Below are 112,358 nucleotides of genomic sequence, written 5' to 3' on the forward strand. Positions count from 1 at the left end.
ATCGGGCGGCAAGGACGATGCCGTCCGCCTGACCCCGCCGAAGAAGATGACGCTCGAGCAGGCGATCGCCTATATCGACGACGACGAGATGGTCGAAGTCACGCCGACCAAGATCCGGCTGCGTAAGCGCTTCCTCGACCCGCACGAGCGCAAGCGGGCCAGCCGAGCGAAGCAGGCGGCCTGAGATAGAGGGGCGTCCGGGGCTTGTCCGGGCGCCCCTCTTCTTTTGGGAGAGCGGCCGCCGGTACTGGCCCGGCGACCTCCGTTACCGGTGGAAAGCGCTCGACCGCTCTCCGGTACCAACCGCCCGGAAGCGGTTGTTGCCTAGCCCCGACTTCCTGCTTGGGCGATGATGGCCAACGGATGGCCTTCATTGTCTTTGAAGAATGCCATCCACTCTTCCGTGCCGTCGTCGTGCTGATGGATCATATGTGGCGCGTTGATGAACTCGACACCGCGCTCGATCAGCTCGAGATGCGCGCGGTGCACGTCTTGAACCTGGAAGTAGAGAATGGAGTTTGCCGGGTTCTTGTCCTCGGAGAGAAACAGCCTCGTGCCGTCGCATTCGAAGAAGCTGATATTTCCGAAAGAATATAAGTGTTTGAGGCCGAGTACCTCGCCGTACCAGCGTGTGGCGGAATTGATGTCACGCACCGTTCGCGCGATTTGGCCGATGCGGCCGAGCTGCATGGGTTCACTCACCTGAATTTTCCTGCCTGCGACGTTGCTTTGTTTACGGACGCCTGACCAATGACGAAGCGCCCTTCGATTCGAGAGACTCAGCTTCTGGAGCACGTTGGTAACGTGGAATTTGACGGCATCGAGGCTGACACCCTGCCGCTCCGCAATCTGACGGTTTGTAAGACCGTGGCGGACGGCTTCAGCAACCCGCCACTCCGCGGGCGTCAGGACATCGGGAAACGGCGGTCGACCTCTTGATGCTTGATCCATGGCCGGGGCATAGCAACAGCGGCGCGCATTTTCCCTACCCGCTTATGCGCCCTCCTTTCCGGCGTTTCGATCAAACAATCCAGCCAATCGATCATATTGCCGCGCGGTGGTACAGGCTTAGGCGCCGCTCCGTGATGAAGATCCGATGTGGAAAACAGGTGCCGAATGCGAGAACTGATCCCTGCATGGCTTTGGACGCTCGCCCGCCCGACATTCCTTCCGTTCGCGCTCTCCGCTGGGCTGCTCGTAAGCGCGCATGCCTCGGCCCAGGAATATTCCGCGCGGGATGTCGGCGATTGGACGGTGGCGGCGAGCAAGGACAAAGGAGGCTGCTTCCTGAGCAGGACCTATGACGGAACGGGGCGCACGATGCTGCTCCTCGGCCTCAATATCGATGGCGGCAACCATCTTTCGATTCTGAACGACAATTGGTCGATCAAGCCGAGGGATCGGCTGAAATTGAGCTTTCGGCTTTCCAGTGGCGGCTATTCCAACCAGTTGGTCGTCGGAATGGAGTCGGAGGGAAAGCGGGGGTTCGTCACGAATTTCGAAACGAAGTTCCCCGACTATTTCGCCGCATCCAAGGCACTCCACATCTATCGCGGCGAGGTGCCGGTCGAGCAGCTGAGCCTCGACGGGAGCGGCGCCGCGGTTGCCGAACTCCGGCGCTGTGTCGGCATCGTCAGTGCGAAACCCTCCGCTGGCGGCCGTGAGAAGGGCCGTTCCGCTGCGATACCGAAGGACCCGTTTGCGCCAGACGCCGGGCGTAGCTCCGAGGACTAGCTGGCGAGCGACTTGCCTCGCCACCGTCCATTGGCCTGAGAAGATGCACAGCCGGACAGAATCGAATTGTTGGAACCAGGACGGTCCGCTTGGGTTGGTACGCATGGTTAATGATTGAGAGAAAATATGATGTCGCCCTTCATGACTAAACTTCTTCCCGCAGCCGTGATTCTGGTTGGCGCGACGGGCCTCGGTGGCTGCGCCTCCAAGTCCTTCGTGCGCGAGCAGATCGCTCCCGTCAGCCAGCGCGTCGATGCACTCGAGGCGAAATTGCAGGAAACCGACGGCACGGCGAAGGCTGCGCTGGCAGAGGCGCAGGCCGCATCCGGCCAGGCGCAGAACAACGGCCAGCGGCTCGATCAGCTCAACGGCCGGGTCGATGGTATTGAGCAGCGGCTGCAGGCGCAGGAGAATCGGGCAAAGCGGCCGCGTAATTGAGATTCCAGGCTCTCCGTATGACGACCGCCGCATGGTGAGCGCCTGACTCGATGAGCAACGTGTTTCTGGCGCTCGCCGGGCTCGCAAGCTTCCTGGTGGCCGGGGATCCCCGGCCGTCGGAAGCAGTGCCGGCGCCGGTTGAAATCAGTCCTTCGGCCGCGGCCGCGCGTGTCGCCGAATGGGTCGCCGCATCGGGAGACAATCGCGCGCTGCCCTATATCATCGTCGACAAGCCGAACGCCTCTCTCCTGCTGTTCGATGCTAAGGGGAAGGCGCTCGGTCAGGTTCCGGTGCTGATCGGCGTTGCCGTCGGGGATGACGCCAGCCCCGGCATCGGCAGCAAGAACCTCGCCGAGATCGGCCCTGCGGAAAAGACGACCCCCGCCGGGCGCTTCCTTGCGAAATACGGATTGGCCGCGGGCAAGGAAAAGGTGCTCTGGGTCGATTATGCCACTTCCGTGGCGCTGCATCCGATCCCGAAAGGCGCCAGCGCGAAAGAGCGCCGCCGGCAGCGGATGCTGTCACCGGCTTCGGACGACAATCGCATCACCTTCGGGTGCATCAACGTGCCCGTGGCCTTCTACAGCAAGGCCGTGCGCCCGCTTTTCCGAAAGAAGGGCGGATATGTCTATGTGCTGCCCGACACGAAGCCGCTCGAGGTGGTCTTCCCCCGTTTGCGGGTTCAGGCCCTCGCAAACGGGACCTAGGCCTTCCCGGCCCTCCGCTCGATCCCGAGCAGCAATTCCTTCGCCGCCAGCCCGCCGGCAAACCCGGTCAATGCACCGTTGGTGCCGATCACCCGGTGGCAGGGAGCGATGATCGAGATCGGGTTGCGGCCGTTCGCCGCCCCCACTGCGCGCGAAGCCTTGGGTCGGCCGATCTGCTGCGCGATCTCGCCGTAACTGCGCGTCTCGCCGAACGGGATCGTCAGCAGCGCCGCCCACACGCTCTTCTGGAAATCGGTGCCGCGGAAATCGAGCGGCAGGTCGAACGTGGCGCGCGCACCGGCGAAATAGGCCGCCAGCTGCCGTTCGGTCTCGAGCAATATCGGATGATCGGGGGTCTCCTCCAGCTCGCCGAGCTTCACGCGGCCGGGGCGGTCATTCTCCCAGAGAATGGCAATCAGGCCGGCATCGCTCGCGACCAGAGTCAGCGCGCCGACGGGCGAGGGGATCGTCTTGAACTTGTCGGTCATGATGGGTCCTTTCGTTGGAAGGACCATGCCGTACCGCGCCAGCACTTGCTTCCCGCGGCTTGCGCTCAACCTGCCATTTCGAGCAGCACCGCCCATTCCTGGTCGCGCACCGGCGTCACGCTCAGCCGCGACTGGCGCAGCATCTCGAGGTCCTTGAGCCGCGGCTCGGCCTTGATGTCGGGGAGCGGGACGGGCTTGGCGAGCTTCTCGACCGGTTTCACCGCCACGCTCGCCCATTTGCCGTCGTCGCCGTCCGGCTGCCAGGCGCGGGTTATCTCCATCACGCCGACTACGGCCTTTTCGGTGTTCGAATGATAGAAGAACGCGCGGTCGCCGGGCTGCATGTCCTTCAGGAAATTGCGCGCGGTATAATTGCGCACGCCGTTCCATTCGGTGGCGCCGTCGTGCACCAGGTCGTCCCACGAATAAGCGTCGGGTTCGGAGCGGAGGAGCCAGTAAGCCATGGCGGCCTATTACCGCCTAAACGGCGGCTGAACACCCGATTCCGAACCAGTTCAGCCGCAGGGCGTTAGAGCTTTGACCCAAGCGCCGCGAATCGCGTGTTTTCGAGCCCCGGCGCCTCGTTTTGGAGGAACACATGGCCAATCTCATCAAGAAGGCGGTGCTAGGTACGGTCCTCGGCGCCAGCGTGCTGACCGCGGTCGCTCCCACCGCCGAAGCCCAGCGCTATCGCCGCTATCATCACCGCGACGACACCGGCACCGCGATCGTCGCGGGCATCGCCGGCCTTGCGATCGGCGCGGCGCTCGCCAGTGGCGATCGCTATGACCGCCGCTACGATTATGACCGCTATTATTATCGCGAGCGCGGCTATTATCCGACCGACGGCTATTATTACCGCGATTATTACCGGCGCCATCGCGGCTGGGACCGGTGCTACACCCGCCGTGTCTGGGATCCCTATCTCGATCGTCCGGTGCGCGTGCGCTACTGCGACTGACCAGAGTAAGCGAGCGGCGCGGGCCACCGGGTCCGCGCCGCTCTTCGCATGCGCGGCAAAGGCGCTAGACTGGCGGCATGGGACATGATTCGCCGGCGCAACGACCCGACCCTTCCGATCCTTATGCGCGCGAGGCGCAGACCTTCCCGTCGCTGTCGGAGGAAATGTCCGCCCGCGTCGCGGCGTTCGGGGCCGAGGAAGTGCTGGCGGACGGTGCGCTGCTGTTCCGCCGCGGCGATCGCAGCGTCGATTTCTTCCTCTGCCTCGGCGGCGCGATCGAGATCGTCGACACCGATGTGAACGGGCGGGAGTGCGTGGTGCACACGCATGTGCCGCGCCAGTTCACCGGCGAGCTCGATCTGTTCAACGACCGCACCATCCTGGTGACCGGCCGCGCGCGCGGGGAGACGCGGGTGGTGCGCGTCGGGCGCGCCGAGTTCCGGCGGATGATGGCGGCCGAGCCTGACATCGGCGAGATCATCATGCGCGCCTTCATCCTGCGGCGCGTGGGCATGCTGCTCCACGGAACCGCTGGCGTCGCGTTGGTGGGGCCTGCGCACGCCGCCGATACCGCTCGGATCGAGACCTTCCTATCGCGCAACGCACTGCCGCACCGCCGGATCGATACCGAGCGTGATGCCGATGCCGCGGGCTTTCTCGAATGCTTCGCGCTGAGCGACGCCGATCTGCCGGTGGTCGTCGCGGAAGGGCGGGCCCTGCGTAACCCGAGCAACGCCCAGCTCGCCGACGCGCTGGGGCTCGCCTCCGCAGTCGATCCCGAGCATATCCATGACGTGGCGGTGGTCGGCGCGGGCCCCGCCGGCCTGGCCTCGGCAGTCTATGCCGCATCCGAAGGGCTCGACACGATAGTGATCGAATCGATCGCCCCCGGCGGGCAGGCGGGGACGAGCTCGAAGATCGAGAACTATCTCGGCTTCCCGACGGGCATTTCGGGGCAGGCGCTCGCCGGCCGCGCACAGGTTCAGGCACAGAAGTTCGGCGCGCGGCTGCTCGTCTCACGCAGCGCCGCGGGGATCGATTGCGATGCGCGCCCCTATACGATCCGGCTCGACGACGGCGCGACGCTCAAGGCGCACGCCGTGGTGGTCGCGACCGGCGCGCGCTACCGCAAGCTCGATCTGCCGCTTTACGCCGAGCTCGAAGGCAATGGCATCTATTATGCCGCGACTGCGATGGAGGCGGGGCTCTGCGCGCAGCAGACCGCGGTGGTGATCGGCGGCGGCAATTCGGCGGGGCAGGCGGCGATCTATTTGTCGCGCACCGCCGGACATGTGCACATGCTGGTGCGTGGCGCCGGTCTGGCGGCGACGATGTCGCGCTACCTGATCGAGCGGATCGAGGCGTCGGACCGGATTACCCTCCACCCGTTCACCGAAGTGACCGGGCTCGAAGGCGACAAGCATCTGCGTGCGCTGACCTGGACCAATCGCAAGAGCGGCGCCGGCCAGCGGCACGAGGTCGGCGCATTGTTCGTGATGATCGGCGCCCAGCCCAACACCGACTGGCTCGACGGCTGCGTCGAGCTCGACCCTGCGGGATTCGTGAAGACCGGCTCGGGCGAGACCTTCTTCTGCTCCTCGGCGCACGGCATCTTCGCGGTCGGCGACGTGCGCTCGGGATCGGTCAAGCGTGTCGCGTCCGGGGTGGGGGAGGGGTCGGTCGTCGTGTCTGCGATCCACCGTTATCTTGAAAGCGTCGCGTAATAGCGGCAAAGGGCGCGACCATGAGCGACACTCCTCCCGACCGCCTGTCGGTCAACCCGAAGAGCCCCTATTTCCAGCGCGAGCTGCTGGAACGCGGCATCGGCATCCGCTTCAAGGGCCATGAGCGCCGCGACGTCGAGGAATATTGCATTTCCGAAGGCTGGATCCGCGCCGCTTTGGGCAACAAGGTGGACCGCAAGGGCCAGCCGCTGACGATCAAGCTGACCGGCCCGGTCGAGGCATGGTTCGAGCGCCCCGCCGAGGGCGAAACGCCGGCGGAAGACGCCGGAGCCTGATCCTCAGCCCAGCGCCGCCACAATCGCGCGCCCGATTCCGGCGTGCAGCGGCCGGCGTTTCTCGAATTCCAATGTGCTGCCGGTGATGTAGCTCGCCACGACCAATGGGGGGCGCCGCGGCGGCCATAGGACCGCGACCAGATTGTCGGTGCCGTACCCGCCGGCGCCGGTCTTGTCGGCGACTGCCCAGTCGGCCGGAAGTCCAGCGCGCAGGCTGTTGCGGCTGGTGCGCGTGTCCTTCATCCAGTCGGTCAATTGCGTGCGGCTGACGGGCGTCAGGGCGTCGCCGAGCAACAGGTGCCGCGCGAGGCCGGCCATTGCCACCGGCGTGGTCGTGTCGCGAACGTCACCGGGTTTCGCTTCGCTCATCTCGGTCTCCCAGCGGTCGAGCCGCGTCGCCGGATCACCGGCGCTTCGCAGCCATTTGGTGAAGCCCGCCGGACCGCCGATCGTACGCAGCAGCAGATTCGCGGCGCTGTTGTCGCTGACGGTGATCGTCGCGTGGCAAAGCTCGGCGACGCTGGCGCTGCCGCCGACGCGTTTCTCGGAGAAAGGCGAGTTGCTGACGATGTCCGCCTGAGCGACCGGGATCTGTCGCGCGAGCGTCTCGCGCTTCCGCTCGACTTGCTTGAGGATCAGGGCCGCCAGCGCGAACTTGAAGGTGCTGCACATCGGAAAACGATCGTCGGCGCGCCAGCCGAAGCGTTCGCCCGAGCCCGTGTCGGTCACCGCCAGACCGAGGCGCCCGCCGCTCGCCTGCTCGACGGCAAGTACCGCCTTGCGGAACTCCGGCCCGAAGCGGCCTGGTGCAAGCTTGCGGGGCGCCGCCGCCGCGACCGAAGTCGCCGCGACCGCGCACCCGCTCACCCAAAGAAATTTCCGCCTGTCCATCGTGCATCTCCCTTCTTCCGCTTGATGCAACGGGGGAGCAGAGTGGCGCAAAGGATCAAATCTCGGCGGAGCCATGAATTGAATTCATGGCCGCGGCTTCGGTGCTACTCCGCCAGGGCAGCGCGGGCGGCATCCTCGAAGGCCTTGAGCGCCAGCATATGCGGGAAGGGCCCGTGGCTGATCCGGGCGACACCGGCTTCGGCGACGGCCTTGGCCGAGGGGGCACCGGGGAACGCCATGAAGTTCACCGGCAGCGGCGAGGCGGCGCAGACCTTCGCCAGCAGGTCGAGGTCCGCGAGCCCGGGCACGAAGAAGCCGCTGGCGCCCGCCTCGGCATAGGCATGCGCGCGTTCGATTGCGGCATCGGCCTTCGCCACGTCGTGCGTGTCGGGCTTGGCCTGCAGGAAGATGTCGGTCCGGGCGTTGATGAAGAAGTCCGTCCCGGCGCCACGGCGCGCGGCGGCGATCCGCCCGGCCTGCACCGCGACGCCATGCATGCCTTCGCCGCCGATCACCTGGTCCTCGAAATTGCAGCCCACGGCGCCGGTGGCGGCGAGGGCGGCGAGGTTGGCGGACAGGCTCTCCTCGTCGGTGGCGTAGCCGCCTTCGAAATCGATCGTCACCGGCAATTCCACCGCCGCCACGATGCGCTCGGCATTGGCGAGCGCCAGTGCGATCGGCAGGCCCTCCGCGTCGTTCACGCCGTGCGCGGTGGCGACCGAGGCGCTGCCCGTTGCGATCGCACTTGCCCCGGCGCGTTCCGCTACCTTGGCCGACCCGGCATCCCACACGTTGAACAGGACAAGCGGCTTGCCGGGGACGTGCAGTGCCGCGAATGATTCGAACTTCGTCACAGAATATCTCCCGGTGTTCCCGGCTTGTTCTAAGCCCGGGAATCGAAAGAGGCTAGTCCCTTCGCGAGCGAAACCGATCGTTCGTCAGATCCTGCCGCAGTCGCTCGGCGCCGGAGTCCGGGCGAATCGCGCGTCGATCCAGTCGAGCGTGGTGCCTGCCGAGTCGGCGGCGCTGGTCTCATGGCCCTTGCCCACGATCGTGAGATAGCGCAGCCGCGCGCCGTTGGTGCACATCCGGCGCGCGAAGCTCCGGGTGACTTCGGGCCCGACGATCACGTCCTTCGGATTCTGGGCGATCAGCAGCGGCACGCCATAGGGCCTTGCCGCGGGGCTGTTCTCGCGCGCTAGTCTCGCCCAGGGCTGGATGCGGCCGAGGTCGACATTTTTCAGTGCGCTGCGCAGCGAGAGCGCCCCCAACATGGTGCCGAGCCTGAGCTTCGCGCCGGGCTGGAGGCAATTATTGCGCGCGAGGCGCGTGATCACCCCCTGGGTCGTGCGGTTGCCGAGCGTCGAAAGCGGCGCATCGAAATGGCGCGACCAGCTATAGGCGACGAAAGCGGTCAGGAAGGCCCGGACGGTCGGGTTGCCGCCGGCCCGCAGATTCTCGACCAGATCGGTCGGCGGCGCCGCGGCGGCAACTCCTGCGAGCTGGAGTTCGGGCGCGTAAGCGCGGGCGAGCTGGCCGGTCCACAGCGCGGCATGACCGCCTTGCGATTCGCCCCAAACGGCAAAGCGGGCGCCCGCGCCGGCGCCGGGGATGGCGCGGGCCGATCGTACCGCGTCGAGCACCGAATGGGCAGTGGCGGCCCCGCCGAGATAGGGGTGGGGCATGGAGGTGCCGAGCCCGGGATAGTCCGGCGCGACGACGATATAGCCGCGGCGGATCGCTTCGTTCAGCCCCGGCGTCCAGGCGAAGAATTCCTTGTGCAACGACGGTGCGCAGCGCTCGACCACGCCCGAAGTGCCATGCGCCCAGGCCAGTACCGGCCTCGGCGTGGCCGGCCGCGCATTGCGCGGTGCGACGACCATTCCGGTGACTTCGATCGGTGCCCCGCGATCGCTCGTGGTCCAGTAGCGGACCCGCCAGGCCTGCATCCCGGGCGGCGCGGCGGCGACCGGCTCGGCCGTACTCAACGTACCCGCCGCTTGGGCAAGCGCCTGCCCATGCGACAACATCAGAGACAGCACCGCAGCGATCGTCCGGACAGCCCTCATCGCGCACCCTCCTGCAACGGCGGACGCGGCCCCCTTGCCGTGTCCTACCGTTCAGCCCGTGACGGAGCCAAGGCGGCTATCCGCATCAGTGCACGAAGCGTGCGACCACGTCACGATAGGAGCGGCTGACCTTCACCGACGCGCCCGAATCGAGCACGAGGAAGCATTCGCCATTGGTGTGCGGCTTGACCTGTCGGACGAGGTCGAGATTGACGATCGTCGAGCGGTGGACGCGCTGGAAGCGCCGCGGGTCGAGGCGTTTCTCGAGATCCTTCATCGTCTCGCGCAGGATCAGCGTGTTGTCGCCGGTATAGATGCACATGTAATCGCCGGCGGCGTCGATCCGCTCGATGGTGTCGACATCGACACGGAAGATCTGGCCGCGATCCTTGATGTTGATGAGCTTCTCGAAGCGGTTCGACGCCATCTCGGTGTTGTCGGACGTCGCCATCTCGTCGGCCGTCTCGGGGGCCACTTCGGCGAGCACTTCCTTGAGTTTCTCGACTTCCTCGACGCCGCGCTTCTCGGTCATCCGCTGGCGGACGCGATCGAGCGTGTCGGCGAGCCGCGAAGGCTCCACCGGTTTCATCAGATAATCCATCGCCTGCGCCTCGAAGGCGCGGATGGCGTGGTCGGAATAGGCAGTGACGAACACGAAGAGCGGCGGTTCGACTTCCATCAGCCCCTGGACGACGGAGAAGCCGTCGAAGCCGGGCATCTGGATGTCGAGGAAGACCAGATCGGGTTTGTGGGTCTTTATCGCGCGGATGGCCTCGCGGCCGTTGGAGCATTTGTCGATGATTTCGACATCCTCATGCTCCTGCAACCGGAGCTCGAGCCCCTGGATCGCCAAGGGTTCGTCGTCAACGAGGATGGTACGGATGGTCATGCGGCCTCTCGGTTCGGTTCCTCAAGCTGGAACGGTATCTCGATCTCAACGCTGAAACCTTCCCCGAGTTTCGTTTTCGTCTCGAAACGATGGTCAGAGCCGAAGGCCTGCGCCAACCGCTCCCGGATATTGGCGAGCCCCACGCCGGTTGAGAGAGTCGGCCGAGGCTTGCTTTCGATCAATCCTGGGCCGGTGTCGGATACGGCGATCTGCACTCGTTCTCCGGTGAGTCGAGCCGTGACGGTGATATCGGCGCCCTCCTCCTGGGGCGTGACGGCGTATTTGATCGCATTCTCGACCAAAGGCTGGAGCAGCAGCGACGGCAGCCGCGCATTGGCGCAGCGCGGATCGATGTCGAAATGGGTGCGCAGCCGCTCGTCGAATCGCATCTTCTCGATCTCGAGATAGAGCTTGAGCGTCTCGACTTCCTGGCTGAGCGTGACGTGCGCGGTCGGCTCGTTGGCCAGCGTGTAGCGCAGGAACGAGGACAGGCGGCTGAGCATCACGTTCGCGCGCTCGGTCTGCTTGAGCAGCACCAGCGTAGAGATCGAATTGAGCGTGTTGAACAGGAAGTGCGGATTGAGCTGGTAGCGCAGCATCGCCAGCTGTGCCGACGAGGCCTGATTCTCGAGCAATTGCATCTGATCGATCTGCTGCTCGACGATCAGATAGAAATTGATCCCGAAATAGAGCGCCGACCAGCCGGCGAGCACGGTGAAGTTGAGGAAGAGATAGCCGAACACGCGGCTGAGCGTGACGCCCGGCTCGGCAGCGGTGAACGAAAAGGTGAAGGCCTCGAGCACGGCATAGACCAGTGTCGCGACGCCCAGAGTGGCGAGAGTCAGCAGGATCCCGGTGATCCGTGGCAGGCGACGATAATAGCCATAGAGCGTCGAGAGCAGCAGCGTCAGGCAATAGCCGACGATCGCCTCGATGATATTCTTGATGAGCCCCTCGACCGACAGGCCGTTCGAAATCGAGGATACCATGCGAAGCAGCAAATAGCCGCTCCATCCGGCGGCCTGCAGCATCCAGAAGGCGCGGCTTCTGTCCTCGAAAAAGGGGCGCGCGAACATGCCGGGCTGGGCAGTCGATCGCGGCGTCAGCCGCTGCGTGGATTGCTCTGTCGTAGCCACGCGGCTGCTCTAACACTCAGGACAAGCGACGGCAAAGAGGCGCGTTGCGCTGCGTGGGACGGAGCCGCGGCACGGCGCGCTCTCCCATCCTTCTCGGCAGCCGACGCCGGCTGCCTTTTGCGCATCCCGCTCACGCTCCTGCGCCAGCGCAACAAATTGTGCTCTATGGAAACGCGCCAGCCCCTGCGACGCGGTTATGTCCAGGAATGGGACAAAAGGGCGTTTCGGTCCGGTGCGACCCGGGGGGCTCTTGAAGCGTTGTGACACCGTTATGATCCAGCAACGCCCGGGGATCAAGCCATGCGAATCCTGCTCTGCCTTTCCGCCATCTGCGCGCTCCTCGGTCCTGCTGCCGAGGCGCGCGATTGGCGGGACCGCGAATGGCGATCGATTCGAGTCGATGCCTCCGCGCTCGACCTGTCGACTCCGGCGGGGATGGACGAACTCGAGCGCCGGATCGGTCGCGCCGTGAACCGGATCTGCGGAAGAGACCGCGACTGCCGCGACGAGGCCTGGGCGAGCACCGAGGATCAGGTCGCCTGGGCCGTCGATCGCGACATGTGGATGCGCCGCATGGCCGAGGAGCGCATGGCGCAACTGGAGCAATGCCGCTGGCGTGACTGCGATGCGCCGCAGCCCGCATATTATCCGGCCCCGCCCCCGCCACTGCCCGCGAGCGGCGTCACGGTGGTGATCGTCCATAACGCCGCGCCACCTTTGGTCTATCGTTACTGACGGGCCAAAGAAAACGGGTCGGAACTCGCGTCCCGACCCGTTCTTCTCTTTCCGAACCCTCGCGGCTTATTTCGCCGCGACTTTCTCCGCCTTCTTGCCGCCGCCCTTCTTGGGCTTGGGCGCGGCGGGGATCGTCTCGAAGACGAGTGCGCCGTCCTTGAGCTTCACATTGACCTCGCCGCCATGGACGAGCTTGCCGAACAGCAGCTCCTCGGCGAGCGGCTGCTTGACCTTCTCCTGGATCAGGCGGCCCATCGGCCGCGCGCCATAGAGCTTGTCGTAGCCGCGCGCCGTCAGCCAGGTCTTGGACTCGTCGTCGAGCTGGATGTGCACGCCGCGATCCGCCAGCTGCAATTCGAGCTGGAGGATGAACTTGTCCACCACCCGCGCGACGACCTCCGTCGGCAGATAGTCGAACGGCACGATCGCATCGAGGCGGTTGCGGAACTCGGGCGTGAAGAGCTTCTTCACGGCCTCTTCCTGCACGTCCTCGCGGCTGCTGTCGCCGAAGCCGATCGATTCCTTTGCCATGTCCGACGCACCGGCGTTGGTGGTCATGATCAGGATGGTGTTCCTGAAATCGACCGTCTTGCCGTGGTGATCGGTGAGCTTGCCGTTGTCCATCACCTGCAACAGGATGTTGAACAGGTCCGGATGCGCCTTCTCGATCTCGTCTAGCAGCAGCACCGAATGCGGCTGCTGGTCGACCGCGTCGGTGAGCAGGCCGCCCTGATCATAGCCGACATAGCCCGGAGGGGCGCCGATCAGGCGGGAGACGCTGTGGCGTTCCATATATTCGGACATGTCGAAGCGCTGCAGCGGAATGCCGAGGATCTCGGCGAGCTGGCGCGCGACCTCGGTCTTGCCGACGCCGGTGGGCCCCGAGAACAGGTAATTGCCGATCGGCTTGTCGGGATCGCGCAGGCCCGCGCGGCTGAGCTTGATCGCCGAGGCGAGCACTTCGATCGCCTTGTCCTGCCCGAACACGACGCGCTTGAGATCGGTGTCGAGATTGGCGAGCACGCGGGTGTCGTCGGACGAGACCGACTTGGCCGGGATACGCGCCATCGTCGCGATGACCTGCTCGATCTCCTTGGGCGTGATCACCTTCTTGCGCTTGCTCGGCGCCACCAGCATCTGCATCGCCCCGACTTCGTCGATCACGTCGATCGCCTTGTCGGGCAGCTTGCGGTCGTTGATGTAGCGCGCGCTGAGCTCCACTGCCGACTTGATCGCGTCGGGCGTGTATTTGACGTGGTGGTGGCCCTCGAAGGCGCTCCGCAGCCCGGCGATGATCTTGATCGTGTCTTCGACCGAAGGCTCGTTGACGTCGATCTTCTGGAAGCGCCGGAGCAAAGCCCGGTCCTTCTCGAAATGGTTGCGGAATTCCTTGTAGGTGGTCGATCCGATGCAGCGGATCGTGCCGCCCGACAAAGCCGGCTTGAGCAGGTTCGATGCGTCCATCGCGCCGCCGCTGGTCGCGCCCGCACCGATCACGGTGTGGATCTCGTCGATGAACAGCACCGCGTGGGGCAGCTTCTCGAGCTCGTTGACGACCTGCTTGAGCCGCTCCTCGAAATCGCCGCGATAGCGCGTGCCGGCGAGCAGGGCGCCCATGTCGAGCGAATAGATCACCGCTTCCTTGAGCACGTCGGGCACCTGGCCCTCGACGATCTTCCGGGCCAGCCCCTCGGCGATCGCGGTCTTTCCGACGCCGGGATCGCCCACGTAAAGCGGGTTGTTCTTCGAGCGGCGGCACAGGATCTGCACCGTGCGGTCGACTTCGGCCGAACGCCCGATCAGCGGATCGACCTTGCCGGCCTTGGCCTTTTCGTTGAGGTCGACGGTGAACTGCTTGAGCGCGCTCTCGCCCTTCCCGGACTTGGTTTCGGACTTGGCCGCCTTTTCCTCTTCGGCGCCCTTGGGAGTCGAGGCTTCGCCCGGCGTCGAGCCCTTGCCGACGCCGTGGCTGATGAAGCTCACGGCATCGAGCCGGCTCATGTCCTGCTGCTGGAGGAAATAGACGGCATAGCTCTCGCGCTCGCTGAACAGGGCGACGAGCACGTTCGCGCCGGTCACTTCGTCGCGGCCCGAGGACTGGACGTGGAGGATCGCGCGCTGGACGACGCGCTGGAAGCCGCTGGTCGGCGAGGGATCGGTCGATTGCTCGACCTTCAGCGCCTCGAGCTCGGTGTCGAGATAATGCGCGACGGTGTTCTTGAGATCGCCCAGCTCGACACCGCACGCGCTCATCACCTTCGAGGCATGCTCGTCGTCGACGAGTGCCAGCAGGAGATGCTCGAGCGTCGCATATTCGTGGCGACGGGAGGACGCGGCCTCCAGTGCCTTGTGCAGGGTCGATTCGAGGGCGGAGGCGAAACTAGGCATTCGGATACAACTCCAGTGGGCCCGAAAGAATACGAGGGCCCGTTTCCGACAATGTCGGTATCGGCAGGCCCCGCATCAAGCGCAGCGGCCCGGCACCGGAGGGATTGGCGATGATCCCCCGGTTCCAGGCGCGATATGCCCCCGGCATATCGCAGGCGATGCTGGGGGCATCGCCGACCTGGCACCGGTGGATCATCCCAAACCCGGTGCCCGCCACGCTCATCTCTTGAATAGAGCGTCTGCGCTTGCGCGGTGGTTAACGGCGCGTTGAATCTTGCTTTTGCAGCGCGCGATCTCGGCTTCGAGCAATGCGATCCGCTCGCCCAGCTCGTCGACCGAGAAGGGATCGAGATCCTGCTTTCCCAACTGGACAGCGAGGTCGTCCTTGCGACGCGGAAGGTTTTCGTCGGCTTCCATCGACGGCGAACGTTGACCCTGACAGAGGCGATGTCAATAAGATGTCCGGTTTCTACCGAGGGCGAGAAGCAACGAACCGATGACCGTGCCCGAAACGATGCTGGCCATCGATCCCGAAGCGCCCGGAGGTCCCGAGGTCCTCATCCCCGTCCGCCGGCCCGTGCCGGTGCCCGGCGAAGGCGAGGTTTTGATCAAGGTCGCTGCCGCGGGCATCAACCGGCCGGAAGTCATGCAGCGCATGGGGCTATATCCTCCGCCGGCCGGCGCGCCGTCGATTCTCGGCATGGAAGCCGCCGGCAAGATCGTCGCGGTCGGCGGCGATGTACCGCCCGAGATGATCGGCCAGCCGGTATGCGCGCTGGTCACCGGCGGCGCCTATGCCGAATATGTCGTGGCGCCGCTCGGCCAGTGCCTGTCCGTTCCGGCGGCGCTGTCGATGGTCGAGGCGGCGGCGATGCCCGAGACGCTGTTCACGGTGTGGACCAACGTCTTCGAGCGCGCTTATGCCGCCGATGGCGACTGGATCCTCGTCCATGGCGGCACCAGCGGCATCGGCACGATGACGATCGCGCTGGCGCGGCTGTTCCACCTGACGGTGCTGGTCACCGCCGGCTCGGACGCCAAATGCGAAGCCGCGCGCAAGCTGGGGGCGGCCGACGCGATCAACTACAAGACCGAGGATTTCGTCGAGCGAGTGAAGGACATCACCGGCGGCCGCGGCGTTGACGTGGTGCTCGACATGATCGGCGGCGATTATCTGCCACGCAACCTCCAATGCCTCGCGGAGGAGGGGCGGCACGTGTCGATCGCCGTTCAGCGCGGCGCCGAGGCGAAGATTCCGATCTGGGAAGTGATGCGCAAGCGGCTGGTGCTCACCGGATCGACGCTGCGCCCGCGCGACACGGCATTCAAGAGCCTCGTCGCCGACGAGCTGATCCGCACCGTATGGCCTCATGTCGAGCAGGGACGGCTCAAGCCCGTGATCGATTCGACCTTTCCGCTGGCGCAGGCTGCGGAGGCGCATCGCCGGATGGAATCGGGCGAGCATATCGGCAAGATCGTCCTGGCGATCGGTTAGCCCGCCTTGCGCAGCGGCAGCCGCTGCCCTGAGACGAGGCGTTCCGCCGCCGGCAGGAATTCGGCTTCTTCCCATGCGCGTCGCGCCGCCATCATGCGTAACTGGGCGCGCACCGCGAGACGATATTCGCGCGGATCCGCAGTGATCGCCTCCATCGTCCATTGGCCCATATGCGCGATGCCGGATTGCCGCATCGACAGCAGGTCGCTGGTGTAGCGTCGGGCGAGCGCACGGTCATAGGGATCGGTGCTCGCGCCCAGCGGCATCAGCGCGAGCCGTGCCTCGTTGCCGAGATGCCGCGCGACCGCTTGCGCCATCTCGCGACGCGCCGCCACCAGCTCGGGCATCCGCGGGGGATCGGATGCCGCGATCTCGATCAGCTTCTCGCCGATCCTGAAAAGCTCGCGGTGTTCTTCGTAGAGGTCTTGCAGGGTCATCGTGGGGCTCCTGCAGAGTCTTATAGCGCGCCGCATCGCCCCGCCGGGCCTATGGCAAGTTTTTGTTAAGTTGCCGCGGGATTCACCGTGCCGGCACCACGCGAAGCCACAGGGAGCCGTCCGATTTCTCTAGAGTGGATGCGCGCGCGGTCCTAGAATTGCTTCCGAATCGGGGGGTGGGGAAGTGCTTTCGTTTCTTGCTGCATCGGAGAACGTCGCGTTCGTCACGGCGATTCTCTTGATGCTGTTGATCGGCGTAGTGCAGTTGATCGGCCTCGGCCATTTCGCGGACGGCGACCTGCACGCGGACGTCCACGTCGATGCCGATCTGCTGAGCTGGCTCGGCGTCGGGCGGCTGCCATTGCTGATGCTCCTCGTCGTCTTCCTCGCGATTTTCGGCATCGCGGGCCTGATCCTCCAACAGGCGGTGGCCGACTGGACCGGCGCGCCGCTCGACGCCTGGATCGCGGTCCCCGCGGTCGCCGTCGCGTCGCTGCCGCTGACCGGGCTTGCCGCGCGCGGCCTCGCCCGGATCCTGCCGCAAGATCACACCACCGCCGTGCCGCTCGAAGTGCTGATCGGCACCACCGCGCAGGTGATCACCGGCCGCGCCACCTTGGGCTCACCTGCCCGCGCCCGTGCCCAGGACCATCACGGCCAGGCGCATTACGTCATGGTCGAGCCCGATCAGAGCGGACAGGTCTTCGAGGAAGGCGAGCGCGTATTGCTCGTCCGCCGCGAAGGCGAGCTGTTCCGTGCCATCTCCCGCGGCGATTTCCGCCTGCCGAGCCTAGAGAGCTGAACCGATGAACGATCTCGTGCCCCAAGGAGCAACTTCGATGCTTCCCTATTTCATCTATGCAGGCGTCGGCCTTGCCGCGCTGCTGATCCTCGGACTGGTCCTCGCGCGGCTCTACAAGCGCGCCTCGAAGGAGATCGGCTTCGTCCGCACCGGCTTCGGCGGCGAGAAGGTGGTGATCAACGGCGGCGCATTGGTGCTGCCGGTGTTCCACGAGACGATGCCGGTGAACATGAACACCGTGCGCCTCGCGGTCGAGCGCAAGGCCGGCGACGCACTGATCACGCTCGATCGGCTGCGCATCGACGTGAAGGCCGAATTCTATGTCCGGGTGAAGCCCGATGCGCAGGCGATCGCCACCGCCGCCCAGACGCTCGGCATGCGCACGATGCATCCCGATGCGCTGAAGGAGCTGGTCGAGGGCAAGTTCGTCGACGCTTTGCGTTCCGTCGCGGCGGGGATGACGATGGCGCAGCTCCACGAGCAGCGCGCCGAGTTCGTCCAGAAGGTGCAGCAGGTCTCGTCGGTCGACCTGGCGATGAACGGGCTCGAGCTGGAATCGGTCTCGCTGACCGGCCTCGATCAGACCTCGATCGAGCATTTCAACGCCAACAACGCGTTCGATGCCGAGGGTCTGACCAAGCTCACCGAGCAGATCGAGCTCCGGAAAAAGGCGCGCAACGACATCGAGCAGGACACGCGCGTCCAGATCGAGACCAAGAATCTGGAGGCGCAGCGCGCTTCGTTCCTGATCGGCCGCGACACCGAGTTCGCCCGGCTGGAGCAGGAACGCGAAGTCGAGATGCGCCGCGCGGCGCAGGGCGCCGAAGTCGCGCGCGAGCAGTCGCTGCGCCAGCAGGAGGCCGACCAGGCGAAGATCGAGTCCAAGAAGCTGGTCGACGCCCAGCAGATCGAGGCCGATCGCGCGGTGCAGGAGGCGAAGATCGCCCAGATGCAGGCACTCGAACTCGCCCGGCAGGAACAGCAGATCGCGGTCCAGAACAAGAGCCGTGAGGAAAGCCAGGCCAAGGCCAAGGCCGACGAGGCCCGTGCCGAGGCAGTGGTCGCCGAGGAACGCGTCGGCACCGCGCGCGAGGCCGAAGTCGCCGAGCGCCAGAAGCGCATCGAGCTGATCGACGCTGCCCGCGAGGCCGAGCGCGCCGCGATCGGCATCAAGGTTCAGGCCGAGGCCGAGAAGGCGGCCGCCGCCGACCGCGCCGAGGCTGCGCGTCTCGCCGCCGAGGGCGAGGCCGAAGCCGCCAAGCTGCGCTCGGAAGCCGATCGCGTCCGCTTCGAAGTCGAGGCGGCGGGCCAGCGCGCGGTGAACGAGGCGGCGAACATCCTCTCGTCGGACCAGGTCTCGCTCCAGGCCAAGGTGGCGCTGCTCAAGGTGCTGCCCGAGATCATCCGTGAGGCGTCGAAGCCGCTCGAGGCGATCGATTCGATCAAGATCGTCCAGGTCGACGGGCTCACCGGCCGCGGCGCTGCGTCGATCGGCGCGGCAAACGACGGGGATGGCGAGCGCAATCTTGCCAATTCGGCGGTCTCGGCGGCCTTGCGCTATCGCGCGCAGGCGCCGGTGATCGACGGGCTGATGAAGGAACTCGGCTTCGACGGCAGCTCGCTCGACACGCTCGTAGCCAGCGCCGCTGCCGATATCGCGCCGCCGGCGATGCCGGAACCGCCGGTAAAGGCAGCGGAATAGCGTCGCTTCAATCCACCCCCGCCAGGGGGAGGTGTCAGGCGTAGCCTGACGGAGGGGGAGGAATCCCGCCGGCTAGTGTGTCGCGTACCTCCCCCTCCGTCGCCTTCGGCGCCACCTCCCCCTGGCGGGGGAGGATTTTTCCGATAAGCACACCTTGTCGTCGGGCCGCGGCTATTTGTTTGACGCGTGGTCGTCGGGTGAGGAAAGGCGCAGCATCAACTCACAGGGAGCATCTGCATGGGTCCGTTCGTGCTGCACGAATACGCGCTGTCGGGAAATTGCTACAAGATCCGCCTCACCGCGGCGCATGTCGGGCTGCCGCTCGAACGGCGGCAATATGATATCCTGAAAGGCGAGACGCGCACCGCGCAATTCCTCGATGAGGTCAACGCCAATGGCCGCATCCCGGTGCTCCAGGTCGGCGAGGATTTCCTGCCCGAGAGCAATGCCGCCGCTTTCTACATCGCCGATGGCAGCGATCTGGTCCCCGCCGATCGCTTCGCGCGCGCCGATATGCTGCGCTGGCTGTTCTGGGAGCAATATAACCACGAGCCCAATGTCGCGACGGTGCGCTTCTGGCGGACCCTGGTGGGCGAGGAGAAGCTGACCGATCTCCAGCGTGCGCAATTGCCCGGCAAGATCGCCGCGGGCGAGGCCGCGCTCGCTTTGATGGACGAGCATCTCGGGCGGAGCGATTTCCTCGTGCTCGATCGGATCACGCTCGCCGACATCGTGCTCTATGCCTATACCCATGTCGCCGAGGAAGGCGGCTTCAGCCTGCAGCCCTACCCGAATGTTCGTGCGTGGCTGGCGCGGGTTGCGAGCCATCCCGCACATATTCCGATCACTGCCTGAGCCGCGATTCCGTTTGTAACATTCGCCGGGCATAGGCGCTCGCAGGACAAGGCTCCCGCGGGGGAATGATCATGGCGACGATCACCAGGCTTCCGTTCGACACAGCGAATTTCGGCGATTTCCATGCGACCGAGCCGACGATCCCCGAACGGGTCGTCGCCGGGCGCCGGCAATATCGCACGGTGTGGATTTCCGACGTCCATCTCGGCACGCGCGGCTGTAACGCCGAAATGCTCATCGATTTCCTCGATCATGTCGACAGCGAGACCATGTATCTCGTCGGCGACATGATCGACGGCTGGGCGATGAAGAAGCGGCTCTACTGGCCCGCGTCGCACAACGACATCGTCTGGCGCGTGCTCAAGCGTGCCAAGCGCGGCACCCGGATCGTCTATATCCCCGGCAATCACGACGAGATGTTCCGGCAGTTTTCCGGCCTCAATTTCGGCGGGGTCGAGATCCTCCGCCAGGCGATCCACGAGACCGCCGACGGCCGCCGCCTGCTCGTGCTCCACGGCGATGAGTTCGACGCGATCACCATGTCGCACCGCTGGCTCGCGCATCTGGGCGATGCCGCCTACGAGGCGATGATGGCGCTCAACCGCTGGCTGAACAGCGTCCGCCGCCTGTTCAACCTGCCGTACTGGTCGCTCAGCAAATACGCCAAGCAGAAGGTCAAGAACGCGGTTTCCTTCATCTCCCAGTTCGAGGAAGTGGTCGCGCACGAGGCGGCGCATCGCGGGATTCAGGGCGTGATCGCCGGCCATATCCACAAAGCGGAGATGCGCACGATCCAGGGCGTGGAATATTACAATGACGGCGATTGGGTGGAGGGTTGCACCGCGCTCGTCGAGCATTACGACGGTACCATGGAAATTCTCCATTGGGCCGATGAGATGGCGGCGCGCGATGCGCCGGAGTCCGAGGCCAGACTAGAGGCGGCGTGACGAAGGCGGCGGAGGCCGACGAAGTGCGCATCGCAATCGTGACCGATGCCTGGGAGCCCCAGGTCAACGGCGTCGTCCGCACGCTCCAGTCGGTCCGCCGCGTTCTGGAGGCGCAGGGCCATCAGGTCGAAGTGATCTCGCCCGACCGTTTCTATTCGTTGCCATGCCCCACCTATCCCGAGATCCGCCTCGCGCTCGCCAGCACCGGCAGCGTCGGCGCGATGCTCGAGAAATTCCGCCCCAATGCGATCCATCTGGCGACCGAGGGGCCGCTTTGCGTCGCCGCGCGGCGCTGGTGCCTCCGGCACGACATGCCGTTCACCACGGCATATCACACCCAGTTTCCCGACTATGTCTCGGCGCGCTCGGGCGTCCCCGCCGAGTGGATCTGGCGCTATATCCGCTGGTTCCACGCGCCGAGCCAGGCGATCCTCGCCTCGACGCCGTCGATCCGCGAATCGCTGATCGGGCACGGCATCACCCAGGTGAAGCATTGGGGCAGGGGCGTAGACCTTGCCGCTTTCCGTCCCGGCCTCGTGCCCCATCCGGCGATGGCCGGGCTCGAAGGGCCGGTGCAGCTTTATGTCGGCCGAGTCGCGGTCGAGAAGAATCTCGAGGCGTTCCTGCGCACTACGCATTCCGGCACCAAGGTCGTCGTCGGCGACGGACCGGCGCGGACGGCGCTCAAGGCGCGCTTTCCCGAGGCGAAATTCCTCGGCCCGATGTTCGGCGAGGAACTCGCCTCGGCCTATGCCGCCGCCGACGTGTTCGTCTTCCCCAGCAAGACCGACACGTTCGGACTGGTGATGATCGAAGCGCTGGCGTGCGGCGTTCCGGTCGCCGCTTATCCAGTCACCGGCCCGGTCGATGTGCTGACACCCGAAACCGGGGCAATGGATGCGGATCTGACCAAGGCGATCGAAGCCGCACTCACGCGCGATCGCGCCGCCTGCGCCGCTTATGGCCGAAGCTTCACCTGGGAAGCGAGCGCACGCCAGTTCCTGAATGCGCTCTATCCCATGGACGGCCACCAGGCGGCGGCATAATCTGGGCTTCGGAACAGGGACGGGCATGCGCGACTTCACCGACAAGCTCATGATCGGGGCATTGCTCCCCGCTTTGGCCTGCATCGCCGTGCCGGCGGCCGCGCAGGACACGGTCGGCCTCGACGGATCGGCTTCCGACGCCAACAATCTGCCCTTCGCCCGGCGATCGACCGAACTCGCCGCGATGGGCATGATGCTCCAGTTCCGGGGCCAGAAATCGCAGGGCAAGCGTTGCTTCGAGACCGGTTGCCTGTTCATCATCAACCAGACGTCGGATTACGACGCGGTCGGGCTGTATCTCGATATCGGCTCGCCCGATCCCAGCGATGCGCCGGTTTGGGGCCCGAATCTCTTCCGGAACCAGAAGCTCCCCCCGAAACTCGCCCGCTGGGCCTACAAGGCGGGCGACGCGTCGATGTGCGCGCTGGGGGCCAGAGTGGTGCTCAGGCAGCGCAAGACGCACGAGGAGGTCGTTTCGGACGGCGTCGTGAGCCTCTGCAAGAGCCCGAAGGTCGATTCGGCGCTGCGGATCAACGTCAACACGCCCAAGGTGACGATCGACGAGCCCGGCGCGCATTAGGGTCGGCGGCTGGAGTGCCTCTTGCCTTGCTCTTCGCCGCGCATCGCAGTAAGTCGTCAAGGTGACGTGGCCGCCCGTGATGGGCGGCCCTTTCTATTTCTGGAGACGAAAAGTGGCCCAGCCGCTGATGCCGCACGCGACCGCTTCCTGGCTGGTCGACAATACTTCGCTCTCGTTCGAGCAGATCGCCGAGTTTTGCGGGCTCCACATCCTCGAGATCCAGGCGATCGCCGACGATACCGCAGCGACCAAGCTGACCGGCCGCGATCCCGTCCGCGCGCACGAGCTGACGATGGAAGAGATCGAGAAGGGCCAGGCCGATCCCGATTACACCCTCAAGATGCTGAAGGGCCCCGAGCAGGTCCGCCGCACCAAGGGCCCGCGCTACACCCCGGTCTCCAAGCGCCAGGACAAGCCCGACGGCATCGCCTGGATCCTGCGCCACCATCCAGAAATCTCCGACGGCGCGATCGGCAAATTGATCGGCACCACGCGCACGACGATCGCCGCGATCCGCGACCGCAGCCACTGGAACATCGCCAACATCACGCCGAAGGACCCCGTCACGCTCGGCCTCACGTCGCAGCGCGAGCTCGACGCGCTCGTCGCCAAGGCCGCCAAGGCCGCCGGTATCGAGGCGCCGACCGACACCCGGCTGGAAGGCGATCGCGAGGCGCTGATCGAGCAGCTCCGCGCCGAGCGCACCGCCGCCGCGCACGCAGCCGAAGCCGGCGAAGCGGGCGAGGAAGCCGGTCCGGTCGAGCACACCGCCGAGACCCTGTTCCGCCAGTAATTCCGCGCGCCCCGCATGACGCGGGGCGGTCACGCGTGTAGCCTCCCTGCGCGACTCGAAGAGCCGTGCAAGGGAGGATGCCGCATGTGTGACGAATTCACCGCCGCCGACAGCGAACGCTTTCTCGCCGATGCGATGACTCGCCGCGGCTTCGGGGCAGCGGCCGCGGTCGCCGGCATCGGCCTGCTGCTCCCGGTCCCCGCCAATGCGCTCGCGATCAAGGGACGCGACGTCACGATCAAGACACCCGACGGCACCGCCGACGCCTATTTCGTCGCGCCCGCCGCCGGCAAGCATCCGGCCGTACTGGTCTGGCCCGACATTTTCGGCCTGCGCCCGGCCTTCCGGCAGATGGCCGACCGGCTCGCCCAGTCGGGCTATGCCGTGCTCACCGTCAACCAGTTCTACCGATCGACCAAAGCGCCGTTCGTCACGCCGGGCCAGGGTTTCGATCAGGCGCTCGGCGAGAAGGTAGGGCCATGGCGCAAGCTGCTCACTCCCGAAGCCACTTCGCGTGATGCCAGGGCATTCGTCGCGTGGATCGACAAGCAGCGCGAAGTGAACACCAAACGCGGCATCGGCAGCACGGGCTATTGCATGGGCGGGCCGATGGTGATGCTCACCGCGGCCGGGTCTCCGGCACGCGTGCGTGCGGGGGCGACCTTCCATGGCGGTGGGCTCGCCGCCGACGACATGCTCGCGCGCATCCCGCAGATGAAGGCGAGCTACCTGATTGCCATCGCCGCCAACGACGATGCGCGCGCGCCGGGCGACAAGGACAAACTGCGCGCCGCCTTCGCCGCGGCGAAGCTGCCCGCCGAAATCCACGTCTATCAGGGTACGCAGCACGGCTGGTGCCCACCGGACAGCAAGGTCTACGATCAGGTACAGGCCGATCGCGCCTGGGAGCGGATGCTGGCCTTGTTCGGCAAGGCGCTCGCATAATCGACGGGGAGGACAGGCATGTCGGACGATCTGGTTTTCTACACCAACCCCCAGTCGCGCGGGCGCATTGCCCGCTGGATGCTCGAGGAGGCCGGCGCGGACTATCGCACCGAGGTCGTCGATTATGCCAGCCGGATGAAGAGCGCGGAATATCTCGCGATCAATCCGATGGGGAAGGTCCCCGCGATCGTCCATCACGGCAAGGTGGTGACCGAAGGCGCGGCGATCTGCGCCTATCTGGCCGAGGCTTTCCCCGAAGCGGGGCTCGCGCCGCGGCCCGAGGAGCGCGCCGATTATTATCGCTGGCTGTTCTTCGCCGCGGGACCGGTCGAGCAGGCAGTGACCAACAATCACGCCAAATTCGATCCCTCGCCCGAACAGACGCGGATGTTCGGTTACGGCAATTATGCCACCACGGTCGCCGTGCTCGAAAAGGCGGTTTCGGCGCATCCTTACATCGCGGGCGACCGCTTCACCGCGGCGGATGTCTATGTCGGCTCGGCGGTCGGCTGGGGGACCTTGTTCGGCACGCTGCCGAAGCACGCCGCGTTCACGGACTATTTCGAGCGGCTGCGCAGCCGGGAGGCGTTCCAGCGCGCCGCCGCGAAGGACGATGCGCTGGTGGAGAAGGCACAGGCCTGACCGACCGCCGCCAAACATATACTCTGCCCAACACTGTATCAGCGACGTCTTTCAGGCTGCGAGCCCTCCGATTTGGTACGGACGAGTTTGATCGGCGGGCCGCCCTCGACGATATCGAAGCTCGAATAGTCGGGTGCGAATTCCGCGACGATTCCCATTATCTCGGAAAAAAAGCGCGTAGTCGAAAGTGGGATCAGCCGTTCGGGTTGCGGGCCGCCGGTGTCGGCGAAAAGCCCCTCGGGTCGCGCCTTGAGAACGACCGAGAGCCCGCCCCCGGCGTAGGTGCCCGCAACTTCGATGAGCTGGGCATGCGTCAACGCCTTCTCCTCGACGGCGGGCGCGGCAATATCGGTCCAGCCATAATCGGTCGCGATCGCGCGGACGACTTCGTCGATCAGCCTTCTGGCCTGGCCGCTATTGGCGAGAACCACGATGCCGTCGCCCTTGCCGACATAGGCGATCATCGAAGATTGGAAGCCCTCGTTCAGCCCGTCATGACCGAAGCGCCGGGCGCCGTTCGAATAGAGTGCCGGCCCCAGGCCCCAATTGCCCTTGATCGGTGTCAGCATCGCACGCGCCATGGCCGGGGACAGACGGTGCCCTTCCTGACCCGCGGCGGCGGCCTGCACGTCGATCAGCAATCGCGCGAGATCGGCCGCGTTCGTCCACAGTCCGGCGGGGCCGAGCTCGGGATAGACATGATATTTGCCGGGGATCGGGACGCCTCCGGCATGCGCGGAGGCGATGTCGGCAAGGATCGCCGCAGACGGCGGCTGCGCATAGGCGCTGCGCGTCATCTTGAGCGGCCCGAGCAGTTCGCGCTGCGCCAGCGCGTCGAAGGGAATCCCGCTCACGTCTGACAGCGCGAGCTGCGTCAGCACGTAACCGCCGCCGGAATAGGTCCATTGTCCGCCCGCAGGCTGGGTGCTGCGCACCGCACCGGTATTGGCCGGCGGCTGGCCATCGAGGATTTGGGCGGGCGTCGGCAGAGCGGCGCCGGGCTGATACCCCGGGAAGCCGTGGATCCCCAATCCGGCAGTGTGGCTCAACAGCTGGCGGAGCGTCACACCGTCGGGTGCGAGCTTCGGATCGCGGGGCAGCTGCCACGAACGCAGGAACCGGTTGATGTCCTGGTCGAGCCCCAGCTTTCCCTGCTCCGCCAGCCGCAGCGCGATGACTGCCGTGGCGAGCTTGCTGATCGATGCCGCCTGGAACGCAGTGTCCGACGTGACAGGCGCGCAGGTGGAAGTATCGCGCACGCCCCAGCCCCGCGCCCAGGCCAGCTTGCCGCCGCGAAAGACCGCGACGCTGATCCCGGGCACATCATAAGCGCGCATCCGCTCGGCAAGGCTGTGGGGCCTGGCGCCCGGCCGGATTGCCGGCGGATTGAGGTTCGCCTCGACAAACCGGCTATGCGCGTTGCTCGGCCCGCCGGCTGCCGCGGCCGGAACCGGGCAGCGCTGTTCGCCAGGCTGCGCAACGGCATCGCCGCAGGCGATCAGCGCCGCGCCGGCTGCACCGAGAAACAGCGCGATCGCGCGTGGACGAAGGCTGGGCATGCGGCGTCTCTCCTGTTTCTCAGGTCAAGGGTTCGGGATCGTGAGTCTGATTGGGTGAGGGGGATGCGGGCGGAAGATCGGATTCAGGAACCGGAATCTTCCGCCACGGCCGCACGAAAGAGCTGTGCGTGCCATCGCGTCACGACCGACAGAGTAGCCAGCTCGATCGCCAGCACCGCCGCCTGTAGTATCGCCTGCCTGCTGTCGAGGAAGAGCGTGCCCATGAAGATGATGAGCGTCGCGGCGGCGGCCAGCGTGAGCATTCCCGCACGCCTGACACGCGACCAGTCACGCTCCAGCATCGCCCAGGCGATGCGAAGATGTCCAAGCCCGAGCAAGAGCAGGAGCAGCGAGAGCGAAGGCACGGCGGCCTGGTAGACGCCGCGCAGCAGGGCCTCCTGCGTGCCCCCCTCCAGCAGCGCGCCGCGGAGCCCTCCCTGTCCCGCGTAAAGATAAGGAAGGCCGAGTACCGCGCATCCGATTTGAAGCGCGGCCATCGGGATCATCAGGCAGAGCGCCAGGGCGTAGCTCGTCAGGACGAAGCGGCCTTCCTCCCGTGTCAGCATCTCCCGCCCGGCCGCCGCCAGGCAGCCGATCGCGAACGGCAGCGCTTTTCCTTCCGCCACCGCCGTCTCGAACTCGATTTGCATGGCAAGCGACCATTCCCGGCGGCTCTCGCCGAGGCAGCAGACCGCCAGCGCCATAACGGCGTGTGCCACCGCCGGCCTCATGCGAGCGCTCCCCCGGAAGGGAAAGTGCCGCGACCGCCGGACGTCTCCAGCGCAAGCGCGAAACCGGCAGCGGTCAATCGGTATGCGTGACGCGCGGGCCGGCCAGGCTGCGAAGGCTCGCGCCATTCGGCTTCGACCAGCGCCTGTTCGGTCATGCGCATCAGCAGCGGGTATAGCGTGCCGGACGAGAGGCCCGTCTCCTTCATCAGGTCATATCCATGCCGCCATTGCTGGCGTTGCGCGGACAGCGCATCCAGGAGGAGGCACATCTGCTTCGAGGGTTGTCGCTTTCGAGCCATGCTTGAATGCAACATATGTAGAGTTAATCGTCAAGGGCCATCGCGCCGGCGGCTTGCAATGTAGGATTTGGCCTGCTTCGCTGAGCGCCGGCCGGTCCATGCCGTGCCCGCTCTTTGACGCCGTCCATCCCTTGCTCATGGCGCGCAACATCGTTGCTCGTTTGCGCAATTTTATGAGTAAATTCGCGGGAAAAGTGCGAAGTTAAGCGCCGGAAATCCTACAAATCGCCGCCGCGACTCAGCTTCGCCAGCCGCGTCGGCAGCTCGGCCATCACCGTATCTCGATCGGTGTCGCTGGTCGCGCCCCAGCGGGCGATCTCGTCGAGCGTCCGGCCGCAGCCGATGCACCAGCCAGTGGCGGCGTGGATCCGGCAGATATTGGTGCAGGGCGACCGGACCGGCGACGATCCGGTGCTGGCCGGCGCGTTCACGCGCCGAGCGTGTACTTCAGGAAGTCGGGGACCGGGCCGTTCCAGCCCTCGTCCGGGCCGTCCTGCGAGGACTGCGCCTGGCGTCGCGGTTCCTGGCCCGGGCGTTCCTCGTCGCGTCCCCGGCCACGACCACCGCGTTCGCGGCGCGGCGCTGCGTCGCGCTGCCGGGGTTCAGCTTCGCGCGCGGGACGGGGCGCAGGCTCGGGCGCAGCTTCGACTTCGGGCGTCGCCTCGGCCTTGCGAGGCTCGGCTTCCGCCTTGCGGCCACGGCCGCGGCGCGGCGCAGTCTCGCGCTTTTCGGGAGCTTCCTCGCGCGCCGTTTCGCCGTTCGCCGGCTTGAGGCGCTCGATCTTCATGCCGGTGAGCTTCTCGATCTCGGCGATGTTCTCGGCGTCCTCGGACGTCACCAGGGTATAGGCGACGCCGGTCGCGCCCGCGCGGCCGGTGCGGCCGATGCGATGGACATAATCGTCGGGATGCCAGGGCGCGTCGAAATTATAGACGTGGCTGACGCCCTTGATGTCGAGCCCGCGGGCGGCGACGTCGGAAGCGACGAGGATGTTGACGGTGCCGGCCTTGAACCGGTCGAGCTCGGCGATGCGCTGCGATTGCTCCATGTCGCCATGGATTTCGGTCGAGCGGAAACCGCTCTTCTGCAGGCTCTTGTTGAGGTCGCGGACCGTGGTCTTGCGATTGCAGAAGATGATCGCAGTGGTGACGTCCTCGGCGCGGAGCAGGTCGCGCAGCACGCTGCGCTTGTCCGAAGCGGCGACCGGAACCACCCATTGCTTGATGTTGACGTTCGCCGTGGCCGGGCGGGCGACTTCGACGCGCTTGGGATCGGTCAGGAACTTGTCGGCCAGCTTCTTGATCACCGGCGGCATCGTCGCGGAGAACAGAAGCGTCTGGCGCTGCTTGGGCAGCTTGGTGCAGATTTCCTCGATATCGGGGATGAACCCCATGTCGAGCATCCGATCGGCCTCGTCGATCACGAGCAGGTTGCAGCCGGTGAGCAGGATCTTGCCGCGGCCGAACAGGTCCATCAGCCGGCCCGGCGTGGCGATCAGCACGTCGACGCCTTTTTCAAGCGCCTTGACCTGGTCGCCCATCTGCACGCCGCCGATCAGCAGCGCCATCGAGAGCTTGTGGTTGGTGCCGTATTTGACGAAATTCTCGGCGACCTGCGCGGCGAGTTCGCGCGTCGGCTCGAGGATCAGGCTGCGCGGCATCAGTGCGCGCGTGCGTCCCTCGCCGAGGATGTCGATCATCGGCAGCACGAAAGCGGCGGTCTTGCCGGTGCCCGTCTGCGCGATGCCGATCAGGTCCTTGCCCATCAGGACGGACGGGATCGCCTGCTTTTGAATCGGAGTCGGGTCGGTATAGCCCGCATCGGTCACTGCGCGCAGAAGTTCGTCAGAAAGGCCGAGATCGGCAAAGCTCATGTATTTTTCCGGAAATGGGCGCGGTCACCCACGCCGCCAAAGCCTTCACGCGCTTGCGGATTTGGCTGCCGATGTCAAGCCGGGAGAGGGGTTCAGCGCGCCGGGACCAGCGATGCGAAGGACTGAACGGCGCACAGGCGGCCCGATCGCGATCGGATCGAATCGCGCTTCGCGCACATCTTCTTGTCCTTGTTCGCCTTGACGTAGAAGCCCTGGTAGAAGCCGAGCGCGGGGCAATCATTGCCCAATTTGGCGCGCAGCATCGATCCGTCCTTGAGCACCAGATCGACGCTGTCGAAGCGATTGACCGAAAAGCCGGCCAGGCTTTCCATCTTGACGCAATCGCCCGCCTTTTTCTCGACCACCGCTGCGGGACGGGCCGAGCGCATGATGATCGTCGTCGTCTGGATGGTGACGCGTGGGACGTGGATGGTGATGCGCTGCTGGAGCAGGCCCGCCATATCCCGGCCGAGCGGCTCCGGCGATGATGCCGGGGCAGCGAACAGCAGCAATAGACCTGAGGTTGCAATCAGCGGGTTCAGCATGTCTGACAGCGCTTGTAGGACAAAGTTTTGAACGGTGGATGAACTGCCGCGCGGCGTGCTAACCGACGCGGCCATGACACCAGCACAACGCCAGCTTGTCGAGACCGTCCTCGAACGCTTCGGTCCCAAGGCCGCGACCACCGATGCAGAGGCGATCGCGCCGTGGCTGACCGACTGGCGCGGCCGCTATCACGGCGAGGCTCCGGCGCTCCTTTCGCCGAGTTCGACCGAGGAGGTCGCCGCGATCGTGGGACTGGCTGCGGAAGCCGGGGTGGCGCTGGTTCCGCAGGGCGGGAACACCGGCATGGTCGGCGGGGCGACGCCGCCCGCGGACGGATCGGCGCTATTGCTGTCGCTGCGCCGGATGAACCGGATTCGCGCGCTTTCGCCGACGAGCAACCTTGCGGTAGCCGAAGCCGGCGTGATCCTCGCCGATCTGCGCGGGGCGGCGGAGGAAGCGGGGCGCCGCTTTCCGCTCGATCTCGGCGCGCGCGGAAGTGCTACGATCGGCGGGCTGGTCTCGACCAATGCGGGCGGCACGCAGGTGCTGCGCTTCGGGACGATGCGCAGCCTCGTGGCGGGCGTCGAGGCGGTGCTTCCCGACGGTTCGATCCACAACGGCATCGCCGCGCTCAAGAAGGATAATCGCGGCTATGATCTCAACCAGCTGCTGATCGGCGCGGAGGGTACGCTGGGCATCGTCACTGCGGCGACGCTGCGGCTGGTCCCCGGGGTGACGGCACGCGCCGTGGCGTGGGTGGGGCTCGACGGCCCCGCCCGGGCACTCGAATTGCTGCGTGCGCTCGAGAGCCGGACCGACGCGGTCGAGAGCTTCGAGATCCTGCCCGAAAAGACCCTGGCGCTCGTGCTCCGGCATGTTCCCGGTACGCGCCGTCCACTGGAGACCGCGCATCCCTGGCATGTGCTGATCGAGGCGGTGGCGACCGATCCCTCGGCCGAATCGCCCGCGGTGTTGCTCGAGCGTCTGCTCGCTTCCGCGCTGGAGGCGGGGCTCGCCGGCGAGGCGGTCATCGCCGCGAGCGAGGCGCAGGCGGAGGGCTTCTGGCGCATCCGCCATTCGATCTCCGAGGCCGAGCGCACCGGCGGACCCGCCGTGCAGCACGACATTTCGGTGCCGGTCGACGACATGCCGCGTTTCATGATCGAAGGCGGGGCCGAAGCCGAAACGCGCTTTCCGGGCACCGAGGCGGTGGCTTACGGCCATCTCGGCGACGGCAATGTCCATTTCCACGTACGCGCGCCTGAGGGTGTCGATCCCGGCATCTGGTACGCGGAGGAGGGGCCGCGAATCTCGCGCCACGTCCACGACATGGTCGTCGCCACGGGCGGATCGATCTCGGCCGAACACGGCATCGGCCAGATGAAACGCGCCGAGCTGGAGCGGCTGAGCGCACCTTCGCGGATGACAGTATTGCGCGCGATAAAGACGGCGCTGGATCCCCGGAATATTCTCAATCCGGGAAAGCTTGTGGCGCTTGCGCCCGGAGCCACGAGACCATAGACCTGCGCCCGAATTTCAAGATTCAGCATTTTCAGGAGAGTTTCGGATGGCCAGCGCGCCACAACAGTCGCTTCCGTTGTTCTACAACCAACTCGAACCGCTTTCGAGCCAGACGCACGCCGATTTCCGCATCCGCGTTCGCGACAAGGCGCCGTTCCTCGCCAGCCAGCACGCCGTTCCGGTGACGGTCGAGGAATTCCCGCTCGTCCAGCGCTACATGCCGATCGTCTTCTCGGTGGGCGACGATCCCGTTCCGCTCGCGCTGATGGGCCTGAACGAAGGCGTGAACACCTTTTTCGACGACGAAGGCGGACTGATCGATCCGAACTTCTACGTCCCGGCCTATATTCGCCGTTACCCCTATCTGCTCGCGCGGCTGCGTCCCGACACCGACGAGCTCTCGCTCTGCTTCGATCCGTCCTCCGACACCGTCGGTGCATTCGAGGAAGGCGAGAAGCTGTTCGAGAATGGCGAGCCGACCGAGACCACCAAGAACATCCTCCAGTTCAACGAGCAGTTCGAGCAGGCGGGTGCGCGCACCGCGATGTTCATGAAGGACCTCAAGGAGCTGGGCCTGCTGATCGACGGCGAAGTGACCATCCAGCAGGAAGGCCATGAGCAGCCCTTCGTCTATCGCGGCTTCATGATGATCGACGAGAACAAGCTCAACGAGCTGCGCGGCGATCAGCTGCGGAAAATCGTCCAGAACGGCATGCTGCCGCTGATCTATGCGCATCTCTTCTCGCTGGCGCTGATGCGCGACGTCTTCGGGCGCCAGGTTCGCATGGGCAAGATGCCGCAGCCGCAGCTCGTCAACCCGGCCTGATGCTTCCACGCGGCGGTCGTTACGACCGGGGGGCAATCGCCTTCCACTGGACGACCGCCGCGCTGGTCCTCGTCAATCTCTTCCTCGGGCTCTTCCACGAATCGCTTCTGGAAGGGATTCGAGTCATTCCGACGCACAAGGCGATAGGCGCGACTGTGCTGGTACTTAGCCTCGGCCGTCTCGGCTGGCGGCTGACGCATCGCCCGCCGCATTTCCCCGAGAACATGAAAGCCGCGGAAAAGGCGCTCGCCAAAGCCGTGCACTGGCTTTTCTATGCGCTGCTGATCGCGCTGCCGCTGACCGGCTGGATGTTCACGTCCAATCCCGCGCGCCCGCGACCGGTCAGCTGGTTCGGGCTGTTCGATCTGCCGCTCCTCCCGATGACGCGCGATATCGCCGTCACCGCACATGATGTGCATGAGGCGCTCGGGCTGCTGATGGCGGGGCTCGTAGTGCTCCATGTCGCGGCTGCGCTGCGCCACCATTTCCTGCTACGGGATCGCGTGCTCGCGCGGATGCTGCCCTGGGCCGCCCGCAACGGCTGAGCGCCGCTGCCGCACGTTTCCTCGCACTATGGCGGGAGGCCTTGAACTCCTTGGTCTCTCGACTATATTTCCACTGTGCGGCGTCGTGTCCCCCCTTTCGCGAGGCCGTGCGGCACGCCTTCGGGCGTGTCTCCTCCCTGAACCTTGGCCACCTCGTGCCTAGTGCACGAGGTGGTTTTTTATTGTCCGCTACTCGGCGGCGATCGCGGTGGGGAGCGCTTCGTCGGTGACTGCGTCGATGATCGCGCGGAGCAGCTGCGTGGTGGCCGGCAGGCCGGGGCCGGGGCCGTCCAGCGCCGCATCGAGATAGAGCCCGCGATCGAATTCGAGCTGGATGGCGTGCACCCCGCGCCGCGGCTCGCCATGGCGCTCGAGGACATGGCCGCCCGAATAAGGTGCGTTGGCCGCCGTCGCCACGCCGTGCGCGCGCGCCACGCCTTCGATCCGGCCGATGAACCGGGCCGCGGCGGACTTGCCGAACCTGTCGCCGAGCACGAGTCGCGGCGCGCTGGCCGCCGGGCCGAGCGACGGCATCGAATGGATGTCGATCAGCACCGCGACGCCGAACCGCGCCCGCGCCGATGCCAGCGCCGCCGCGATCGCCGCATGATAGGGGCGGTGATCCGCGTGGATTCGCATCTGGACTTCGTCTGCGGACAGGCGGCGCTGCCAAATGTCGCCCGAACTGCCGACCCTGCGCGGGACGAGCCCCAGCCCGCTGCGAAGCTTGGCCGATTGCGGATGGCCGATCGTGACCGCACCATCGTCGAGCCGCGGATCACGCTCATGTTCGGCGCGGTTGAGGTCGATCCAAGCACGGGCGCGCTGCGCCACGAACAGCGTCTCCGTGCGGCGCGCGTCGAGACCCAGTGCGTCGGCATAGCGGTCTTCGAGGCCCTTGAGCGCCGCCAGCGGCACGCGGATCGCGGATCGAAGCGGCAGCGGATAGTCCCGCCCCGCATGCGGCACCGAGAGAATCACCGGGGTGAGCGGTTCGAGAGGCCCATGGCGCACGAAGGAGGGCAATGGCGTCACTTGTCCCTGACTAGGCACGGGGCGCCTTGTCAGCAATCATCCTGATGCAATCTTGCTGGAATTTTTTAAAGGCTTTGCGCATAGGATGGACCCCTGAAATTGGTTTGGGGTAGAGATGATCCGAATTCTGCTGGCCGAGGATGACCGCGTGATGCGGGAATACCTCACCCGGGCGCTGGAGCGTTCGGGCTATGCGGTCAGCGCCGTCGATCGCGGCACCGAGGCGATTCCGCTGCTCGAGGCCGAGCGATTCGACCTGCTCCTCACCGACATCGTCATGCCCGAGATGGACGGGATCGAGCTCGCCCAGCGCGCGAGCGAGATGGCGCCCGAGATGCGGGTGATGTTCATCACCGGTTTCGCGGCGGTCACGCTCAAGGCCGGCAAGCAGGTTCCGCAGGCGCGGGTGCTGTCCAAGCCGTTCCATCTGCGCGACCTGGTTCTCGAAGTCGATCGCATGTTCGAATCGGAGAATGCCGGCTTCAATTGATTTAGCGTTCGGAGGCGCTTGCGCGGGGCGAAAACCCCCGCTAAAGCCCGCCCTCCTTGGGGGCGTGTAGCTCAGTGGTAGAGCACTGTGTTGACATCGCAGGGGTCGCAAGTTCAATCCTTGCCACGCCCACCATTAAAAAGGCTAGCAAGGTCGATACCTTGCTAGCCTTTTTGTTTTATCCGGCCGTTCCGCTGCCATGACTGACCCCCGCGCTGCGGGTCGCCTGGAGCCTCAGGCGCCGCGAAGACGTTCCAGCTCGCCGCGATAACGATCTACCAGTTCGGGAGGCGCATCCTGGGCATGGCGCGCTAGGAATTTCTCGATCGCGTCGCGATATTCGTGACGGAAGTCAGGATTGTCGGGACTTGCCTCGACCTGCGCGGCGGCACGCTCGACCGGTTCGAGCGCTGCCCTGAGCAGCAGCCTTTTGCCGAAGGGCGATTCGTCGCGCATGATCGCGATATTGCGTTCGAACCCGGGAATGTACTTGACGACGAAGCGCTCGCCTTTGGGGGGAATCTCGATCGCGTTGCGCGGCGGGTAAAGGCTCGCGGACATGGTATCGAAGCCGGTCTTGACGTCGTGGCCGTCGGCGGTGCGGATCACGGCGTCATATTCCCAGATATTGGCATCGTTGAGCTGGGAGCTGGTTTCCTCCTCATGCGTGATCACTGCGGTGCCATAGGTGCCGTAGGCGTTGAGGAAGACCGCATTGGCCATCGACCCGAGGAAGATATTGGCGATCCCGATCACGAAGCCGAGCACGCTCAGCCCCATCCAGGCATAATTCCGGAGCAATGCACTTGCCGCGCCGCCCAGCGCGAAGCCGGCGAGGATCCAGAGCGGCAGCGACAGCAGCGAATGCTGGCTGATGAAGAAGAAGAACGCGGACAGGAAGACCATGAGAGGCTGGGCTATCGCGAGCCTCGAGCGAAGGCAACCGCGCATCGGCCGCGGCAACGCGCCCCCATCGTAACGCGCAGTCGATCGAACCTCACGCGCCGGCGGCGGTCAGCCTGTCCAGTTGTTTGGAGGTGAGCGTGAGATCCCAGCTGCCGGCCAGCTCGTCGAGTTGCTCGATCGACGTGGCGCTGGCGATCGGAGCGGTGACTCCCGCCTGCGCGGCGAGCCATGCCAGTGCGATCTGGGCGAGGCTCGCCCCTGTCTCCGCGGCGACTTCGTCCATCGCGGCGAGCACCGTGCCGCCTTTGCTTTCGAGAAACGCCGCCATCCGGCCGCCGCGAACGCTTTTGCCGAGATCGGCTTCGCTGCGATACTTGCCGGTGAGGAAGCCCGAAGCGAGACCGTAATAGGGCACGACACCGATATTATGGGTGACGCACAAGTCCTGAAGCTCGCCTTCGAACTTGTGGCGGCTGACCAGATTATATTCGGGCTGGAGCACCCGATAATGGGGGAGCCCCTCGCGCATGGCCACGTCGAGCGCGGACTTGAGACGGGCGGCGTGGAAGTTGGAGGCGCCGAGCGTGCGAACCTTGCCTGCCTCGATCAGCGTGGCGAACGCCGCGAGCACCTCTTCCTGCGGCACATCCTCGTCGTCCTGATGCGCGAAATAGAGATCGATCGTGTCGACGCCGAGCCGCTGGAGCGAGGCTTCGGCCGCGGCGGCAATGCGCGCGGGAGCCAGCCCGGTGCCGCCCTCGCCATCGAGCATGCCGACCTTGGTCGCGAGGAGCACCTTGTCGCGCTTGCCCGAGTTGCGCAGCCACTCGCCGATGATCGTCTCGGATTCGCCGCCCCGATGCCCGGGGACCCAGCTCGAATAGACGTCGGCAGTGTCGATCATCGTGCCGCCCGCATCGACGAAGCGATCGAGAATGCGGAAGCTCGTCGCCTTGTCCGCGGTCCAGCCGAAGACGTTGCCCCCCAGCACGAGCGGTGGCGTCATGAGGCCGCTGGTGCCGAGTTCGCGGAGCACGGTCATTGCCACACCGATCCATTGTCGCCGAAGCTCGCGTTGACGTCGGTCGCCGCCGCCGCTTCGTTGAGCTGGCGGGCTTCGTCGGCGGACGGCGCGTTTTCGTCGGAGCCGCCGCAGCCCGCGAGCGCCAGGGCGATCAGCAGCAGCGGCAGCCCGCGCATCATTCGTCGATCTCGTTGCCGGCGTCGGCGGCGTTGCCCTGGTACGAATTCTCGGCCTCGGTGAAGGCGGCCTCGGTGGCGGCGTTGGCGGCGTTCACGTCGCTGACCGCTTCGCCCATCGTGTTGCTGTCGCCGGTGACGGTTTCATTGGCTTCGGCCGCCTCGTTCTTCGCGCCGCCGCAGGCGGAAAGGGCGAGCAGGGCGACGGGGAGGAGGAGCAGGGTCTTGCGCATGGGTTCAGCCTCTTGTTTAGCCTCGCGAAGGGCTAAACAGCGGGGGCGGACTGCGCAACTGCGTTGACCTGATATAAAGATATCTTTATATCTATAAGCCGCATGGTCCAGGCCCTCGCCATCTTCCGCGCTCTCGCGGACTCCACGCGGCTGCGCATCGTCGCGTTGCTGCGCTCGATGGAGCTGTCGGTGGGCGAGCTAGCGCAGGTGCTCGGGCAGAGCCAGCCGCGCGTCAGCCGGCATGTGAAGATCCTGTGCGACGCGGGCCTCGCCGAGCGGCGCAAGGAGGGAAGCTGGGTGTTCGTCGCGCTGGGCGCGCACGCCAAGGTCCAACCGATCCTCGGGGCGCTCGATAGCTGGAACGAAGCCGATCACTGGACCGTCGCCGACGAGGCGCGGCTGGCGGCGGTGCGCGCCGATCGGGCGAGCGCGGCGGCGGAGTGGTTCGAGGCCAATGCCGGCCAGTGGGACGCGATTCGATCGCTCCATGTCGCCGAGAGCGAAGTCGAGGCGGCGATGGCCAAGGCGCTGGGCGATACGCCGATGGGCAGCCTGATCGATATCGGTACGGGCACCGGCCGGATGCTCGAACTGTTCGCGCCGCTCGCCCGAAACGCGCTGGGTATCGATCGCTCCTCCGAAATGCTGCGACTGGCGCGCGCCAAACTCTCCGAGCGCGGGCTGGCGCATACCGAGCTGCGCCAGGCGGACCTCTATGCGCTGCCGCTGCAGGACGGCGGCGCGGATGCAGCGATATTGCATCATGTGCTTCATTTCGCCCAGCAGCCGGGCGCCGCGATCGGCGAAGCAGCGCGCGTTCTGAGCGATGGTGGGCGGCTTTTGATCGTCGATTTCGCGCCGCATGATCGCGAGGAATTGCGTTCGCGCGATGCGCATACCCGGCTGGGTTTCTCGGACGAGCAGGTCCTCAGCTGGTTCTCCGGCGCGGGGCTCGCCCCGGCGCAGATCGAGACGCTCGAGGGCGGTGAACTGACCGTCAAATTGTGGCTGGGTCGCAAGACCGGCATGGAATCGAAGAAAGTGAAGGCGGCATGAGTATCGTGGACCCGCTGGCGGCCCCGCTGTTCGCGGACGTGGCCGGCGACATCGAAGTGAGCTTCGAATTTTTCCCGCCCAAGACCGAGAAGATGGAGGAGACGCTCTGGGAATCGATCCAGACGCTGTCGCCGCTCGGCCCGCGCTTCGTCAGCGTGACCTATGGCGCGGGCGGTACGACGCGCGAGCGGACGCACAATACGGTGGCGCGGATCGCGCGCGAAACGGCGATCCCGGCCGCAGCGCATCTCACCTGCGTCGAGGCGACGCGCGAGGAGATCGATCAGGTCGCCGAGGAATATTGGGCGGCGGGCGTTCGCCATATCGTCGCGCTGCGCGGCGATCCGCCGCGGGCGGGCGAGAAATTCCGGTCGCACCCGGGCGGGTACGAGAACGCAGCGGCCCTGGTGGCGGGGCTGAAGAAGCTCCACCCGTTCGAAATCTCGGTCGCGGCCTATCCCGAATGCCATCCGGATTCGGCGAACGCGACTGCCGATATCGACAATCTCAAGGCCAAGATCGATGCGGGCGCGACCCGCGCGATCACGCAGTTCTTCTTCGAGCCCGAGACCTTCTTCCGCTTCCGCGACGATGCCGCCAAAGCCGGGATCACCGCCGAGATCGTGCCGGGGATCATGCCGGTGATGAACTTCGCCAGCGTCCAGCGCATGTCGGCAATGTGCGGCACCGCGGTGCCGGCGTGGATGGGCAAATTGTTCGAGGGATTGGACGAGCATCCTGCGGCACGGCAGCTGGTCGCGGCGACGCTTGCCGCCGAATTGTGCCGGAAACTGTATGCGGGCGATGTGCGGCAGTTCCACTTCTACACGCTCAATCGCGCGGAGCTGAGCTACGCGATCTGCCATCTGCTCGGGCTGCGGCCGAAGGTCGGCGCGGAGCTGGTGGCGGCCTGAACTCAAATAGCCCCTCCCCTTCAGGGGAGGGGTTGGGGTGGGGCAGTGCCTCAGGCGGTATCGCTCGCTGACAGGCCCCACCCCCCCCCCCCCCCCCCCCCCCCCCGGGGGGGGGGGGGGGGGGGGGGGGGGCAGTGCCTCAGGCGGTATCGCTCGCTGACAGGCCCCACCCCCAACCCCTCCCCTGAAGGGGAGGGGCTTAAGAAGGTGAAGAAAATGACTGCACGCGAGAAACTGCTGGCCGAAGCCGCCAAGCGCATCCTGATCACCGACGGTGCGTTCGGAACCGAGATCCAGAACTGGAAGCTGGGCGAAGAGGCCTATGCCGGTGATCTGGGCCTCAGCCACGATCAGAAGGGCAATAACGACATCCTCGCGCTGACCAAGCCCGAGGTGCCGGCATCGATCCACCGCGCCTATTTCGAGGCCGGGGCCGACATCGCCGAGACCAACACCTTCTCGGCCAACCGGATCAGCCAGGCCGATTACGGCGCCGAGCATCTGGTGCGCGAGATCAATGTCGAGAGCGCAAAGCTGGCGCGTTCGATCGCCGACGAGTTCGAGGCGAAGGACGGGCGGCCGCGCTTCGTGGCCGGCGCGCTGGGGCCGACCAACAAGACGCTGTCACTGAGCCCGGACGTCAACGATCCAGGCTATCGCGAGATCGACTTCGATTACCTCAAGGACGTGTACCGCGAGCAGATCGATGCGCTGGTCGAGGGCGGCGTCGATTTCATTCTGATTGAGACGGTGTTCGATACCCTGAACGCCAAGGCCGGGGTCATGGCGGCGATCGAGGCGGGCAACGATCTCGGCCGCGACCTGCCGATCATGCTGTCGATGACGCTGACCGATCTCTCGGGGCGGAATTTGTCGGGGCACACCGTCGAGGCGTTTTGGCACGCAGTGCGTCATGCGCGGCCGGTGACGATCGGGCTCAATTGCTCGTTTGGGGCGGAGCAGCTGCGGCCGCACGTCAAGACGCTGAGCGCGCTGTGCGACACGCTGATCATGGTCTATCCCAATGCCGGCCTGCCTAACGAATTGGGCGCCTATGACGAGGCACCGGCGACCACCGCCGGACTGGTCAAGGAATGGGCCGATGCCGGGCAGGTCAATGTGCTCGGCGGGTGCTGCGGATCGACGCCGGCGCACATCGCGGCGATCGCGCAGGCGGTGAAGGACTTGCCGGCGCGGCCACTGCCGACCCCGGAAGTGCGGACGCGGCTCGCCGGGCTCGAACCGTTCACGATGGCGGCGTAACCCGCAAATTCCCTCTCCCCTTCAGGGGAGAGGGTTAGGGAGAAGGGCATGAACGATGCGCTCTCCCACTGCCCCTCTCCCCGGCCCTCTCCCCCGAAGGGGAGAGGGGGAAGAAAGAAGATATGAACACCACCGCCTCCTCGACCAGCTTCGTCAATATCGGCGAGCGCACCAACGTCACCGGCTCCGCCCGCTTCAAGAAGCTGGTGATGGCTGGGGACTATGCCGCCGCGGTCGAAGTCGCGCTGCAGCAGGTCGAGGCGGGCGCGCAGGTGCTCGACGTCAACATGGACGAGGGCCTGCTCGATGCGCACGAGGCGATGACCACCTTCCTCAAGCTGATCCAGGCCGAGCCCGACATCGCCCGCATCCCGGTGATGGTCGATTCGTCCAAGTGGGACGTGATCGAAGCGGGGCTGAAGTGCGTCAGCGGCAAGCCGATCGTCAATTCGATCAGCATGAAGGAAGGCGTCGACCAGTTCCTCGATCATGCGCGCAAGTGCATGGCCTATGGCGCCGCGGTGGTCGTCATGGCGTTCGACGAGGTCGGGCAGGCGGACACCAAGGAGCGCAAGGTCGAGATTTGCGAGCGGGCGTACAAATTGCTCGTCGGGATCGGCTTCCCGCCCGAGGATATCATCTTCGATCCCAACGTGTTCGCCGTCGCCACGGGCATCGAGGAGCACAATAATTACGGCGTCGACTTCATCGAGGCATGCAGGGAGATCAAGGCGCGCTGCCCGCACGTCCATATCTCGGGCGGGCTTTCGAACCTGTCGTTCAGCTTCCGCGGCAACGAAGTCGTGCGCAAGGCGATGCACTCGGTGTTCCTCTACCACGCGATCCCCGCAGGGATGGACATGGCGATCGTCAATGCCGGCCAGCTCGACGTCTACGACCAGATCGAGCCCGAGCTGCGCACGGCCTGCGAGGACGTCATCCTCAATCGCGACCCCGATGCCGGCGAGCGGCTGGTGGCGCTGGCCGAGCGCTATCGCGGTACCGATGCGGTGGCCGAGAAGCAGGCGGCCGAATGGCGCGGCTGGCCCGTGGCCAAGCGGCTCGAACATGCTTTGGTCAAGGGCATCGACCAGTTCGTCGTCGAGGATACCGAGGAGTGCCGCCAGGCATTCGCGCGCCCGATCGAAGTGATCGAGGGCCCGCTGATGGACGGGATGAACGTGGTCGGCGACCTGTTCGGTTCGGGCAAGATGTTCCTGCCGCAGGTGGTCAAATCGGCGCGCGTGATGAAGAAGGCAGTGGCGCATCTGCTGCCCTTCATCGAGGCCGCGAAGGAGCCTGGCGCCAAGGGCAAGGGCAAGGTCGTGATGGCGACCGTCAAGGGCGACGTCCACGATATCGGCAAGAACATCGTCGGGGTGGTCTTGCAGTGCAACGGCTTCGAAGTGGTCGATCTGGGGGTGATGGTGCCCTGGACGAAGATCCTCGAAGCGGCGAACGAGAACGATGCCGACATGATCGGGCTTTCGGGGCTGATCACGCCGAGCCTCGACGAGATGGTCACCGTCGCCGAGGAGATGCAGCGTTCGGGCATGACCATGCCACTGCTGATCGGCGGGGCGACGACGTCCCGCGTGCATACCGCGCTGCGGATCGAGCCGGCATATAAGGGGCCGGTGGTGCACGTGCTCGACGCGTCGCGCGCGGTCGGCGTGGCGACGACGCTCGTCTCGGACACGATCCGCGACGAGTATGTCGCCAAGATCGCCGAGGAATATGAGCAGGTGCGCGTCGCGCGTGCCGGGCGCGGGCAGAGCGAATTGTTGCCGCTGGAAAAGGCGCGCGACAACGCGTTCGAGGCCGACATGGCGCTCAAGCCGGGCAAGCCGCGCATGCCGGGCGTGCACGAGTTCCTCGATTGGGACCTCAACGACCTTCGGAAATACATCGATTGGACGCCGTTCTTCCGCGCCTGGGAGCTGGCCGGCAATTACCCGGCAATCCTCGAGGACAAGGTGGTCGGCGAAAGCGCGAGCTCGCTGTTCGCCGATGCGCAGGCGATGCTCGACAAGATCATTGCCGAGAAGTGGCTGACCGCGCGCGGCGTCGCCGGACTGTGGCCGTGCAGGCGGCAGGGCGACGATATCATCGTGCACGTACAGGACGAGGAGCATGTCACGCTGCCGATGCTGCGCCAGCAGATCGCCAAGCGCGAGGGCAGGGCGAACATGTGCCTCGCCGACTTCATCGACCATGACGGTGACTGGATCGGCGGCTTCGCGGTGGGCATCCACGGGATCGAACCGCACCTCGCGCGCTTCAAGAACGCGATCGACGATTATTCGGACATATTGCTCAAGGCGCTGGCGGATCGTCTGGCAGAAGCGTTCGCCGAGCGACTGCACCAGTTCGTGCGCACGTCGCTCTGGGGCTATGCCGAGGGCGAGCAGCTGACCAACGAGGCGCTGATCAAGGAGCAGTATCGCGGCATCCGCCCGGCGCCGGGCTATCCGGCGTGCCCCGAGCACAGCCTCAAGCCGATCCTGTTCAAGATGCTCGATGCGCACAAGCGCACCGGGATCTCGCTGACCGAAAGCTTCGCGATGCTGCCAACCTCGGCAGTGTCGGGCTTCTATTTCGGACATCCGCAGGCCGAATATTTCGGTGTCGCCCGGATCGGGCAGGACCAGCTCGAGGAATATGCGGCGCGACGCGGCATCCCGCTCGATCTCGCGACGCGGTATCTTCGGCCGAACCTCGATTGAGTCGGGACGGGTGGCCGGCCCGTTTGTAGGATTTGCCGCGCTTAACTTCGCACTTTTCCCGCGGATTCGCTAATTTCGTTGCGTATCCGTGTAATGAAATTGCGTCGTGCACGCGCGTTCATTCACCACTTTCAAAGAGCGGCTTTCAAAGAGCGGCCAGAGTGTTTCACACCAAATCCTATTTTGAAAGCGAAGCGCCGCCGACGCGCGCCGGCGGCGCCAGGCGGCTCAGCTGGTGGTGTATTGACCTTGCGTCCAATCGCTGCCGGGATCGAAACACCATTCGATCGTGGCGTCGTCATTCGTGGCGTAGACGCGGATGTGGACGCCGTCCGAGGCCTGCCAGCACGTCGCCGAGGCCGCGCCACCGGGCGCATTGAAGCCACCCGCGACCCATCCACCGCCGTCCCAGCAGCGTTCGGTCAGCGTATAGCCGTCAGTCGAATAGACACGGATATGAATTTGATTCGAACTGTCGAGCCAGCTCACTGCGGCCGTTCCGATCGGATAGTTCGGATTGTCGCCCATTGGACTTCCCCCCCATCTTGCGAGACGCGATTGCGAGTCGCGTGCAACTGTGTCTCATGGTTTCGATGTCGAAACAAAGACAATCCGGCCGCTGCGATCATCGGCTCCCGCCTTTGCAGGAGAACGGCGAGAACTGGAGCGATGACGGGCGCCATGGGGTGACGATGGCGGTTTAATGCGCTAGGCGCCCGCCATCATGCTCAATCTGACCGACATCACGGTGCGCCTCGGCGGGCGCACGATCATCGACGGCGCGACCGCCAAGCTGCCGCCCAGGGGTCGGATCGGGCTGATCGGGCGCAACGGCGCGGGCAAGACCACGCTCGTCAAGGTGATCGCGTCGCAGCTCGAGCCTGATACCGGCAGTGTCGACATGCCGCGTGGCGCCAGGCTCGGCTATATCGCGCAGGAAGCCCCGCATGGCGACGCGACGCCGTTCGAGACCGTGCTCGCTGCCGATATCGAGCGGGCGGCGCTGCTCCATGAGAGCGAGACGAGTCACGATCCCGACCGGCTGGGCGAGGTGCACGAGCGGCTGATGGCGATCGACGCCTATACCGCGCCGAGCCGCGCGGCACAGATCCTCGTCGGGCTCGGCTTCGACGAAGAGATGCAGCATCAGCCGCTCGACAGCTTCTCGGGCGGGTGGAAGATGCGCGTGGCGCTGGCGAGCCTGTTGTTCTCGCAGCCCGACATGCTGTTGCTCGACGAGCCTTCGAACCACCTCGATCTCGAAGCGGTCTTGTGGCTCGAGGATTTCCTGAAGAGCTATCCGGCGACGATCCTGCTGGTCAGCCACGAGCGCGACTTCCTCAACAACGTCGTGGATCACATCCTCCATCTCGATCGCGGCAAGCTGACGCTTTATCCGGGCGGGTATGACGCGTTCGAGCGCCAGCGGGCCGAGCGGCAGGCGCAGATCGCGTCGGCGCGGGCGAAGCAGCAGGCGCAGCGCGAGCATCTGCAAGCCTATATCGCCAAGAATTCCGCCCGCGCCTCCACTGCCAAGCAGGCGCAGTCGCGCGTCAAGGCGCTGGCGAAGATGCAGCCGATCGCCGAATTGGTCGACGATCCGACCTTGAGCTTCGACTTCCCCAATCCCGACGAATTGCGTCCGCCGCTGATCACGCTCGATCTGGCGACCGTCGGCTATGGCGAGACGCCGATCCTCAAGCGGCTCAATCTGCGGATCGATCCCGACGACCGGGTGGCGCTGCTCGGGCGCAACGGCAACGGCAAGACCACGCTGGCGCGGCTGCTCGCGGCGCAGCTGACGCCGATGGAAGGCGCGATGAACGCCAGCGGCAAGATGCGGGTGGGATATTTCACCCAATATCAAGTCGAGGAGCTCGACCGCACCGAGACGCCGCTCCAGCATATGACGGTGCTGATGAAGGGGGCGAGCCAGGGCGCGGTGCGCGGGCAACTGGGCCGCTTTGGCTTTTCGGGGCAGAAGGCTACCACCGAGGTCGGCAAGCTCTCAGGCGGCGAGCGCGCGCGGCTGGCGCTGGCGCTGATCACCCGCGACGCGCCGCATATGCTGATCCTCGACGAGCCGACCAATCACCTTGATGTCGACGCGCGCGAGGCGCTGATCCAGGCGCTCAACAATTATACCGGCACCGTGGTGCTGGTCAGCCACGACCGCCACATGCTCGAGATGACCGCCGACCGGCTGGTGCTGGTCGATCAGGGCACCGCGAAGGAATTCGACGGGTCGCTCGACGATTACATCGCCTTCGTGCTGAGCAAGGAGGGGCAGGGGCCGAAGCTGTCCAAGGCCGACAAGAAGGAGGCGCGTCGCCTCGCCGCCGAGGCGCGCGAGAAGGGCACCGAATTGCGCAAGGCGGCCAAGGCCGCGGAGACCGAGCTGGCCAAGCTGACCGAGCAGCGCAGCGCAGTCGAGCGGGCGATGTTCGACCCTTCCGCGGCGGACGTGGCGCTGACCAAATTGACGATGACCGAGCTGATGAAGCGCCGCGCCGAGCTGAGCGACAGGATCGACGCGGCCGAGGCGGCGTGGATGGAAGCGAGCGAGGCGCTGGAGGGTATCGCCGCCTAGACAGGCATCACTCCCCAAAAACGTCATCCCCGCGAAAGCGGGGACCCATCTCGTGGACGAGCCACACACCGCACCGTGATACTTGTGGATACCGCCGGAGATGGGCCCCCGCTTTCGCGGGGGTGACGACCAATTGGACGGGACCGACCCTACCCCCGATAGCGCAGCGCCTCGACCAGCAGCGCGAAGGCGGGGGTCATCTGGCGGCGGCTGGGATAGTAGAGGTGATAGCCGGGGAAGGGCGAGCACCAGTCCTCCAGCACGCGCACGAGCCGACCGGCCTTGAGCGATTCGCGGAAATGGTCCTCGGGCAAGAAGGCGATGCCGAAGCCGGCTTCGGCGGCGGTGACGATCATGTCGACATCGTTGAGTACGAGCTGTCCCTCGACTCGTACCTTGAGCTCGCGATCGTCCCTGTCGAGTTCCCAGGCGTAGAGACCTCCGGACGTGCGCAGCCGCATGTTGATGCAGGTGTGCCCGGCAAGATCCTGCGGCGTGCGCGGGGGCGGATTGCGGGCGAAATAGGAGGGCGAGGCGACTGCCGCCATGCGCAGGTCGGGCCCGACGCGCACCGCGATCATATCCTTCGCCACCTGCTCCCAGATCCGTATCCCTGCATCGAACCGTTCGCTGACGATGTCGGTCAAGGACGAGTCGATGCTGATCTCGACATGTATGTCCGGATGGGTCGGGAGCAGCTTCTCCAGCGCCGGCCAGAGGACGTCGCGGGCCGCCTGCCCGGTGCAGGTGATGCGGACCGTGCCGGCGGGCTTGTCGCGCAATTCGGTGAGCGCGGCGAGCTGGGCGTCGATATCGTCGAAAGCGGGGCGCAGGGTCGCCAGCAGGCGCTCCCCCGCCTGGGTGGCGACGACGCTTCGCGTGGTGCGGGCGAGCAGGCGGACGCCCAGGCGCGTCTCGAGCCGGCGGATCGTGTGGCTCAACGCCGATTGCGAGGTGCCGAGCCTGGCGGCGGCGCGCGTGAAGCTGCGCTCCTCGGCTACGGCCATGAAGGCGGCCAGATCGGCCAGTTCCTCGCGCCGCATTGATGAATCTCCGATATGACTACATGTACTTATTAGTGCCTAATCGCGGGCACGCCCAAGACTTATCTGGGAGGCTCCCCAATGAATGGAGCAATCCCATGCAGAAGCGCATACTCGGCCGCAGCGGCCTCGAAGTCCCGGCGATCGGTCTGGGCTGTATGGGTCTGAGCTATGCCTATGGCCCCGCCCCGGAGCGGACGGACGCGATCCGGCTGCTGCGCGGCGCGTTCGAGCGCGGCGTGACCTTTTTCGACACGGCTGAGGCCTATGGCCCGTTCGCCAATGAGGATCTGCTCGGCGAGGCGCTGGCGCCGGTCCGCGACCAGGTGGTGATCGCCACCAAGTTCGGCTTCGCGGGCGGCGTGCCTAGCGACGGGATGGACAGCCGGCCCGAGAATATCCGCGCGGTGACCGAGGCGGCGCTCAAGCGTCTCAGGACCGACCGCATCGACTTGCTCTACCAGCATCGCGTCGATCCGAATGTGCCGATCGAGGAGGTCGCCGGCACCGTCGCGGCGCTGATCGCGGAGGGCAAGGTAAAGCATTTCGGCATGTCCGAGGCGGGCGTCGACACGATCCGCCGCGCGCATGCCGTGCAGCCGGTGGCGGCATTGCAGAGCGAATATTCGCTATGGTGGCGCGAGCCCGAGCGCGAGATATTGCCGGCGCTCGAGGAACTCGGGATCGGTTTCGTGCCGTTCAGCCCGCTGGGGCGCGGCTTCCTGACCGGCGCGATCACCGCCGACACCCAACTCGCCAGCGACGACTTCCGCAACAGGATTCCGCGTTTCGCGGCGGAGGCGCGTGCCGCCAACCAGGCGCTGGTCGACCGGATCGGCGAGATCGCCGCAGCGAAACAGGCGACGCCCGCCCAGATCGCGATTGCCTGGCTGCTCGCGCAGAAGCCGTGGATCGTGCCGATTCCGGGCACCACCAAATTGCACCGGCTCGAGGAGAATATCGGCGGCGCGGAGATCGCGCTGACCATCGACGAGCTGCGCGAGATCGGCGCCGCGCTCGACGCGATCCCGGTTGCGGGCGATCGCTATCCGGCGAACCTGCAGGCTGCCGTCAACCGCTGAACACCTTTTACGCGTTTCTGGAGAACCGACATGACCGTCCAAGCCTATGGCGCCTATGCCGCCGACAAGCCGCTCGAACCCATCGCGATCGAGCGCCGCGCGCCGGGTCCGCACGATGTGCAGATCGACATCGCTTATTGCGGCGTCTGCCATTCGGACCTGCACACCGTCCGCTCCGAATGGGGCGGGACACTCTATCCGTGCGTGCCCGGGCACGAGATCGTCGGGCACGTCTCGGCAGTGGGCAGCGACGTGACGAAGTTCGCGGTGGGCGATACCGTGGGTGTCGGCTGCATGGTCGACAGCTGCCAGCATTGCCCCGAATGCGCCGAGGGGCTGGAGCAATATTGCACCGGAACGGGGTTCGTCGGCACCTATAACGGCGCGACCACGGATGCGCCGGGGCATACGCTGGGTGGCTATTCGCAGCGCGTCGTGGTCGACGACAAGTTCGTGCTCAAGATCCGCCACAGCGCGGAGCAGCTCGCCGCCGCGGCGCCCTTGCTCTGCGCGGGGATCACCACCTGGTCGCCGCTGCGCCACTGGAATGTCGGCCCGGGCAAGAAGGTGGGGATCGTCGGCATCGGCGGGCTCGGCCATATGGGCGTCAAGCTGGCGCACGCGCTGGGCGCGCATGTCGTCGCGTTCACCACTTCGGAGAGCAAGCGGCAGGATGCACTCGATCTGGGCGCTGACGAAGTCGTGGTGTCGCGCAATGAGGACGAGATGGCGGGGCATGCCGGCAGCTTCGACTTCATCCTCAACACCGTCGCGGCGAGCCATGATCTCGACGCGTTCACGGCGCTGCTCAAGCGCGACGGGACACTCTGCCTCGTCGGCGTGCCCGAGCATGCCCACCCTTCGCCCAATGTGGGGACGCTGATCTTCGGGCGGCGGGCGATCGCGGGTTCGCTGATCGGGGGTATCGCCGAGACGCAGGAGATGCTCGATTTCTGCGCCGAGCATGGCATCGTCTCCGAGGTCGAGATGATCGCGGCGCAGGACATCGACGCGGCGTATGAGCGGATGCTGCGCAGCGACGTGAAGTATCGCTTCGTCATCGACAACAAGACGCTGGCCGCGTGAAACCGCGCGCGGGCGCAACGCCCGCGCGTCTTGCCCCCGGTGACCGAGCCGCTACACCCTGAACGAAACAGGGAGGGCGAGATGGCCAGTGCAGCGGCCGAACCGAGCGCGAAGGACATGCGGCTGGTGATCAGCGCATCGTCGCTGGGCACCGTGTTCGAATGGTACGACTTCTTCATCTACGGCACGCTCGCCGCCTCGGGGATCATCGGTCGGACCTTCTTTCCCGCGGGCAACGAAGTGCTGCAGACCTTGCTCGCCTGGGCGGGATTCGCAGTGGGGTTCGGGTTCCGGCCGCTGGGTGCGGTGCTGTTCGGCTATCTCGGTGACAAGCTCGGGCGCAAATACACTTTCCTCGTGACGATCACGCTGATGGGCGTGGCGACCGCGGGGGTCGGGCTGGTGCCGAGCTATGCCGCGATCGGGATGACCGCCCCGGTGCTGATCATCCTGCTGCGCATCTGCCAGGGGCTGGCACTGGGCGGCGAATATGGTGGCGCGGCAATCTATGTTGCCGAGCATTCGCCGCCGGGGCGGGCGGGCTTCCACACCAGCTTCATCCAGGCGAGCGTGGTCGGGGGGTTCATCCTCAGTCTCGCGGTGGTGCTGATCTCGAAGCTCGCGCTCGCGGACGTCTGGGCCAGTTGGGGATGGCGGGTACCGTTCCTGTTCTCGATCCTGCTGCTCGCGGTGTCGCTGTGGATGCGATTGAAGCTTTCCGAGAGCCCGGTGTTCAAGGCGATGAAGGAAGCGGGCGAGACCGCGGCCAATCCGTTCCTCGAGAGCTTCACCTATCCCGGCAACGGCAAAAGGCTGTTCGTCGCCTTGTTCGGCATCTCGGCCGGACTGACGGTGATCTGGTATACGTCGATGTTCTCGGTGCTGTCGTTCCTGCAGGGACCGATGCGGCTCGATCCCACCGCGGCGCAATTGATCACCGGCGGATCGGCGATCGTCGGGCTCTTCTTCTTCCTGTTCTTCGGGCATCTCTCGGATCGGATCGGCCGGAAGATCCCCATCGTCGTCGGTTATGCACTAACGCTGCTGCTGCTCTTCCCCTTGTTCTGGGTGATCGGCAGCGCGGCCAATCCGGAGCTGGCGAAGGCGGCGCGGCGGGCGCCGGTAGTCGTCTCGGGCCCGCATTGCGCATACGACCCGTTCGCGGCGAAGCAGGCCGACGAGTGCGGCAAGCTGCTCGATCATTTCTCGAAGAAAGGTGTCGCCTATCGGACGATCGCCGAACAGGTGACGACGGTGTCGATAGGCGGGCAGCCGGTCAACGATCTGAGCCCCGCGGGACTGGACGCGGCCCTGGCGGCGGCCGGATGGGACCTCGAACCTACGGTGCCGCCGGTGGCGAACATCGCGATCATCGTGCTCGCGATCCTCGCGCTCATGGCGCTTTCGGGGGCGACCTATGGGCCGGTGGCGGCGTTGCTGTCGGAGATGTTTCCGTCGAAGATCCGCTACAGCTCGATGTCGATCCCCTATCATATCGGCACCGGCTATTTCGGCGGATTCCTGCCGCTGATCAGCCAATATATCGTCGCACGGACCGGCGATCCCTATGCCGGGCTCTGGTACACCTTCGCGGTGGTGGCGATGGCGCTGGCAGTCACGGCCTGGGGCCTGAAGGAGACGGTGGCGCAGGGCGCCGCCAGACGCTAACCGCGCTGGCATGACCCATTCCCCCCTGAGGCTGAGGCTCGATGGCGACGCGCTGGTCGCGAACTGGCGGCTGCTGCGCGACATGAGCGGCGGCGCGGCGTGCGGCGCCGCGATCAAGGCGGATGGCTATGGCCTGGGCGCCCGTGAGGTGGTGCAGCGGCTGGCCGAGGCGGGGTGCCGCGACTTCTTCGTCGCGATGTGGAGCGAGGCGCGGGCGCTCGCCGATCTGGGGGTCTCCGTCTCGGTGCTGCACGGGGTGCGCGACGCCGACATGGAGGATCGACCGGCCAATGCGCGGCCTGTGCTCAATACGATCGAGCAGGTGCGGCGCTGGCGGGAAGCGGGCGGAGGGCTGTGCGACGTGATGGTCGACACCGGCATGAACCGGCTCGGCATCGCGCCGGAGGATGTCGCGGGCGGCCTGCTCGACGGGCTTCGGATCGACACGCTGATGAGCCATCTCGCCTGCGCCGACGAGGATGTGCCGCTCAACGAGCGGCAGCGCACGGCATTCGCGGCGCTCGCGGGGCGGACCTCGGCCAATCGCATGAGCCTCGCCAATTCGGCAGGGATCGCGCTGGGGACGGACTATGCCTTCGATCTGACCCGGCCCGGAATCGCGCTGTATGGCGGACGCCAGCGCGCTGCGCATGCCGGCATCCGGCAGGTCGTGACTCCGCAAGTCCAGATCCTCCAGCGGCGGCGTGTGCCTGCCGGTGGGATCGTCGGCTACAACGCCACCTTCACTGCCCCCGCGGACATGGAAGTGGCGGTGCTCAATCTCGGTTATGCCGACGGTTATCTACGCTGCTTTTCGGGCAAGGGGCGCGCGCGGGCGGGCGACGCGGTGCTGCCGGTGATCGGGCGGGTGTCGATGGACCTGACCGCGATCGCGGTCGATGCAGTGCCCGGGCTGGCGGAGGGCGACTGGGTGTCGCTCGATTATGCGCTGCCGGAGACCGCGGCGCTGAGTGGGCTGTCGCAATATGAGCTGATCACCGGGCTCGGCGAGCGGTTCGACCGCGTCTGGGGGTAGACGCTGCGCACGACGTTGCCCTGCCGATCCGGCGTGGTAAGCGTTGGCGATGATCAGCGTCGCAGAAGCCGAGAAGATGGTTCGGGAGGGCGCTGCGGCGCTGCAGTCGGGCGATGCGCAGACCGCACGCGTCGCCTTCCGGCGCGTTACCGACAGCGGACGCGCCAATGCCCAGATATGGTTGTTGCTCGCGCACGCAAGCCGGATGGCGGGGGATTGGCCCGAAGTCGAAAGCGCGTGCGATGCGGTGCTCACCCAGGAAAGCACCAATCTGCGTGCGCTCGTCTTCAAGGCCGATGCGCGAGATGGACAAGGCGATGCGCGAGGCGCTTCGAGCTTTTATCGAAAGGCCGTGCAACTCGCCGGAACGATGCAGGGACTGCCTGACGATCTGGCAGCGGAGGTCCGTCGAGGCGCCGGGCGCGCTCGAGCGATTACCGGCGAATTCCAGCGCAAGCTCGAAACGCGGCTTTCCGAAGCAGGGTTCGATCCGGCGAGCCGGTCGCGCCGGTTCGATCAGTCGCTGGGAATCCTCGCCGGAGAGAAGCAGGTCTATCTCCAGCAGCCGAGTGCCTATTATTTTCCGGAGCTGCCGCAGATCCAATTCTATGAAACCGAACAATTTGCCTGGGCTGCGGACGTGGAGGCGGCGGCAGGCACGATCCGCGCGGAGCTGGAGCAGGCGCTGGCACAAGGGAGCCCGTTTCGTCCCTATCTCCAGTCACGAAGCGATCGCCCCAGCTACGATTTCCACGGGCTGCTCGACAATCCCGCATGGAGCACGCTCTATCTGTGGGAGAACGGCGCGGCGACACCGGGTGCGCGCGAACGCTTTCCAAAGACTTTCGCGGCGCTCGAGCAGGTGCCGATGCCACACATCACCACGCGCGCGCCGTCGATCCTTTTTTCGCTGCTCCAGCCGGGAGCGCGAATAGAGCCCCACCACGGCATGATCAACACCCGGCTGATTTGCCATCTGCCGTTGGTGGTGCCGTCACGCTGCGGCTTCCGCGTCGGCAACGAAGTGCGCGAATGGCAAGTCGGCAAGCTCATGATCTTCGACGACACGATCGAGCATGAGGCATGGAACGACAGCGAGGAAGACCGCATCCTGCTGATCTTCGATATCTGGCGGCCCGAGTTGGACGAAGGCGAGCGGGGTGCCGTCACTGCGATGTTCGAGGCGATCGACTCCGCCTGACCGGCAGAGGTGTGAGCATTTCTCGTGCTCCGCCCTCACTGATTTGGCCACATATCAACAAAAAGGGGCTGCCGAAGCAGCCCCCAAATAAGTTCATTGGCCGATCGGGCTTAAAGATTGATCTTGATACCCGAGTAGAAATAGCGGCCGATCGCGTCGTACGCCGAACCACCCGTCGTGCCGAGCTCGCCGAGCGGAGGCCGGGTGTCGAAGACATTGTCGACGCCGATATAGAAAGTGAACTGGTCGTTCGCCTTCAGATCGATCTTCATGTTGTGATAGAACACGTCCGGATACCAGCGCGGGAGCGCGTTATCGGCATTCTGCGGCGGACGGCCCTGGATCGAATAATAGTTCTCGTAAGCACCCACGGTCTGCTTGCCGATATAGTTGATCGACCAGCGGATCGTAGCCGGACCAGCGCCAACCATGATGTTGGCATTGGCTGCCCAACGCGGATCGCCCAGTTCCTGTAGCTGCTGATCCTTGATCGTCGGGTTGGTCGGGCTGACATAGTTGTCGCGCTCGATCACGTACGTGAGCACGCTGTGGAGATTCAACGACCAGAAGTCATCGAACCGCTTGTTGTAGTTCAGCTCGAAATCGATGCCCCGCGCAGTGCCCTTCGCGAAGTTGATGCCGGCCGAAGTGAGGGCCGGATCGGCGAAGCTGAAATCCGGATTACGTGCGGACAGCAGCAAGCAATATTCGTTCGGCTGCGGCAGATCGTAGCACTGGTTGAGGATCGTCTGTGCGCCGAGGGTTTCGATCCGGTTCTTCAGCTGGATGTTGTAATAATCGGCCGTGAAGCTGAACCCCGGAAGGAACGACGGCGTGTACACCGCACCGATTGTCCAGCTGCTCGACTGCTCTTCGGTCAGGAACGGGTTGCCTGCCGAGAGATAGCCGGTGCTGGCCGCGCGTGCCGCGGTGTTGACATAGCCCGCCGGAATGCCCTGCGCCGAGCAGTTGGTCGGGCGGTTGGTCGTGCCGTTGCCGATATAGAGGGCGTCACACGGGTCCTGCAGGAACGCGAAGTTCTGCGAGGGCGACGAATAGAGATCGTCGAGGGTCGGCACACGAACCGAGCGCGAATAGTTCGCACGGAAGCGGAGATCGTTGATCGGACGCCAGGTGCCGCCTGCGTTCCACGCGAAGGTGGAGCCGGCGCTGGTGTTGTAGTCCGAATAGCGCGCCGCACCCGTGAGCGTGAGTTCCCGCGCGAACGGCAGGTCCTTCAGGAGCGGGAGCGAAAGCTCGCCAAAGGCTTCCTTGACGTCGAACGCGGGCGGATCGAATTCCGAGAACGCGTTGAAGAAGGTGCCCCCGGCCGCCGAGCGCGGATCGGCGACCTGATACGCGGTCTCACGACGATATTCGCCGCCGACCACGAACGCCACTGGTCCGCCGGGCAGTTCGAACACCTGCGAAAGGTCGCCCGAGACATAGGCCAGGATGTCGAGCTCGCTCGCCTTGCTCTTCACCCACGAGGTGGTGTTGATATAATCGAGCGCCGCCTGGCTGGGCGCGCCATAGCCGAACATGTTGAGCGGTACGCAGCCCGGAGCCGTGACGGTCACCTGGTTGACGCGGCAGACGATCTGGCCCGCGGCGTTGCGAACCGCGTCATAGGCCAACGAGAAGCCGTCGAGGTTGCCGTCGGCATCCGTGATGATCAGGTCGTTATGCTCGTCCTGACGGATCTTCACTCGGCCATAGGTGGCCGACACTTCATAGTGCCAGTCGTCGTTGAAGTCACCGCGAACGCCGCCGACGAAGCGCCAGGTGTCGCGAGTCACGATCTCGCTGCGACCACCAAAATCGACGTTGTAGCGACCGACCGGGAGCGTCTGCGCCGAAGTGGCGCCGTTCGAACAATAGCCGATCGCCTGGACCGCAGCGAGATTCGCTGCCGAAAGGAAGGCGTTGTCGCAGCGCAGGTTCGGGATGCCGATCGTGTTGGCGATGGACTGATAGAAGGTCGGTTGGCCTTCCTGGATCGACTTCAGGTGAACGTATTTGCCCTCGGCGAACACTTCGAAAGCCGGCGAGAACTCGAACTTGAACAGCAGGTTGGCGTTGTAACGGTCGAGGCCGGGCGCCAGCTGACCCGTCTCGCGCAGAGTCGTGCCCGGAACCAGCGAGTTCGCGGCGCTGATGATGTTGCCCGAGCCGAACGGACGGAAGTCATAGGCCGGGATGTCCTGGAGCAGCGTGCCCGTCGGGCTGAAGCGATACGTGCGCGGCTGGCCGTTGACGGTGCCGGGGTTGAGGCAGCGCACGGAGCCGATCGCGGCGCTGGCGCCGCCGGGGCCGAACGCGGCGCTCTGGCACTGCGCGGCGCTGACATTCGCCAGCAGCGTGCCGCCAGTCGAGATGTTGTTGTTGCGAACGCCGCAGAAAAAGATCTGGTCGGGCACCCCGTCGCCGCTCTGCGGCTCGCCGGTGGTGAAGTCGTTCAGATTGAGCTGGCAGCGGCCGCTATAAGAGCCGGTGATATCGTCGCGCTGGTTGTTATAAAGCGCGTCGGAATGCGTGTATTCGAAGTTGCCGGAGATGTTGCCGCGGCCCTCCGCGAAGTTGGTGCCGGCAGTGACCGAACCGAAATAGATGTTGCGGTCGCCGTGGCTCGAAATGCCGTTCTGGGCATTGAGCTTGATGCCTTCGAAATTGTCCTTGAGAACGAAGTTGACCACGCCCGAGATCGCGTCCGAACCGTAAACGGCCGAGCTGCCGCCCGTGATTACGTCGACACGCTCCACGAGGTCGCTCGGGATCGTCTGCACGTCGACAAGGAAGCTGCCCGGCACCGCGGTGACGTGGCGGCGGCCGTTCACGAGGACCAGCGTACGCTCGATGCCCAGCCCGCGAAGGTCGAGCAGGTTGAGGCCGGTGGTGCCGATGAAACGCGTCGAATTCGCCTGGCTGTAGGTCGAACGGAGCGCCGGCAACTCATTGAGCTTATCGCCGATGCTGGCGCTGCCGCTCACGGCCAGGTCCTCGGCCGTCATGGTGGTGACCGGGGTCACCGTCTCAAGATTCGGCTGGCGAATGCGCGAACCGGTGACGACGATCGTTTCGTCTGAGGTCGTCTCGGTCTGGCCATCGCTGGTCTGCGCCGCCGAATCCGAGCTCTGCGGGTCCGCGGCCTGCGCAAATGCGACATGCGGTACCAGGAAAGCGGCGCTGGCAAGAGCGGTAGCACCGAGTAGTCGGCTGATTTTCATTTGGGGCCCCCTTTTCGAGCTTGATGCCCGATCAGGTCCAATGACGCCCTATACGGGTGTCAACGCGCAAGGCCGTTTGTGAACTGAGGATTAATTACCGATGCCCTGTTGCACTTATGCTACAGCTATTTTCCCTTTGTTGCGCTACTCAAGCGCATTGGGCAATTTTGTAACATTAGCGACTAACTGTACTATCACGGTGTAGCACCGCCGACTGGTGCGGCGCAGCGAACCTCGCCGCGCCGCCGAACCACTACCGCTCGATGCACATTGCGATGCCCATCCCGCCGCCAATGCAGAGCGTGGCGAGGCCTTTGCTGGCGTCGCGCTTCTGCATCTCGTAGATCAGCGTAGTCAAAACCCGCGCGCCGGAGGCGCCGATCGGGTGGCCGATCGCGATCGCGCCGCCATTGACGTTGACCTTGTCGGCATCCCAGCCGAGCTCCTTGCCGACCGACAAGGCCTGCGCCGCAAAAGCCTCGTTGGCTTCGATCAGGTCGAGATCGGCGATCGTCCAGCCGGCCTTCTCCAGCGCCTTCTTCGAGGCAGGGACAGGGCCGATGCCCATGATGGAAGGATCGACGCCGACGCTCGCCCAGCTCCTGATCGTGGCGAGGATCGGGGCGCCGCGCTTCTCGGCCTCCTCGCGGCTCATCATGACCAGCGCAGCGGCGCCATCGTTGAGGCCCGAGGCATTTGCGGCGGTGACGGTGCCGTCTTTCTTGAAGGCGGGGCGGAGGCCAGACACGCTCTCCACGGTGGCGCCGGCGCGGATATATTCGTCCTGATCGACCACGGTGTCGCCCTTGCGGCCCTTGATCGTGACCGGCGCGATCTCGTCCTTGAACTTGCCCGCCGCGCGCGCCTTCTCGGCGAGGTTCTGCGAGCGGACGGCGAACGCGTCCTGCTCGCCGCGCGTGACCTGGTATTGCTCGGCGAGGTTCTCGGCGGTGATGCCCATGTGATAGCCGTTGAACACGTCGGTCAGGCCGTCCTTGATCATCGTGTCGACCAGGCTGAGATCGCCCATCTTGGTGCCCGGGCGCAGCGATTGCGCATGGGTGCTCATCGACATGCTCTCCTGCCCGCCCGCGACGACGATCGTCGCGTCACCGGTGGCGATCGCCTGATATGCGAGCGCCACAGCGCGGAGGCCGGAGCCGCAGACCTGCTGGACGCCCCAGGCGGGGACCTCCTTGGGGACGCCCGCGGCCATCGATGCCTGGCGCGCCGGGTTCTGGCCCTGCGCGGCGGTGAGCACTTGTCCCAGGATGACTTCGCTGACTTCCTCGCCCTTCACGCCGGCCTGCTCGAGCGCGGCCTCGATCGCGATCCGGCCCAGCTCGTGCGCAGGCGTCGCGGCAAAGGCGCCGAGGAAGCTGCCAACCGGCGTGCGCTTGGCGGCGGTGATGACGATGTCGGTCATGTTAATGAGGCTCCTGCGCAGACGTCTTTGTGTTTGGCGGCTATCTAGTGAGGGCAAGCGCGGTTAGCCAGTCCGCAAGCGGCTGCCACAAAGCTTCGCGCGCCCGGCTGCCGACGATCATCCCGACATGCCCCATCGCCAGCTCGCGCACCTCGCCGATCCGCGCGGCGCTGGCGGCGGGGACGATGCGGTCGGTGCTCGAGACGAAGGAGAGAGCGGGGATACCCAAGGTCTCGGGATCGACGTTGCGGCCGGCGATCTGCCAGCGGCCGCTGCCGGGAAGGTCCGCCACGAAGAAGTCGTCGAACAACTGTCGGCCGGCGGCGAAGGTGAGCGGGGCGCCGCCATTGGCCCAATCCTCGAGCGCGACGAAGGCGCGGGCCTCGGCGCTGTCGGGCTCCAGGCGTGCGAAGCGCTCGAACTTGGCGATCGTGCGCCTCGGATCGAGCTGCCAGAACCCCGACTGCAGGACTTCCATCGGCACCAGGCCCAGCTGTTCGCACGTGTCGTGGGCCTGGTCCCACAAGGCGGAGATCGGTTCGAGTGCGTCGCCATACGCCTTGAAGCGCCATGGTGCGGCGATGGTGACGAGACCGGCGGTTCGAATCGCGGCGGCCGTGGCAGTCGCCATCGTGCCGCCGAGGCAATAGCCGACCAGCGCGGGCGGGCGATCGAGCGTGGCGAGCAACGGAAGGAGCAACCCCTCGACATGCGCCGTCACGTCCTGCGCGCGATCGTCGGGCGTGGGCGAGCCCCAGTCGACGAGGAGCGGGTGCACGCCGTGCTGCGCGAGCCAGCGGAGCAGCGAATTCTCGCCGAGATCAAGGACCAGCGGCGGATTGATCAGCGACGGCACGAACACCACCGGCAGGCCGGTGCCGCCATAATCGCGCAGCACCGCGCGGCCCGCGCTGGCGACCGCCGGCATCGGTTCGCGCGGTGCCGGGCGGGGGGCTTCCTGATAGGCGCGGAGACCGGCAAGTGCTGCGGCGCGTCGTTCGGGCGATGCTGCAGTTTCGCTGCGCAGCAGCGTCAGAAACAGGGGAAGTGGCCGAGGCCCTTGTTGCGATGCGGCAAAGGATGTTAGGGTATCACCATTCACGCGTGGGGGTATCCATGAAGAAGGCTGCTACGGGTTCCGGCCCGGTCATCATCAAAAAATACGCGAACCGCCGACTCTACAACACCGAAACCTCGTCCTACATCACGCTCGATCATCTCGCGGTGATGACGCGCGAGGGGCGCGACTTCAAGGTCGTCGACGCCAAGACCGACGAGGACATCACGCACAATGTGCTGACCCAGATCATCATGGAAGAGGAAGCGCGGGGCACTTCGATGCTGCCGGTCAATTTCCTCCGCCAGCTGATCTCGCTCTACGGCGATTCGATGCAGGCGATGGTGCCCGGCTATCTGGAAGCGTCGATGGACAGCTTCCGGCGCAACCAGGAGCAGTTCAAGTCGGCAGTCGAGGGGGCGTTCGCCAACTCGCCTTTCGCCGAGATCGCCAAGCGCAACATGGCGATGTTCGAAGCGGCTGCGGAAGCGTTCAAGCCGGGCGCGGTGCCAGGGGCTCCCGCAACGCCGGCGCCCCCGACGGCCGAGGGCGGCGACGACGTCTCCGCGCTCAAGGCCGAACTGGCGCGGTTGCAGGACAAGATCGAGAAATTGGGCAAGTGACGGGCCCATTCCCCTCCCTGCAAGGGAGGGGCTAGGGGTGGGTTAGAAAAGGTCGGGCTCGATGCCCGGCCTTTTCTTATTGCCGAGTGCATCGAAGGGCTCCCCGGCCTTCGCCGGGGTCGCACCCAACCCCAACCCCTCCCTTGCGGGGAGGGGAGTTAGAGAGCCTTGCGCATGCCGAGGCCGCCCAGCGCCGCCCGAATCTCGTCCATGCTGATCATCTTCTGCTCGATGACGCAGCGCAGGCCCAGCCCGTCGAAGCCGTGATGGCCGTCGGCGGTTGCGGTGGCGAAGGCGATCGTGGTGTCGGCCCGTGCCTCGGCACCGCGGACGGCCTTTGCCGGCAGCGGGATCGTCTCACCGAAACGCGTGCCGGAGGAATCCGCGACGATGCGCGCCGCCTCGTCGATGATCGAGATGCGGGTGCGCGCCCATTCCTTTTCGCCGAACAGCGAGCGATCGGAGATGATGGCGGGGATGCGCCCTTCCCAGTCGAACTCGACGTAGAAGACTCCGGCGGGCCTGCCGTCGCTGTCGCGCGGACGGATGCCGGTGACGAAGACGAGCACCGCACGGTGATCGGACCAGGGGTTCTGCCAGACCTCGTCGGTGAACCACTGGTCGCGGCTGGTGCTGGCCATCGCTTTCAGGAATTGCGGCGCGTTACCGACATTGGTCTGACGGACGCGTGCATCGGGATCCGAACAGATGATGATGCGGCCATCGCGGTCGGCGACGAAGACGTTGAGATAATAAGGCGAGGTCCGGGTGAAAGCCGCAAGACGCGCCTGCGCGGCGGCGAGTTTTTCGGGCGTTGGATCGAGCGTTGCGGCGACGACTTCGGCATCGGACCCCATCACGCGCAGATCGACGCTGCGGCCATAGAGATGGCGCGTGACGTTCTGGATCAGCGCCTGGGCGAGCTCGACGAGGCGAGTCCCCTCGATCTCGCCGACCATCTCGTCGGCAATGCCCGCACCCATGGCGAGGCGCTCACGGACTTCGGAGCGAAATTCGAGGCTGGCATGGCGCGCCTGCTGGGCGAGCGCCTTCACTTCCTGCGCAACGACCGAGAAGCCGCGACCGGCTTCCCCCGAACGGGCGGCTTCGATCGCGGCGTTGAGCGCCAGCAGGTTGGTGCGTGCGGCGATCTCCTCGCTCGTGCTGGCGAAAGTATCGACCTCGTCGCGAAGGACGGACAGCAAAGAGCGGATCCGGCGTGGCACGGACCCGATAGCTACGGCTTATTGGTTAAGGGAGCGTGGACTATTGCGGCGGCGCAGCAAAAATATCAGGGCTTCCTGAACTTTAGCGTCATCCTGTCGCTTTCGCCGATCGCCGCATATTTGGCCCGATCCACATCCTTGAGAGTGTAGCTGGGGGGGAGCGTCCAGACGCCTTGGGGCCAGTCGGCGGTGTCGCGCGCATTGGCGTTGACTTCAGAGGCGGCGACGAACTTGAACCCGGCCTGCTCTGCGAGCCGCCGGACCGTCGACACCTTGATATAACCGCTGTTCTTCTCGCGCTCGTCGCTGGCGCTTTCGGGCAGGCGATGGTCTTCGATGCCAAGCACGCCGCCGGGCTTGAGCATCGCGAACATCTGCGCGAAGGCCTCGGCCGAATAATCCTGCCCGTTCCGCTGATACCCCATCCGCCAATTGTGGACGTTGCGGAAGGTGAGGACGATGTCGGCGCTGCCGTCGGGAACCTTGGGCTGGCCCTCGGCCCAGGGGAAAGCGGCGAGCTTCACATGACCGAAGACCGCCGGGTTCTTCGCCTGGAGCGCCTGCACGCCCTTCACGCCGTTTGGCCAGGGCGCAGCGGCGTAGAGCGTTCCCTTGGCCGCAGTGAGCGGCGCGAGGATCTCAGTATACCAGCCGCCGCCCGGCCAGATCTCCACCACCGTCTGTCCCGGCTTGACTCCGAAGAAGCTCAAGGTCTCGACCGGGTGGCGATATTTGTCGCGTGCGATGTTCGCCGGCGTTCGCGTGCTGGCGGAAACCGCGTCCTGGATCGCGTGGCGCTGCGTCCGCGGCTCGCCCGCGGCGACGCTCGCCACGGCGATCGCAGTGGTAAGAAGGCCGAGCACGGTCAGAGTCTGGCGCATGACATTTCCTTACGTGGATGGCAGAGCGCATGTGGGAGTTTTTCGAAACGATGCAACAACAATTATGGGGCGGTGCGGTAGCTGCCGTGCTGGTCGCGGTGGCCAGCGGTTTCGGCGAGCATCGCCGGCGCCGGCGCCGGGATGTGGACCGGATCGGATTCATGCCCTGGACGCTGCTCCAGGTGCTGGCGATGCTCGCTGCGGTGATCCTTGCGAGCCTCGCGCTCAACCTGCGCTAATAGAATATGGCGAGCGTCAGGCTGCGCTCGGTGCCGTCGCATAATCCGACACGAACGGTTCGACCAGGCACGCCGACGGTCCATTCGATCAGTCCGTTCTTGACGTCTTCGGCCACGGTGACGCCATCGGCCGAGCAGATGAGGTCGCCCGCTTTCCAGCCGCCTGCCTCGGCGGGAGAGCCGCGCATGACATGGACTACCCGCAGCGCGGCGCCGGTGAGCTCGACGAGCAGCCCACTGGTCGAGCGGACGATCCTGGCGTCGCGCGTCTTGCCCGGCTGGAGAATCATCCGGCCGGCGCGGGGATCAAGGAGCACGCGATAGCGCAGCAGCATGCCGGTTCCCAGCCGGCCAGCAGCGCCGACGGAAGCGGAGAAGCCGCCGTCACCCTCGATTCGCAGTTCGGCCTCCACCGGCGCCATGCCGGCGAGCGAGAGGGACGGGATCACGAGCGTATCGGTGACGACAGGGCCGCCCATGCCCCAGCCCAGCGTCGTGGTGACGCGCGCCTCTCGAATTCCGGTCGAGGCCCAGGCGGTGCGGCTCAACGTCAGTGATCCGCCGTCGCCGGTATCGACGATGATCGGCCGCAACGCCTTGCCGGCGATCGCGACTTCGGACTGGTAGACGCCGTTGGGGATTCTGCGCCGCAGCGGCGCCGTGGTGCCGGAGAAGGGCATTCGTCCGCTCGACAGGATGCGAAAGCGGCGGGCGTCATAATCGATGTCGAGCGCGCAGCAGCTCAGGATGTCCGCCCCGACCAGTATATCGGCACCGAAGCGGATCTGCCCCGCGGGATCGGCGATGCCGACGCGGGCATGGCTGCGGGTCAGGCCGCCGAAGCGGATCGAAGCGGCATCGGCCCAGCCGACTTCGACGCCGCCGCCGATTGCCAGCGCGCGCTGACGGCGCGAGGCCGCGAGGCCGGCGATGCGCGCGAAGCGGCTCGTCACGATGGTGTCGCTGAGCCCGGTATCGAGAATCGCCCAGCTCATATGGCCGTTGAGCGCGATCGGGAAACGGAGCTGGTTGTAGGGCGTCAGCTCGAAATCGACCCAGCGCGCCTCGGTGTCGGTATCGAGCGCGGTCGCTGCCTGCGGTGCGGCGAGTGCGACGATCGGGGCGAGGAGGGCGGGCACGGGCATAGCCTAGTGCGGAAACGACCGGGCCGAAATCTTCACTCGGCGGCGATCAGAGGCACGCCTCGAGCATCGCCTGATCGAAGCCGTACTGCCGGGCCTTGTCTAGCGTATACGGGCGCAGGCCCATCGAGCGATATTCGCCGATGATCTTGCCGTCGGACGATTCGTCCAGATACTCGAATTTGAACAGCTCCTGGGTGACGATCACCGGACCTTCCATGCCGATCACTTCGGTGATGTTGGTGACCCTGCGCGAGCCGTCGCGCAGGCGCTTCACCTGAACGATCAGATCGACCGAATCGGCGATCTGGCGGCTGATGGCTTCCTTGGGCATCTTGATGTCGCCCATCATCACCATGTTCTCCATGCGTCCCAGGCATTCGCGCGGGGAGTTGGAGTGGAGCGTACACATCGAGCCATCATGGCCTGTGTTCATCGCCGAAAGCAGATCGAAACACTCGGAGCCGCGAATTTCGCCCAGGATGATGCGATCCGGGCGCATACGCAGCGAGTTCTTCACCAGATCACGGATCGTGATCTCGCCTTGGCCTTCGAGGTTGGGCGGACGCGTTTCGAGCGGCAGCCAATGGGGTTGCTGCAGGCGGAGTTCGGCGGCGTCCTCGATCGTCAGCACGCGCTCGCCCGGGTCGATCATCTTCGACAGGGCATTGAGCATCGTCGTCTTGCCGGAGCCGGTGCCGCCCGAGATGACGATGTTGAAGCGGCTGGCGCCTGCGATCTTGAGCGCGGTGGCCATCTTGGTGCTCATCGAGCCGCCATTCGCCATCATGTCGAGCGTGATCGGCTTGGCCGAGAATTTACGAATCGAGATCGCAGTGCCGCGCAAGGAGAGCGGCGGCACGATCACGTTGACGCGGCTGCCGTCCTTGAGGCGCGCGTCGGCGAGCGGCGTGGTCTGGTCGACGCGGCGGCCGACCGAGTTGCAGATTCGCTGCGCGATCTGGAACAGATGCTCCTCGTCGCGGAACTGGATATTGGCGAGCTCGAGCTTGCCCTTGCGTTCGATGAAGGTCTGTTCGGGGCCGTTGACCATGATGTCCGAAACGGCCGGATCGGAGAGCAGTTCTTCCAAGGGCCCGAGGCCGAGCAGTTCGTCGACGAGGACCTTCTCGAGCGCGAACTGCTCGCGGCGATTGAGCGTAAGCTTCAGCTCGGCGAGCACTTCGCCGATGATCGGACGGAATTCCTCGGCAAGCTCGTCCTTGCTGAGCGTCGCGGCAGCCTCGGGATCGACGCGCTCGAGCAGGCGCGGGAGCACCTGTTCCTTGATGCGGTGGATCGAGGCTTCGAACCCTTCGACGCGCGAATTGCCGGCATCGCCCGATGCCGCCTGACGATCGGCGAGGCGCTGCATCGCATCGCCATTGGCGATGCTGCCGGCCGCGGGATCGCGCTCGGCCATCGGATCGGGCGCGCCGGCGCCGGGGAGGGGGACGCTGCTGATCGGCGGGAATTGCTCACCGCCGGCCGGCAGCGGATCGGACGGACGCGGCGCCGGTCCTGGGCCTTGCATCGGACGCGCGACACCGAAGGCGGGTCGTCCGCCGGCTGTCCCGCCACCCATTCCGTTGCGTCGTCCGAAAGCGCTCATCGGTTAACCTGTAGTCCCCGCAATAGGGAAGGCTTAGCCACCAAGACTTTAGAATTGCCTAACCACGGCGTAACCCGCGCGGGCAATTGCACCCAGGCCTCGCTTGTGAGAGCTTGCGTCTCCCTCTTCGACGAGGTTGCCATGTTGCTGATACTAGCCCCGCTACTGCTCGACGCGCAGACCCCCGATTTCGGCTGGCTGGTCGGCAATTGGTGCACCGAACCCAGAAACGGTGCGACGACGTGTGAGACCTGGAAGCCGATGGACAAGGGCCGGATGCAGGGCGCCGGCACCACGCGCGCGGGCACGTTCGTGAAGACCAACGAGGCGATGACGATCATCGTCGGCGAATCCGGGACGGTTTTCCACGCCGAGCCCGCCGGCCAGAAGGCCGCGGACTTCCCGATGCGCAAATTCGATCCGGCGGCGCGATCGGTCGTGTTCGAGGATGCCGCGCACGATTATCCCCAACGCGTGCGCTATTGGCGCGAGGGGGAGGCGCTGATGGCGGAGATTTCGCTGCTCGACGGCAGCAAGGCGATGCGGTGGGCGTTTCGCCGCACGCCGGAATAATGCCTATTCGGCCTTTTCGGCGAGGACGGTCAGGCCGCGCTCGTTGACCTCGGCGAAGCCGCCTTCGATGCGGATCGTCTCGGGCGTGGTGGCGCCGGTCTTGTAGATTTCGAGATTGCCGTCGCGGATCGTCGACATCAAAGGCGCATGCCCTTCGAGCACGCCGAAATCGCCCTCGGTGCCGGGGACGACGACCATGTGCACCTCCTCGGAGCGGACGAGACGTTCGGGTGTGACGAGTTCGAAGTGCAGCATTTTCTTACCTTCACTCCCTCTCCCCTTCAGGGGAGAGGGCAGGGGAGAGGGGGAGAGCGACGCGCCTGCGTACAGGCCCCTCTCCCCGGCCCTCTCCCCGCAAGCGGAGAGAGGGAGAGTTCCAAGTTACGCCTCGCCGGCGAGCTTCTTGGCCTTCTCGACCGCCTGGTCGATGCCGCCGACCATGTAGAAGGCGGCTTCCGGCAGGTGGTCGTACTCGCCGTTCACCACCGCCTTGAACGACTTGATGGTGTCCTCGATCTGCACGAACGCACCGGGGATGCCGGTGAACACTTCGGCGACGTGGAAGGGCTGCGAGAGGAAGCGCTGGATCTTGCGGGCGCGCGAGACGGTCAGCTTATCCTCTTCCGAAAGCTCGTCCATGCCGAGGATCGCGATGATGTCCTGCAGCGACTTGTACTTCTGCAGTGTCGCCTGAACGGCGCGGGCGGTCTCGTAATGCTCCTGGCCGACGACGCGCGGCTCGAGCACGCGGCTGGTCGAGTCGAGCGGATCCACCGCCGGGTAGATGCCGAGCTCCGAGATCGCGCGGTTGAGCACGGTCGTCGCGTCCAAGTGGGCGAACGAGGTAGCCGGCGCCGGATCGGTAAGATCGTCGGCGGGGACGTACACGGCCTGCACCGACGTGATCGAGCCCTTGTTGGTCGACGTGATGCGCTCCTGCAGCGCGCCCATGTCGGTCGACAGGGTCGGCTGATAGCCCACCGCCGATGGGATGCGGCCGAGCAGCGCCGACACTTCGGCGCCCGCCTGGGTGAAGCGGAAGATGTTGTCGACGAAGAACAGAACGTCCTGGCCTTCGACGTCGCGGAAATATTCTGCGATCGTCAGGCCCGAGAGCGCGACGCGGGCGCGGGCGCCCGGCGGCTCGTTCATCTGGCCGTAGACCAGGGCGACCTTCGAGCCTTCCGACTGCGCGTTGCCGTCGGCGTCCTTGGCGATGACACCTGCGTCGAGGAACTCGTGATAGAGATCGTTGCCCTCACGGGTACGCTCACCGACGCCCGCGAACACCGAGGTGCCGCCATGGCCCTTGGCGATGTTGTTGATCAATTCCTGGATGAGCACGGTCTTGCCCACGCCGGCGCCGCCGAACAGGCCGATCTTGCCGCCCTTCGCATAAGGCGCGAGCAAGTCGATCACCTTGATGCCGGTGACGAGGATGCTGCTCTCGGTCGACTGGTCGACGAAGAGCGGGGCCTCGGCGTGGATCGGTGAAGTCAGATCAGTATCGACCGGGCCGCGCTCGTCGATCGGCTCGCCGATGACGTTGAGGATGCGGCCGAGCGTCTTCGGACCGACGGGGACGCGGATCTGCGAGCCGGTGTCGGTGACCGACTGGCCGCGGGTCAGGCCCTCGGTCGCGTCCATCGCGATCGTGCGGACGGTGTTCTCGCCGAGGTGCTGGGCGACCTCGAGGACGAGGCGATTGCCATTGTTGTCGGTCTCGAGCGCCGAGAGAATGGCGGGCAGCACGCCGCCATCGAACGACACGTCGACGACGGCGCCGATGACCTGCGAGATGCGGCCTACGTTATTGGTGCCCGTGGCGGGGCGGTCGAGTGCGGCGGTTGCCATCTTCACTTCCTTGCGGTTGGATTCTGTTGCGGTGTGGCCAGGGCCTGACGGACGATGCGCACGGTGACTCGGCGGCTTTTTGGTCCGGCACCGGGAAGCGGCTGGGCCTCGACGCTGAGCGTCGCCACGCGGTGCAGCGTCGCCGAGGCGGATTGCCGATTGTTGAGTGCGGCCCGGATCTCGTCGCCGGGACCGACCCCGAAACGCGAGAGGAAGCCGCGCACGATGCGATCCGGCGTGCGGCCGATCTCGGCCTCTGTCTTCGACCTGGGCTCGCGCTTCACGTCGATATCGAAGGTGAAGACGATCGTATCGACACGCTCGGCGGCGCCGCCGCTGGCGGTGAAGCCGGTCTTGATCACGACCGGCGCCGTGGCGTCGGGCAGCGTCTGCTCTACGCCCGCAGCACGGAAGGCCGCGTTGCCGGTCGGCTTGTAACCGTCGATCTTGTAGCCGAATTCATTGGCGGCGGCGACGATCGCGGCAGGATCGGTGAACATCCCCGTCCAGCGATCCGACATCGCCTTTTCGGGATCGGGTGCGACGCCGGCGGCCTGGGCCTGTGCTTCATTGAACGCCCCCTCGGGCGCGGATGCGCCGCCGCAGCCCGCGAGCGCGAGGCTCACGGATGCCAGCAAGAGGGATACGTCCAGGCGCATCAGAGTGCCTCGGCTCCCGAGATGATCTCGACCAGCTCGGTCGTGATCGCGGCCTGGCGGGCACGGTTATACTGGATCGACAGCCGCTTTATGAGATCGCCGGCGTTGCGCGTGGCGTTGTCCATCGCGGTCATCTTGCTGCCCTGCTCCGATGCGGCGTTCTCGCGCATTGCGCGATAGAGCTGGATCGCGACGTTGCGCGGCAGCAGGTCGGCGAGGATCGCTTCCTCGTCGGGCTCGTAGATCACCGCGGCCTGGGCGGCGGTGCTGGGCACCGTGCCCTCGGGCACCGAGCTCGGCGCGACCGGGATGATCTGCTGCTCGGTCGGTTCCTGCGTCAGCACCGACTTGAAGTGCGAATAGAACAGGTGTGCGACGTCGAACTCGCCTGCCTCGAAGCGCGCGATCAGATCGTCGGCATAAGCGCGGGCATCGGCGAAGCCGAGCTTGCCGAGATCGCCCGGCTCGATCGAGTGGACGAAGCTTTTGGGGAACAGCCGGTTCAGCACTGCGCGACCCTTGCGGCCGACCGTGTAGAACTTCACCGTCTTGCCCTCGGCGATCAGCTCGTGCGCGCGGCGGCGGGCGAGGCGGGCGATGTTGGTGTTGAACGCGCCGGCAAGACCCTTGTCCGAGGTTGCGACCACGAACAGATGGACCTGGTCCTTGCCGGTGCCGGCGAGCAGCTTGTGCGACGATTCGCTCACCGTCACCTTGGAGGCGAGGCTGGCGACCACGCTCTCGAGGCGCTGGGCGTAGGGACGGCCAGCTTCCGCCGCCTCCTGCGCACGGCGCAGCTTGGCGGCGGCGACCATCTTCATCGCCTTGGTGATCTTCTGCGTCGACTTCACCGAGCCGATGCGGATCTTGAGTGCCTTGAGAGAGGCCAACGCTTTCTTCCTTCTCGTGCCCCTGCGAAAGCAGGGGCCCAGGGTAATCGAGCGAGTCGTTTGCGACTCTGGGCTCCTGCTTTCGCAGGAGCACTAGAGGATTACGCGAACGTCTTGCCGAACTCGGTCAGCGCGGCCTTGAGCTGGTCGCGGACGTCGTCCTTCAGATCCTTGCTGTCGCGGATCGCGGTCAGGATGCCGGCGTGCTTCGAGCGCATCTCGGCGAGCATCGCCTGCTCGTAGCGCACCACGTCCTGCGTCGCGATTCCGTCGAGGAAGCCCTGCGTGCCCGCGAAGATCGACACGGTCTGCTCTTCGAAGGGCAGCGGCGAGAATTGCGGCTGCTTGAGCAGTTCGGTCAGGCGCGCACCGCGGTTCAGCAGGCGCTGGGTCGAAGCGTCGAGGTCCGAACCGAACTGCGCGAACGCCGCCATCTCGCGATACTGGGCGAGCTCGAGCTTGATCGAGCCGGCGACCTTCTTCATCGCCTTGGTCTGCGCGGCCGAGCCGACGCGCGACACCGACAGACCCACGTTGATCGCCGGGCGGATGCCCGCGAAGAACAGGTCGGTCTCGAGGAAGATCTGGCCGTCGGTGATCGAGATCACGTTGGTCGGGATGTACGCCGAAACGTCGCCCGCCTGCGTCTCGATGATCGGCAGCGCGGTCAGCGAACCGCCGCCCATAGCATCCGACATCTTCGCCGCACGCTCGAGCAGGCGCGAGTGGAGATAGAAGACGTCGCCCGGATAGGCTTCGCGGCCCGGGGGGCGGCGCAGCAGCAGCGACATCTGGCGATAGGCGACCGCCTGCTTCGAGAGATCGTCGAACACGATCAGCGCGTGCATGCCATTGTCGCGGAAATACTCGCCCATCGCAGTGCCGGTATAGGGCGCGAGGAACTGCAGCGGGGCGGGCTCCGACGCGGTCGCGGCGACCACGATCGAATATTCCATCGCGCCATTCTCTTCGAGCGTCTTGACCAGCTGCGCCACGGTCGAGCGCTTCTGGCCGACCGCGACATAGACGCAGTAGAGCTTCTTCGACTCGTCGTCGCCGGAATTGACGCCCTTCTGGTTGATGAAGGTGTCGATCGCGACGGCCGACTTGCCGGTCTGGCGATCGCCGATGATCAGCTCGCGCTGGCCGCGGCCGACGGGGACGAGCGCGTCGATCGCCTTGAGGCCCGACTGCATCGGCTCGCTGACCGACTGGCGCGGGATGATGCCCGGCGCCTTCACTTCGACGCGCGAACGCTGGTCGGTGACGATCGGGCCCTTGCCGTCGATCGGATTGCCGAGGCCGTCCACGACGCGGCCGAGCAGGCCCTTGCCGACCGGGACGTCGACGATCGTGCCGGTGCGCTTGACGGTGTCGCCTTCCTTGATCTCGGCGTCCGAGCCGAAGATCACGACGCCGACATTGTCGGCCTCGAGATTGAGCGCCATGCCCTGCACGCCGTTGGCGAACTCGACCATCTCGCCGGCCTGGACATTGTCCAGCCCGTGGATGCGCGCGATGCCGTCACCGACGCTGAGCACCTGACCGGTCTCCGAAACCTCGGCGTCGGTGCCGAAGCTGGCGATCTGATCCTTGATGACCTTGGAGATTTCTGCGGCGCGGATATCCATGGTGTTAGCCTTCAGCCTTTCATCGCGTGCGCGAGGGAGTTCAAACGGGTCTTGATCGACGAATCGATCATCTGGCTGCCGATCTTCACGACCAGCCCGCCGAGGAGCGAGGGATCGACCGAGAGGTCGACATTGACGTCGCGGCCGAGCCGGGTGCGCAGCTGTGCCTTGAGCGCGTCGACCTGCGCGGCGTCGAGCGGGTGCGCCGACGTCACTTCGGCAGTGGTCTCGCCGCGATGCGCCGCGGCCAGCTGGCGAAACGCGCGGATGATCGCGGGCAGCTGGCCGAGGCGACGGTTCTGCGCGAGCACGCCGAGGAAATTGGTGGTCGTCTGATCCAGCTTGAGCGAAGCCGCGGTTGCCGCGACGGCCTTGGCGGCGGGGCCGCGGGCGATCAGCGGGCTGGTGGTCAGCGCCTTGAAATCAGCCGATTCGCCGAGGGCCTGCTGCACCGTGGCGAGGCTGGCCTCGACCTTGGGCAAGGCCTTCGAATCACGCGCAAGCTCGAACAGGGCGGTTGCATAGCGTCCGCTTAGACTGGCCTGAATACCGCCGGAATTCTCCACGCGTGTCGGTTCCTCTTGGAGGGTTCGGAATTGGCCCCATGCAAAAAAGGGGCACGCCAGAGGGCGCCCCGATGGGTCGCGGCGCGGTTAGCATCGGTGTCACGGGGATGCAACCCGAGTCCTCTGGACAAGCGCGCGCAGAGATGTTGCTTTGCGTCCGGGGGCCGGAAACAGGGGGCAGATAATGAAGCGCAAGGCGTTGCTCGTCGCAGGCGTGCTGGCATGGGCCGGCGCGGCGCAAGGCGAAGTGCTGGAGATCACCGGCGAATTTCCCGCGAACAACCGCGAGGCGAGCTTCCTCGAATCGATCTCAGTCGATCGCTTCGGCGGGAGCGACGGCACGGCGCTGCAGATCGCGATCGAGCGCGCGCTGGGCGGAAGCCAATTCGAGCTGCTCGGCGGGCGTACCGGGCGCGATACAGCCGAGGGATCGATCTCGGGAAGCATCTCCTCGGGCGTCGACGAAAGCAGTTTCCGCAAGAAGGAGAAGCAGTGCGTCTCCAAGGACGACAAGGGCAAATGCCTCAAGGAAGAGCAGGTCGAGATCGGGTGCAAGCGCCGGATCATCGACATCAAGGCCGACATCCGCATCGTCCGCAACACCGACGGCCGCATCCTCTATTCGCAGCCCAAGCCCTTCCGCGAGGAAGTGGAATGGTGCCGCGGCAATAGTCCGGAGCGTACCACCGAGGATGTGATCGAGGGCGCGATCCGCGATATCGCCGGATCGCTGCGCGGCGATCTCGTGCCGCATGTCGACACCTACAAGATCCGCGTGCGCGAGAATACCAAGGGGCTTTCGAAGGACGTCGCCAATCGCTTCAAGGAGCTGGTCAAACTGACCAAGCGCGATCCGCAAGGCGCGTGCAGGGGCTGGGAGGTGATGCAGACCGAGGCGGCGGGATATCCCTCGCTGCTGTTCAATCTGGGGCTCTGCGCCGAGCAGCGCGGGGACTATGAGAAGGCGCTCGGCCTGTATCAGGACGCGGCGCTCGCCGGCGCGAACGAGGGCCGCGAGGGGTTCACGCGGGCGACGCGGCTGGTCGAGGGTCGCGCCGACGCGCAGGAGCGCGCGAAGCGGAAACGGGGTTGATCAAGATATAGCCCTCTCCCGCTTTCGCGGGAGAGGGCAATGCGGGAGGAAGGAGTCAGTTAGCGCCCGCGGCCGCCTGCATTGGCGGGGCGGGCCGGCCGAGCGTGGAACTTGCCTTTGGGGCGCGCATAGTTGCGGGGAGCGTCGCCGCGTGGCTGATCGCTGCGCGGGCCGTCGTGACGGCGCTGCTCGCCCGACGCGCCGCCGGGCTGGCCCTGGCGGCGATTGTCGTCGCGGCGCTCACCATGAGGCTGCCCGTCGCGGCGTTCGCCACGATGCTGGCCGCCCTGGCCTTGGCCATGACGCTGCCCGCCGCCGGGGCGGCCATGCTGCATCGCGCGGCCATTGCGGCCGTTCGCCTCGTCGCGGCTCATCGGCGTCGGCTGACGAGTCGACTTGATCTTGTTCGCTTCGTTGACGAAGTCGGCCGGCAGCGGCTGGACGGTCAGCTTCTGGCGCGTCAGCCGCTCGATATCCTTCAGGTACGGACGCTCGTCATCGGCGCAATAGCTGATGGCGAGGCCGGTCGCGCCGGCGCGCGCGGTGCGGCCGATGCGGTGGACATACTGATCCGGCACGTTGGGAAGCTCGAAGTTGAACACGTGGCTGACGCCCGAAACGTCGATGCCGCGCGCGGCGATGTCGGTCGCGACGAGAATCTTGACCTTGCCCGAACGGAACTCACCAAGCGCACGCTCGCGCTGGGGCTGGCTCTTGTTGCCGTGGATTGCATTGGCGGCGATGCCGTTACCCCCGAGCAGGCGGACGACACGGTCGGCGCCATGCTTGGTGCGCGTGAATACCAATGCGCGGTCGATGCTCGGATCGCGCAATGCCATCGTCAGCAGCGCCTGCTTCTCGGCCTGCGCCACGAAGGTGACGTGCTGCTCGACGCGCTCGGCAGTGGTCGCCTCGGGCGTGACCTTCACTTCGACCGGGTCCTTGATGAACTGGCCGGCGAGCTCGCGGATGGTCTTGGGCATCGTTGCCGAGAAGAACAGAGTCTGGCGCTTCGACGGCAGATCGCGGACGATCCGCTTGAGGGCGTGGATGAAGCCGAGATCCATCATCTGGTCGGCTTCGTCGAGCACGAGGATCTCGATGCCGAGCAGGATCGCGTAGTGCTGATCCATCAGATCGACGAGACGGCCCGGGGTGGCGACGACGATGTCGACGCCGCGGGCGAGATCGGTCTTGTTCTTGTGAATGGACGTGCCGCCGAAGATGGTGGCGACCGAAAGCGGCGTGCCCTTGGCATAATGCCGGGCATTGTCGGCGATCTGGCTGGCGAGCTCGCGCGTCGGCGCGAGGACGAGCATGCGGCAGCCACGCGGCTGGGCGCGCTTGCCCGATGCGATCAGCCGATCGATCGAGGGAAGCATGAAAGCGGCGGTCTTGCCGGTGCCGGTCTGGGCGATGCCGAGCAGGTCGCGGCCTTCGAGCAGCGACGGGATCGACTGTGCCTGGATCGGCGTCGCCTCGCTATAGCCCTTGGCGGCAAGCGCGGCGAGAACGGTCTGCGAGAGACCGAGTTCTTTGAATTGCATTATGGACCTTACGAATACGGCCAGCGGGCGCGCACGGAAAATGGGCGCACGAAGGCGGGGTCAAAAAAATTGACGACCCGCGTGACTAGGGAAGCCGTGAAATCAACCGAGGCAGAGCCGGGACGGGGGCCAATACAGGCTTCGTCCGATCACGCTGCATGATGCCTCGCTGGGCGGCCATATGGTAGCAAAGCTGCCATAAGTCAATCCGCGCCGTATTTGCGTTGGTTTCCGGGAGCTAAACCGCCAATCGCAAGACTTTCTTAACCAATCGCCGCGTAGCCCGGATGCTCCTGTAGTTTTGGGGAATGCGCTGTGCTCGTCGCGCGTCTGGAAGTTCTTGGCGAAGTCGATCCGCGCGGGGCGATCCGCTTCCATGTCGCGAGCGAGAGCACGCTGCGGGGCGCCGACGGCAGGCCGTTCGAAGTGCTGGTCGACAATTTCTCGCGCACCGGTTTCCTGTTCGTCTCGGAAGAGGAATTCCCCTCGGGCACGCTGGTGGCGATCGGCCTGTCGGGTGCAGGATCCCGCGAGGCGCAGGTGGTCTGGCGCGAAGGCCGCCGCCACGGCTGCGAGTTCCTCGTCCCGCTTCCGCAGTCGAAAATGGCACGCGCGTTCCAGGGGCATCAGGAAGTGCTGGCCAATCTGGAAACCGCGCTTCGCGAGCGGCTTGGGCGCGCCCAGCCCGCAGCGCCCAAAGCAGCCGAAAGCGTCAGGCACGACGTTCCACCATCGCGGCACAACCGCAAGCAGAAGCTGGTCGAAGCGATCCGGGAATTCCTCGGCAACTAGCCGGCAAACCAACGCCCGATAGCTGACGACCTAATCCCGCTTTGGATCCGTCTGATAGGGCCGCTCGCGATAGTCGAACCAATCGAAATCGGCGGCGCGTCCCGTACCTGCCATATCCTGACACGCCATTCCCACGAACGCGCCGGTGAAGTTGGGCAGGCCCGGCTGAGTCGCCTCGTCGGAGAGAATGCTCGCGTCGAACTGCTCGGGAAGCCAGGTCCAGTCGTCGCCTTCGGCACGGAAGGCGAAGCGCAGGCGTTCGAAGTCCACCTCCACGCGCAGCTCGATCCGACCCTCCGGGATCGCGATCGGCGCGGTGAAGGCGTCGGCCTCGGGCGAATCGGGCAGCGCGGACATCACGCGGATGTGGCGGCCGATTTCGTCGTCATGGCTGACATGAAGGTAATGGAATTTGGCGCCGTTGTAATAAGCGACCAGTCCCGCCGCCTGCTGGAAATGCTCCGGCGCGAATTCCATCGCGCAGGATGCCGAATAGCAGAAATCCTGCTGGCGCCGCGCGACCACCGCCTGCGTGAACAGGCTGCCGATCGTCTCGCGCCCGTAGAGGCGGAGATGGCCCGGGCGCGCGGTCAGGCTGAAGATGCGCTCGGGTTCGGGGGTGCGGAGCCATTGCAGATCGAGCGGGAGCACGGCGCTGTCGAAATCATAACGGGCTTCGGTCTCGCGCGGCGGCGAATGTGCGACATCGAGCGCAGGCGCTTCGAGCACCGGCATGCCGCTGCGGTCTTCGGTATAGAGCCAGCCATCCTCGGCCCAGATCATCGGCTGGATCGCGGTCTCGCGGCCAAGGATGCAGCGGCCGCGATTGGGCAGCGGACGGCCGCAGAGATAGGCCATGTACGTCCGGCCGTCGGGCGTTTCGACCAGATCGGCATGGCCCGCGCGCTGCAGCGGCGGGTCGGGCCGGTTGCGGCTGCTCAGGATGTGGATGTCGGGATGCAGTTCGTATGGACCGCTTATTTGCTTCGCGCGGGCCATCGTTACGGCATGGTCCCAGCCGGTGCCGCCCTCCGCGACGAGCAGATGATAATATCCGCCCCTTCTGTAGAGGTGCGGCGCCTCGGTGAGGCCGAGCGCGGTGCCGGGAAATATGTTGACGCGCTCGCCGATCAGCCGCCGTTCCGCGGGCGAATATTCCTGCAGCACGATCCCGGCGAAGCGATTGCGGTCGGGGCGGTGATCCCAGAGCTGGTTGACCAGATACTTCCGTCCGTCGTCGTCATGGAACAGCGCCGGATCGAACCCGCTCGAATTGAGGTGGACGGGATCGGACCAGTCGCCATCGATCGTGTCGCAGGTGACTAGGTAATTGTGGAAATCGCGCAGGCTCGCGCCCGACGCGCCGCCGACGGTAGTGCGGCCATAGCGCTTCACATCGGTATAGATCAGCCAGAAGCGCTCCCCGTCATGGCTGATGTCGGGCGCCCAGACGCCGCAGCTGTCGGGATCGCCGCGCATGTCGAGCTGGCGCGCGCGAACGAGCGGGCGGGCGATCAGGCGCCAGTTGGCGAGGTCGCGCGAATGGTGGATCTGGACGCCGGGAAACCATTCGAAGGTCGAAGTGGCGATGTAATAATCGTCGCCGACGCGGCAGATCGAGGGATCGGGATTGAAGCCGGGCAGAATCGGGTTGCGGATCATGCGGCGCGAGTCCTCCGGGCGCGGACCTCGATGACCAGGCCGAGCAGGGCGAGCGCCAGCCCGAAACCCCAGATGCCGCGCATCGCGATCGGCACTTCGCACGCACTGAAGCTGGTGAACAGACCATCGCACGGCACCGGCGCGATGCCGCTCGCGTAGAAGAGCGTCAGCCCGCCCGAGAGAATCGCGCCCAGCACGATCGGGATCCAGCCGCTCTCGCGCCCCTGGTCCTGCCCGGGCTTGCGCACCAGCGTCCAGAGCAAGGCGGCGGCGATCAGATCGAGCACGCCCAAGGCAATGAAGAACGGATCATAGCCGATGCGCACCACCAGCGCCCCGATCAGCAAAGTGAAGATCAGCACGCCGAGATTGGCCGTCGCCCCCGCCATGCCCGCGACGGTGCCGACCTCGTTCTTGGGGAACAGATCGCTCGCCATGGTGATGCAGGTGACCGACAGCGTCTGGTGCGCGAAGGCGCCGATGCTGAGCAAAGCCACGGCGGCATAGGGACTAGTGACGCCGCCGACGAACAGCATGCTCGTCATCATCAGTGCGCCGATCGTGAAGGTCCAGCGCCGCGCGTCGATCAGTGCGATGCCGCGGCGCTCGAGCTGGAGCACGAGGAAGGGGCCGAACAGGCAGCCGATATCGGCGGCGACGAAGGGGAGCACCACCGCGATCGCGAGCTCGCTCAGATTGAAGCCGCGGACTTCGCTCAGATAAAGCGGCAGCCAGAAGGTCAAGGTCGCCCAGGTGGGGTCCGCGAGGAAGCGGGGCAAAGCGATGCCCCAGAAATTCCGCCGCCCAAGCAGCGAGAGCACGCGCGGCTTCTCGCCGGTCGCCTGGACATGCGCTTCTTGCCCGGATTCGATCAGCGCGCGCTCCTCGGCGGAGATGCGGGGATGGTCCTCGGGCGCGCGGTAATAAAGCAGCCACAGCACGACCCAGAGCAAAGCGAGCCCGCCGGCGACGTAGAAGGCCGCGCGCCAGTTCCACCAGACGATCGCCATCGCGACGATCGGCCCGGCCATCGCGATGCCCGCCGAGGCGCCGAGATTATAGATGCCGCCCGCCAGCCCGCGCTCCTTCGCGGGAAACCATTCGGAGACGACCTTTAGCCCCGCAGTGTGCGAAGTGCCCTCGGCGAAGCCCAGTGCGCCGCGCAATGCCGCCAGCCCTTGCCAGCTCATCACCCAGCCATGCGCGAAGGTGAGCAATGCCCATGCGGTGGCGAAGATCGCCATGCCGGTGCGCAGGCCGATGCGATCGAGGATGTACCCCACCACCGGCTGGAGCATGATGAACGCCTGGAACACGCCGGTGACCCAGCTATATTGCTCCTTGGTCATCGGCACGTCGGCCTGGAAGCTCTCGGTCGCGACCACCACGCCTAGGGTCTGGCGGACGAGATAGTTGATGATCGTGCCGAGCATCACGATCGCGATGATCCACCAGCGCAGTGCGCGGGTTCGTTGCCAGAAGCCCATCTACTCTCCCTCGCGCCTTCCGCGCGTGCGGAGACTGTTAGCGTTAACGTTGCCGTCTGAAAATCGGAAGGGCAAGCGCTATCCGCTTTGAGCGCAAGTCGCGGGATGTGGCGCTGGGCGGGCGGGCCTATATCGGCTGCATGAGCAATCAGCAGACCATCAGCGACGATACCGCCTGGGCGGCATTCGACGCGCGCGACCGCGCTTATGAAGGGCGCTTCATCGTGGCGGTGACCACCACGGGCATCTATTGCAAGCCGACCTGCCCGGCGCGGCGGCCCAAGCGCGAGCATGTGATCTTCTATCCCGATGCAGATGCCGCGCGGAACGCCGGCTACCGTGCATGCCTGCGCTGCAAGCCCGACGAAGTGGGCCGCGACCGGATCGCAGTGGCCGAAGCCGTTGCGCTGATCGAGGCGGCAGAAGAGCCGCTGGGGCTCGAGGAATTGGCCGCGCGGGTCGGCTATGCCCCGCACCATTTCCAGCGACTGTTCAAGCGCGGGACCGGTGTGACTCCGGCGGCTTATGCCCGCGGACTGCGTGCGCGCCGCGCCGCCGCCGCGCTGACCGAGGAGGAGCGCGTGACCGATGCCATCTACGAGGCGGGCTATGCCGCGCCCAGCCGCTTCTACGAGACCGCCAATGCCCGGCTGGGCATGACGCCGAGCGCATGGAAGCGCGGCGGCGCCGGCGTGACGATTCGCTGGACGACTGCCGAAACCAGCCTCGGCCCGCTGCTGATCGCGGCGACCGACAAGGGGCTGTGCCGGGTCGCCTTCGACGAGGATCAGTTCGCGCTGGCGCGGCGCTTTCCGGCGGCGGAGATCGCACCGGGCGGGGCGGCTTTGGCCAATCTCGCCGCGCGCGTGGTGCGCGAAGTCGAGACGCCGGGACGCGACATGGATTTGCCGCTCGACGTGCAGGGCACTGCCTTCCAGGAAGCGGTGTGGCAGGCGCTGCGGGCCATCCCGCCGGGCGAGACGCGCAGCTATGCCCAGCTCGCCACTGAAGCCGGCAATCCGCGGGCGGTGCGCGCGGCGGGGACGGCATGTGGCGCCAATCATGTCGCGGTGCTGATCCCGTGTCACCGCGCCCAGCGGGCCGACGGCAGCATGGGCGGCTATGCCTATGGCGTGGATCGCAAGCGCGTGCTGCGCAAACGCGAAGGGGTGATGGAATGAGCTATGTCATCACCGGGCTCGACCCCGCACCGTTCCGGCGCTTCTACGGCCTGTCGAGCGAAGCGCTCGCCGCCGAGCATGTCGTGCGGATGACGGCGGACAGCCAGCCGGGCTTTCCGTGCCGCGTGACGCTGGAGGACGCGGAGCCCGGCGAGGCATTGCTGCTGCTCAATTACGAGCATCTGCCCGATGCCGGCCCATACCGTTCGCGCCACGCGATTTTCGTGCGGGAAGGGGCCGAGACGCCAGCACTCTATATTGACGAGATACCGGAGCAACTCGCGACTCGACTTCTGTCGGTAAGAGCGTTCGATCGTGACGCGATGATGACGAACGCCGACGTCGTGGAGGGAAAAGCACTCGAACCGCTGATCGCCGCGATGTTCGCCGATCCCGCGGTGGCATTCCTCCATGTCCACAATGCCAAACGAGGCTGCTTCGCCGCGCGGGTGGATCGCGGCTGAACTACAGCGGATTGAGCTTTCTCCGCCCGAAACGAGCGGGTCAGAGTGAAGCCGACAAATCCAAGCCGTAGACCAATAAATCGAAGGTCCGGAAGTGGGTGGTTAGCCGACGTTCCGCTTTCCGATTGAGAAGCCAACCAGCGCTCCCGTGATCCAGATCGCCTCTGGCAACACCATGAACCCCATTCCGATCGACCACCACAGGAAGAAGCCTCCCGGTGCTGGGTCTGCAGTGGCCATCAACGCGGTGAAAACCAGCGGCGGCACGGCGATGAACAGCGCTAGCAAGACCAACCGCAACCTGCTTGGGGGGACCCTGCCAACCAAATAACCGGCGGATGGTGGCACGAGGAAAATCAGGAGCCAGAAGACCATCATCTAGTCACTATGCCGGAAGTCGCTGATGTCCGCTATTGGGGCGTTAGCAGTCGTTCGCAGTTTATGCGTTCACGACCTACTTCGCCGTCGCCGAGGGCGGCCCTGACGGGGCCGGGCTGCAGCTATAGACGAGCTTCTCGTTATAGACCGGCGGCAGCGCCGCGCGCAGCGCCTGTTGCTGCGACGCGAGGTTGGCCCGCGCGGCCTGATCGGACGAGCAGGTCTTGAGCTCGACGCCCGAGCGCAACTGCCGCGCCTTGGTCATCTGCCCGGACGACAGCAGATAGCGCGTGTTGGTATAGGTTTTGGTCGCCGGATCCCAGACGAGCACCGAGACGGTCTGGTCCTGATCGGGCACGAGGATGCGCTGCCACAGCGTGCCCGATTCGGCATATTGGGTGCGCCCGTTGATGCATCCGTCCGCGCCGATATCGAGCTCGACCTTGGCGACGTTCGAGACGGTGATCCGGCTCCGTTCGGGCACGAGCGCGCAGGTCATCCGGCCGAGCGCGACCTGATCGGGCACGGCGGCCCCCGCGTTCGCCTTGGGTACCGGAAGCATCCGCGATTCGTCGAAGCTTGGGCGCGTCAGGAACAGCACCACCGCGCCCAGCATCAGCACGCCGCCGCCGACTGCGACCCAGATCGCCTCGCGTCGGCGATCGCGCGAGAGCAGCAGCCCGGCGCCGCCCAGCGCCAGCGCCCCCAGCACGAGCAGCAGGCCGGCGCCCGCCATCTGGTTCTCGCGCGCGACGATGTTGCGCGCCCGCGCCTGGGACAGCGCATCCTCGCGTTCGTTGGCGCTTTTCGCGGCGTCCGCCCGGGCGCGTGCTTCGGCATCGAGCCGCGCCTTTTCGTCGGCGTTGCGTTCCTGCGCCAATTGCTCCTCAACGCTGGTGCAGGGTACGCTGACGGTGGCGAAGGGTTGCTTTGCGCCCTGCAGGAACGCCGCGAGTTCGTTGCCCGCGATCGCGAAGGCAAAGGTCGAATCGCCTTCGTCGGCGCGCGTGATAGCCGAATTGACGCCCAGCACGCGGCCGCAGCGATCGAGCAGCGGGCCACCCGAATTGCCGCGCGCGATGTTGGCTGTGTGGAGCAGCACGCTGGTGCCCTCGAGCGTGCGGGTGCCCGCGAAGCCGCCCTGCGAACGGACCGGCGATTGCGGGTTGATGAAGTCGGCGGCCGAGCGCGCGGTGGCGAGATCGACATTGCCGGGATAACCGAGCGCGATCAGCGCCTCGCCGTCGCCCGGCGCGCCGGTGTAGAGCGTCAGCGGGGGCAGCCGGACCCCGGAGAATTCGATCAGCGCCAGATCGCGCTGCTGATCGATCGCGATGAGCTTGCCCTGATAGGACTTGTCACCTTCCGAGGGCACGATGCCGATCACGACATTGTCGGGATAACGATCGGCGAGTTCGACGACATGGGCGTTGGTGACGATGCGGTTCGGCGCGACCGCGAAGCCGCTGCCATGGCCGAAGCCGACGACTTCGTCGTTGACCACGGCGATGGTGACGATCCGCACGACGCCGCGGGCAGAGGCCGAGATATCGTCGGCGCGCGCAGGCATCGCCCAGGCGAGCGCCAGCGCGACCATCATCAGCAAGCGCCGAACCATTCCCACGCGACCTCCTATTTGGTCGCTGCTTTCAAGCAAAAGCGACGTCGGTTCAAGCGGGGGAATGCCTCATGCGAACCGAGCGCCGTCTGGCGACGGAGCGCGTTTCACGGACCGGGTTGCGGTGCCGGGCTGGTCGGTGGCGCGCCCTTGTCCTCGCCATCCTTGTCCTCGTCACCCTCGCTCGAATCGAGCGATTTGATCGCACCCTCGACATCGCCCTTGTCGATCGTCGCGATCATCGCCGCTGCGCGTTGGGCGAGGCCCTGACCGTGCGGATTATAAGCGAGCGGGGTGAGCATGGCGCGTGCGTGTGCCTTGTCGCCGTCCTTGAGATACATCCTAGCCGCATTGAAGCGGAGCCGGTCGTCCTGCGGCGCGAGATCGAAAGCGGCGGCAAGGCCGTCCTTGGCATTCTCGCTGGGCGGAAAGCCGAAATCGACGAAGCTGCGATAATAGAGAATGAGCAGGCGCGGGTCTTCGGGTTCGAGCTTGTTGCCCGCCGCTATGATCTTGCGGATCGCGGCGAGCGTCTCCTTGCTCCTGTCGCGTGCGACACTGGCGGCGGTGAGCCGCGCCATTGCCTTGAAGATATAGGCATCGACCGCCTTGGGGTTGGCGGCGATGGCGCGATCGGCGGCAGCTTCGGCTGCGACGAGATCGCGCGCGTCATAGGCTGTTTCGGCGAGAACGATCTGGGCGCCGGGATCACCGGGAAACGCTGCTGCGGCCTTCTGCGCATCGGCGTAGACGCCGGGCGCGGTCTTGCGGTTGACGCCGTTCTTCGAGCGGATGCGCACGTCCATCGTTGCCGCCTCGCCAGGGGTAAGCGGACGCAGCGCCACTTCGACGTTGGGCAAGCCGCTGACGAGAAACGCGGCGATCTTGCCGCGCTTGTAGCGCTCGAGCTCGTTATCGAGTGCCTGCAGATTGCCGAACGCCTGCGCCGCTTCGAGCGACGGCTTGCCCGCGTTGAGCGCCGCGAGATAGGCGCCGAGTTGCCCCGGCCGCTGGCGGGCGATCAGGAAATAATGGCTCAACAGCCAGCCGCGGCCGTACAGCGCGGCGCGTTGCTCGGGGCTAAGCTTGAGCGTGTCCGCGACGAGCAGCTTGCCGATCGGCAGATTGTTGCCCGTCATCAGCGTGCGGGCGCGATATTGCGGCGGGCGGCCGAGCACCACGTCGCCGTTCTTCTGGAAATCGGCAGTGGCGAAGAGCTCGGCAAAACCTTCGATGAACCATGCCGGATACACCGAATGGGGCGAGATGCTCCACATCAGGTGATGGGTATATTCGTGGAGCAGGATCGATTCGGCATCGAGGTCGGTTTCGCTTCCCGAACCCGACCTGCGCGGCACGACGGCGAGCGAACCGCCGGCGCGGGGCTTGTAGAATCCCGCGACGAACCGATTGCCGATGAGCTTCGACACCTCCTCGCGGCTGCCGACCACATAGACGGTGAGGCGGTTGGGCTTTGCCGTCGGCTGGTCTTTCCAGCCGCCGAGCTTGCGCACCGCCATGTCGAACCGCTCGAGATTGGCAGTGAACTCGCGGATTTTCTCGGGACGCTGATCCGAATAGACGACGAAATGCTGCGTGCTCGCTTCATACCAGTCCGCCCGCGCCGTGGCGGGCAACAACAGAAACAACAGCGGCAACAGCTTGCGAAGCATCACGAATCCCCCGATCTCGGCGCGATGCTAGAGGCGCAATGTGACAGCGGATAGAGGAGAATCCAGGGCTCAGACGAAGCTGTAGGGATCGACGTCCACTGCCACCCGCACCTTCGCGCTCCATTCGAGCGCGCCCAGCCAGTCGCGGATCATGTCCTGCAGGTCGAAGGCGCGGCGCGCATGAATGAGCAGGCGGAAACGGTGACGACCGCGCAGCATCGCGAGGGGGGCGGGGGCGGGGCCGTAGACGTGCATCTCGTCGCGCCGCGGCGCGGTGCGGCCGATCATCCGGGCGGTCTCCTCGGCGGCGGCCTTGTCCTCGCTCGACACGATGATCGCGGCGTAGCGGCCATAAGGCGGCGCGCCCGCCTCGCGGCGCGCTTCGGTTTCCGCTGCGTAGAAGGCGGCGCTGTTTCCCGAGATCAGCGCCTGCATCACCTGCGCGTCGGGCGCGTGCGTCTGGATATAGACGTGCCCCGGCTTTTCGCCGCGGCCGGCGCGTCCCGACACCTGCATGATCTGCTGGAAGGTGCGCTCAGCCGCGCGCAGGTCGCCGCCGTCGAGCCCGAGATCGGCATCGACCACGCCGACCACCGTCAGATTCGGGAAGTGATAGCCCTTGGTGACCAATTGGGTGCCGACGACGATGTCGATCTCCTTATGCTCCATCCGCTGGACGAACTCGGCGGCCTTGGCGGGGGACCAGAGCGTGTCCGACGTGACGATCGCGGTGCGTGCGTTCGGCCAGAGCACCGCCACTTCGTCGGCGATGCGCTCGACGCCGGGGCCGCAAGCGACGAGGCTGTCGGCCTCCTCGCATTCGGGGCAGATCTCGGGTGTCGGGATCATGTGCCCGCAATGATGGCAGGAAAGGCGGCGGATCAGCCGGTGCTCGACCATCCATGCGGTGCAATTCGGGCATTGAAAACGGTGGCCGCAATGCCGGCAGAGCGTCAGCGGGGCATAGCCGCGCCGGTTGAGGAACAGCAAGGACTGCTCGCCGCGTTCGAGCGCCGCGTCGATCGCGAGGATCAGCCGGGGGCTCAGCCAGCGGCCGCGATCGGGCGGCTCCTTGATCAGGTCGATTGCTTCGATGTCGGGAAGTTCGGCGAGCCCGTAGCGGCCGGGCAGCTTGAGTTCTTCGTAGCGGCCGAGCTCGACCTGGTGGCGCGTCTCGATCGCCGGAGTGGCCGAGGCGAGAATCACCGGGCAGCGCTCGAAATGTCCGCGCATCACCGCGACGTCGCGCGCGTGATAATGGACGCCTTCCTCCTGCTTGAAGCTGGTCTCGTGCGCCTCGTCGACGACGATCAGCCCGAGATTGGGATAGGGCAGGAACAATGCCGAGCGCGCGCCGACGGTGACCAGAGCCTCGCCGCCGGCGATCGCCCGCCATGCGCGGCGGCGCTGCGAAGTGCGCAATCCGGAGTGCCAAGCGACCGGCTCGCAGCCGAAGCGCTGGGCGAAGCGCGTGAGGAACGGCTCGGTGAGCGCGATCTCGGGGAGCAGCACGAGAGTCTGCCTGCCCGCGGCGATAGCGGCGGCAATCGCCTCGAAATAGACTTCGGTCTTGCCCGATCCGGTGACGCCGTCGAGCAGGAAAGGCTGGAAACGCGCGGCTTCGACCGATTCCCGGAGAATGCCGGCGACCTTCGCCTGTTCGGGGCTGAGATCGGGCGGGCCGAAAGCAGGATCGGGCAATGGATAGGGACTGTCGGTGTCGACCGTCACCGCTTCGATCGCGCCGACCTTGCACAGCCCGCGGATCACGCCTTCGGAGACATCGGCGATCGTCGCCAGCTCGCGCACCAGCCCCTGCCGCTCGCCGATCCGCTCGAGGGCCTGCGCGCGCTGCGGCGTCAGGCGATCGGGCACCAATCCGGTCGCGCGATATTCGGTGATCGTCGGCGCGCTTTCAAAGGCGGCCGACGTGCGCACCGCCATCGCGAGCACCGCCGAGAGGGGGCTGAGATAATAATCCGCAGTCCATTCGACGAGCCGGCGCACAGGTTCCGGAATCGGCGGTGCATCGGCTACCGCGATCAGATTGCGCAGGCGATTGTCACCGATTTCCTCGGTCGGCAGCCGCTCGGGCTCCCAGACCACGCCGGCATATTGGCGCGGGCCGATCGGCACGACGACGATCGACCCGGGCTCGACCGTAATGCCTTGCGGCACGCGATAGTCGAGGGGACCGAGCGCGGGATGGAGGACGAGGATGCGGGCGCGCATGCCGCCCTCATATGGGCATTTTCGCGCCGAAGGGAATCCCGTCGGTCGCGCGCTAGTCGCTGTCGCCGATGCTCGCGACGTTGAACGACAGCGTGAAGGTGGCGGCGTGATCCATCTGGTCGCGGCGGCCGTCGCGGCCGAAGCGATATTGATTGAGATACCCGACTTCGCCGCGCAATTTGCCGCCGAGCCCGAACGACAGGCCGGCCGCGTTGCGCATCCGCTCATAGCCGCCGCGCTGGCCCCAGCCGGTGGTGTTTAAGTTGAGGAAATGCTCCTGCGTGGCGAAGAGCTTCAGGCCCTTGTCGTTCAGCGGCGTATCGAAGCCGAGTCGCGGGCGTACCCGCACGCCGATCTCGCCGCCGCTGCTGTTGAACCGCTCCTCCAGCCGCAATCTCCCCGAGAAGCCGCTGCCGAACGGGACCAGCACCATCTGCCGCAGGCGCTCTTCGTTCGGCAGCACCATGCCGCGATTCCAGTCCTCGACATGCCGATAGCCGATCGACAGCTCTATGCCGCCTGCGGTGGTATGGGTGAACAACAGGCCTGCCTCGGCATGCGAGAAGCCCTCGGCGCGATCGCTGAAGCGGCCGATGCCCTCCAGCGTCACTTTCTCGCGATCGCCGATCGTGACGGTGCCGTTGGTCTGCAGCCACAGCTGGCGGTCGACCTGCTGGGCATGGGCCAGGGCCGGCGCGAACAGCAAGGCTGCCGATAGAAAGGGGAGGCGCAACACCATTGGACATCCTCGGAGATGGCGAATCCGGTTCCCGCGGCCCTAGCAACAATATAGCAATAGTGTCACGGTCCTGCCGCATTTTGCCGTGGTTGCTACGTATCCATGGTCCGCTTATGTTCCGCTCTGCCGGCGGAGTCGGCGCAAAGGGGGACTCGCCATGTTGCTGACCGCATTCGCACTCTCGCTCGCTACACAGACGTGCAAATCCTACGACACCGCGCTTCCCGCGCCGCTGAGCGGGTGGAAGCGATCGGGGCGCGGCCTCGACACCGGTCATTCGGTGACGCTCGCTCGCAGCGGCGATTCCATCCGGACCACGGTCCGCATCCGCAAGGCCGGCACCTTCGGGATCGCGCTCGGCGAGCCTGGCTGGATCGATGTTGCGCCGATGCGGGGCAAGCCGCTCGAATCGGTCGCGCACGGGCATGGCCCCGATTGCTCGACGATCCGCAAGATCGTACGGTACAGACTGCGTCCGGGGACCTATCGCGTCACGGTCAACAAGCTTAAGGCGACCCGCGCACGGCTGATGCTGGTGCGCTACTGATTCGCCTGGGGACTGCCATGAAATTCTTCGCCGACACCGCCGACACCGCCGACATCCGCGACCTCGCCGATACCGGGCTTCTCGACGGCGTCACCACCAATCCGTCGCTGATCCACAAGGCGGGGCGCGACTTCCTCGAAGTGGTCGCGGAGATCTGCCAGATCGTCCCCGGCAAGCCGGTATCGGCCGAAGTCGTCGCGCTCGATCACGAAGGCATGATGCGCGAGGCCGAAGTGGTCCGTAAAATCGCCGACAACATCGCCGTCAAGGTGCCGCTGACGATCGACGGGCTCAAGACCTGCAAGGCGCTCACCGACGACGGCACGATGGTCAACGTGACGCTCTGCTTCTCGGCCAACCAGGCGTTGCTCGCCGCCAAGGCCGGCGCGACCTTCGTCTCGCCGTTCGTCGGCCGCCACGACGATAACGGCTTCGACGGGATGCAGCTGATCAGCGACATCCGGCTGATCTACGACAATTACGATTTCTCGACCGAGATCCTCGTCGCCAGCGTGCGCCACCCGATCCATGTGCTCGAGGCCGCGCGGATCGGCGCCGACGTGATGACCGCGCCGCCCGCGGTGATCCGCCAATTGGTCAAGCACCCGCTGACCGACAAGGGGATCGAAGGCTTCCTCGCCGACTGGGCGAAGACCGGGCAGAAGATCGGTTGAGCCTTTTCCCCTCCCTAATAGGGAGGGGTTAGGGGTGGGTAAGAAAAGGCCGGGATCGATGCCCGGCCTTTTCTTTTTTCCATGCAATTCGATGGGCTCGCCTTCGGCTCGCACCCACCCCCAGCCCCTCCCTTGCAGGGAGGGGAGTCCAGGGACCATTGTGTCCAGATGACCGAACCCGCACTGCCTCTGCTCTACGGCCAGCATCTCGCCCGCGACCGGCGGCGTTCGGTGCATACCGTCCGTGCATACGAAGCCACCGCGGTCCGGCTGATCGCGTTCCTCCAGTCGCATTGGGGCGAGGCGGTGACGCGCGACGGACTCGCGCGGATCGGCAATGCGGATATGCGGGCGTACCTCGCGCATCGCCGCAACGACGGCCTGTCCAATGCCTCCGCGGCGCGCGAGCTTTCGGCGGTGCGCGGTTTCCTCAAATTCGCCGTCGGCGACGCGGCCGAGTTGCCGAGATTGCGTGGGCCGCGAGTCAAGAAGGGCGTGCCGCGCCCGATCGCGCCGCACGAGGCAGTGGCATTGGCCGAGACCGTGTCCGAAGAGGCAAGCGAGCCGTGGATCGGCGCACGCGACTGGGCGGTGCTGCTGTTGCTCTATGGCGCGGGCCTGCGCATCGGCGAGGCAGTGGGCCTGACCGGCGCGGTGCTGCCGCTCGGCGCGACGATGCGCGTCACCGGCAAGCGTGCCAAGACCCGCAATGTGCCCTTGCTGCCGCAGGTGCGCGCGGCGATCGAGGCCTATGCCGATCTATGCCCCTATGGCGTGTCGCGCGATGCGCCGTTGTTCCGCGGAGCCAAGGGCGGACCGTTGCCGCCGGGGATGATCCGCAAGGTGGTGCGCGCGGCGCGGACGTCGCTGGGCCTTTCCGAGCGGACGACGCCGCACGCGCTGCGCCACAGCTTCGCCACCCACCTGCTCGGGCGCGGCGCCGATCTGCGCGCGCTGCAGGAGTTGCTCGGCCATGCAAGCCTCAGCTCGACCCAGATCTACACCGCGGTCGATGCCGCGCATCTGCTCGACGTCTATCGCAACGCCCATCCGCGCGCCTAGCGCCTGGCGCGGGGCTTCCAGGTGGCGATGCGCCAGACATAAGCGAGCAGCGCAAGGACGATGATCGCAGTCACGCCCGGCGCGATCCAATGGTCGATCGTCTCGAAATTGGTGCCCAGCCAGAAACCCACGCCGACGAGGATCGTGTTCCACACCAGGCTGCCGGCGGTGGTGTAGGCCACGAATCGCCAGAACGGCATGTGCAGCAGTCCCGCGGGAATCGAGATCACGGTGCGCCCGATCGGCATGAAGCGGAACACGAACACCGTCGCACCGCCCCAGCGATCGAAGAAACTGCGCAGCCGCTCGACATCCTCCCAATCCATCGTCAGCCAGCGGCCCCAGCGATCGACCATCGGCTTGAGCCGCTCATAGCCGTAGCGCCGGCCGATCTCCCACCAGAACAGGTTGCCGACCGCGCAGCCGAGCGTGCCCGCAGCCACGAGGAAGGCGAAGTTCATCTTCCCCTGGCCCGCCGCGATCCCGCCCACGCTCATGATCACTTCGGACGGGACTGGCGGGATCACGTTTTCCAGCACCATCAGCAGGAAAATCCCGAAATAGCCCCAGTCGAGCCAGTCGATCATCGCTTCAGGCCGCGCGTTCGGCGACGCGGCGTTCGATCGCCTGCCAGATCAACGCGGCGGTGTCGCCGCCGTTGAACCGGTCGATCGCGACGATACCCGTCGGGGACGTGACGTTGATTTCGGTCAGCCATTCCCCGCCGATCACGTCGATCCCGACGAACAGGAGACCGCGCTTCTTCAGCTCGGGCCCGAGCGCGGCGCAGATTTGCTTCTCGCGCTCGGTGAGTTCGGTCTTGGCTGCCGATCCGCCGACCGCGAGGTTCGAACGGATCTCGCCTTCGCCGGGGATCCGGTTGATCGCCCCGGCGATCTCGCCGTCGACCAGTACGATGCGCTTGTCGCCCTGCGCCACCGAGGGAAGGAACGCCTGCACCATGTGCGGCTCGCGATATGCGGTGTTGAACACTTCGATCAGCGAGGAGAGGTTGGCACCATCGCTGCCGACCTTGAAGATCGCCTTGCCGCCATTGCCGTGGAGCGGCTTGACGACGATCTCCCCGTGCTTGGCGAGGAACGCCCGTGCCTCGTCGAGGCTGCGCGTCACCAAAGTGGGCGGCATGAACTCGGCATAATCGAGCACGAACACCTTTTCGGGTGCGTTGCGGACGCTGGCGGGGTCGTTCACCACGAGCGTGCGATCGACGATGCGCTCGAGCAGGTGCGTGGCGGTGATGTAGCCGAGGTCGAAGGGCGGGTCCTGCCGCATCAGCACGACATCGGCTTCCGCGCCGAGATCGAGGCTCACCGGATCGTCGAAATGGAAGTGATTGCCCGCGACGCGCTGGACGCTGACCGGATGCGCCTTTGTCCAGACGCGTCCGTCGGAATAATTGAGGTCCTCAGGCGTGTAATGGAACAGCCGGTGGCCGCGCGCCTGCGCCGACAGCATCAACGCGAAGCTCGAATCGCCGGCGATGTTGATCGCATCGAGCGGGTCCATCTGCACGGCAACAACAAGCGACATTCGGCCTCCTTCGGAACCCCTGTAGGTGACTTATTGTACTAAGTCACCCCATCCAGGCGTTCTCGATATGGCGAGGCAGCGCGCGAGGAGCAATGAGGATCACGTCGACGCGAATGTCGTCGCCCGGCCCGGCATAACGCGGCATCAGATACTCCGCCGCCGCGGCGACGCGCGCCAGCCGTCGCTCGTCGATCGCGAAATCGAGCTCTGCGTTGGTCGCGCGGGTCTTCACTTCGACGAAGGCGACGAGATTGCCCTTGCGCACGACGAGGTCGACTTCGCCGGCCGGCGTGCGCACCCGGCGATCGAGGATTCGCCAGCCGCGCAGCCAGAGCCACCAGGCGGCGCGCCTTTCCCCGTCGCGGCCGCGGTTTTCCGCCGCTTTTCGGTCGCTCGTCGCGCGCCGAGGCCGTTTCATCTGCAACTCCTCGCACAAGGGCTTGGCGCCTGTGGATAACTTTGGTTAGTCTCCGCTATTCCGACTCATGAGAGGCGGGTCGCATATCGTCACCGGGGGGTGCCGAGGACTATGGAATCCAACGAACGCTATTACCGGCGCCGGGCCATCCAGGAAATCCTGGCGGCACGCCATGCGATCACTGCGAATGCGAAGGAACGGCGGCGGCTGCTTGCCGAAAGCTATGTCCGTCGCCTTTCGGAACTGACCGGTTCGGACGAGAGCTTCCTGCTCGATGCCAATCCGGCGCGGCTGCAAGAGTTCGCCTAGACCTTGAGCGCCAAAGCGCGGGCGTACAGGGCCTTGCGGTCCAGCCCGAGCCTTTTGGCGACTTCGCCCGCCGCCTTTGCCGGCGGGAGCCGCGTGAGCGCTTCGGCGAGCGCGGTGTCCGCATCCTCCTCGCTGGCAGGCGCCTTTTCCCCCGGCGGCGCGACCACCACTACCATCTCGCCCTTGGGCGGTGCATCGGCATAGCGCGCGGCGAGCTCGGTCAGCGTCCCCGTCACGCACTCCTCGAATCTCTTGGTGATCTCGCGCGCGACCGCGGCTTCGCGATCGCCCAGTCCCTCGGCCAGCGCGGCGAGGCAGGCGGAGAGGCGCGGACCCGATTCGTACAGCACCAAGGTCGCCCGGATCGCGGCGATCTCGGCCACGGCCTCGGCGCGCGCCTGCTGCTTGGCGGGCAGGAAGCCGAGGAACAGGAAGCGATCGGTCGGCAGCCCGGCGAGCGTGAGCGCGGCGATCGCGGCGCACGGGCCCGGGATCGTCGTCACCACATGGCCCGCGGCGCGCGCGTCGCGGACCAGCTTGAAGCCGGGGTCCGAGATCAGCGGCGTGCCCGCGTCGGAGACCAGGGCCACCGCTTCGCTCGCCATTCGAGCGATCAGCCCCGGGCGGACGGCATCGGCATTGTGATCGTGATAGGGCAGCATCTTGCCCTTCGTGCCGAGGTGGCGAAACAGCCCCGCTGTCACACGCGAGTCCTCAACCGCAACCACATCGGCCTTCATCAGTATTTGAGCAGCACGCGGACTGAGGTCGCCGAGATTGCCGATCGGCGTCGCGACGATGTAGAGGCCGGGTGCGAGAACGAGATCATCCATCGGGGAGAGTCATGGCAGACGCCAGAGCAAGTGCGCAACCGGGCCTGTGGAACATGCTGCGCACCGCAGCCATGGGCGCGACATTGTTTCTCGCGGCCTGCGTCAGCGGCCCGCGAACCGCTCCGGAGGCCGAGCGCCCAGCGCCTGCCGAGCGGCCCGCGCCTCCCGTCGTGCGCCCGATCACGCCGGGGCTGCCGCAGGACGTCGAGCGCCACCGCATCGCCTTGCTCGTGCCGCTCACCGGTCCGAATGCCGGCGTCGGGCGGTCGCTCCAGAACGCCACCCAGCTCGCGGTGCTCGACACCAAGAGCGACGCGCTGCGCATCACGACCTACGATACCGGCGCGGTCGGCGGCGCGATCGCCGCGGTGCAGCAGGCGATCGCCGATGGCAACCGGCTGATTCTCGGGCCGCTGCTGGCCGAGGAAGCCCGCGAAGTCGCGCCGATCGCCCGGCGGGCGCACATTCCCGTGCTCAGCTTCTCGAACGACGCCGGCGTCGCGGGCAACGGCACCTTCATCCTCGGCTATGTGCCTAGCCAGTCGATCGAACGGGTGGTGAACTATGCCAAGCGCTCGGGCATCACTGATTTCGCGGGGCTGATCCCGACCGGCCTCTATGGCGAGCGCGCCTCGACTGCGTTGCTCCGCTCGGTCGAGCAGGCCGGCGGCAAGGTGCTCGCGCTCGAAACCTATGACGCGCGCCCGGGCTCGATGGCGAGCGCGATCGCCAAGATCGGCCGCTCGCCCTTCCAGGCAGTCCTGCTCGCGGGAAGCGCCAATGGCGCGGTCTCCGCGGCGCCATTGATCCGCCGCGCCCCGAGCGGCAAGACCGCGCGGCTGCTCGGCACCGAATTGTGGAACACCGATTCGGCGATCGGCTCGCGTGCGGCGCTCAGCGGCGCATGGTTCGCGAGCGTGCCGGACAATTATTATCGCCAATATGCCACCAAATATCGCGCGCGCTTCGGCGCCGCGCCGTATCGCCTGTCGACGCTCGGCTATGACGCGGTGCTGCTGACGGTGCGGATCGCGCGCGATTGGCGCCCCGGCACCGAATTCCCCGAGCGCCGGCTGGTCGAGCCCGAGGGCTTTGCCGGGCTCGACGGCGCGTTCCGCTTCGGCCGCGACGGCGTCGCCGAGCGCGCGCTCGAAGTGCAGGAGATCCGGGGAGGCACGACCGCTACGGTCTCGCCCGCGCCGCCCAACTTCAAGGGCAATTAGGCGATCACCAGCTCGCGCAGGATCGCTTCGAGCACGGGCGTGCCCGCAGCGGTGACGTAGAGCCGCTCGCCGTCCTGAGTGACCAGGCCCTGGTCACTCAGGACGGCGAGCGCGCGCGAATCGAGCGGTGCGGTGCCGCCCGCGAGCGCGGCGACGCGCGGCAAATGCACGCCCTCGGGCAGCCGCAGCCCCATCACCAGCGCCTCGACTGCGCGTTCGTGGGGAGCGAGCGGATCTTCGAGCTGAAGACCGTGGCCGTTGCGCGTCACTGCGGCCATCCAGTTCTCGGGCTTCTTGTGCCGCATCGTCGCGAGCCCGCCGCGCCGGCCATGCGCACCGGGCCCGACCCCGGCATAGTCGCCATAGCGCCAATAGGTCAGGTTGTGCCGGCTCTCCGCGCCTGGCCGGGCATGGTTGGAGATCTCGTATGCGGGCAGGCCGGCGGCGGCGGTGATGTCGCGCGTCGCCTCGAACAGATCGGCGGCCGCATCGGGATCATAAGCGGCGAGCTGGCCCTTCTCGTACATGGTCGCAAAGCGCGTACCGGGCTCGATGGTGAGCTGGTAGAGCGAGAGATGCTCGGTACCGAAGCCGATCGCGCGGCGGAGCTCGGTTTCCCAGGCGGTGAGATCCTGATCGGGGCGCGCATAGATCAGATCGAAACTGACCCGGTCGAACACCGCCTGCGCAGTCTCCAGCGCGGCGAGGCCTTCGTTCACGCCGTGCGCCCGGCCGAGGAAGCGCAGCGCGTCGTCGTCGAGCGCCTGCAGCCCCAGCGAGACGCGGTTGACTCCCGCGCCGGCGAGATCGGCGAACCGCGCGGCTTCGACCGAGGAGGGATTCGCCTCCAGCGTGATCTCGATACCGGATTCGAAGCCCCAATGCCGCTCCGCCGCCTCAATCACCGCCGCGACGGTCTCGGGCGGCATCAGCGACGGGGTGCCGCCGCCGAAGAAGATCGACCCCAGCCTGCGCCCCGGCAGCGCCGCCGACTCATGCGCGAGATCGGCGAGCATCGCGCCGCGCCACGCCTCCTGGTCGACACTCTCGCGGACATGGCTGTTGAAGTCGCAATAGGGGCATTTCGACACGCAGAACGGCCAATGCACGTAGAGTGCGAGCGGGGATGTGTCGTTGGTCATGCGCTTAGGGGGCTGGAGCGGGTAACGGGAATCGAACCCGTGTATTCAGCTTGGAAGGCTGCTGCACTACCATTGTGCTATACCCGCGAGCCGAGGGGGCGACTGCCACAGTCCGCGGCTATTGGTCAACCTTCTCGCGCACCACGACCATCTTGCCGAAGCCCGAGGCCTTGCCCGGCTCGGCCTCGACCAGCACCACCAGCGATCGCTCGCCCTGCCCGGCGGGCAAGGCCACGTCGAGCGGTGCAGGCGCGGGATCGCGCTTCTCGGCGATCTTCTTGCCGTCCAGCCAGATCTCTGCGCTGCCGGCGAGTTCGGTGAAGGTCAGCACGCCGCCGCGCCGGCGGACGCTTGCCGGCGGCGTGAAATTCATCTGGTAGCCGTTCCAGCGCCCGGCCTCCGACGGCCCTTCGAGCCGGCCGGAACGACCGCGCGCGGTGGCGTAGCGATCGTCGGAGCCGATCTTGGCATTGGGATCGGGCCGGGTCGTCGTGAACGGCGCCCGCGCCCAGAAGCTCAGCAGCATTTCGGGCCGGGTATTGGCGACCTGCGCGCGCGGCGCGGCGGCGATCCGGTCGACGGTCAGTGTGGCGGGCTTGAGCCCCGGCGCAGTGGCGCGCAGCACCAGCTTGCCGCGCCCGGCGGCGACGCGGACGATCACCTGCGCGAGGCCGTTGAACAATCTTCTCGCGCTGCCCTTTTCGGGATCGTGATCATTGGGGTTGCCGTTGCCGAGCCCGATGATCTCGCCGCCTTCGATGGTGAAGCTGGCGGGAAGATTGGCGAGCGGTACGTGCCGCCCGCGCGAATCGACCGCATCGACGGTGATCGGCTGAGCATCCTCGCCGTCGCCCGCCATCACGCGCCGATCGGGTGTGAGCCGCAGCTTTACGGGTGCGCCGACGGTCTCGATCACTGCGCGCGAGACTTCGCGGCCGCCGCGATAGCCGATCGCCTCGAGCTTGCCGGGCGCATAGGGCACCTGAAATTCGGGTTGCTTGAGTCGGTCCACAACCGCCTCGCCGACCTTCTCGCCGTTGAGCAGCAGCGTGACGCGTTCGGCATTGGTGAGCGCCACCACCCGGATCGGCTGGCCCTCCTTGCCCGACCAGTTCCAGTGTGGCTGGAGCGCGAGCACGGGCGTATCGTCGATCCATTGCGCGCGGTGCTGGTGGAAAGCGAGCTTGGGGAAGCCGCAAATGTCCATGATCCCGAAGAAGCTCGACGTGGACGGCCATTCGAACGGCGTCGGCTCGCCATGATAATCGAACCCGGTCCAGACGAACCCGCCGGCGACGAACGGGCGCTCGGCGATCGCCTTCCACGCGGCGTTGTGCGTGGCACCCCACGGCGCGCCCTCGTCGTCATAGCTGGTCATGATGTTACGGGTCTTGTCGGTCGCCCATTCGCCGCGTGTCGAGAAGGCACTGGTGTCCTCAGAGCTGGTCAGCGGCTTGTCGGGGAAGGCGGCGTGGTATTTGTCATATTGCGGGATCTGATAGTTGAACCCGACGACGTCGACCGCCTGGCTGACGTTCGAGGGCGTGAACATGCCGTCGTTCATCGCCGCGGTGACCGGGCGGCTGTCATCCAGCGCCTTCACCGTCGCGGCCATGCGACGGACCATCTCATAGCCCTGCGGGCTACCCTGCATCGGCTCCTCGTTGAACACCGACCACATGAAGACGGAGGGCCGGTTGCGGTCGCGCCGCACCAGCCATTCGAGCTGCGCCATGTAATCGGGGCTCGGATTGAACTGGCGGTTCTCGTTCATCACCAGCAGGCCATGGCGGTCGCAGGCGTCGAGCAGTTCGGTGGGCGGCGCATTGTGCGACACGCGGATCGCGTTCGAGCCGAGCGCCTTCAGTCGCCGCACGCGCCAATCCCACAGCGAGTCGGGGATGGCGGTGCCGACGCCGGCATGATCCTGGTGGTTGCAGGTGCCCTTGATCTTGAGCGGCTGGCCATTGAGATGGAAGCCGGTCCGGCTGTCGAAATCGAGCCAGCGGAAGCCGATGTTGATGCGGCGCTCGTCCAGCACCGTCTCGCCGTCGAGAATCCGCACTATCAGCGGATAGAGTGTCGGCGAATCTGGCGACCAAGGCTTCGGATCGGTAGGACTCAGCGAAAGGCTTGCCTCGATTGGCTGGAGAGGGTCGACTTCGATCTCGGCGACGGCGGCGGCGATGAATGTACGGGCGGGATCCGCCAGCGACGCATTGACCCTCACTTTTCGGGCCGCGGTCGCAATGTTGTTGAGCGTCACCGTGACCGGGACGCTCCAGCTTCCGTCCGCCGCTCGGCGCGGATCGCAGTGCACGCCGTCGGTGACGATGTGGACCGGCTCGCGCACCGCCAGCCAGACATGGCGATAGATGCCGGCGCCTTCGTACCACCAGCCTTCCATCGGCTCGGCATCGACTCGTATGGCAATCGTGTTGAGCTCGTCACCGAAGCGCGCATAGGGCGTCAGATCGACATGAATGCCGTTAAAACCGCTCCAGTTGCGGTCGACGATCGTGCCGTTGATCCAGATCGTGGCGTTGGTGGCGATCGCTCCGAAGTCGATCTCGAGGAACTTGCCCTTCAGCGCGGGATCGAGCCGGATCGTGCGACGGTACCAGCCGATTCCCCGGCGACGATAGCCTTGCGAGACATTGGCCTGGGGATCGACAGCGCTCTCGATCGCCCAATCGTGCGGCAAGGTGACTTCGCGCCAGTCGCTGTCGTCGAAGGTCATCGCCGCGGCGCCATGCGCGGCACCGGCCTTGGCGTTTTCGTAGGTCGCTTGATGGCCCTTGATCTCGGGCATGGGCACGTCGCCGAGATGGAACCGCCAGCCGCGATCGAGCAGCAGCCGGCCCGGCTCCTCGGGAATCGGGCGCGGATCGAGCCCATCGCGCGGCGCCGGCATCGGCAAGTCGCTACCGTTATAGGTGTCCACTGCCTTCGCACGGGCGGGGAGGGCAGGTAGCGCGGTAGCCAGCGCCGTTGTTGCCAGAAACGCCCGCCGATCCATGCCTTTTTCCTTATTTGTCGAGCCGCATCGTGATCGGCCTTGTGCGGTCGACCGACAGGATTCCATCTTTTTCTTCGAGCTCGGCGACCTGCAGCACGGTGCGGCGGCCCCAATTGGAATCCTTCGCCGCCTCGGGCTCTCCCGATTGGTGGACGAAGTAGACGAGATATGCCCGATCGCCAGCGACGATCACATCCGGATGCTGTGCCTTGGCGCGGTCGGTCGGGCGCGTGCCGGGCTCGCCTGCCAAGTGTCCGGCCTGCGCGGTCCAATGCTCGCCGTCGCTCGAATGCTGGACCAGCAGGCCCTTCCACGCGTCGCTGATCAACCACCAGCGGCCATGCCAGCGAAATGCTTTGGGGCCTTCGCCGGGCGTCGTCACTGCGGTGCCGCGTACCGTCCAGGTTTTCAGGTCGGCGCTGTCCGCCCAGCGGATCGCCTTGCCCATCCGCTCGTCGTTGAACCACAGCCGATAGCCGCCCTGCGGCAGCGCCAGCACGCTCGCATCGATGATCCGGTCCGAGCCGAGTTCGACACGCTCGCCGCAGTCCCAGCGCTTCAGGTCGGTGCTGGTCAGGTGGACGAGGAAGCGCGGCGCGTTCCAGTCCTTGAACACGCCCGGCACCACGGTGACCCACATATGCCATTCGTCGCCGAAGCGCTGGACCTCGGGTGCCCAGAGCGTCGCGCCGGTGCAACGCGCGGGAATTGCCGCAGTACCCGAATAGCGCCATTTCGCGCCATCCTTTGATCGCGCGACGCCGATCGCGGTGCCGTGGACCCAACTGACGTCCTTGGGATCGGCGAGCTCCAGGTCGGCGCGACGATTGGTGTAGAACATCACCCATTCGCCGGTCTTGGGATCGTGGACGGTCGACGGGTCCGCCGCGCCGTCATGCACCGGATCGCGGAACAGCGGCACGGACGCGACGGGATCGGCCGACGGCAGCAGCAGCGCCAGTGCGGCGAGCATCAGCGGCTCCCGGAGACGGAGTTCTTGCCCCAGAGCTGATCGTATTTCCAGCCAGTCAGATTCTCGACGACCGCGCGTGCCTCGGGCGAGGTGGGGTCGGTGCCCCCGGCCCGCAAATGGTCGATCTCGGCCATCAGCACGTCATGGGTCTGCGCATTGAGACGGAAGCGCCACGAGGCGATCAGGCCGGCGAGCATGACCAGGATCGGCCCGAGGATCAGCAGCCAAGTAATGGTGGCGATCGCCTGCGGGGTCTGTTGCACTGCTTCGGCAGGCCCGCCCTTCGGCGAGACATAGCCACCGAGGTCGATGATCCAGCCGGTGCAGATGATCGCCGCCGACTGGGCGAGCTTGCGCACCAGCGTCATCACGCCGGCGAAAATGCCCTCACGGCGCTGGGCCGTGACCGCCTCGTCCACGTCGGGCAGGTAGTTATAGACCGACCAGGGCACGAAATTCAGGGTGCCGCGGCCGAGTCCGGCGAGCAGGATCGGCACGAACAGCCAGAAGATCAGCACCGGACTGAATCCCGCGGACGCCGGGTTGAGCGCCGAAAGCATGTTGCCGTGGAGGGCGCCCAGGTCCGCGACGAAGCCGGCCGGCCTGAGAAAATAGAAAGCGAGGAACAGCAGCAGCCCGCTGCCGAAGAAACTGATGGCGATGCGGTAGGCGATCACGGGCCCGGTGCGGATGACGATATTGATGGCGATCATCACCGAGACGAGCTGCGCCACATACATGATCGTCAGCAGCTGCGAGATGATCAGCGTCGCACCCATCATCACCGTGACGACGAAGATCGGAAAGGCCGTGTTGAAGATATCCTGCGAGATGTAGCCGCCGAGATAGATCGACAGATGCTGGCGGAAGGCGCGGATGCGAAGCGTCGAGAACAGATCGCGGAACATCACGACGGGAATCAGCAGCGCGGTCTTCAGGTCGAGCGGCGCGGACTGCACCTCCTTCTCGGCTTCGGTATAGGGGCGTTCCCAGGTGAAGATCACCACCAGCAGCACGACCAGGCTGAAGATTGCGCCGAATATCGCACCCATGATCAGGAAGGTGCTGGGCGAATCCTTGCCCCCCAGGCTGCTGATGATCAGCGTCGGCAGATAGGATGCGAGAATGGCGGAGCTTTGCGCGACGATCATCCGCGCGCCCGCGAACTTCGCCTTTTTCCGATAGTCGTTGGTCATCTCCGCGGCGAGCGTCTCCCATGGGATGAGGAACATCGTGTAGACGAACTCGAAGAAGATGAATGTCAGCAGATAATAAGTGAAGCTGTGCCCGGCGACGAAGATCAGCGCGAAGCTGGGCAGCAGCGGAATGGTGGCGATCAGGAAGACCTTGCGCCGCCCGATGCGCCGGCCGATCCAGCTGTGCCGCAGATTGTCGGACACGTAGCCGATCAGCGGGCAGGTGATCGCCTCGAGCAGCCGCGGCAGGCCGAGGATCAGCCCCGCCTCCGCGGCGGACAGGTTACAGAAGGTGGTGAAGAAATATAACAGCCAGCCGGTGACGACCGCCTGCGCGCCTGCCCCCAGCATGTCGCCGGAGCCCCAGCCCCAATAATTGTACCAGCGCGGCTGACGGTGCGCAGATACGGTTGGCGCCGAGGCGCTGCTGGCCATGCGGGACTTCCTCTCCGGGTTGGGCCGCCGGGATTGCGGCAAACTGCCGATACCGGTTCTTTACTCCATATTCTGAACCGCTATCATGATATGTGGAACGACATCAAGTCGGCGGGAGAGTAGAGGATGCGGCTGGGACGCACGATTTGCCAGAGCCTTGCGGCTGCATCGCTGGTGCTGGCGGAAACGGCGGCGGCGGATCCCGCCGCCGAGTGGGTCGATCCGCTCACCGGGCACAAGGTGGTGCGTATCAGCCGCGAGCCGGGCAGCGCCGCGCTCTATTTCCACCAGAACAGCTATACGCCGCGGGGCGACAAGATGGTGATCTCGGTGCCGGGCGGGATCTCGGTGGTCGATCTCAAGACCTGGGCCGTCACGCCTTTGCTCAAGGAAGAGGACATTGTCCTGCTGTTCACTGGCCGCAAGACGCGGACGGCCTATTACCAGAAGCGCGGCGCTCCGGGTGCGCCCTCGACGATCTTCGGGGTGGACATCGATACGGCCAAGGTGCGGAAAATTGCCGATGTGGATCGCGGCTTCATCGGGTCGATCAATGCCGACGAGACCTTGTTGCTCGGACAATGGGCCGAGAACGACCGGCCGCTCCAGCCGGGGGCGAAGCCCGCCGACAACAGCAAGTTCGGCCAGGCGCAATATGCCGCGAACTGGCCCGACGGCCGCCCGATGACTTATGCCGAGGCCAAGGAAGTGCGGCTCAACGAGCGGCTCGAGGCCAAAATCCCGATGGAAATCTTCACCATCGACGTGAAGACGGGCGCGCGGAAAGTGGTCACCGCGTCGACCGACTGGCTCAACCATATCCAGTTCTCGCCGACCGACCCGCAGCAGATCATGTATTGCCACGAGGGCCCGTGGCACAAGGTCGACCGGATCTGGACGATCCGCGCCGACGGCAGCGGCAAACGCCTCGTCCACAGCCGCACGATGAACATGGAGATCGCCGGGCACGAGTTCTTCTCGCCCGACGGCAAGACGATCTGGTACGATCTCCAGACCCCGCGCGGGCAGGTGTTCTGGCTCGCCGGCTATGATCTCGCGACGGGCAGGCGCCGTTGGTACAATGTCGAGCGGAATGAATGGTCGGTGCACTATAACCAGTCGCCCGATCTGAAGCTTTTCTCGGGCGACGGCGGCGACGGCGAGATGGTCGCGCACGCGCCCGACGGGAAATACCTCTATCTGTTCCATCCGAAAGACATTCCGGATGTCGCCGGCATTCACGCGCCGGGCGCCGAGAACCTGATCGCGCCGGGCACCTTCGACGCCGAGAAGCTGGTCGACATGCGCAAGCAGGATTACCGGCTCGAGCCCAACATGACCTTCACTCCCGACGGCAAATGGATCGTCTTCCGCGGCAATTTCGAAGGCGCGAACCACGTCTATGCGGTGGAGCTGGCGAAGGCGAAGTAGCGAGGCCGATCGTCACCCCGGCCTTGTGCCGGGGTCCACGAAGCCGCGGCGGAGAAGCTGGAGCGGCTTGTCCGTGACTTGCCTCCCGGTGGACCCCGGGACAAGTCCGGTGTGACGGAAGGGGTTAGCGGTCGGCCGGCACGAAGCGCACCGCCTCGATCAGCACGCCGCCGCTCTCCGCCAGTAACTCGAAGCGATGGCGTCCGCTTTCAATCACCGCCGGCACGTCCACCGAAATCCGGTTGTCGAGCACCGCCTGCGCCCAGGCGGCATTCCCGGTCTCGCGCGGTATCGAAAGCGGCCAGTCACGGCCGTCGATGCGCAAGATCAGCTGCAACGGCGCACCGTCGGCATCGGCATAGGTCGGAATCAGATCCACGATCACCTGCCAGCGACCCTCCGGAAGTTCACGCACCACCGTGCCCCGCACGGGGCCATCCATGCGCGAGCCCAGCACGAACCCCCCGCGGCCGAGGTCGGGCACCGGCCGCCAATTCCCCGCCGCACTTTCAAGATCGAGCCCGACATCGAGTTTCGCGACCGGTTCGACCAGCGCGGGCACCGCCGGAGCGCCGCCGGGCGCGGGCAGCACCGGTGGCGTCAGGCGGAAGCTCTTCCACTGGCCATCCGCGGGCTCGACCGCAATGAAGCCCCGCCATTTGCCGTCGGCGAGCTGGCCATAGGCCTCGGTCAGTTCGGCGATACGCGCGTCCGCCGCGCGGGCCTCGGTGCCGCGGCTCAGCGCGCGGGAGAGGTCCACGTCGCGCAGCCGATCCTGTGCCTCGGCGGCGAAGAAGCGGCGATTGGCCTCTGCCGCGGCTTCCACCGGATAGCCGAGCAGTTCGAAGAATGCCGCGCGGCGTTCTTCGGGGATCCGTCCGGCGATCGCGCGGACCCGCGCGATATTGCGATCGAACGCGGCGAGCCGGGCATCGGCCTCTCCGATCGAATACGGGCTCTGGCGCGCTTTCTGCCCGGGCAGATACCATTGGAGATGCTCGGGGCGCCGCTCGAAATTGAGCCGGTGATGCCCGGCGAGCACGGCGGCTATCGCGTCATCTTCGCCTGGCGCAATGTTCTCGCGCGCCCAGCGCCGAATCCAACCGTCCACACCGAGCGCGCGCGTCCCCGGCACGTCCCATGCGAGCGACAGGAAATAATCGGTGGCGAGTTCGGCGGGCTTGATGTCGCCGACATTGGCGATCCACATGCGCTGCGCGCCGAGATCATAGGCGCGGCCCATCTCCTCGGCGATCAGGGCGGGCGGCGTGGTCGACAGCCACAGATAGGAGAGCGGCGCGCCGAGATAGGAGAGGTGGTAATAGATGCCCGCGCCGCCGCTGCGCTTGCGCTCGCCGGGCGTGGGGAAGCGGCGGATATAGCCGAAATTGTCGTCGGGCCACATCAAGGTGACGTCGTCGGGCACCGCCAGCCCGGCGCGGTAGATATCGAGCACTTCCTTGTACGGCGTGAACACCTGTGGGACGTGCTCGACCTGCGGCGACACATGCCGGGCGATCATCGCGCGCTGGTCGGCGATGATGCTTTCGAGGAAGCGCTTCCGCGTCGGCATGTCCGACGCGCCCTGCATCCCGCTGTCGTGGATGCCGCGCATGCCGAGCGTCCAGATGCTCTCATATGCGCCGTTGGTGCGGGCACGTTCCTCCCAATAGGTGCGGACGCCGTCGGGGTTCTTGCCGTAATCATAATCGTGCGGATCGGCGGTCCATTCGCCGACATTGTTGCGCAGCATCGGCTCGGCATGGGACGAGCCCATCACCAGGGCATAGCGATCGGCGAGCTTGGCATTCTCAGGCGTAGCGTTGAAGGCGGGCGAGATCTTGTGCATCGCCGGCCACAAGGTGTTGGCCTTCAGCCGCAGCAGCAGTTCGAACACCTTGGCATAGGTCTTCGGCCCCATGCCGTGCCCGCCCTCGAAGTTGGTGGCCGACCAGGGGGTGAGCCCCCAATCCTCGTCGTTGAGGAAGATGCCGCGATATTTGACCGAGGGCGGCCCGAAACGGTGCGTGCCCGGGTGGACATGCAGCGCCGGCTGCTTGAGCGGCGTGACGTCGGCCCACCAATGCCAGGGCGATACGCCGATCGCACGGCTGAGCTCGTAGATGCCGTAAGCGGTCCCGCGCCGGTCGCTCCCGGCAATGACGAGCGCGCGGGCCACGCCGGGCGCGGGGCGCTCGACCGTGGCGATGACGAAGCTTTCCCACGCTCCCTTGAGCCCCTTGGCATCGAGCTTGCCGCTTGCGATCAGCTTGTCGATCGTGGGATTCTTGCCGATCGTGCCGGCCCAGATCGGATCGCCGCCCGCGCTCTTGCCGGTGACGCTTTCGAGGTCGCTGCGCAGATCCTCGGCGGCGATGGCGACGACCGCATGGTCGCCCTCGGCGGTGGCGACGCGCGCGCCGGCGAGGTTCACTCCCGCCGCGTCCGGCCGCGCATCGATCCAGTCGGCAAGCTGCGCGCGCGCGGGGAGGGGGGCGAGGAGAAGGCAGAGGGCCAGGACGAAGCGCCGGAGCGCGCCGGCTCTGCCCATACCATCGTCACCCCGGACTTGTTCCGGGGTCCACTCAGCCTCATCGGCTGCCATAAAGCCTCTCGTCCAGCCCTTGTCTCCCGGTGGACGCCGGAACAAGTCCGAGGTGACGGAGGACTTTTTGAGCGCGGAGGTTGATCTGCGGGCAGCGAGCCAGAAGAGCAGCGCCGCCCGCTGCATCAGATGTACGTCCGCAGGAACTCGCCCAGCGCGCAGATCGCGAGGCTCTGGCCATAGGGCATCGAGGTCAGGCGGATGTCCTTGTAGAATTGCAGCGTGTCGCCCATCGCCGTGCCGAAGCTGACCTGCTGGAGCTCGCCCGTCGCGTCGATATTGGCGAGCACACCCTTCACGGCCTTGATCCCGACCTGCTCGTAGTGGCGCGGCAGATAGCCCTTCCGCACGCCCTTCAGGATGCCATACGCGAAGCCAGCAGTGGCCGAAGCCTCGAGGTACGAAGTCGGATCCATCACCAGCGTGTGCCACAGCCCGCTCGCGTCCTGCGTCTCGGCCAGCGTCTTCACCTGCGCGGCGAGCGTGTCGATCAGGAACGCGCGGAAGGCGTCGCCCTCGGGCAAATCAAGGATCTCGATAATCTCGGGAATCGCGATCGTCACCCAGCAATTGCCGCGCGCCCACAGCGCCTCGGCGAAATTGTGCCGTCCGTTGAAGTCCCAGCCGTGGAACCAGAGGCCGGTCTTCTTGTCGAAGAGATATTTGATGTGGACGAGGAACTGGCGCTTCGCCTCCTCGACATAATGCGGCCGACCCAGCAGCAGCCCGATCTTGGCGAGCGGCAGCACCGACATCATGAGCGTGTCGTCCCACATCTCGCCGGGATTCTCGTCGTTATAGACGATGTGCTGGAAGCCGGCTTCCTCGGTCTTGGGCAGGCCGTCGGGCGCCATCAGCCATTCGGCCCAGGTGTCGAGATAGGGGATGTAGCGCGGATCGGGCTCGTGCTCGTACAGGTAAGCGAGCGTGATGAACGGGGCCATCGTGTTGATGTTCTTGGTCGGCGTGCCCTCGGCGAAGCGGTCCTCGAACCATTGCTTGATGATGTGGAGCGCCTTGTCGTCGCCGGTCTGCTCGTAATAGCGCCACATGCCGAACAGGCCGACGCCGTGGGTCCATTCCCAGCCGGCCCAGCCCTTGGTGTCGATGATCCGGCCGTCCTCGAGATGGAGCAGGAACTCGCCGGTCTCGTCCTTGATATTGACGAGATTGTCCATCAACAGATCGATCTTCGACGTGATCTCGCTGCGCGGAACGTCGTGCGTGAGGGCGGTCACTTAATATCTCCTGGTTTCGGTAAGTTCGCGGGTCATTTGCTGACCCCATAGTCCTTCGCCATCTTTTGGTAGAGGCGAATGAAGGTCGGATCGGCGTCGTAGCGCCCGCCATGATCGCGCGGTTTGCGCGGTGCCGGCGGGGCGGGGGCGGCGCCCGGCGCCTCGGCGCCGTTGATGCCCTGCGAGAGCAGGTTCGGCCGCGGCCCCTCGCCGGCGCTGACACCGTCTTTCAGGAAGATCGCTTCCTGATGCCGCGTCGGCTCCCAGATATAGCTGCCCCAGCCGTTGGCATGCGCGTGGACGAGGTCGTTCACATAGCGTTTGCGCGACGAATATTCGATCGCGAAGAAGCCTTTGTCGGGGTAGCTTTTGCCGAATTCGGCGAAGGTCCGCGCCCAATCGCCTTCGGCGGCCTGCTGGTAGCAGGAGAAGCCGAGCGCATCGAAATCCACGCCGCGCGCGATCAGATTGTCGGTCCAGTGCCGGACGATCGGCCAGTGCCTGCCGAGATGATTGTGGAGCGCCAGCGGCACCCCGGGCAGCGTATCGCGTGTCGCCGAAACGGCGGCCTTGAGCAGCGCCGCGAACCGGTCATAGCCGCCCGCGCCCGTCACGCTCATGTGCACGGCATCGGTCTGCGGATTGCCGGTCGGGATGGTCAGCGGCACGCGGCCCTCTGGCCAGAGCATGCCGAAGGTCGTCTCGTTGCCCAGAATCGCGAGATCGGGCGCAGCACCGGCGGCCTTGAGTGCGGCGAAGGTGTCGACGGTGTAGCGATGGACGGTCTCGACGAGCTTCGCGAAAGGCAGGTCCGCCCATGCCGCGGGCTTGTTCTGATGCTGCGGATCGGCCCAGGTGTCCGAATAATGGAGCGTGGTCGAAAGATGGAAGCCGGCAGCCTTGATCCGCCGGGAAAAGTCGATGATCTGCTCGATCCCGCACCACGGCCCGCCCGGCTTGCCCTTCGAATAGCCGTTCTCGGGATTGACGAAGAGGCGGAGTTTGAGCGCATTGAAGCCGGCGTCGCGAAAGATCGCGAGCGGGTCTTTCCGGACGCCGTCCTGGTAATAGGTCGCGCCCGCGGCCTCGTCCTCGGGCACCCAGGAGATGTCGGCGCCGATGAGAAAGGGCCAGGGCCGGGCGCCGGATCTGGCGCGCGCCGGCGCGGCAAGGCCCGCGAGGCCCAGCGCGCCTGCGCCGATCGTCTGGCGGCGCGTTATCACTTCAGCTCGGCCGGGGCCGCGGGAGCGGTCACCATCCGCACCGGCAGCCCGCCTTTCACATTGCGCAGCGTGACGAGCTTGACCGCCTCGAGCGCGTTGCCGGGCGCGCCGTCGGAGGTCACCGCGAGCGCGATGTGGTTGCGGCCGCGATGGTTGAGGATGCCCTCGGGGATCGGGAAGACACGCTGCGGGCCGACATGCGCGATGAACTGGCCCATGTTCCAGCCATTGACGAAGATCAGCACGCGATAAGCGACGGGCGAGCGCGGCTTGCTCGTGTCGCCGAAAGCGAGGCCGATCGTCGCGTCCTGCCCCTTGGGCACGGCGAGGTCGAAGCTGGTGCGGTACCAGCTGGTGCCAGGAGTCGCCTGTGCGGTGGGAACGGCGGCGGACTTCCAGCTACGGTCGTCGAAGCCGGGGAGGTACCAGCCGCGGCGTTCGCCATCGAGGCCGCCATTGTTGGCGACGCCGCGCACCGGATCGGCAAGGTCCTCACCGCGCCCGTTGATCTTCCACGCGATCGGTACCGCGAAGCTCGGCCCGGCGACGGGCTCGATCGAGGCCGAGACGAGACCGCGCGCTTCCTTGTGGAAATCGTCGGCGTCGAGGTCCCAATTATGGCCGTTGTTGCGCACCATTACCGACAGCACGTGCTCGCCCGGCACGCGTGCGGCGTCGGGAAGCAGGAAGCCCGGCGCACCGGTGGTGATCGGGCGCGGCAGGCCGGCGGGGATCTCGTCCTGCCCGATCAGCTTGCCGTCGAGGAAGACCTGCAGCAGCCCCGCGCCGCCGGCGCCGTAATGGAGCTTGAGCCGTTCGGCATCGGGCGTGCCGGTGAAGCGGCCGCGATACCAGACATCGCCTTCGTGGAAGCCATAGGCGTCCATCAGCATGTTGGGCTGGCCATCGGCGCGCGCGGTGATGCTGGCATAAGCGCGGTTGTCGATCTTTTGCCAGTCGCGATCGTCGAAGCCGGGATCGGCCTCGGGCGAGCCGGCGGCGACGCGCCAGTCAGTGAGCGCGGGGAGCGGGAAGTCGATCGGCGCGGCGAGCGATGCGGTTGCCGTGACACTGCCCGATTGCGTGCGCGTCGTGGCGATCCTCGCGCCGTTCCACGTTGCGCTGCGGATGCTGCCGGATGCCCAGATTTCGAGCGGAGTGGTTTCCTTTGTGTCGCCGATGAGCGCGAGCATGCCCTTGGCAGCCTTGGCGCTGCGTACCAGCGCGGGTCCGCGAACCAGCGTATCGCCGGCATGCCAGAACTTCGCGCCTTCGGCCTCGTCGCCGATGAGGAGCAGGAGGTCGGGACGCCCGCCGCCGCTGATCCGGATGCGGGTGAGGCCGCGATGCGCGTAGCTGAGCTTGAGATCGCCTTTGGTGTCGAAGGTCGACGTCGCGCCGCCTTCGAGGACGGTGACCTTCGGTTCGCTGGAATAGCGCAGCACGGTCTCGCCGGCTTCGCCTTCGCGGCCGTAGAGCAATGCGATGTCGCGGCCGTCCTGCTTGAGGATCGTTTGCAACTCGGAGGTCGAATAGACGAGGCGCTGGCCGCCGAGATTGACTCCCGCGACCAGCCATTTCGCGTCGAATCCGTCGAGCTGCATCGGCAGCGTGTAGCGGCCGTCGGGCAGGTCGGCGGTGAAAGTGAAGCGGTCGCTGGTCTGACCGTTCGACGGCTTGTGCGTGACGAGCAGGAAGCGTGCGTCGGTCTCCGGGCTCTTGTTGTGATAGACCTGCACCTTGTCCGACGAGATCTGTACCGGGCCCGCAGGCACCATCCCGGCGAGATCGGGCACCGCCGCTATCAGGCCGCCGAGTTGCTTGAGCTCTTCGGCCTTGGGCCGCACCTCGCGCGTCTCGGACAGCGCCGAGCCGTAATCATAGCTGGTGAACACCACCGGCGCGGGGAGCCAGCCCCAGCTGGTCCCGCCAAAGCCCATGTAGAAGCTCTGGATCGAGATGCCGTTGGCGAGGTTGGTGCCGTAGAAGACGCGCTGGAAGCGGCGCCCACGCTGGATCGCGTTGCATTCATAGCCGCCGTTCGAGCCCCAATAATCGAACCAGCCGCCACCGAACTCCGCGAGGAAGCCCGGCGTATTGGGTGATGCCGAGGCGCCGCCTTTCGCCCCGCCCGGGCCGTAATAGCCCCAATCGGGCGCCGCCGAGCCCCGCGTCGGCTTGCCGTTCACGGTGCAGGTGCCGCCCGGATAGCCGTCGAACGCGTACATGTCGTTGGGGCCGGGGACGGTCTTTTCGACCTTGCTGTCCTCGGGCACCCAATAGCCGTTGCGGCCCTGGTCGTTGTGGAACAGCGGCACCGTGATGCCGTCGGCGCGTGCCTTGGCGTAGAGGTGATCCATGTAGCGGCGCTGTGCCGGTGTGGTCAGCGCCAGCTCGTTCTCGATCTGGTGGAGGATGACGTTGCCGCGATGGCCTTTGCCGTCGCCGTTGATCTGGTGGCGCGCGATGATCGCGTTGACCCGGGTCAGCCACTCGTCCGATGCGGCGAGATATTCGGGATCGTCGGTACGCGCGCGGCCGCGCTGGTTGACCAGCCATCCGGGGAAACCGCCGCGGGTGAGCTCGGCATTCACATAGGGGCCGGCGCGCGTGATGACCCAAAGGCCTTCCTCCTCGGCCATGGTCAGCAGCCGGTCGATGTCGCGGATGCCGCTGAAATCGTAGACGCCCTTTTTCGGGCTGTGGAAGCCCCAGTCGAAATAGAACGCGACGGTGTTGAACCCGCTCGCCTTCATCTTCTGCAGCACGTCGCGCCACAGATCGGGCGAGGGCAGGCGGAAGGCGTGCATCTCGCTCGACCAGATGATCGTGCGCTTGCCGTCGATCATCAGCGAACGCGCGTCGTACGAGACGCGGCCGAAGGTCTTCACCGGCGCGTGGAAATTGGCGGTCTGCCTCGCTTCCTGTGCGGTGGCGGGGAGCGCGAGCAGCGACGCGGCGGCGAGAAGGGCTGCGCAGATCCACGCGCCTCCGTTCGCCCTGAGCTTGTCGAAGGGCGCCTTGCCGCTGGCGGTTGGCTTAGTGGAGAGGCGTGCTTCGACAAGCTCAGCACGAACCGATTTTTGGCGAGCGCGGATCATGGCAGGTGGAACACAGGCTTGAGCGCCCATTCCCTCGGTTTGTTGTCCGGTTCGACTTCCATCAGCGGAGCCATGTAATCCCACCATTTCCGCATCACCGGATGCTCGGGGAGCGCTTCGCGGCTGTTATCTTCCGTGAGCTTGAGCACTGCGAACAGGGCATTGGTCTCCTCATCGAGGAAGATCGAATAGTCGCGGATCCCGCTATGATGGAGCAGTTCCGCCAGTTCGGGCCAGATCGCGTCGTGGCGCGCCTTATATTCGTCGACGACGCCGGGCTTCAGCTGCATCTTGAATGCGTGAATGGTCGTCATGCCCTCTCCTGAAGCCCATTATGTGGGACTTAACTGCAGTATATGGATAGTCGAGTAGAGACGCGGCGTCAAACCTGGTCCGGCCAATATTGTGCGTCCTCGGCTCGCGCCACGGTGTCGTCGAGCAGGATTGACGGGCGCGGATCGCCGCCGTCGCGCGACAGGCGCAAGTGCTTGACCTCCAGCCCCGTCACATGGCGCGCCCATAAGCCCCAGGCCGGAGTGGGGCCGAACATGCTCGGTTCGGGATAGGCATCCGCCAGCTCAAGCGGGCTCTCGGGCACCGGTTCGGAATAGCCGCCGCGAAAGCCGAGATCGATATCGCGCAGCTGGACGCATTCGATCGGGTAGTCGGGCAGCCCGGCGAGGGTCGCGGCAAAGCGCGGATCGATGCCCGTCGCTTTCAGCCCGCGCACCTCGATATTTCGCATCGCCCCAATCTGCGTCCCTTCGGGCCCGCGCAGCCGAGCGCCGAGGCGGAGGAACAATGGCGCGGTGGTCACGTCCGTCATTTCGATATTCTCGGCGAGCACGTCTTCGATTCCGCCGCCGTCGACTGTCTCCAGCGCGAGCCCGCGGCTGCGTTCGAAGCGGCAATTGGCGATGCGGATGCGGCGGAAATCGCCGTTGCTCTCGGTGCCGAGTTTGATCCGGCCGGTGACGCGGTCGCGGTCAGGCGAAAGTTCCTGGGTTCGTTGACGGGTGCCGTCGAGCATCGTGCCGAGATCGAAGCCGCTGACCTGGCAGTCGCGAATCTCGATGTCCTCGCATGACGAGCGTCTGCCGAGCCCGAGGCTGGTCTTCAGCACGATCGCGTCGTCGTTGGGCGTGTTGACCCGGCAGCGCTCGATGCGCGCACGGCGCACGCAATCGAGATCGAGACCGTCGCGATTGGTGTCGATATCCAGATCGCCGATGTCGAGCCCGTCGACTTCGCTCGCCAGCATCGCGAAATGCCCGCCCTTGAAGATGCTGAAGCCGTCGAGTTTCACCCGCTTGCAATGCGCCAGCGCGATCGCCTTGTTGCCCATGCCCTGCATCGCCTGCCGCGAGCGCTCGAGCTTGTCGATATCGGCGGCGGGCATGCTCGCCATCGACAGCGGTCGTTCGCCCGCCTGCTTGCTCCACGGCGTGCCGGGGCCGTTGCGCGTTAGGCCCAGCCCGAGGATTCTGCCTTTGCCGAGGATCGCAATATCCTCGGCATGCTCCGCCCAGATCAGGCTGTTGTGCCAATGGCTATGGCCGAAATCCTGATAGAGTTGCGGCCCGCGCTCCTCGGGCGGATCATAGGCGCCGAGCGGGCCCTTCTCGGCGGCGATGAGCGTGGCACCGTCTTCGATCACGAGCGTGACGCGGCTCTTCAGCCGGATCGAGAAGCTGAGATATTGGCCCGGCGGCAGGATCACCATCCCGCCGCCCGCGGCCTCGGCGGCGAGGATCGCGACGTTGATCGCGGGCGAATCGAGCGCGACGCCGTCGCCCTTCGCGCCGTGATCGCGGACGTCGAAGACGTGGCCGGTCCGCATCAGCTTCCCGCGGGTCGGACGTCGCTCTCCGCGAGGCTCGGGGCGATCACGCCTTCGCTGAGGTTCGGCCTTGCCGCGTCGAAGCTGCGCGCGCCCGACTTCAGATATACCGCCAGCTCCGGTACCTGTGTCGCGATTTCGGCCGCCACCGCGCGGGCGAGGAACCAGGCGCCGGGATTGTTGTGATGTGTCCGGTCCTTGCCGCCGTCGTTGAACAGCGTCGCGGCCTGTGTCTCGCCGAGCGCCTCGTACAGCGCCACCGTGCGCTCTTGGAGATCGAGCAGCGGGATGTTCTCCTCGCGCGCCACCTTCCGCGCCGCCTCGCCATATTCGGCGAGCGTTCGCTTCACCTTGCCATCGGGCGCGTAATTCCGCCGCTCGGGCGAGGTCACCAGCACCGGATGCGCCCCACGCCGCCGCGCCTCGGCGATATAGGTGCGCAGCCAGGCGGGGTAGGTGATCTGCGGGTCGGCATAGGTCTGCGGCCAGTTGGCCTTCTGGTCGTTATGCCCGAACTGGATCAGCAGCCAGTCGCCCGGCTTCACCAGCGACAGCAATTTGTCGAAGCGCAGTTCGGTCACGAACGACTTCAAGGTCTCGCCCGATTCCGCATGGTTCGCGACCGCCACATCGGGGCCGAACAGGGCCGGCAGCATCTGTCCCCAGCTCGCCGCGGGCTCCGAACGCTGGTCGGTCACGGTCGAATCGCCGGCGAGGAAGACCGTGGGCACCGTCACCGGCTCGATATCGATCGAGGCGACGCGCGGATCGCCGAGGAATTCGAGTGTGAGCTTGTCGTCCCAGGTGTAGCTGCCCGCCTCGCGGCTCTTGAGCTTGACCTGCGTTCCACCCGGAGCATTGGCCGGGGGCGGGGTGAGCTGCGCGTTGCGGACGTTCACGATGAAGCTCGCGGTGACATATTGGCCGGGCTTCGTCGTGATGTCGCGCAGCATCAGCCGGCGCGATTCGGCCTTCACCGTGACCCGCCCGCCGAGACGCACCGTCACGCGGTAATTGCCTTCGGGCACCGCGGCGGAGAACAGGAATTCCTTGCCCCGCCGCTCGGGCTCGTAGCCGAAGCCGCCCTGTTCGTACGGTTTGCTCGCTGCCACCGCGACGCGGCCGGTGGTGCGCTTCGGGGGCTCGAGGTCGAAACGGAGCGGGGCCTGGGTCATCGCCATCTGAAGTGCGATCAGCAGCATGGCCTCATTTCGCCCCGAGGAAATACGAGGTGTGCGGCGGCTGGTTGTACGCGGTGTTCTGCCATGCCACGCCGAGGCGATAGACCGGATCGTGCATCAGCGTCACGATGCGTTCGCTGGTGGGGATCGGCGTTTCGTAGATGCGCAGCTCGGTGCTGTCAGCGCTCGGCACCACCAGTTCCTCGCGCCAGTCGCCGAGGATGTCGGCGGAAAGCGACGGGTTTTGCTTGGTCCCGTTGTTCGAGACCACGCCCGGCGGATCGAGCAGCAATTGCTCGGTGCCGTTGGTCCAGTCCCATTTGGTGATCTTCTTGCCGTCGAGCAGCTCGCGCAGGCGGTCGCCGTCCCACCAGATGCCGAAATTGGCCGCGCGCGGATGTCCGCCGGGGATGATTTTCCCCTTCACGTCGTAGAGCTCGCGCGAATTGCTCGCCCAGGCTTCGGCGCCGGGGTGGCGCGGATCGATGTCGATCGCGATGCCGCGGCCGGTATCCTTGTCGGCGGGCGTCGACCACAGGATCGCGCCTGTCCTGGCGTCGAGCATCGCCGCGCCGCGATTACCGCTCATCCGCATCGTCTCGTGGACGCCGAACTTCTCGAGCCCCGGCCGGGTCGGATCGAGGTCCGAGAGGTGCATCGCGTCGCCATGCCCGAGCCCTGACGACCACAGCCCCTTGCCATTGTCGTCGATTATCATCGATCCGTAGAACACTTCGTCTCGCCCATCGCCGTCGACATCGGCGACCGAGAGCTGGTGGTTGCCCTGTCCGCCGAACTTCTCATTGCCCGGGGTCGCGCTGTCGAACAGCCAGCGCATGCTGAGCTTGCCGTTTCGATAGTCCCATGCGGCGGCGGTCGAGCGGGCATAATAGCCGCGCCCGAAGACGAGGCTCGGCCGGTGCCCGTCGAGATAAGCAACGCCGGCGAGATAGCGCTCCGAGCGGTTGCCATAGCCGTCGCCCCAGGTCGCCTTCATCTGGTCATAGGTCGGGTTGTCGCCGCTCGGATCGCGCGCCGGGGCATAAGGCGCGGAGGCGAGCGCGCGGCCGGTGCGCCCATCGAACACGGTCAGATATTCGGGGCCCTTGAGGATGCGGCCCTTGAGCTCGGAGACCTTCTTGCCGTCGGGCAGCAATTTGGCGCCGGTGCGGTCGTCGATGGCGACTTCGCCTTCGCGGCTGGTCCAGCTGGCCTGCGGATCGCCGAGCGTCCGATTGGTACCGTCCACGGTGCCATCGGCGGTCTTCATCGCGATCTCGGCCTTGCCGTCGCCGTCGAGGTCATAGACCATGAACTGGGTGTAGTGCGCGCCCGAGCGGATGTTGGGGCCGAGGTCGATCCGCCACAATTTCTTGCCCTCCAGCGTATAGGCGTCGAGCAAGGTCGCGCCGGTATCGCCCGAAAAGGCATTGTCCTTGGCGATCGTCGGATACCATTTGACGATCAGCTCGTACCGCCCGTCGCCGTCGAGATCGCCGACCGAGGCGTCGTTGGCGGTGTAGGCATAGGTCTCGCCGTCCGCGGTGCGCCGGTCGGCCGGCTTGTCGAGCGGGATCGCGAGATAGCCGTTCGCCCAGACGGTCGCGCCCGTGTCACGCGCGGCGAGCGCATAATGCGAAGTCGCGGTGCCGGTCTTGTCGAGATAACTCGTCGCCGCGTTGCCGGCGATCTTCGCGATCTGTTTGCCGTCGCGATAAAGCGTGAAGCGCGCGCCTTTCGCGTCGGTCGCGAGCAG

Annotated in this window: 106 protein-coding genes and 2 tRNA genes (2 of these 108 running past the window's edge); 47 read left to right on the top strand and 61 right to left on the bottom strand. The window is 65.9% G+C overall.

Going from position 1 to position 112,358, the window contains the following annotated elements; all coding sequences use genetic code 11:
• A protein-coding gene (gene typA / locus BR78_RS0118520; protein WP_029724162.1) for a translational GTPase TypA crosses the window boundary here: on the top strand, positions 1–184 show its final stretch. 1,640 nt of this gene lie to the left of the window's left edge; 184 of the gene's 1,824 nt are visible here — the last part of the coding sequence; the start codon falls outside the window, past its left edge; its stop codon occupies positions 182–184.
• A 140-nt stretch (positions 185–324) separates the two neighbouring features.
• Here typA and BR78_RS21445 read toward each other — a convergent pair whose 3' ends face one another.
• Complete coding sequence (locus BR78_RS21445) at positions 325–951, bottom strand: LuxR C-terminal-related transcriptional regulator (protein WP_081855845.1); 627 nt, start codon at positions 949–951, stop codon at positions 325–327.
• Positions 952–1,116: 165 nt separating this feature from the next.
• Between BR78_RS21445 and BR78_RS0118530 the strand changes: the two genes are divergently transcribed.
• The 3 genes from BR78_RS0118530 to BR78_RS0118540 all read left to right on the top strand — a co-directional run bounded on the left by BR78_RS0118530 (position 1,117) and on the right by BR78_RS0118540 (position 2,879).
• A complete protein-coding gene (locus tag BR78_RS0118530; protein ID WP_049811633.1) occupies positions 1,117–1,734 on the top strand; it encodes a hypothetical protein in 618 nt (205 codons plus the stop codon).
• A 129-nt stretch (positions 1,735–1,863) separates the two neighbouring features.
• On the top strand, positions 1,864–2,172 hold the full coding sequence (locus tag BR78_RS0118535; RefSeq protein WP_029724158.1) for a hypothetical protein: 309 nt from the start codon (positions 1,864–1,866) through the stop codon (positions 2,170–2,172).
• Positions 2,173–2,222: 50 nt separating this feature from the next.
• Positions 2,223–2,879 carry a hypothetical protein gene (locus BR78_RS0118540; protein WP_029724157.1) on the top strand — a complete coding sequence of 219 codons (657 nt, stop codon included), beginning with the start codon at positions 2,223–2,225 and terminating at the stop codon, positions 2,877–2,879.
• Here BR78_RS0118540 and BR78_RS0118545 read toward each other — a convergent pair.
• Together BR78_RS0118545 and BR78_RS0118550 are read right to left on the bottom strand one after the other, a co-directional pair.
• Positions 2,876–3,367, bottom strand: a complete 492-nt coding sequence (locus BR78_RS0118545) for a methylated-DNA--[protein]-cysteine S-methyltransferase (RefSeq protein WP_029937334.1) — start codon at positions 3,365–3,367, stop codon at positions 2,876–2,878. The genes BR78_RS0118540 and BR78_RS0118545 overlap by 4 nt on opposite strands.
• 65 nt (positions 3,368–3,432) lie before the next feature.
• On the bottom strand, positions 3,433–3,831 hold the full coding sequence (locus BR78_RS0118550) for an EVE domain-containing protein (RefSeq protein WP_029937335.1): 399 nt from the start codon (positions 3,829–3,831) through the stop codon (positions 3,433–3,435).
• Between the two features lie 134 nt (positions 3,832–3,965).
• Here BR78_RS0118550 and BR78_RS0118555 point away from each other — a divergent pair, with 134 nt between their 5' ends.
• From BR78_RS0118555 to BR78_RS0118565, 3 genes are all read left to right on the top strand, one after another.
• The gene (locus tag BR78_RS0118555) at positions 3,966–4,328 is read left to right on the top strand and encodes a hypothetical protein (protein WP_029724153.1); all 363 of its coding nucleotides are present in this window, start codon (positions 3,966–3,968) and stop codon (positions 4,326–4,328) included.
• Positions 4,329–4,405: 77 nt separating this feature from the next.
• Positions 4,406–6,052, top strand: coding sequence for an FAD-dependent oxidoreductase (locus tag BR78_RS0118560; RefSeq protein WP_029937336.1), 1,647 nt, complete (start codon positions 4,406–4,408; stop codon positions 6,050–6,052).
• Positions 6,053–6,072: 20 nt separating this feature from the next.
• Positions 6,073–6,348 carry a DUF3297 family protein gene (locus BR78_RS0118565; protein ID WP_029937337.1) on the top strand — a complete coding sequence of 92 codons (276 nt, stop codon included), beginning with the start codon at positions 6,073–6,075 and terminating at the stop codon, positions 6,346–6,348.
• A 3-nt stretch (positions 6,349–6,351) separates the two neighbouring features.
• Here BR78_RS0118565 and bla read toward each other — a convergent pair whose 3' ends face one another.
• From bla to BR78_RS0118590, 5 genes are all read right to left on the bottom strand, one after another.
• Positions 6,352–7,239, bottom strand: coding sequence for a class A beta-lactamase (gene bla, locus BR78_RS0118570; protein WP_029937338.1), 888 nt, complete (start codon positions 7,237–7,239; stop codon positions 6,352–6,354).
• Positions 7,240–7,343: 104 nt separating this feature from the next.
• Positions 7,344–8,093, bottom strand: coding sequence for an isocitrate lyase/PEP mutase family protein (locus BR78_RS0118575; RefSeq protein ID WP_029937339.1), 750 nt, complete (start codon positions 8,091–8,093; stop codon positions 7,344–7,346).
• A gap of 84 nt (positions 8,094–8,177) precedes the next feature.
• A complete protein-coding gene (locus BR78_RS21075; protein WP_051683411.1) occupies positions 8,178–9,308 on the bottom strand; it encodes a lipase family protein in 1,131 nt (376 codons plus the stop codon).
• Positions 9,309–9,393: 85 nt separating this feature from the next.
• A complete protein-coding gene (locus tag BR78_RS0118585) occupies positions 9,394–10,197 on the bottom strand; it encodes a LytR/AlgR family response regulator transcription factor (RefSeq protein WP_029937341.1) in 804 nt (267 codons plus the stop codon).
• Complete coding sequence (locus BR78_RS0118590) at positions 10,194–11,273, bottom strand: sensor histidine kinase (RefSeq protein ID WP_029937342.1); 1,080 nt, start codon at positions 11,271–11,273, stop codon at positions 10,194–10,196. Before BR78_RS0118590 ends, BR78_RS0118585 begins: the two co-directional genes overlap by 4 nt.
• A gap of 360 nt (positions 11,274–11,633) precedes the next feature.
• Between BR78_RS0118590 and BR78_RS0118595 the strand changes: the two genes are divergently transcribed.
• The gene (locus BR78_RS0118595; protein ID WP_029937343.1) at positions 11,634–12,068 is read left to right on the top strand and encodes a UrcA family protein; all 435 of its coding nucleotides are present in this window, start codon (positions 11,634–11,636) and stop codon (positions 12,066–12,068) included.
• Positions 12,069–12,134: 66 nt separating this feature from the next.
• Here the strand turns inward: BR78_RS0118595 and clpA are convergent, their stop codons facing one another.
• Complete coding sequence (gene clpA, locus BR78_RS0118600) at positions 12,135–14,456, bottom strand: ATP-dependent Clp protease ATP-binding subunit ClpA (protein ID WP_029937344.1); 2,322 nt, start codon at positions 14,454–14,456, stop codon at positions 12,135–12,137.
• Between the two features lie 219 nt (positions 14,457–14,675).
• Entirely contained in the window at positions 14,676–14,873 is a 198-nt protein-coding gene (locus BR78_RS0118610) for a DUF1192 domain-containing protein (RefSeq protein WP_029937345.1), read from the bottom strand.
• Between the two features lie 79 nt (positions 14,874–14,952).
• Between BR78_RS0118610 and BR78_RS0118615 the strand changes: the two genes are divergently transcribed.
• Positions 14,953–15,951 (top strand): NAD(P)H-quinone oxidoreductase, encoded by a 999-nt coding sequence (locus tag BR78_RS0118615; protein WP_029937346.1) that lies wholly within the window; start codon positions 14,953–14,955, stop codon positions 15,949–15,951.
• On the opposite strand, the gene BR78_RS0118620 is transcribed toward BR78_RS0118615, so the two are convergent.
• Positions 15,948–16,388, bottom strand: coding sequence for a hypothetical protein (locus BR78_RS0118620; RefSeq protein ID WP_029724140.1), 441 nt, complete (start codon positions 16,386–16,388; stop codon positions 15,948–15,950). The two genes, BR78_RS0118615 and BR78_RS0118620, sit on opposite strands and share 4 nt — an antisense overlap.
• Positions 16,389–16,572: 184 nt before the next feature.
• Here BR78_RS0118620 and BR78_RS0118625 point away from each other — a divergent pair, with 184 nt between their 5' ends.
• The 9 genes from BR78_RS0118625 (at position 16,573) to BR78_RS0118665 (ending at position 24,700) form a co-directional block, all read left to right on the top strand.
• Positions 16,573–17,190, top strand: coding sequence for a YqiJ family protein (locus BR78_RS0118625; protein WP_029937347.1), 618 nt, complete (start codon positions 16,573–16,575; stop codon positions 17,188–17,190).
• Between the two features lie 37 nt (positions 17,191–17,227).
• Positions 17,228–18,892, top strand: a complete 1,665-nt coding sequence (locus BR78_RS0118630; protein ID WP_231478318.1) for a flotillin family protein — start codon at positions 17,228–17,230, stop codon at positions 18,890–18,892.
• 237 nt (positions 18,893–19,129) lie between these two features.
• The gene (locus tag BR78_RS0118635) at positions 19,130–19,747 is read left to right on the top strand and encodes a glutathione S-transferase family protein (RefSeq protein ID WP_029937349.1); all 618 of its coding nucleotides are present in this window, start codon (positions 19,130–19,132) and stop codon (positions 19,745–19,747) included.
• Between the two features lie 71 nt (positions 19,748–19,818).
• Positions 19,819–20,694: a UDP-2,3-diacylglucosamine diphosphatase gene (locus BR78_RS0118640; RefSeq protein WP_029937350.1), complete on the top strand. Its 876-nt coding sequence runs from the start codon at positions 19,819–19,821 to the stop codon at positions 20,692–20,694.
• A 23-nt stretch (positions 20,695–20,717) separates the two neighbouring features.
• On the top strand, positions 20,718–21,740 hold the full coding sequence (locus BR78_RS0118645; RefSeq protein WP_029937351.1) for a glycosyltransferase family 4 protein: 1,023 nt from the start codon (positions 20,718–20,720) through the stop codon (positions 21,738–21,740).
• A 25-nt stretch (positions 21,741–21,765) separates the two neighbouring features.
• The gene (locus tag BR78_RS0118650; protein WP_029937352.1) at positions 21,766–22,320 is read left to right on the top strand and encodes a hypothetical protein; all 555 of its coding nucleotides are present in this window, start codon (positions 21,766–21,768) and stop codon (positions 22,318–22,320) included.
• Positions 22,321–22,432: 112 nt separating this feature from the next.
• Positions 22,433–23,113, top strand: coding sequence for a DUF1013 domain-containing protein (locus tag BR78_RS0118655; RefSeq protein ID WP_029724134.1), 681 nt, complete (start codon positions 22,433–22,435; stop codon positions 23,111–23,113).
• 84 nt (positions 23,114–23,197) lie between these two features.
• Complete coding sequence (locus BR78_RS0118660) at positions 23,198–24,058, top strand: dienelactone hydrolase family protein (protein WP_029937353.1); 861 nt, start codon at positions 23,198–23,200, stop codon at positions 24,056–24,058.
• An 18-nt stretch (positions 24,059–24,076) separates the two neighbouring features.
• Positions 24,077–24,700, top strand: coding sequence for a glutathione S-transferase family protein (locus BR78_RS0118665; RefSeq protein WP_029937354.1), 624 nt, complete (start codon positions 24,077–24,079; stop codon positions 24,698–24,700).
• 38 nt (positions 24,701–24,738) lie between these two features.
• On the opposite strand, the gene BR78_RS0118670 is transcribed toward BR78_RS0118665, so the two are convergent.
• The 6 genes from BR78_RS0118670 to BR78_RS0118695 all read right to left on the bottom strand — a co-directional run bounded on the left by BR78_RS0118670 (position 24,739) and on the right by BR78_RS0118695 (position 29,707).
• Entirely contained in the window at positions 24,739–26,259 is a 1,521-nt protein-coding gene (locus BR78_RS0118670) for a serine hydrolase domain-containing protein (RefSeq protein WP_051683412.1), read from the bottom strand.
• Positions 26,260–26,342: 83 nt separating this feature from the next.
• A complete protein-coding gene (locus tag BR78_RS0118675; protein WP_231478319.1) occupies positions 26,343–26,978 on the bottom strand; it encodes a hypothetical protein in 636 nt (211 codons plus the stop codon).
• A gap of 8 nt (positions 26,979–26,986) precedes the next feature.
• Complete coding sequence (locus BR78_RS0118680) at positions 26,987–27,259, bottom strand: PadR family transcriptional regulator (protein ID WP_081855848.1); 273 nt, start codon at positions 27,257–27,259, stop codon at positions 26,987–26,989.
• A 248-nt stretch (positions 27,260–27,507) separates the two neighbouring features.
• Entirely contained in the window at positions 27,508–27,720 is a 213-nt protein-coding gene (locus tag BR78_RS0118685; protein WP_037567045.1) for a DUF1289 domain-containing protein, read from the bottom strand.
• A complete protein-coding gene (locus BR78_RS0118690; RefSeq protein WP_029937359.1) occupies positions 27,717–29,162 on the bottom strand; it encodes a DEAD/DEAH box helicase in 1,446 nt (481 codons plus the stop codon). Before BR78_RS0118690 ends, BR78_RS0118685 begins: the two co-directional genes overlap by 4 nt.
• A gap of 92 nt (positions 29,163–29,254) precedes the next feature.
• Entirely contained in the window at positions 29,255–29,707 is a 453-nt protein-coding gene (locus BR78_RS0118695) for a hypothetical protein (RefSeq protein WP_029724126.1), read from the bottom strand.
• Between the two features lie 73 nt (positions 29,708–29,780).
• Here BR78_RS0118695 and BR78_RS0118700 point away from each other — a divergent pair, with 73 nt between their 5' ends.
• From BR78_RS0118700 to BR78_RS0118710, 3 genes are read left to right on the top strand one after another with little or no spacing between them, the layout of a single operon-like run.
• Positions 29,781–31,229, top strand: coding sequence for an FAD-binding oxidoreductase (locus BR78_RS0118700; RefSeq protein ID WP_025561260.1), 1,449 nt, complete (start codon positions 29,781–29,783; stop codon positions 31,227–31,229).
• Positions 31,230–31,275: 46 nt separating this feature from the next.
• Positions 31,276–32,055 (top strand): SapC family protein, encoded by a 780-nt coding sequence (locus tag BR78_RS0118705; protein WP_025561259.1) that lies wholly within the window; start codon positions 31,276–31,278, stop codon positions 32,053–32,055.
• Positions 32,055–32,600, top strand: a complete 546-nt coding sequence (locus BR78_RS0118710; protein ID WP_029724124.1) for a cytochrome b — start codon at positions 32,055–32,057, stop codon at positions 32,598–32,600. The genes BR78_RS0118705 and BR78_RS0118710 overlap by 1 nt, the downstream gene beginning before the upstream one ends.
• A gap of 189 nt (positions 32,601–32,789) precedes the next feature.
• On the opposite strand, the gene BR78_RS0118715 is transcribed toward BR78_RS0118710, so the two are convergent.
• Complete coding sequence (locus tag BR78_RS0118715; RefSeq protein WP_231478321.1) at positions 32,790–33,614, bottom strand: N-formylglutamate amidohydrolase; 825 nt, start codon at positions 33,612–33,614, stop codon at positions 32,790–32,792.
• A gap of 136 nt (positions 33,615–33,750) precedes the next feature.
• Here BR78_RS0118715 and cpdR point away from each other — a divergent pair, with 136 nt between their 5' ends.
• The gene (cpdR, locus tag BR78_RS0118720) at positions 33,751–34,125 is read left to right on the top strand and encodes a cell cycle two-component system response regulator CpdR (protein WP_025561237.1); all 375 of its coding nucleotides are present in this window, start codon (positions 33,751–33,753) and stop codon (positions 34,123–34,125) included.
• A 60-nt stretch (positions 34,126–34,185) separates the two neighbouring features.
• Positions 34,186–34,260, top strand: a tRNA-Val gene (locus BR78_RS0118725).
• A 99-nt stretch (positions 34,261–34,359) separates the two neighbouring features.
• Here BR78_RS0118725 and BR78_RS0118730 read toward each other — a convergent pair.
• The 4 genes from BR78_RS0118730 to BR78_RS0118745 form a co-directional block, all read right to left on the bottom strand.
• Entirely contained in the window at positions 34,360–35,031 is a 672-nt protein-coding gene (locus BR78_RS0118730; protein ID WP_025561238.1) for a hypothetical protein, read from the bottom strand.
• A 91-nt stretch (positions 35,032–35,122) separates the two neighbouring features.
• A complete protein-coding gene (locus tag BR78_RS0118735) occupies positions 35,123–36,073 on the bottom strand; it encodes an aldo/keto reductase (protein WP_029937360.1) in 951 nt (316 codons plus the stop codon).
• A complete protein-coding gene (locus tag BR78_RS21860; protein WP_156022383.1) occupies positions 36,070–36,234 on the bottom strand; it encodes a hypothetical protein in 165 nt (54 codons plus the stop codon). Before BR78_RS21860 ends, BR78_RS0118735 begins: the two co-directional genes overlap by 4 nt.
• Positions 36,231–36,464: a hypothetical protein gene (locus BR78_RS0118745; protein ID WP_025561243.1), complete on the bottom strand. Its 234-nt coding sequence runs from the start codon at positions 36,462–36,464 to the stop codon at positions 36,231–36,233. Before BR78_RS0118745 ends, BR78_RS21860 begins: the two co-directional genes overlap by 4 nt.
• A gap of 102 nt (positions 36,465–36,566) precedes the next feature.
• On the opposite strand from BR78_RS0118745, the gene BR78_RS0118750 reads away from it, so the two are divergent.
• The 4 genes from BR78_RS0118750 to metH all read left to right on the top strand — a co-directional run bounded on the left by BR78_RS0118750 (position 36,567) and on the right by metH (position 42,423).
• A complete protein-coding gene (locus BR78_RS0118750; RefSeq protein WP_025561242.1) occupies positions 36,567–37,520 on the top strand; it encodes an ArsR/SmtB family transcription factor in 954 nt (317 codons plus the stop codon).
• Positions 37,517–38,434 (top strand): methylenetetrahydrofolate reductase, encoded by a 918-nt coding sequence (metF, locus tag BR78_RS0118755; RefSeq protein ID WP_029937361.1) that lies wholly within the window; start codon positions 37,517–37,519, stop codon positions 38,432–38,434. The genes BR78_RS0118750 and metF overlap by 4 nt, the downstream gene beginning before the upstream one ends.
• Before the next feature lie 216 nt (positions 38,435–38,650).
• Complete coding sequence (locus tag BR78_RS0118760; protein ID WP_029937362.1) at positions 38,651–39,697, top strand: homocysteine S-methyltransferase family protein; 1,047 nt, start codon at positions 38,651–38,653, stop codon at positions 39,695–39,697.
• Positions 39,698–39,819: 122 nt separating this feature from the next.
• Complete coding sequence (gene metH, locus BR78_RS0118765) at positions 39,820–42,423, top strand: methionine synthase (protein WP_029937363.1); 2,604 nt, start codon at positions 39,820–39,822, stop codon at positions 42,421–42,423.
• A gap of 228 nt (positions 42,424–42,651) precedes the next feature.
• Here metH and BR78_RS0118770 read toward each other — a convergent pair whose 3' ends face one another.
• Complete coding sequence (locus tag BR78_RS0118770) at positions 42,652–42,951, bottom strand: hypothetical protein (RefSeq protein WP_197021403.1); 300 nt, start codon at positions 42,949–42,951, stop codon at positions 42,652–42,654.
• 196 nt (positions 42,952–43,147) lie between these two features.
• On the opposite strand from BR78_RS0118770, the gene BR78_RS0118775 reads away from it, so the two are divergent.
• Entirely contained in the window at positions 43,148–45,013 is a 1,866-nt protein-coding gene (locus tag BR78_RS0118775) for an ABC-F family ATP-binding cassette domain-containing protein (protein ID WP_029937365.1), read from the top strand.
• Positions 45,014–45,162: 149 nt separating this feature from the next.
• Here BR78_RS0118775 and BR78_RS0118780 read toward each other — a convergent pair whose 3' ends face one another.
• Positions 45,163–46,056 (bottom strand): LysR family transcriptional regulator, encoded by an 894-nt coding sequence (locus tag BR78_RS0118780; RefSeq protein WP_029724770.1) that lies wholly within the window; start codon positions 46,054–46,056, stop codon positions 45,163–45,165.
• 98 nt (positions 46,057–46,154) lie between these two features.
• Between BR78_RS0118780 and BR78_RS0118785 the strand changes: the two genes are divergently transcribed.
• The 5 genes from BR78_RS0118785 to BR78_RS0118805 all read left to right on the top strand — a co-directional run bounded on the left by BR78_RS0118785 (position 46,155) and on the right by BR78_RS0118805 (position 52,129).
• Positions 46,155–47,138, top strand: coding sequence for an aldo/keto reductase (locus BR78_RS0118785; protein ID WP_029937366.1), 984 nt, complete (start codon positions 46,155–46,157; stop codon positions 47,136–47,138).
• A 30-nt stretch (positions 47,139–47,168) separates the two neighbouring features.
• Positions 47,169–48,224 (top strand): NAD(P)-dependent alcohol dehydrogenase, encoded by a 1,056-nt coding sequence (locus tag BR78_RS0118790; protein WP_029937367.1) that lies wholly within the window; start codon positions 47,169–47,171, stop codon positions 48,222–48,224.
• An 81-nt stretch (positions 48,225–48,305) separates the two neighbouring features.
• Entirely contained in the window at positions 48,306–49,892 is a 1,587-nt protein-coding gene (locus tag BR78_RS0118795; protein ID WP_029937368.1) for an MFS transporter, read from the top strand.
• Positions 49,893–49,902: 10 nt separating this feature from the next.
• Positions 49,903–50,928: an alanine racemase gene (locus BR78_RS0118800; protein WP_029937369.1), complete on the top strand. Its 1,026-nt coding sequence runs from the start codon at positions 49,903–49,905 to the stop codon at positions 50,926–50,928.
• Between the two features lie 49 nt (positions 50,929–50,977).
• Positions 50,978–52,129, top strand: coding sequence for an aspartyl/asparaginyl beta-hydroxylase domain-containing protein (locus tag BR78_RS0118805; RefSeq protein WP_051683426.1), 1,152 nt, complete (start codon positions 50,978–50,980; stop codon positions 52,127–52,129).
• A 110-nt stretch (positions 52,130–52,239) separates the two neighbouring features.
• Here the strand turns inward: BR78_RS0118805 and BR78_RS0118810 are convergent, their stop codons facing one another.
• From BR78_RS0118810 to BR78_RS0118820, 3 genes are all read right to left on the bottom strand, one after another.
• Positions 52,240–55,356 (bottom strand): TonB-dependent receptor plug domain-containing protein, encoded by a 3,117-nt coding sequence (locus BR78_RS0118810; protein ID WP_029937371.1) that lies wholly within the window; start codon positions 55,354–55,356, stop codon positions 52,240–52,242.
• A 253-nt stretch (positions 55,357–55,609) separates the two neighbouring features.
• The gene (locus BR78_RS0118815) at positions 55,610–56,782 is read right to left on the bottom strand and encodes an acetyl-CoA C-acetyltransferase (RefSeq protein WP_029937372.1); all 1,173 of its coding nucleotides are present in this window, start codon (positions 56,780–56,782) and stop codon (positions 55,610–55,612) included.
• Between the two features lie 40 nt (positions 56,783–56,822).
• Entirely contained in the window at positions 56,823–57,710 is an 888-nt protein-coding gene (locus tag BR78_RS0118820) for an alpha/beta fold hydrolase (protein WP_231478322.1), read from the bottom strand.
• A gap of 188 nt (positions 57,711–57,898) precedes the next feature.
• On the opposite strand from BR78_RS0118820, the gene phaR reads away from it, so the two are divergent.
• Positions 57,899–58,462, top strand: a complete 564-nt coding sequence (gene phaR / locus BR78_RS0118825) for a polyhydroxyalkanoate synthesis repressor PhaR (protein WP_029937374.1) — start codon at positions 57,899–57,901, stop codon at positions 58,460–58,462.
• 158 nt (positions 58,463–58,620) lie between these two features.
• On the opposite strand, the gene BR78_RS22340 is transcribed toward phaR, so the two are convergent.
• Both BR78_RS22340 and BR78_RS0118840 read right to left on the bottom strand, forming a co-directional pair.
• The gene (locus tag BR78_RS22340; RefSeq protein ID WP_269320218.1) at positions 58,621–59,667 is read right to left on the bottom strand and encodes a methyl-accepting chemotaxis protein; all 1,047 of its coding nucleotides are present in this window, start codon (positions 59,665–59,667) and stop codon (positions 58,621–58,623) included.
• An 86-nt stretch (positions 59,668–59,753) separates the two neighbouring features.
• Positions 59,754–60,569: a class I SAM-dependent methyltransferase gene (locus tag BR78_RS0118840; RefSeq protein ID WP_029937376.1), complete on the bottom strand. Its 816-nt coding sequence runs from the start codon at positions 60,567–60,569 to the stop codon at positions 59,754–59,756.
• 17 nt (positions 60,570–60,586) lie between these two features.
• Here BR78_RS0118840 and BR78_RS0118845 point away from each other — a divergent pair, with 17 nt between their 5' ends.
• Positions 60,587–60,808, top strand: a complete 222-nt coding sequence (locus BR78_RS0118845) for a hypothetical protein (RefSeq protein ID WP_231478323.1) — start codon at positions 60,587–60,589, stop codon at positions 60,806–60,808.
• Here BR78_RS0118845 and BR78_RS0118850 read toward each other — a convergent pair.
• Both BR78_RS0118850 and BR78_RS0118855 read right to left on the bottom strand, forming a co-directional pair.
• Positions 60,805–61,947 carry an aspartyl protease family protein gene (locus BR78_RS0118850; protein WP_231478324.1) on the bottom strand — a complete coding sequence of 381 codons (1,143 nt, stop codon included), beginning with the start codon at positions 61,945–61,947 and terminating at the stop codon, positions 60,805–60,807. The genes BR78_RS0118845 and BR78_RS0118850 overlap by 4 nt on opposite strands.
• A gap of 52 nt (positions 61,948–61,999) precedes the next feature.
• Positions 62,000–63,562, bottom strand: coding sequence for a CpaF family protein (locus BR78_RS0118855; protein ID WP_197021404.1), 1,563 nt, complete (start codon positions 63,560–63,562; stop codon positions 62,000–62,002).
• 141 nt (positions 63,563–63,703) lie between these two features.
• Between BR78_RS0118855 and BR78_RS21080 the strand changes: the two genes are divergently transcribed.
• Positions 63,704–64,135 (top strand): DUF6265 family protein, encoded by a 432-nt coding sequence (locus BR78_RS21080; RefSeq protein ID WP_051683413.1) that lies wholly within the window; start codon positions 63,704–63,706, stop codon positions 64,133–64,135.
• 3 nt (positions 64,136–64,138) lie between these two features.
• On the opposite strand, the gene BR78_RS0118865 is transcribed toward BR78_RS21080, so the two are convergent.
• From BR78_RS0118865 to BR78_RS0118890, 6 genes are all read right to left on the bottom strand, one after another.
• On the bottom strand, positions 64,139–64,390 hold the full coding sequence (locus BR78_RS0118865) for an ATP synthase F1 subunit epsilon (protein WP_029937381.1): 252 nt from the start codon (positions 64,388–64,390) through the stop codon (positions 64,139–64,141).
• A gap of 126 nt (positions 64,391–64,516) precedes the next feature.
• Positions 64,517–65,989, bottom strand: coding sequence for a F0F1 ATP synthase subunit beta (gene atpD, locus BR78_RS0118870; RefSeq protein WP_029937382.1), 1,473 nt, complete (start codon positions 65,987–65,989; stop codon positions 64,517–64,519).
• 2 nt (positions 65,990–65,991) lie between these two features.
• Entirely contained in the window at positions 65,992–66,615 is a 624-nt protein-coding gene (locus BR78_RS0118875; RefSeq protein WP_156022386.1) for a hypothetical protein, read from the bottom strand.
• A gap of 32 nt (positions 66,616–66,647) precedes the next feature.
• Positions 66,648–67,538, bottom strand: coding sequence for a F0F1 ATP synthase subunit gamma (locus BR78_RS0118880; RefSeq protein WP_029937384.1), 891 nt, complete (start codon positions 67,536–67,538; stop codon positions 66,648–66,650).
• Between the two features lie 101 nt (positions 67,539–67,639).
• Positions 67,640–69,169 (bottom strand): F0F1 ATP synthase subunit alpha, encoded by a 1,530-nt coding sequence (gene atpA / locus BR78_RS0118885; RefSeq protein WP_029937385.1) that lies wholly within the window; start codon positions 69,167–69,169, stop codon positions 67,640–67,642.
• Positions 69,170–69,180: 11 nt separating this feature from the next.
• On the bottom strand, positions 69,181–69,735 hold the full coding sequence (locus BR78_RS0118890) for a F0F1 ATP synthase subunit delta (RefSeq protein WP_029937386.1): 555 nt from the start codon (positions 69,733–69,735) through the stop codon (positions 69,181–69,183).
• Positions 69,736–69,919: 184 nt separating this feature from the next.
• On the opposite strand from BR78_RS0118890, the gene BR78_RS21085 reads away from it, so the two are divergent.
• Positions 69,920–70,828, top strand: coding sequence for a tetratricopeptide repeat protein (locus BR78_RS21085; protein ID WP_029937387.1), 909 nt, complete (start codon positions 69,920–69,922; stop codon positions 70,826–70,828).
• Positions 70,829–70,887: 59 nt separating this feature from the next.
• Here the strand turns inward: BR78_RS21085 and BR78_RS0118900 are convergent, their stop codons facing one another.
• Complete coding sequence (locus tag BR78_RS0118900) at positions 70,888–72,375, bottom strand: DEAD/DEAH box helicase (protein ID WP_029937388.1); 1,488 nt, start codon at positions 72,373–72,375, stop codon at positions 70,888–70,890.
• A gap of 315 nt (positions 72,376–72,690) precedes the next feature.
• Between BR78_RS0118900 and BR78_RS21090 the strand changes: the two genes are divergently transcribed.
• On the top strand, positions 72,691–73,167 hold the full coding sequence (locus BR78_RS21090) for a PilZ domain-containing protein (RefSeq protein ID WP_051683414.1): 477 nt from the start codon (positions 72,691–72,693) through the stop codon (positions 73,165–73,167).
• Between the two features lie 30 nt (positions 73,168–73,197).
• On the opposite strand, the gene BR78_RS0118910 is transcribed toward BR78_RS21090, so the two are convergent.
• Positions 73,198–74,829, bottom strand: a complete 1,632-nt coding sequence (locus BR78_RS0118910) for a glycoside hydrolase family 43 protein (protein ID WP_029937389.1) — start codon at positions 74,827–74,829, stop codon at positions 73,198–73,200.
• Positions 74,826–76,316, bottom strand: coding sequence for an MFS transporter (locus tag BR78_RS0118915; protein WP_081855851.1), 1,491 nt, complete (start codon positions 76,314–76,316; stop codon positions 74,826–74,828). The genes BR78_RS0118910 and BR78_RS0118915 overlap by 4 nt, the downstream gene beginning before the upstream one ends.
• A 140-nt stretch (positions 76,317–76,456) precedes the next feature.
• Between BR78_RS0118915 and ada the strand changes: the two genes are divergently transcribed.
• The 3 genes from ada to BR78_RS21865 all read left to right on the top strand — a co-directional run bounded on the left by ada (position 76,457) and on the right by BR78_RS21865 (position 78,292).
• Positions 76,457–77,497, top strand: coding sequence for a bifunctional DNA-binding transcriptional regulator/O6-methylguanine-DNA methyltransferase Ada (ada, locus tag BR78_RS0118920; protein ID WP_029937391.1), 1,041 nt, complete (start codon positions 76,457–76,459; stop codon positions 77,495–77,497).
• Entirely contained in the window at positions 77,494–77,961 is a 468-nt protein-coding gene (locus BR78_RS0118925; protein ID WP_029937392.1) for a DUF1203 domain-containing protein, read from the top strand. Before ada ends, BR78_RS0118925 begins: the two co-directional genes overlap by 4 nt.
• A gap of 148 nt (positions 77,962–78,109) precedes the next feature.
• Positions 78,110–78,292 (top strand): hypothetical protein, encoded by a 183-nt coding sequence (locus BR78_RS21865; RefSeq protein ID WP_156022388.1) that lies wholly within the window; start codon positions 78,110–78,112, stop codon positions 78,290–78,292.
• Positions 78,293–78,415: 123 nt separating this feature from the next.
• Here BR78_RS21865 and BR78_RS0118935 read toward each other — a convergent pair whose 3' ends face one another.
• The 4 genes from BR78_RS0118935 to BR78_RS0118950 form a co-directional block, all read right to left on the bottom strand.
• Complete coding sequence (locus tag BR78_RS0118935) at positions 78,416–79,957, bottom strand: S1C family serine protease (protein WP_029937394.1); 1,542 nt, start codon at positions 79,955–79,957, stop codon at positions 78,416–78,418.
• Positions 79,958–80,064: 107 nt separating this feature from the next.
• Complete coding sequence (locus BR78_RS0118940; RefSeq protein WP_051683415.1) at positions 80,065–81,630, bottom strand: hypothetical protein; 1,566 nt, start codon at positions 81,628–81,630, stop codon at positions 80,065–80,067.
• Between the two features lie 69 nt (positions 81,631–81,699).
• Positions 81,700–83,862 carry a primosomal protein N' gene (locus BR78_RS0118945; protein ID WP_029937396.1) on the bottom strand — a complete coding sequence of 721 codons (2,163 nt, stop codon included), beginning with the start codon at positions 83,860–83,862 and terminating at the stop codon, positions 81,700–81,702.
• A 52-nt stretch (positions 83,863–83,914) separates the two neighbouring features.
• Positions 83,915–84,601, bottom strand: coding sequence for a DUF2490 domain-containing protein (locus BR78_RS0118950; protein ID WP_037567052.1), 687 nt, complete (start codon positions 84,599–84,601; stop codon positions 83,915–83,917).
• Positions 84,602–84,758: 157 nt separating this feature from the next.
• Between BR78_RS0118950 and BR78_RS0118955 the strand changes: the two genes are divergently transcribed.
• The 3 genes from BR78_RS0118955 (at position 84,759) to BR78_RS0118965 (ending at position 86,884) form a co-directional block, all read left to right on the top strand.
• Positions 84,759–85,148, top strand: coding sequence for a hypothetical protein (locus BR78_RS0118955; protein WP_029937398.1), 390 nt, complete (start codon positions 84,759–84,761; stop codon positions 85,146–85,148).
• Between the two features lie 17 nt (positions 85,149–85,165).
• The gene (fsa, locus tag BR78_RS0118960; RefSeq protein WP_029937399.1) at positions 85,166–85,822 is read left to right on the top strand and encodes a fructose-6-phosphate aldolase; all 657 of its coding nucleotides are present in this window, start codon (positions 85,166–85,168) and stop codon (positions 85,820–85,822) included.
• Positions 85,823–85,990: 168 nt separating this feature from the next.
• Positions 85,991–86,884: a tyrosine recombinase XerC gene (locus BR78_RS0118965; RefSeq protein WP_029937400.1), complete on the top strand. Its 894-nt coding sequence runs from the start codon at positions 85,991–85,993 to the stop codon at positions 86,882–86,884.
• Here the strand turns inward: BR78_RS0118965 and BR78_RS0118970 are convergent.
• Genes BR78_RS0118970 through BR78_RS0118980 form a run of 3 tightly spaced genes read right to left on the bottom strand, consistent with a single transcriptional unit; the run spans position 86,881 to position 88,853 of the window.
• The gene (locus tag BR78_RS0118970) at positions 86,881–87,471 is read right to left on the bottom strand and encodes a DedA family protein (protein WP_029937401.1); all 591 of its coding nucleotides are present in this window, start codon (positions 87,469–87,471) and stop codon (positions 86,881–86,883) included. The genes BR78_RS0118965 and BR78_RS0118970 overlap by 4 nt on opposite strands.
• A gap of 4 nt (positions 87,472–87,475) precedes the next feature.
• Positions 87,476–88,435 carry a glutathione synthase gene (gshB, locus tag BR78_RS0118975; protein WP_029937402.1) on the bottom strand — a complete coding sequence of 320 codons (960 nt, stop codon included), beginning with the start codon at positions 88,433–88,435 and terminating at the stop codon, positions 87,476–87,478.
• 43 nt (positions 88,436–88,478) lie between these two features.
• The gene (locus BR78_RS0118980) at positions 88,479–88,853 is read right to left on the bottom strand and encodes a YraN family protein (RefSeq protein WP_029724628.1); all 375 of its coding nucleotides are present in this window, start codon (positions 88,851–88,853) and stop codon (positions 88,479–88,481) included.
• Between the two features lie 111 nt (positions 88,854–88,964).
• Between BR78_RS0118980 and BR78_RS20670 the strand changes: the two genes are divergently transcribed.
• On the top strand, positions 88,965–89,162 hold the full coding sequence (locus BR78_RS20670; RefSeq protein ID WP_037567057.1) for a hypothetical protein: 198 nt from the start codon (positions 88,965–88,967) through the stop codon (positions 89,160–89,162).
• Here BR78_RS20670 and rsmI read toward each other — a convergent pair.
• On the bottom strand, positions 89,159–89,995 hold the full coding sequence (gene rsmI / locus BR78_RS0118990; RefSeq protein WP_029937403.1) for a 16S rRNA (cytidine(1402)-2'-O)-methyltransferase: 837 nt from the start codon (positions 89,993–89,995) through the stop codon (positions 89,159–89,161). The two genes, BR78_RS20670 and rsmI, sit on opposite strands and share 4 nt — an antisense overlap.
• A gap of 11 nt (positions 89,996–90,006) precedes the next feature.
• Here rsmI and BR78_RS0118995 point away from each other — a divergent pair, with 11 nt between their 5' ends.
• Positions 90,007–91,218: a penicillin-binding protein activator gene (locus tag BR78_RS0118995; protein ID WP_029937404.1), complete on the top strand. Its 1,212-nt coding sequence runs from the start codon at positions 90,007–90,009 to the stop codon at positions 91,216–91,218.
• On the opposite strand, the gene hemW is transcribed toward BR78_RS0118995, so the two are convergent.
• The 5 genes from hemW to BR78_RS0119020 form a co-directional block, all read right to left on the bottom strand.
• Complete coding sequence (hemW, locus tag BR78_RS0119000) at positions 91,215–92,360, bottom strand: radical SAM family heme chaperone HemW (protein ID WP_029937405.1); 1,146 nt, start codon at positions 92,358–92,360, stop codon at positions 91,215–91,217. The genes BR78_RS0118995 and hemW overlap by 4 nt on opposite strands.
• A 13-nt stretch (positions 92,361–92,373) precedes the next feature.
• Positions 92,374–92,447, bottom strand: a tRNA-Gly gene (locus BR78_RS0119005).
• Between the two features lie 31 nt (positions 92,448–92,478).
• On the bottom strand, positions 92,479–95,379 hold the full coding sequence (gene galA, locus BR78_RS0119010; protein ID WP_029937406.1) for a beta-galactosidase GalA: 2,901 nt from the start codon (positions 95,377–95,379) through the stop codon (positions 92,479–92,481).
• 10 nt (positions 95,380–95,389) lie between these two features.
• Positions 95,390–96,352, bottom strand: coding sequence for a glycoside hydrolase family 43 (locus BR78_RS0119015; RefSeq protein ID WP_029937407.1), 963 nt, complete (start codon positions 96,350–96,352; stop codon positions 95,390–95,392).
• Positions 96,352–97,983 (bottom strand): MFS transporter, encoded by a 1,632-nt coding sequence (locus BR78_RS0119020; protein WP_025560244.1) that lies wholly within the window; start codon positions 97,981–97,983, stop codon positions 96,352–96,354. Before BR78_RS0119020 ends, BR78_RS0119015 begins: the two co-directional genes overlap by 1 nt.
• Positions 97,984–98,109: 126 nt before the next feature.
• Here BR78_RS0119020 and BR78_RS0119025 point away from each other — a divergent pair, with 126 nt between their 5' ends.
• Positions 98,110–99,414 (top strand): oligogalacturonate lyase family protein, encoded by a 1,305-nt coding sequence (locus BR78_RS0119025; protein WP_025560245.1) that lies wholly within the window; start codon positions 98,110–98,112, stop codon positions 99,412–99,414.
• 124 nt (positions 99,415–99,538) lie between these two features.
• Here BR78_RS0119025 and BR78_RS0119030 read toward each other — a convergent pair whose 3' ends face one another.
• The 8 genes from BR78_RS0119030 to BR78_RS0119065 all read right to left on the bottom strand — a co-directional run.
• Positions 99,539–101,965: a glycosyl hydrolase 115 family protein gene (locus tag BR78_RS0119030; protein WP_025560246.1), complete on the bottom strand. Its 2,427-nt coding sequence runs from the start codon at positions 101,963–101,965 to the stop codon at positions 99,539–99,541.
• A 179-nt stretch (positions 101,966–102,144) separates the two neighbouring features.
• Complete coding sequence (gene bglB, locus BR78_RS0119035) at positions 102,145–103,257, bottom strand: beta-galactosidase BglB (protein ID WP_025560248.1); 1,113 nt, start codon at positions 103,255–103,257, stop codon at positions 102,145–102,147.
• Between the two features lie 32 nt (positions 103,258–103,289).
• Positions 103,290–104,480 carry a glycosyl hydrolase 53 family protein gene (locus BR78_RS0119040; RefSeq protein WP_025560249.1) on the bottom strand — a complete coding sequence of 397 codons (1,191 nt, stop codon included), beginning with the start codon at positions 104,478–104,480 and terminating at the stop codon, positions 103,290–103,292.
• A complete protein-coding gene (locus tag BR78_RS0119045) occupies positions 104,477–107,581 on the bottom strand; it encodes a glycoside hydrolase family 35 protein (RefSeq protein WP_081855852.1) in 3,105 nt (1,034 codons plus the stop codon). The genes BR78_RS0119040 and BR78_RS0119045 overlap by 4 nt, the downstream gene beginning before the upstream one ends.
• The gene (gene rhaM / locus BR78_RS0119050; RefSeq protein ID WP_025587625.1) at positions 107,578–107,895 is read right to left on the bottom strand and encodes an L-rhamnose mutarotase; all 318 of its coding nucleotides are present in this window, start codon (positions 107,893–107,895) and stop codon (positions 107,578–107,580) included. The genes BR78_RS0119045 and rhaM overlap by 4 nt, the downstream gene beginning before the upstream one ends.
• Before the next feature lie 68 nt (positions 107,896–107,963).
• The gene (locus BR78_RS0119055; RefSeq protein ID WP_025560252.1) at positions 107,964–109,421 is read right to left on the bottom strand and encodes a rhamnogalacturonidase; all 1,458 of its coding nucleotides are present in this window, start codon (positions 109,419–109,421) and stop codon (positions 107,964–107,966) included.
• Positions 109,421–110,623, bottom strand: coding sequence for a rhamnogalacturonan acetylesterase (locus BR78_RS0119060; protein WP_025560253.1), 1,203 nt, complete (start codon positions 110,621–110,623; stop codon positions 109,421–109,423). The genes BR78_RS0119055 and BR78_RS0119060 overlap by 1 nt, the downstream gene beginning before the upstream one ends.
• A gap of 4 nt (positions 110,624–110,627) precedes the next feature.
• On the bottom strand, positions 110,628–112,358 hold the 3' portion of the coding sequence (locus tag BR78_RS0119065) for a rhamnogalacturonan lyase (protein WP_025560254.1). The gene runs 138 nt beyond the window's last position; the window shows 1,731 of its 1,869 coding nt (coding positions 139–1,869); its start codon lies beyond the right edge, outside the window — the gene reads right to left on this strand; it ends in the stop codon at positions 110,628–110,630.

The sequence above is a fragment of the Sphingomonas sp. UNC305MFCol5.2 genome (assembly GCF_000712135.1).
In the GTDB taxonomy this organism is placed as follows: Bacteria; Pseudomonadota; Alphaproteobacteria; order Sphingomonadales; family Sphingomonadaceae; genus Sphingomonas.

What these genes read in the sequence shown, in the direction of transcription:
- BR78_RS21445 (WP_081855845.1), bottom strand. Translation starts at nt 951, where the DNA reads ATGGATCAAGCATCAAGAGGTCGACCGCCGTTTCCCGATGTCCTGACG.
- BR78_RS0118530 (WP_049811633.1), top strand. Translation starts at nt 1,117, where the DNA reads ATGCGAGAACTGATCCCTGCATGGCTTTGGACGCTCGCCCGCCCGACA.
- BR78_RS0118535 (WP_029724158.1), top strand. Translation starts at nt 1,864, where the DNA reads ATGTCGCCCTTCATGACTAAACTTCTTCCCGCAGCCGTGATTCTGGTT.
- BR78_RS0118540 (WP_029724157.1), top strand. Translation starts at nt 2,223, where the DNA reads ATGAGCAACGTGTTTCTGGCGCTCGCCGGGCTCGCAAGCTTCCTGGTG.
- BR78_RS0118545 (WP_029937334.1), bottom strand. Translation starts at nt 3,367, where the DNA reads ATGACCGACAAGTTCAAGACGATCCCCTCGCCCGTCGGCGCGCTGACT.
- BR78_RS0118550 (WP_029937335.1), bottom strand. Translation starts at nt 3,831, where the DNA reads ATGGCTTACTGGCTCCTCCGCTCCGAACCCGACGCTTATTCGTGGGAC.
- BR78_RS0118555 (WP_029724153.1), top strand. Translation starts at nt 3,966, where the DNA reads ATGGCCAATCTCATCAAGAAGGCGGTGCTAGGTACGGTCCTCGGCGCC.
- BR78_RS0118560 (WP_029937336.1), top strand. Translation starts at nt 4,406, where the DNA reads ATGGGACATGATTCGCCGGCGCAACGACCCGACCCTTCCGATCCTTAT.
- BR78_RS0118565 (WP_029937337.1), top strand. Translation starts at nt 6,073, where the DNA reads ATGAGCGACACTCCTCCCGACCGCCTGTCGGTCAACCCGAAGAGCCCC.
- bla (WP_029937338.1), bottom strand. Translation starts at nt 7,239, where the DNA reads ATGGACAGGCGGAAATTTCTTTGGGTGAGCGGGTGCGCGGTCGCGGCG.
- BR78_RS21075 (WP_051683411.1), bottom strand. Translation starts at nt 9,308, where the DNA reads ATGAGGGCTGTCCGGACGATCGCTGCGGTGCTGTCTCTGATGTTGTCG.
- BR78_RS0118585 (WP_029937341.1), bottom strand. Translation starts at nt 10,197, where the DNA reads ATGACCATCCGTACCATCCTCGTTGACGACGAACCCTTGGCGATCCAG.
- BR78_RS0118590 (WP_029937342.1), bottom strand. Translation starts at nt 11,273, where the DNA reads ATGTTCGCGCGCCCCTTTTTCGAGGACAGAAGCCGCGCCTTCTGGATG.
- BR78_RS0118595 (WP_029937343.1), top strand. Translation starts at nt 11,634, where the DNA reads ATGCGAATCCTGCTCTGCCTTTCCGCCATCTGCGCGCTCCTCGGTCCT.
- clpA (WP_029937344.1), bottom strand. Translation starts at nt 14,456, where the DNA reads ATGCCTAGTTTCGCCTCCGCCCTCGAATCGACCCTGCACAAGGCACTG.
- BR78_RS0118610 (WP_029937345.1), bottom strand. Translation starts at nt 14,873, where the DNA reads ATGGAAGCCGACGAAAACCTTCCGCGTCGCAAGGACGACCTCGCTGTC.
- BR78_RS0118615 (WP_029937346.1), top strand. Translation starts at nt 14,953, where the DNA reads ATGACCGTGCCCGAAACGATGCTGGCCATCGATCCCGAAGCGCCCGGA.
- BR78_RS0118620 (WP_029724140.1), bottom strand. Translation starts at nt 16,388, where the DNA reads ATGACCCTGCAAGACCTCTACGAAGAACACCGCGAGCTTTTCAGGATC.
- BR78_RS0118630 (WP_231478318.1), top strand. Translation starts at nt 17,228, where the DNA reads ATGCTTCCCTATTTCATCTATGCAGGCGTCGGCCTTGCCGCGCTGCTG.
- BR78_RS0118635 (WP_029937349.1), top strand. Translation starts at nt 19,130, where the DNA reads ATGGGTCCGTTCGTGCTGCACGAATACGCGCTGTCGGGAAATTGCTAC.
- BR78_RS0118640 (WP_029937350.1), top strand. Translation starts at nt 19,819, where the DNA reads ATGGCGACGATCACCAGGCTTCCGTTCGACACAGCGAATTTCGGCGAT.
- BR78_RS0118650 (WP_029937352.1), top strand. Translation starts at nt 21,766, where the DNA reads ATGCGCGACTTCACCGACAAGCTCATGATCGGGGCATTGCTCCCCGCT.
- BR78_RS0118660 (WP_029937353.1), top strand. Translation starts at nt 23,198, where the DNA reads ATGTGTGACGAATTCACCGCCGCCGACAGCGAACGCTTTCTCGCCGAT.
- BR78_RS0118665 (WP_029937354.1), top strand. Translation starts at nt 24,077, where the DNA reads ATGTCGGACGATCTGGTTTTCTACACCAACCCCCAGTCGCGCGGGCGC.
- BR78_RS0118670 (WP_051683412.1), bottom strand. Translation starts at nt 26,259, where the DNA reads ATGCCCAGCCTTCGTCCACGCGCGATCGCGCTGTTTCTCGGTGCAGCC.
- BR78_RS0118680 (WP_081855848.1), bottom strand. Translation starts at nt 27,259, where the DNA reads ATGTGCCTCCTCCTGGATGCGCTGTCCGCGCAACGCCAGCAATGGCGG.
- BR78_RS0118690 (WP_029937359.1), bottom strand. Translation starts at nt 29,162, where the DNA reads ATGAGCTTTGCCGATCTCGGCCTTTCTGACGAACTTCTGCGCGCAGTG.
- BR78_RS0118695 (WP_029724126.1), bottom strand. Translation starts at nt 29,707, where the DNA reads ATGCTGAACCCGCTGATTGCAACCTCAGGTCTATTGCTGCTGTTCGCT.
- BR78_RS0118700 (WP_025561260.1), top strand. Translation starts at nt 29,781, where the DNA reads ATGACACCAGCACAACGCCAGCTTGTCGAGACCGTCCTCGAACGCTTC.
- BR78_RS0118705 (WP_025561259.1), top strand. Translation starts at nt 31,276, where the DNA reads ATGGCCAGCGCGCCACAACAGTCGCTTCCGTTGTTCTACAACCAACTC.
- BR78_RS0118710 (WP_029724124.1), top strand. Translation starts at nt 32,055, where the DNA reads ATGCTTCCACGCGGCGGTCGTTACGACCGGGGGGCAATCGCCTTCCAC.
- cpdR (WP_025561237.1), top strand. Translation starts at nt 33,751, where the DNA reads ATGATCCGAATTCTGCTGGCCGAGGATGACCGCGTGATGCGGGAATAC.
- BR78_RS0118730 (WP_025561238.1), bottom strand. Translation starts at nt 35,031, where the DNA reads ATGGTCTTCCTGTCCGCGTTCTTCTTCTTCATCAGCCAGCATTCGCTG.
- BR78_RS0118735 (WP_029937360.1), bottom strand. Translation starts at nt 36,073, where the DNA reads ATGACCGTGCTCCGCGAACTCGGCACCAGCGGCCTCATGACGCCACCG.
- BR78_RS21860 (WP_156022383.1), bottom strand. Translation starts at nt 36,234, where the DNA reads ATGATGCGCGGGCTGCCGCTGCTGCTGATCGCCCTGGCGCTCGCGGGC.
- BR78_RS0118745 (WP_025561243.1), bottom strand. Translation starts at nt 36,464, where the DNA reads ATGCGCAAGACCCTGCTCCTCCTCCCCGTCGCCCTGCTCGCCCTTTCC.
- BR78_RS0118750 (WP_025561242.1), top strand. Translation starts at nt 36,567, where the DNA reads ATGGTCCAGGCCCTCGCCATCTTCCGCGCTCTCGCGGACTCCACGCGG.
- metF (WP_029937361.1), top strand. Translation starts at nt 37,517, where the DNA reads ATGAGTATCGTGGACCCGCTGGCGGCCCCGCTGTTCGCGGACGTGGCC.
- BR78_RS0118760 (WP_029937362.1), top strand. Translation starts at nt 38,651, where the DNA reads ATGACTGCACGCGAGAAACTGCTGGCCGAAGCCGCCAAGCGCATCCTG.
- metH (WP_029937363.1), top strand. Translation starts at nt 39,820, where the DNA reads ATGAACACCACCGCCTCCTCGACCAGCTTCGTCAATATCGGCGAGCGC.
- BR78_RS0118770 (WP_197021403.1), bottom strand. Translation starts at nt 42,951, where the DNA reads ATGGGCGACAATCCGAACTATCCGATCGGAACGGCCGCAGTGAGCTGG.
- BR78_RS0118775 (WP_029937365.1), top strand. Translation starts at nt 43,148, where the DNA reads ATGCTCAATCTGACCGACATCACGGTGCGCCTCGGCGGGCGCACGATC.
- BR78_RS0118780 (WP_029724770.1), bottom strand. Translation starts at nt 46,056, where the DNA reads ATGCGGCGCGAGGAACTGGCCGATCTGGCCGCCTTCATGGCCGTAGCC.
- BR78_RS0118785 (WP_029937366.1), top strand. Translation starts at nt 46,155, where the DNA reads ATGCAGAAGCGCATACTCGGCCGCAGCGGCCTCGAAGTCCCGGCGATC.
- BR78_RS0118790 (WP_029937367.1), top strand. Translation starts at nt 47,169, where the DNA reads ATGACCGTCCAAGCCTATGGCGCCTATGCCGCCGACAAGCCGCTCGAA.
- BR78_RS0118795 (WP_029937368.1), top strand. Translation starts at nt 48,306, where the DNA reads ATGGCCAGTGCAGCGGCCGAACCGAGCGCGAAGGACATGCGGCTGGTG.
- BR78_RS0118800 (WP_029937369.1), top strand. Translation starts at nt 49,903, where the DNA reads ATGACCCATTCCCCCCTGAGGCTGAGGCTCGATGGCGACGCGCTGGTC.
- BR78_RS0118805 (WP_051683426.1), top strand. Translation starts at nt 50,978, where the DNA reads ATGATCAGCGTCGCAGAAGCCGAGAAGATGGTTCGGGAGGGCGCTGCG.
- BR78_RS0118810 (WP_029937371.1), bottom strand. Translation starts at nt 55,356, where the DNA reads ATGAAAATCAGCCGACTACTCGGTGCTACCGCTCTTGCCAGCGCCGCT.
- BR78_RS0118815 (WP_029937372.1), bottom strand. Translation starts at nt 56,782, where the DNA reads ATGACCGACATCGTCATCACCGCCGCCAAGCGCACGCCGGTTGGCAGC.
- BR78_RS0118820 (WP_231478322.1), bottom strand. Translation starts at nt 57,710, where the DNA reads ATGCCGGCGGTCGCCAGCGCGGGCCGCGCGGTGCTGCGCGATTATGGC.
- phaR (WP_029937374.1), top strand. Translation starts at nt 57,899, where the DNA reads ATGAAGAAGGCTGCTACGGGTTCCGGCCCGGTCATCATCAAAAAATAC.
- BR78_RS0118840 (WP_029937376.1), bottom strand. Translation starts at nt 60,569, where the DNA reads ATGCGCCAGACTCTGACCGTGCTCGGCCTTCTTACCACTGCGATCGCC.
- BR78_RS0118845 (WP_231478323.1), top strand. Translation starts at nt 60,587, where the DNA reads ATGGCAGAGCGCATGTGGGAGTTTTTCGAAACGATGCAACAACAATTA.
- BR78_RS0118855 (WP_197021404.1), bottom strand. Translation starts at nt 63,562, where the DNA reads ATGAGCGCTTTCGGACGACGCAACGGAATGGGTGGCGGGACAGCCGGC.
- BR78_RS21080 (WP_051683413.1), top strand. Translation starts at nt 63,704, where the DNA reads ATGTTGCTGATACTAGCCCCGCTACTGCTCGACGCGCAGACCCCCGAT.
- BR78_RS0118865 (WP_029937381.1), bottom strand. Translation starts at nt 64,390, where the DNA reads ATGCTGCACTTCGAACTCGTCACACCCGAACGTCTCGTCCGCTCCGAG.
- atpD (WP_029937382.1), bottom strand. Translation starts at nt 65,989, where the DNA reads ATGGCAACCGCCGCACTCGACCGCCCCGCCACGGGCACCAATAACGTA.
- atpA (WP_029937385.1), bottom strand. Translation starts at nt 69,169, where the DNA reads ATGGATATCCGCGCCGCAGAAATCTCCAAGGTCATCAAGGATCAGATC.
- BR78_RS21085 (WP_029937387.1), top strand. Translation starts at nt 69,920, where the DNA reads ATGAAGCGCAAGGCGTTGCTCGTCGCAGGCGTGCTGGCATGGGCCGGC.
- BR78_RS0118900 (WP_029937388.1), bottom strand. Translation starts at nt 72,375, where the DNA reads ATGCAATTCAAAGAACTCGGTCTCTCGCAGACCGTTCTCGCCGCGCTT.
- BR78_RS0118910 (WP_029937389.1), bottom strand. Translation starts at nt 74,829, where the DNA reads ATGATCCGCAACCCGATTCTGCCCGGCTTCAATCCCGATCCCTCGATC.
- BR78_RS0118915 (WP_081855851.1), bottom strand. Translation starts at nt 76,316, where the DNA reads ATGGGCTTCTGGCAACGAACCCGCGCACTGCGCTGGTGGATCATCGCG.
- ada (WP_029937391.1), top strand. Translation starts at nt 76,457, where the DNA reads ATGAGCAATCAGCAGACCATCAGCGACGATACCGCCTGGGCGGCATTC.
- BR78_RS0118925 (WP_029937392.1), top strand. Translation starts at nt 77,494, where the DNA reads ATGAGCTATGTCATCACCGGGCTCGACCCCGCACCGTTCCGGCGCTTC.
- BR78_RS0118935 (WP_029937394.1), bottom strand. Translation starts at nt 79,957, where the DNA reads ATGGTTCGGCGCTTGCTGATGATGGTCGCGCTGGCGCTCGCCTGGGCG.
- BR78_RS0118940 (WP_051683415.1), bottom strand. Translation starts at nt 81,630, where the DNA reads ATGCTTCGCAAGCTGTTGCCGCTGTTGTTTCTGTTGTTGCCCGCCACG.
- BR78_RS0118945 (WP_029937396.1), bottom strand. Translation starts at nt 83,862, where the DNA reads ATGCGCGCCCGCATCCTCGTCCTCCATCCCGCGCTCGGTCCCCTCGAC.
- BR78_RS0118950 (WP_037567052.1), bottom strand. Translation starts at nt 84,601, where the DNA reads ATGGTGTTGCGCCTCCCCTTTCTATCGGCAGCCTTGCTGTTCGCGCCG.
- BR78_RS0118955 (WP_029937398.1), top strand. Translation starts at nt 84,759, where the DNA reads ATGTTGCTGACCGCATTCGCACTCTCGCTCGCTACACAGACGTGCAAA.
- fsa (WP_029937399.1), top strand. Translation starts at nt 85,166, where the DNA reads ATGAAATTCTTCGCCGACACCGCCGACACCGCCGACATCCGCGACCTC.
- BR78_RS0118965 (WP_029937400.1), top strand. Translation starts at nt 85,991, where the DNA reads ATGACCGAACCCGCACTGCCTCTGCTCTACGGCCAGCATCTCGCCCGC.
- BR78_RS0118970 (WP_029937401.1), bottom strand. Translation starts at nt 87,471, where the DNA reads ATGATCGACTGGCTCGACTGGGGCTATTTCGGGATTTTCCTGCTGATG.
- gshB (WP_029937402.1), bottom strand. Translation starts at nt 88,435, where the DNA reads ATGTCGCTTGTTGTTGCCGTGCAGATGGACCCGCTCGATGCGATCAAC.
- BR78_RS0118980 (WP_029724628.1), bottom strand. Translation starts at nt 88,853, where the DNA reads ATGAAACGGCCTCGGCGCGCGACGAGCGACCGAAAAGCGGCGGAAAAC.
- BR78_RS20670 (WP_037567057.1), top strand. Translation starts at nt 88,965, where the DNA reads ATGGAATCCAACGAACGCTATTACCGGCGCCGGGCCATCCAGGAAATC.
- rsmI (WP_029937403.1), bottom strand. Translation starts at nt 89,995, where the DNA reads ATGGATGATCTCGTTCTCGCACCCGGCCTCTACATCGTCGCGACGCCG.
- BR78_RS0118995 (WP_029937404.1), top strand. Translation starts at nt 90,007, where the DNA reads ATGGCAGACGCCAGAGCAAGTGCGCAACCGGGCCTGTGGAACATGCTG.
- hemW (WP_029937405.1), bottom strand. Translation starts at nt 92,360, where the DNA reads ATGACCAACGACACATCCCCGCTCGCACTCTACGTGCATTGGCCGTTC.
- galA (WP_029937406.1), bottom strand. Translation starts at nt 95,379, where the DNA reads ATGGATCGGCGGGCGTTTCTGGCAACAACGGCGCTGGCTACCGCGCTA.
- BR78_RS0119015 (WP_029937407.1), bottom strand. Translation starts at nt 96,352, where the DNA reads ATGCTCGCCGCACTGGCGCTGCTGCTGCCGTCGGCCGATCCCGTCGCG.
- BR78_RS0119020 (WP_025560244.1), bottom strand. Translation starts at nt 97,983, where the DNA reads ATGGCCAGCAGCGCCTCGGCGCCAACCGTATCTGCGCACCGTCAGCCG.
- BR78_RS0119025 (WP_025560245.1), top strand. Translation starts at nt 98,110, where the DNA reads ATGCGGCTGGGACGCACGATTTGCCAGAGCCTTGCGGCTGCATCGCTG.
- BR78_RS0119030 (WP_025560246.1), bottom strand. Translation starts at nt 101,965, where the DNA reads ATGGGCAGAGCCGGCGCGCTCCGGCGCTTCGTCCTGGCCCTCTGCCTT.
- BR78_RS0119045 (WP_081855852.1), bottom strand. Translation starts at nt 107,581, where the DNA reads ATGATCCGCGCTCGCCAAAAATCGGTTCGTGCTGAGCTTGTCGAAGCA.
- rhaM (WP_025587625.1), bottom strand. Translation starts at nt 107,895, where the DNA reads ATGACGACCATTCACGCATTCAAGATGCAGCTGAAGCCCGGCGTCGTC.
- BR78_RS0119055 (WP_025560252.1), bottom strand. Translation starts at nt 109,421, where the DNA reads ATGCGGACCGGCCACGTCTTCGACGTCCGCGATCACGGCGCGAAGGGC.
- BR78_RS0119060 (WP_025560253.1), bottom strand. Translation starts at nt 110,623, where the DNA reads ATGCTGCTGATCGCACTTCAGATGGCGATGACCCAGGCCCCGCTCCGT.